Genomic DNA, 115,070 nt, shown 5'->3' on the forward strand with positions numbered 1-115,070 from the left:
CCGGCGGTGGCGGTGGCCGCGCGGTTGCCCGTGGCGGCGAGCGCGGAGCCCACCCCGCCCTCGGCGCCGCCGGCGGTGGCACCGCCGTCGCGGGTGCCGGTGTCCGCGCCCCCGCCTCCGGTCACGGTGGCGGTCGCGTCGGAGAGCAGCCCGGCGCCGCGGTACCGCATCCACGTCCGCAATGTGGGCAACTCGCCGCTCGACACGACTGTGCGCCAGGAGTTGCCGTCGGGGTCGTCGCCCACCGCGATCAGCGGGGGCGGACAGTCCAGCCGCTCCGGCGGGTCCACGGCCGAGGTGACCTGGCGGTTGCGGCTGCCCGCGCACAGCACCACCACGCTGGGCACCGCGCTGACCGCTGTCGCGCCGGGTCAGCCGCTGACGGCACCGGCCTGCGCGTTCACCAGTGACGGCACCCGGCCGTACGACTGCGCCACCGCCACCTGGCAGGCGGCCGGAGCCGCCCCGGCGGCCGAGGTCACCCAGGCGCCGCCCTGGCGGCGGTATCCGGTGCTGCTGGCCGGGTTGGGCGTCCTGGTGCTGCTCAGCGCACTCGTGGTCTATGTGTGGCGTCGACGGCGCGGACGGCGGGTGACCGCCGCCGCCCTGGCCACCAACGGAACGCGGGACGGTGGGCGCGGGACGATCTACCCACGTCCGGCGACTCCCGACCCGCGCCGACGGCGGCGTACCCCGCCGGTCTGGCTGCTGGTTGGCGCGGCGGCGGTGGTGCTGGCGGGCGTGATCGGCACGGCCGGCTGGACGGCGACCCGGCAGGTGTCGTCGATCGACACCCAGAAGCAGCCGACCAGCGGCGCGTGGATGGGCACCGGGGTCTCCGGACCGGTGGGTGTGCCGCTGCGGGAGTCCGCGTTCGAGTTCACCGTCTACCGGATGACCTGTGGCGCGGCGGACGCGGCCGGCGGGACCGGCGCGGCAACGGCCGGGGGTCGGCGCTGCCAGGCCACCGTGGGTGTGCGCAACGTCACCGGCAGCCAGCAGCCCTGGCACGGCCAGCTGCAACGCGCCTACCTGCCGGGCGGACGGTGGGTGAGCACTGACGAGCCGGCCACCCGGACGGCCAACCTGGGTCGGGACGTCTTCGCCAACCCGGTGGCCGCGGGCAGCCGGGTGGTGCTCCCGCTGGTGTTCACCGTCGACGGGCGGGACCCGCCCCAGCAGCTGGAGCTGCGCAGCGGCGTGTTCTCCGCCGGCGTCCGGGTGCACATGCCCTGACCGGCGATCGGGCGGCGGTCGTACCCTGGGGTCCGTGACCGCCGCCCTCGCCCCCGCCGTGCTCGACGTGGCGGCCTGGCGTGCGCGCCGCCGGGCTCACGAGGAGCGGGTGGACGTGTGGCTGACGCCGCACCTGGCCCGACGACGTCGGGGTGAGCGGCATCCGGTGGCCGACTTCCTGTTCACCTACTACTCGCACCGACCGGCGCAGCTGCGCCGGTGGCACCCGGGCGCGGGGGTCGAGCTGCGCGACGCGGATCCGGCGGAGTTCGGCCGGGACTACCGCGCCACCGCCGCCGGGGTCACCCTCGACACCGAGGCGGTACGCGGGCGACGCGGCGAGTCGATCGCGTGGATCCGCTCGCTGCTGGCGGCCACTGCCGCCCGACCGGCGCACTTCGGCTGCTTCGGGATGCACGAGTGGGCGATGGTGTACCGGCAGACCCGCGAGGAGCTGCGGCACAACGCCTGGCCGTTGCGGTTGGATCCGGAGCGGACCGCCGCGGTCGTCGAGGAGCGCGGGGTGCGGTGCAGCCACTTCGACGCGTTCCGGTTCTTCACCCCGCCGGCCCGGCCGTTGAACCTGCTCACCCCGACCCGGGAGACGCAGCACGCGCACGAGCAGCCGGGCTGTCTGCACGCCAACATGGACCTCTACAAGTGGGCGTACAAGTTGTCGCCGCTGGTGCCCTCGGAACTGGTGGCGGACTGTTTCGAGCTGGCCCGGGAGGTCCGCACGTTGGACATGCGGGCCAGCCCGTACGACCTGGCGGCGCTCGGTCACCCGCCGGTACGGGTGGAGACCGTCCAGGGTCGGGCGGAGTACGCCGCAGCGCAGCGCGAGTTCGCCGACCGTGCGGCAGTGCTCCGCGACCGGCTGCTGGCCGCCGTTCCCGGCTGACCGTCGACGGCCCCGCGCGGCCGGCGGCCCCGCCCGTGCCGTGGCCCGGGGTCAGCGCGAGCGGGCTCGCAGACCGTCGAGGAGCAACGCGACCACTGCGGCCAGGTCGTCGTCGAGGCCGGGCTCGCTCCACTCCGTCCGGTGCGACGGGTGGTGGAACCGCGCGGTGGCCTGCAACAGCGCGCGGCCGGCCACCGCCGGGTCGGGCACGGTGAACTCGCCGGCGGCGACGCCGTCCGCGACGATCAGGCTGAGCTGACCGGCGAGAACCTCCAGGTGGTTGGCGACCGCTCCCTCGGAGAGCGTGGCGAGCTGGTGGAAGTTGTCGAACAGCTCCGGGTCCTCCCGGGCCATCCGCCGCTTGGTGCCGCTCAGCTCGGCCAGCCACCGGCGCAGCCGTTGCGGGGCCGGGTCGGTGCCGGTGGCGACGCCGATCAGCGGGGTGGAGACGCGGGCCAGCCAGCGTTCGGCGACCGCCTCGCGCAGCGCGGCCTTGCTGGCGAAGTGCCGGTAGACGCTGCCGTGGCTGACACCCAGCGCGCGTGCCACGTCCAGCACCGTGGCCTTCGCCGGGCCGTACCGGCGCAGCACCTCCTCGGCGGTGTCGAGGATGCGATCGGCGGTCAGGGCTGTGGTGTCGCTCATCGCCCCAGCCTCCCTGACCGCGTGGCCCGTCGTGGCGCGACCCCCGGCCGGCGGTCGCGCCACGACCGGGTTGTCATGACCGCTCGCTGTCCAGGAACGCCATCTGCGCCTCGTCGTACCGGCTGCCGGCCACCGCGTCGGCGGGGACGGCGGCCTCGATGGCGGCCAGGTCCGTCTCGGTCAGCGTGACCGCGGCGGCGCCGAGGGCCTCGGTGAGCCGGTCCCGACGGCGGGCGCCGATCAGGGGTACGACGGTCTCGCCCCGGGCGAGCACCCAGGCGATGGCGATCTGCGCCACGGTGACGCCCCGCGCCTCGGCGATGGCGCGCAGCGCGTCCACGAGGGCGAGGTTGCGGTCCAGGTTCGCGCCGGCGAAGCGCGGCAGGTGGCTGCGGAAGTCGGTGCCGGCGGTCTCCCGCTGCGGCGTCCAGTGGCCGCTGATCAGCCCTCGGGAGAGCACGCCGTACGCGGTGATCCCGACGCCCAGCTCACGCGCGGTCGGCAGGATCTCGGCCTCGGGGGCGCGGGAGATCAACGAGTACTCGATCTGGAGGTCGCTGATGGGGTGCACGGCGTGCGCCCGGCGCAGCGTGTCGGCGCTGACCTCGGACAGCCCGATGTGCCGGACGTGACCCGCCTTCACCAGCTCGGCCAGGGTGCCCACGACGTCCTCCACCGGCACGTCGGGGTTGAGCCGGGCGGGGCGGTAGATGTCGACGTGGTCGGTGCCGAGCCGGCGCAGCGTGTACGCCAGGAAGTTCTTGATCGCGACGGGTCGGACGTCGTTGCCGTTCCAACCGCCGTCGACGTCGCGCAGAGCGCCGAACTTCACGCTGATCACCGCGTTGTCCCGGTTACGGCCGCGCAGCGCGTCGCGCAGCAGCATCTCGTTGTGGCCCATGCCGTAGAAGTCGCCCGTGTCGAGCAGGGTGATGCCGGCGTCCAGGGCGGCGTGGATGGTGGCGATGCTCTCGGCCTCGTCGGCGGGGCCGTAGAGATCCGACATGCCCATCAGGCCGAGTCCGAGCGCGGAGACGGTGGGGCCGGTGGTGCCGAGGGTGCGGGTGTTCATGAGGTGTTCCTCTCCTGGGGTGACATGCCGACCATACACACTTCGGCTGACAGATTCCAGATTCTGTCACTCGACAGTCAGAGAGGTCACTCACACAGCTCGGTGATGGTGGACTAGTCGCCGTCGACGCGGCGGTCGCGCTTGCGCTGCGACTGGCGCTTCTTCTCGGCCAGCCGGCGCTCCTTGGCACCCCGGGACGGCTTGGTCGCCCGGCGCGGCGGCGGGGGCGGCGCGGCCGCCTCGCGCAACAGCGCGACCAGCCGCTCGCGGGCCGCCTCCCGGTTGGCGAGCTGCGCCCGGTGCTCGCTGGCCGCGATCGTGAGCACGCCGTCCACCAGCCGGTTGGCGAGTCGTTCCAGCGCCCGCGACCGGATCCAGTCGGGCACCGACGGAGAGTTGGCCAGGTCGTAGCTCAGCTCGACCCGCGAGTCGGCGGTGTTCACGCCCTGCCCGCCGGGGCCGGACGAGCGGGAGAAGCGCTCCCGCAGCTCCCCGGCGGGGACGACCCACCGATCGGTCACCCGCAGTCCGTCGTCCACGCCCCGAGGCTAGCCCGCCCCGGCCCGCCCCGGGTCACCGGCGCGGATGCTCACTCTGCGTCGTGGACGGGCTCGGTGCCGGGCCGGCGGTCTCGTCGTCCGAGCCGACCGCGGCGTACGCCACGGCGCCGAATAGCAGCAGCCCGATCACGGCGGCCTTCACCGCGACCCCGCGGATCAGCAACCACGCGCCCCGGCGAGCGCCGGGCACCGATTTCTTCGCGGTCTGGTAGTCGGTCCACCCGCGTCGCGCCCGGGCGTACGCCGACCCCACCGCACATCCGATGATCAGGCCCACCAGCAGGAGGACCGTGAGAAGAGGACGCTCCACCTCCGCCAGTATCCATACCGAGCGTCATATTTCCATGGCCCGATGACGTGTGGCCGGATATCCGACACTGGAGGCGGCCCGATGGGCCGTACGAGCAGCTCAGCCACCCTTGCCGATGATCGTGTCGGCGGTCTGCTGCACCTGGTCGATCGGAATGGCGAAGCCGATGCCGATCGACCCGTTGCCGTCGATCGTGGCGATCGCGGTGTTCACCCCGACCACCTCGCCTCGGGCGTTGACCAGCGGCCCGCCCGAGTTGCCGGGGTTGATCGACGCGTCGGTCTGCACCGCGCGGTGCCGGCTGTTGCCCAACCGCACCTGGCGGTCCAGCGCGCTGACGATGCCCGCGGTGACCGTCCCCGACAGCCCCAGCGGTGAGCCCACCGCCAGCACCGGCTCACCGACCCGGGTGGCACCGGGCTTGGCCAGCGGCAACGGGGCGAGGCCGGCCGACGGCGGCACCTTCAGCACCGCCAGGTCGCTGCGCGGCTCCCGGCCGACCACCTCGGCCTCGTACCGGCGGCCGTCGGGCAGCTCCACCGTGACCGGTCCACCACCGCCCTTGGCCAGGATGTGGTCGTTGGTGACCAGGTGCTGCTGGTCGTCGATGGCGAACCCGGAACCGGTCGCGGACGCGCCGTTCGCGCCACCGGCGAGCACCGACACCACACCGGGCACGGTCCGCTCGGCGGCGGTGACCAGCTCCGCCGGCACCGGTGCGGCGGACGCCGCGGACGATCCCGTGCCGTCCCGACTGGCCACCACGCCGCCGGCCAGGGCGCCCGAGACGGCCGACACCGCGATGACCGCAAACGCGGCGAGCAGCCGGCCGGGGCGCCGCCCGCCAGGGTCCCGCCCCGAGCCGGGCGCGTCCCACCACCCGCGCCCGTCCGGGTCGAGCTCCGGCGAGATGAACCAGGGACCGCGCGGTTCGCCCAGTCCGGTCTGCACTGCCATGCGTACTCCTCACGGTCGACGTCGGCGCTGTGGATCAGGGCAGTCGGGAGAACCAGCGCATCGAGCCGGCGGCGGCGCCCATCGCGAACACCAGCCCGAGGCCGATGAACCGGGCCGAGACGTCCTGGCGTTCGGTGCGGTAGCCGACCGAGCTGCCGATGTCGTCGTAGACGGCGCGCAACTCGTCGCTGGTGCTGGCCTCGTGGAACATTCCGCCGGTCTCGTCGGCGACGGCCTTGAGGGTCTGCCCGTCGACCGGCACCTGGATCGGTCGTCCGCCCCGGTCCACGAAGCCGGACGGCGTGCCGAAGGAGATCGCGTGCACCGGCACCTTCGCCGCGACCGCCTCTCCCGCCGCCTCCATCGGGTCCATCCCGGAGGTGTTGGCTCCGTCGGAGAGCAGGATGATCCGGGCCGGCGGTGGCTCCTTCGCGGCCTCGCTGTCCAGGCTCTTGACCGCGCCGAGTGAGGTGTTGATGGCCTCACCGATCGCGGTGCCCTGCACCCCGGTCACCCCCTCGGCGAGGCGACCGATGCCCTCGTCCAGGGCGTCCCGGTCGGTGCCGGGCGGCACCAGGACGGCGGCGCTGCCGGCGAACGCGACAAGCCCCACGTTGAACTCGTCGGGCAGGCCCTCGACGAAACGTCGTGCCGCCTGTTTGGCCGCCGCCAGCCGGTCCGGCTCCACGTCGGTGGCGAGCATGGAGGTGGACACGTCGACGGCGACCATCACTGTGGCGCGTTCCCGGGGGACCCGGACCTCGGCGGTGGGCCTGGCGAAACCGACCACGAGCAGCGCCAGCATGGCCAGGAACAGCCCGGCCGGGACGTGCCGGCGCCAGGCCGGACGAACGGGCGCCACCCGGTCCAGCAGCCGCAGGTTGGTGAAGCGGACGGCGTACCTGCTGCGTCTGCGCTGCATCACCAGGTACGCGCCGACCAGCGCGAGCACGCCGATCAGCAGCCAGAGTCGCAACGGGGACTCCCAGGTCACGCGGCACCTCCCCGGACGGCTCCGGCCGGCGCGGCGGCCATCCGCCGCTGGGCGTGCACGTGCCGGACGATGTCGGCGCTGAAGTCCCGGTCGGTGCGCAGCGCCAGGTGCGTGGCAGCGCTCCGGCGCAGCGCCTGGCGGACCTGGTCACGCTGGGCGGCGGCGGCCGCGGCGTACCGCTCCCGCAGGCGGCGGTCCGATGTGCACACCTCGCGGCGGCGGCCGGTCTCCGGGTCGACGAGCGTGATCAGCCCGACGTCGGGCAGTTCCAGTTCGCGCGGATCGGTCACCTCGATCGCCAGCACCTGGTGGCGGGCGGACAGCCGACGCAGGGTGCGCTCCCAGGGTGGCGGCTCGTCGGGGTCGTCGGGCAGGCCGTCGAGAAAGTCGGAAACCACCACGACCAGCCCGCGCTGGTTGGCGACCCGGTGCACCGCGTCGAGCCCGTCCGCCAACTCCGCCGCCGCGACCGGCTGCGGGGTCTCCGGCCGCGACCGGGACCGGTCGCCGGGCTCGGTCGCGCGCGGCGCGGTCAGCAGCGCGCGGAGCAGACCGAGCAGGTGGGTACGCCCGCTCCGGGCGGGAAAACGTCGTACCCCGTCGGCGCGCAGCACCTGGGCGCCCAGCCGGTTGCCGATGCCGGCGGTCAGGAAGCCCACCGCCGCCACGGCGGCCACCGCCAGCTCCCGCTTGTCCAGCTCGGCGGTGCCGAACTCCATGCTGGCGCTGGCGTCGACGAGCAGCCAGGTGGTGAGTTCCCGGTCGGCGTCTACCTGCCGGACGTGCGGCACCGCGGTCCGGGCGGTCACCGCCCAGTCCATCCGGCGGACCTCGTCCTCCCCCGGCCGGTACTCGCGGCTGCCGGCGGGTTCGCTGCCCGGCCCGGGGAGCAGGCCACGGTACTGGCCGTGCAGCAGACCGTTGAGCCGGCGGGTGACTGTCAGTTCCAGTCGGCGCAGCCGCTGGTCGGGGGTCAGCTCGGCCAGGCTCGGGTCGGGCGGGGTGGCCACCGACGTACGGCCGGCGCGTCTCACGCCGCCGCCAGGTCGGGGGCGTGCTGAGGGTGCCCGGTGGCCACCCGGGGCGGCGGCACCGCCTCCACGAGCCGCCGGACCAGGCTCTCGGCCGAGACCCCGTCGGCCACGGCGTCGAAGGAGAGCACCAGCCGGTGGGACAGGACGTCCACCGCCAGTTCCCGGACGTCCTCGGGCAGCACGTACTCGCGTCCCCGCAGCAGCGCCTGCGCGCGGGCGGCGGCGACCAGGCCGAGCGTCGCCCGCGGGCTGGCGCCGTACGCCAGCAGCGGCGCGAGCTCGGCCAGCCCGAACCGGCCCGGGTCGCGGGTGGCGAGGATGAGCCGGACGACGTACTCGGCCAGGGCGTGGTGGACGAAGACCCGCTCGGCGTGCTCCTGGAGCAGTCGCAGGCGTTGCGGGTCGAGCACCTGGCGGGCCCGGGGCCGGTCGGTGCTCATCCGGTAGAGGATGGCCAGCTCGTCGGCGTCGCTGGGATAGTCGACGACGACCTTCATGAGGAACCTGTCGCGCTGCGCCTCGGGGAGCTGGTAGACCCCCTCGGACTCGATCGGGTTCTGCGTGGCCAGCACCAGGAACGGCGTCGGCACCGGCCAGCTGCGCCCGCCGATGGAGACCTGCCGTTCGGCCATCGCCTCCAGCAGCGCCGACTGGACCTTGGCCGGCGCGCGGTTGATCTCGTCGGCGAGCACCAGGTTGGCCATGATCGGGCCCAGCTCGATGTCGAAGGTCTCCTTGGAGGCCCGGTAGATCCGGGTGCCGACGATGTCGGAGGGGACCAGGTCCGGGGTGAACTGGATCCGGGAGAAGGTCCCGCCGACCACTGTGGCGAGGGTCTGCGCCGCAAGGGTCTTGGCCACGCCGGGCACGCCCTCCAGAAGGCAGTGCCCGTTGGCGATGAGTGCGGTGAGCAGACGTTCGACGAGCCGATCCTGCCCGACGATCACGCGTTTGACCTCGAAGAGGGTCTGTTCCAGCTCCGCGCCGGTCGGCTCGGGATCGACCGAGGTGGGCAGGCTGGCCAGGGTGTCCGAGATGTCCGTCACGGTGCTTGCTTCCCGGGCGGGGGCCTCGGCAAACGTCGGATTGTGAGCGCCGGACGGGTCCGTTGTGTCCCGAATGAGCAGGAGCCGCCCGGACGGGGAACAACCGGGAGGACCCGCTCGCACGGGCATGACCACCCCGACAGGGCAGGAGCCGGCCGGCGGCGACGAGGAACCCCAGGACACGACACGGCCCCCGCAGTCGACTGCGGGGGCCGGACGTTCGAATCGGTCAGGGCAGGTGGACGACCAGGTGGAAGCCCAGGTCGGTCGGGGTGCCCGCCGAGTTGCGGGTCTGCACGAAGACCGCGTTCGGCGTGCTGAGCCGGGGCGCCACCGAGATCTCGCCGGCCGGCGGGATGCAGCAGGCGTCGGCCCGGCCAACGGTGGCCACGTAGACACCCGAGGTGACGACCTGGCCGAACTGCACCTCGTACTGCCCGGTGCCGTACTTGATGACCGTGCCGGTGCCGCGCGCCTTGGTGCCGTTGGAGTTGACGACGACGATTGTGGTGGAGGCGACGAGCGTGGTGTTGGCCTTCAGCGCGGCCTTGGCCTTGCGGGCCGACTCGGCCGTGACCGGTGGTTGGGCGTTGGTGCCGCGCGCCGCCGGCTGGACGGACGCCTGCGGCGCCTTCGCCGACGGCTGGGCGACGGCGATCCCCCCGCCAGCCAGGGTGAGCGCCAGGACAGCGAGCGTGACCGCCGCCGCCTTACGTCGGAAGAATGTTCTCATGACAGGTCCCCCTTGTGTGACCGTGCGAATTCGGCCGACCCGCGGGGCGGGACGGATGACTGCCAATAATGGGATCGACGACGACACGAGAACCGGTTGAAGCTCGCTCGCCCGTAGTCGGGAAAGTTGATTTCTCGTTGACCTGCATCCGGTCTGAGCTGCTGTTACTACTCAGCGTTGCGTCGTTTAACCAGATGGAACGTAGCACCGCAAAAAGCGGGAGGTCAATAGTTGATCTCGCATTATCGGCCTGTCGTGCAGCCGTCAGATATTTGTGAAAGATGAACGTGTCAACCATTCACACAAATTGCGGGGGCCCGCCACCGCTACGCTGACCGCCATGATCGTCGACACTGCACCCACGCCGACCCGCCGCCGGGCGTCGATCGGCACAGCGCTCTGCTGGGTGGCGGTCGCGCCCACTGCCGCCTGGGCCGCCGTACGACTGGCGGGGCTGGACCGGGGGCCGCTGGTGCAGGCGCTCGCCTTCACCCCGTACGTCGCCGGGTTCAGCGTGCTGGCCCTCGGCCTCACCGTCGCCCTGCGGCGCTGGTGGCCGGCGGCGGTCGCGGCCCTGGCCGCGGTGGCACTTGTCGGCGTGGTGGCCCCCCGGGCGCTGGCCACCCCACAGCCGGCGGCGACCGGCCCGACGATCCGGCTGCTCACGGCCAACCTGCTCGTCGGGGCCGCCGACCCGGGGGCACTCGTCGAGCTGGTCCGGCAGCACCGGGTCGACGTGCTCACCGTGCAGGAGTTCACACCTGAGGCGCAGGCCGGCCTGGACCGCGTCGGCCTCGACCGGCTGCTGCCGTACCGGCAGCTCAACGCGCAGGTGGGCACGCCCGGTTCCGCGCTCTACTCGCGGTGGCCGATCAGCGAGGGCGGCATCCGCCACAACCGTGGTGGCTGGGGGTTCACCCAGGCGTACGGCACGCTCGCCGTCCCCGGCGGGCCCCCGGTCCGGGTCGAGTCGGCGCACCCCTCGGCGCCGTACGCGCTGGACCAGGTCGACGCCTGGCGTGCCGACCTGGTCGCCCAGCCACCGGCCACCCCCGACGGTGGCCTGCGGATCCTCGCCGGGGACTTCAACTCCACCCTGGACCACGGGCCGCTGCGCGCGCTGCTGCGCACCGGTTACGTCGACGCCGCGGACGCCACCGGCAAGGGTCTGACCGGCACGTGGGGGCCGTACGACGGTGACCTCATCCCCCCGGTCACGATCGACCACGTGCTCCTCGACCGCCGCATCGCCGCCGACAAGTTGGCCGTGTTCAACCTGCCCGGCAGCGACCACCGCCCCGTCCTGGCCACCCTCCGCCTGCCCGCGGCCTGACTTCCCCGCGATCTTGCACTTACTGTCCCGACATCCGGGGCACAAGCCGCGAACCGGCGACACAAAGTGCAAGATCGCGAGGGGTCAGGGGGTTGGCGACGAGGCCGAGGCGGGGGCCAGGCCGTAGGTCAGGGCGTCGACAAGGGCGTGCCAGCTGGCCTCGACCACGTTGGGGTGCACGCCCACAGTCGTCCAGTCGCGGCCGGTGTCGTCGGCCGTCTCCAGGAGCACCCGGGTGACGGCGCCCGTGCCGTGGCTGCCCTCCAGGATGCGCACCTTGTAGTCGGCCAGCTCGAACTCGCGCAGCCGCGGATAGTGCCGCGCCAGGCCCACCCGCAGCGCCTCGTCGAGGGCGTTGACCGGGCCGTTGCCCTCCGCGGTGGCGATCACCCGCTCGCCGCGTACCCGGATCTTCACGGTCGCCTCGGAGACGACCGCGCCGTCCTCGCGGTGCTCGACCAACACCCGGTACGACTCCAGGGTGAACGGCCGGGCCGGGCCGCCCTCGGGCAGCTCGGAGCGGACCAGCAGCTCGAAGGAGGCGTCCGCCGCCTCGAAGGACCAACCGTCGGCCTCCAACTCCTTGACCCGCTTGGTGACCCGGGTCAGCGCCTCCGGACGGTCGGTCAGGTCCAGACCGAGCTCACGGCTCTTGAGCTCGACGCTGGCCCGACCGGCCATCTCGGTCACCAGGATCCGCATGTCGTTGCCCACCACCGACGGGTCCACGTGGTTGTAGAGCAACGGGTCGACCTTGATCGCGCTCGCGTGCAGCCCGGCCTTGTGGGCGAAGGCGGCGGCCCCGGCGTACGCCTGGTGGGTGTCGGGGGCGATGTTGGCGATCTCGGCGATGGCGTGCGAGACCCGCACCATCTGCGCCAGGCAGCCCTCCGGTAGGACGGGCATGCCGAGCTTGAGCTGGAGGTTGGCGACGACAGCGAAGATGTCGGCGTTGCCGGGGCGCTCGCCGTACCCGTTGGCGGTGCCCTGCACGTGGCGGACGCCGGCCTCGACGGCCGCGATCGTGTTGGCCACGGCGCACGAGGTGTCGTTCTGCGCGTGGATGCCGAACAGCGCCGGGTCGACGCCGAGCCGGTTGGTCAGGTCGACGATCGCGGCGGTCACCTGGGACGGCAGCATGCCGCCGTTGGTGTCGCAGAGGACCATCCGCTCGGCGCCCGCGGCGAGTGCGGTCTGCACCACTGACGCGCCGTACGCCGGGTCGTGGCGGTAGCCGTCGAAGAAGTGCTCGCCGTCGACGAACACCCGGCGGCCCTCGCGGACAAGGTGGCTGACGGTGTCGTGGATCATCGCCAGGTTCTCCGCGCCGGTGGTGCGCAGCGCACGCTCGACGTGGCGGATGTCGGCCTTGGCCACCAGCGCGACGGCCGGGGTCTGCGCGTCCAGCAGGGCGCGCACCTGGGGGTCGTCGGCGACCGCCACACCGGCCTTGCGGGTGGCGCCGAACGCGACCAGGACGGCGTGCCGCAGGTCCAGTTCGGTGCGGGCCCGGCGGAAGAACTCGGTGTCCTTGGGCACCGCGCCCGGCCAACCGCCCTCGATGAAGCCGACACCGAACTCGTCGAGCAGTCGGGCCACCGCCAGCTTGTCGACCACCGAGTAGGTGAGCCCCTCGCGCTGGGCGCCGTCGCGCAATGTCGTGTCGAAGACCTGGAACGTCATCAGGATCCTTTCTCGGAGCAACAAAAAGACCCCCCGCGGATGCGGGAGGTCTGCGCGCTCGGCGGAGGGAGAGCCGGCGCGCTAGGTCGCAATAATCAGGGCGGTGCTGGTCACGCTCGCTACTCTGCCACTCGCCCCCGTTCGTGGGAGAAACTATCCACATCTCGGGACGGCACGGCCGGTGTCGCCACGCCCGACCCGCCGGAAGACGACACCCCGCCCAAAGGAGGCCCTGTGCTCACCGTGTCGCTCGACGCCCCGCCCGCCACCGAGGCCGAGGGCTGACCCGTGGGACTGGACACCATCCGGGCCGCCCTGCCCGCGTACGCCACGGACATCGCCCACAACCTCGACGCCACCATCGGCGCCTCGACGCTGACCCCGGCGCGGACGTGGGGCACGGCCCTGGCCTGTGCGGTGGCCGCCCGCAATCCGCTGGTACTGCGCGAGATCGCTGCCGAGGCGCTCGACCACCTCGGGCCGGACGGCGTCGAGGCGGCCAAGGGCGCGGCTGCCGTCATGGCGATGACCAACATCTACTACCGGGCCACCCACCTCGTCGGCGACCCCGAGTACGCCTCGATGCCAGCCCGGCTCCGCATGCAGATCATCGCCCGTCCGGGCGTGGACAAGAGCGACTTCAAACTGTGGTGCCTCGGCGTCTCGGCGATCAGCGGCTGCGAGGTCTGCCTCCAGACGCAGGAGAAGGCGCTGCGTCGCCGTGGCGTCACCCCCGAACAGGTGCACGAGGCCCTGCGGATCTCCGCCGTCGTGCACGCGGCGGCGGTCACGCTGGACGCCGAGGCAGCTCTGGCCTGACACCCCGCACGCCAGCCGGTCGCCGTTTCCGGGACCCCGCCGCCGGGTAGCTCCTGCGGGGACGCACCCAGCGACGCCGAGACGATCGGCGACAGTCAGGAGTGAACGGCATGGACAGGATCGACCCGCACGCCGCCCACGCCGGGCCCGACCCGCTGCACGGCGGTGACCAGGGCGCCGTCGCGGGCGGCGCACCGACCGGCACCTTCGACCCCTGGCGCTACCGGGACGCGGCCGGAGTGGCCGACGCCGACCTGGTCGGCTACAAGGTCGAGGCCACCGACGGCGGAGTCGGCAAGATCGACAGCGCCAGTCACGAGGTCGGCGGCAGCTACCTGGTCGTGGACACCGGGCCGTGGATCTTCGGCAAGAAGGTGATGCTGCCCGCCGGCACCGTCAACCAGGTCGACCACGACCAGCGCACCGTCTCCGTGGATCGCACCCGGGACCAGATCAAGGCCGCCCCGGAGTACGACGAGACCAGCCACAGCGACCCGACGTACCGGGACCAGCTGGGCGGTTACTACGACGAGACGTACGGCGCTCTCCCGCCGGGCACCGCACGCTGAACGATCGGGCTCAACGGCCGGTGGGACGCGAGCCCACCGGCCGTTACCGTGTGAACGTGGACGCCACCGAGGACAAACGACACATCCCGCTGCCCGCCACCTTCAACTTCCGCGACGTCGGCGGCTACCTCAGCCACGACGGCCGCACCGTGCGCCGAGGTCGCCTCTACCGCTCCGACTCCCTGCACCGCCTCGACGAGCAGGACCGGGACGCGTTCGCCGCGATCGGCATCCGCACCGTCATCGACCTGCGCCGCCCCACCGAGGTGGAGCGCGACGGTCGGGTGCCCGCGTACCAGGGGCTGACCTACCGCAACATTCACCCGGAGCACGACGACTGGTCGGGTACGCCGCACGAGAAGGGCACCGACCTGGCCCGCTACCTCGCCGACCGGTACGCCGACCTGGCCCAGACCGGCACCGCGGGACTGGCCGAGGCGATCGGACTGATCGCCGATTCCGCGAACGCCCCGGTCGTGGTGCACTGCGTGGCCGGCAAGGACCGCACCGGCATCGTCTGCGCCCTCACCCTCGCCGTCCTGGGCGTCGACGACGCCGACATCACCGCCGACTACGCGCTGAGCACCGAGGCGTCGGCCCGGTTCAGCGCCTGGCTGGCCGAGACCATGCCGAACGCGGCGGCGGTGCCCGCGCCGTTCCTGGCCTCGCCCGCCGAGGCCATGCAGATGTTCCTGGACGAGCTGCGCGCGGGCCACGGCTCGATCGAGGCGTACCTGCGCCACGCCGGGGTGACCGACGAGCAGCTCGCGGCCCTGCGCGACCACCTGCTCGACGAGATCTGACCCGCCGCGCTGACCGGCCCGTTCGCACGGGCCGGTCAGCGCCGGACGTCAGAGGACCTTGCGCACCCAGCCGTGCGGGTCGGCGGCCTTGCCGCGCTGAATGTCGACCAGCTGCTGCCGCAGCGACATGCTGACCCGGCCGGGCTCGCCGCCACCGATCAGGAACTCACCGTCGGGGAACTTCACCTGACCGATCGGGGTGATCACCGCGGCGGTGCCGCAGGCGAAGACCTCGCGCAGCCGGCCGCTGGCCGCGTCGGCCTGCCAGTCGGCGAACGAGACCGACCGCTCCTCGACAGAGTGCCCGGCCTTGCCGGCCAGCGTCATGATCGCCTCCCGGGTGATGCCGGGAAGGATCGTGCCGTTCAGCGGCGGGGTGACCACCGAGTCGTCGTCGTAGACGAAGAAGACGTTCATGCCGCCCAGTTCCTCGACGAAACGGCGCTCCACCGCGTCGAGGAAGACCACCTGATCGCAGCCGGCCTCGATGGCCTCCGCCTGGGCCGCCAGCGACGTGGCGTAGTTGCCGCCACACTTGGCCGCGCCAGTGCCTCCGGGCGCCGCGCGGGTGTAATCCGGGGAGACCCAGACCGTGACCGGCTTGACGCCACCGGTGAAGTACGCCCCCACCGGCGAGGCGATCACCATGTACAGGTATTCGTTGGCCGGGCGGACGCCGAGGAAGACCTCGCTGGCGAACATGAACGGCCGCAGGTAGAGGCTGCCGTCCTCGCCGGTGGGGATCCACTCCCGGTCGATCTCGATCAGCTTGTGCAGCGAGTCGACGAACACCTCGGGCGGCAGCTCCGGCATCGCCATCCGCTGCGCCGACTCGACGAACCGGGCCGCGTTGGCGTCCGGCCGGAACATCGTCACGCCGCCGTCGGCGGTCCGGTACGCCTTCAACCCCTCGAAGATCTCCTGCGCGTAGTGCAGCACCGCGCTGGCCGGGTCCATCGGGATCGGGCCACGCGCCTCCACCCGGGCGTCGTACCAGCCCTTGCCGTCGGCGTACCGCACGGTGACCATGTGGTCGGTGAAGACGCGGCCGAACCCCGGGTTGGCCAGCAGGGCGGCCCGGTCGGCGGCGGATACCGGCGCGGGATTCGGACGGATCTCGAAGTCGAGCTTGTCACCACCGCTCATAGCGCTGACCTCCCTGGGGAACAACGGCATGCGGGATCGCACACCGACATGGTTGTGCCAGAAACTTACCCCGAACGGTCGTTCAGAAGGTAGGGCCGCTCGGGACCGGGTGGACTGCCCGGACAGGCGGATACCGCCGCTGACCCTGGCGGGTCGCGGCGGTCAGGCTACGGCGTGGGTGGCGAGCCGGTCGCCGACCTCGGCGGTGCGCAGTGCCGCGCCCGGGGTGCGGCCGGCCAGCTCGGCCGCGACCGCCGCGTTGACCCGCGTCGCCGCCTCGGCGTGCCCGAGCTGCTCCAGCAGCAACGCGACCGACAGCACCGCGGCCACCGGGTCGGCGACGCCCTGCCCGGCGATGTCCGGCGCGGAGCCGTGCACCGGCTCGAACATCGAGGGGTACGCGCCCTCGGGGTTGATGCACCCGCTGGCGGCCAGCCCGATCCCGCCGGTGACCGCGGCGGCGATGTCGGTGAGGATGTCGCCGAACAGGTTGTCGGTGACCACCACGTCGTAGCGCTGCGGCTGGGTCACCAGGAACATCGCGGCCGCGTCGACGTGCTGGTACTCCGTCGTGACGTCCGGGTGCTCGGCAGCGACCGCCTCGAAGGCCCGCGCCCACAGCGACCCGGCGTGGGTCAGCACGTTGGTCTTGTGCACCAGGGTGACCTTGCGCCGCTCCCGGCGGTCGGCACGGGCGAACGCGTCACGGATGACCCGCTCCACGCCGTGTCGGGTGTTGAGGCTCTCCTCGGTGGCGACCTCGGCGGGCGTGTCGCGGTGCAGGGTGCCGCCGGCGCCGGCGTAGAGCCCCTCGGTGCCCTCGCGCACCACCACCAGGTCGACCTCGCCGGGCTTCACGTTGCCCAGCGGACCGGCGACGCCGGGCCAGAGTCGCGACGGGCGCAGGTTGACGTACTGGTCGAAGGCGAACCGGAGCTTGAGCAGCAGGCCGCGTTCCAGGACACCCGGCGGAACCGTGGGGTCACCCACCGCGCCGAGCAGGATCGCGTCGTGCCCGGCCAGCTCGGTCAGCACCGAGTCGGGCAGCACCTCACCGGTACGATGCCAGCGGGCGGCGCCGAGGTCGTACTCGGTGGCCTGCACGCCGGGGAGCACCGCGTCGAGGACCTTCCGAGCCTGCGCGACCACCTCGGGCCCGATGCCGTCCCCGGCCACCACCGCGATCCGCGCCACGCCCGTACTCCCCACGCTCGACTGCCCTGTCCGGGCAACGGTACGTCGGTGTCCCGCAACCCGGTACGATCCTTCCAATATCTGGGATCGGCGGATACACAGCACCCTCTCAGCTGGGACTCATGGGGCGATCATCTGCGCTGCCTACGGTAGGGGGCAGCGGGTCAGGGGGCCCGCGAACGGTGGTCGTGACGACGCGACGTCAACTGCGAGGGGGCAGGTGCCATGCGCATCGACGAGCAGCCGCGGACCCGCTGGCCGGATCCCTCGGCGTTCCGGAACCGCCGGCCGGACCTGCGGCTCGGCCAGCGCCGGCACCGGATCGACCCGACCGCCGCCACCGACGGCCGGATCGCCGTGCAGCACACCGTGCGAACCGCCACCGCCGAATACACCCTGCTGCTCAACGCTCCCGTCCGGCTCGGCCGTCGGGGCGTCGGCGAGGCGCTGCGGGACAGCGTCGCGGAGCTGCGCGCCATCGACATGACCTACGGCCCGAACCGCCCGGAGAGCCTGGTCTCCATGCTGCGGCGAGGGGAGATCACCCCGGAGTCGTACCCGCCACTGGCCGACCTGGTGGACCGCTGCACGGCCATGCGGGCCGCCACCGACGGCTGGTTCGACGCCTGGGCGGTGCCCGGCGGCTTCGACCCGGGCGGCCTGCTGGGTGGCTGGGCCGTGGAACGTGCCGCCGCCCGGCTGCGCGCCGCAGGCATCCACGACTACGCAGTACTCGCCGGCGCCGACCTGGTGGTCCGCGGCCGGGCACCGCACGGCGGGCCGTGGCGGGTGGCGGTGCACCACCCCACGGCACCCGAGCGCGCGCCGCTGGTGCTGGAGATGACCGCCGGGGCCGTCGGCACCTCGGGAGTGACCGGGCGTCAGGGGCACGTGGTCGACCCGCACACCGGCGAGCCGGCCAACCAGCTCGTCGCCGCGACCGTCGTCGGCCCGGACCTGACGGTCGCCGACGCGTACGCCACCGCGCTCTACGCCGCCGGGCCCACCGGCCTGGCGTGGTTCCGGGGCGGCTCCGACTATCGCGCGCTCTTCGCCCACCGGCGCTGAACCCCGTCGCACCACGAGCCCCGGCTCCCCACGGGACTGCGGCTCTGACCCGCGCTCGGGCGGGCCGGGGATAGCGGCGGCACCTCGGGTGTCCGGCACGGTCGGGCCGCTGCGATCGGCCCCCACGGCCTCGGCAACGGCCGTGGGGGCCGGTCAGCGACGAGTGCGCGTGGCTCGCACAATCGAGGGGTGCGGACCGGTCGGGCCGGACGTCGGCCGCGCCACCCGAAGACGGGCCGGCGCCGCGACCTGCGGCCAGTAACCGCAGTCGTACGCTAGCGAATCGACGCAACTCGACGCAAGAGTCTCCACAGCGGACTCTCCCGACCGGTGCGTGGCGGGTCGGCGATTGGCCTGCGGCGAGGCAGTTTCGACATGGTGAACGACGGATGGCACGCTGTCCGCCGTGAGTTTCGATCTGAGTGTGTGGGCCCTGGAGGACGGGGCGACGCCCGAGGACGTGCGGGCAGCTGTCGACGGTTGCCGGCAGGGGCGGCACGTGGACCGTTACCCGGACCCGCGCGTCGTCGGCTTCTACCGGGCGATCACGGCGTCCTATCCGGACCGACACCCCGGCCCGGACAGCCCGTGGGCCGTGGCGCCGCTGCACGCCGCCCACGACCACGTCGAGCTGAACCTGCACCCGACCTGCGCGGACCAGGTGCTGCTGGACATCGAGCGACTGGCCGGGGAGCACGGGTTGATGCTCTTCGACCCGCAGGACGGCTCGGTCTACCCGCCCCCGGCCCGGCTGCCCCACTGACCCGAGGCGGGGTGGGCCGGGCATCCCGGCCGCGTGACACCCCGAGGGCTGGGCATCCCCCGCACCCGGGGGTACGACAGAGGGGCCCGGCGTGTCGCCGGGCCCCCCGTGGTGCTGCCGTCTGTGCCGCCGGGGCCGATCGTGCGCGGCCGGTGGCGTGACCGCCGACTACTCGTCGCGCAGGTCCGCCGCGCTGGCGGCGGTCGCGCCGATCGAGTCGGCCGCCGAGGTGAGCAGCTCCGCGCCGAGCGCCTGGTCGACGGTGAGCGTCATCAGGGTCTCGCCGCCCGCCTCACGCCGGGCCACCTGCATCGCGGCGATGTTGATGCCCGACTCGCCGAGCAGGGTGCCGACGGTGCCGACGACGCCCGGCCGGTCGGCGTAGCGCAGGAAGAGCAGGATGCCCTCCGCGGCGATCTCCACGTCGAAACCGTCCACCTCGGTCAGTCGGGGGACGTCGCGGGCGCCGGAGTGGGTGACCGTGCCGGAGACGCTGACCGTGCGGCCGTCCGGCAGAGCGCCGCGCACCGTCACGAGGGTGGGCTGGTCGGCCGTCTCGGCCAGGCTCTCCAGCGTGACCTCGACGCCGCGCTCGGCGGCCAGGTGCGGGGCGTTGACGTAGGTGACCTGCTCCTCGACGACGGAGCTGAACAGGCCCTTCGTCGCGGCGAGCTTGAGCACCGACACGTCGTGGCCGACGATCTCGCCGCGCACCTCCACGGCGACGCTGGCGGCGACCCCGCCGGCGACGGCGGTGAACGCGCGGCCCAGCTTCTCGGCAAGCGGGAGCAGCGGGCGGACGTCCTCGGCGACCACGCCGCCGGCCTGGACGTTCACCGCGTCGGGGACGAACTCGCCCTGCAACGCCAGCTTCACGCTCTTGGCCACCGCGAGGCCCGCCTTGTCCTGCGCCTCGTGCGTCGAGGCGCCCAGGTGCGGGGTGGCCACCACGTTGTCGAAGGCGAACAGCGGCGAGGAGGTGCACGGCTCCTTGGAGTACACGTCGACGCCGGCGCCGGCGACCCGACCCTCGGCGATGGCGTTCGCGAGCGCCTGCTCGTCCACCAGGCCACCGCGGGCGGCGTTCACGATGCGGACGCCGGGCTTGACGATCGCCAGCTCCTTCTCACCGATCAGGCCCACCGTCTCGGGCGTCTTCGGCAGGTGGATGGAGATGAAGTCGCTCTCGCGCAGCAGCTCGTCCAACCCGACCAGGCGGACGCCGAGCTGCGCCGCACGGGCCGGCTGGATGTACGGGTCGTACGCGATCAGCCGGGTGCCGAAGGCGGCGATGCGCTGCGCGAAGAGCACCCCGATACGACCGAGCCCGACCACGCCGACGGTCTTGCCCTGCACCTCGACACCTGTGTACTTCGACCGCTTCCACTCCCCCGCCTTGAGCGCGGAGCTGGCGCTCGCGGTGTTGCGGGCCACGGCGAGCAGCAGTGCGACTGCCTGCTCGGCGGCGGAGACGATGTTGGAGGTGGGCGCGTTGACGACCATGACGCCCCGTGCGGTGGCGGCCGGCACCTCGACGTTGTCCAGACCGACGCCGGCCCGGGCGACCACCTTGAGTCGCGGCGCGGCGGCGACCGCCTCGGCGTCGATCTGGGTCGCGCTGCGCACGATGACGGCGTCGGCCTCGGAGAGCGCCGAGAGCAGGGCCGGACGGTCGGTGCCGTCGACGTGACGGACGTCGAAGTCGTGAGCGAGCACCTCGATGGCGGCGGGGGCGAGTTCTTCGGCGATCAGTACGACAGGATTCATCGGTCCTCGTAGAGGTCGTGTTTGCGATCGGCCCGGGCGGCGGGGCGCCGCACTGCGCCCCGCGCTGATCCGTGCCGTGGCCGTCAGGTGCCGGCTCAGCGCACCTACCCGCGATCGTAGGGGCCACGCTGGCCGGCGTGTTCCGGTCTTCGGGGTGAGTGCCCTCACACGCGCGGTCGAGCGATGGACATCACCCGTTCACCACCGCGAAACCGTCGTCGCGCGCCGTGCGCACGGGGTGGGGCTCACCACTGTGGTGGGCGACATACCGCAGAGGTATGAATATGCCTGCCAGGTATACGGCTCACCGGCGACACTGCCACCCGAGGAAGTGCCAGGGCCGCCGCCGGCGGAGGCGCATCGTCGACGGCCCCGGGTCGCGCTGGGGAGAGCGCGGGCCCGGGGCCGTCGGAGACTCGTCTGGCCGGACGGTCAGGCGGTCTCGGTGATCGGACGGTCGACCCAGCTCATCATCCCGCGCAGCTTCCGGCCGGTCTCCTCGATCGGGTGCGCCGCACCCTCGGCCTGCCACTTGGTGAAGTTCGGCCGGCCGGCCTCGTCCTCGGCGACCCACTCGCGGGCGAACTCGCCCGACTGGATCTCACCCAGGATCTTGCGCATCTCGTCCTTGACCCGGGAGTCGATGATGCGCGAGCCCCGGGACAGGTCGCCGTACTCGGCGGTGTCGGAGATGCTGTAACGCATCTTCGCGATGCCGCCCTCGTACATGAGGTCGACGATCAGCTTCAGCTCGTGCAGGCACTCGAAGTACGCGACCTCCGGGGCGTAGCCCGCCTCGGTGAGCACCTCGAAACCGGTCTGCACCAGCGCCGAGGCGCCGCCGCAGAGCACCGCCTGCTCGCCGAAGAGGTCGGTCTCGGTCTCCTCGGTGAAGGTGGTCCTGATCGCGCCGGCCCGGGTGCCGCCGATCCCCTTGGCGTACGCGAGGGCGAGCGCGAGCGCGTTGCCGCTGGCGTCCTGCTCGACGGCGACGAGACAGGGCACGCCCTTGCCGTCGCTGTACTGGCGGCGGACCAGGTGGCCGGGGCCCTTGGGCGCGACCATCGCCACGTCCACCTCGGCCGGCGGCTTGATCAGGCCGTACCGGATGTTGAAGCCGTGGCCGAAGAAGATCGCCTTGCCCGGAGCCAGGTGCGGCTCGATCGACTCGGCGTAGATCTTGCGCTGGGCGGTGTCCGGCGCGAGCACCATGATCACGTCCGCCTCGGCCGAGGCCTCTGCCGGCGTGAGCACCCGCAGGCCCTGCTCCTCGGCCTTCGGACGGCTCTTCGAGCCCTCCGGCAGACCGATCACCACGTCGACGCCGGAGTCGCGCAGCGACAGCGCGTGGGCGTGCCCCTGGCTGCCGTAGCCGATCACCGCGACCTTCTTGGCCTGGATCAGGCCGAGGTCGGCATCGTCGTCGTAGTACACCTCAACGCTCATGAGAACTTCCCTTTCGTACGACGGCCTGAGTGCCCGTCGTGGTCTGTGCGGATGGGTCAGGCGGCGCGCAGCGCGGGGCCGGCGGTGATCGAACGCGAGCCGCGCCCGATGGCCACCAGCCCGGACTGGACCATTTCCTTGATGCCGAAGGACTCGAGGTCGCGCAGCAGCGCGTCGAGCTTGTCCGGTGTGCCGGTTGCCTCGATGGTCAGGGTGTCCGGTGCGACGTCAACCACCCGGGCGCGGAACAGGTTGACGGTCTCCAGCACCTGCGACCGCGCGGACCGGTCGGCACGGACCTTCACCAGCAGCAGCTCGCGGGCAACCGAGACCTGCGGGTCCAGCTCAACGATCTTGAGCACGTTGACCAGCTTGTTGAGCTGCTTGGTGACCTGCTCCAACGGGGACGACTCCGCGTTGACCACGATGGTGATCCGGGAGACGTCCGGGTTCTCGGTCTCGCCGACGGCGAGGCTGTCGATGTTGAACCCGCGCCGGGAGAACAGGCCCGAGACCCGGGCGAGCACGCCGGGCTTGTTCTCCACAAGCACTGACAGGGTATGCATGGTCATGGTCAGATGTCATCCTCGTCGAAGACCGGGCGGACGCCACGGGCGAACATGATCTCGTCGTTGCTGGTGCCGGCGGCGACCATCGGCCAGACCATCGCGTCCTTGCCGACCACGAAGTCGATCACCACTGGCGCGTCGTTGATCTCCATCGCGGCGGCGATGGTCTTGTCCACGTCAGCCGCGCTCTCGCACCGCAGCCCGACGCAGCCCAGGGCCTCGGCGAGCTTGACGAAGTCCGGGATGCGGTGCTTGTGGGTGCCGAGCTCGGTGTTGGAGTAGCGCTCGTTGTAGAAGAGCGTCTGCCACTGGCGGACCATGCCGAGATTGCCGTTGTTGATGACGGCGATCTTGACCGGGATGCCCTCCAACGCACAGGTGGCCAACTCCTGGTTGGTCATCTGGAAGCAGCCGTCCCCGTCCACCGCCCAGACCACCGTGTCCGGCTTGCCGACCTTGGCGCCCATCGCCGCCGGAACCGCGTAGCCCATCGTGCCGAGGCCGCCGGAATTCAACCAGGTGTACGGCTTCTCGTAGGAGATGAACTGCGACGCCCACATCTGGTGCTGGCCCACCCCGGCCACGAAGATCGCGTCCGGGCCGACGATCTCGCCCAGCCGCTTGATCACGTACTGCGGGGACAGGGTCCCGTCGACCGGCTCGTCGTAGCCCAGCGGGTAACGGTTGCGCAGGTCGTCCAGCTGCGTCCACCAGTCACCGAGGTCGGCCGTACGCCCCGCCGACCGCTCGGCGGTGACCGCGGCGATCAGCTCGTCGATGACGTGCTTGGCGTCACCGACGATCGGCACGTCCACGTGCCGGTTCTTGCCGATCTCGGCGGGGTCGATGTCCGCGTGCACGACCGCCGCGTCCGGGGCGAACGAGTCCAGCTTGCCGGTGACCCGGTCGTCGAAGCGTGCGCCCAGCGCGACGATCAGATCCGCCTTCTGCAGGCCGTAGACCGCGGCGACGGTGCCGTGCATGCCGGGCATCCCCAGGTGCTGCTGATGCGAGTCGGGGAACGCGCCGAGCGCCATCAGCGTGGTGACGACCGGGATGCCGGTCAGCTCGGCCAGCCGGCGCAGTCCGTCGGTGGCACCGGCCTTGAGCACCCCGCCGCCAACGTAGAGCACCGGCCGCCGGGCTGCGGCCATCAGCCGCGCCGCCTCCCGGATCTGCTTACCGTGCGGGTGCAGGGTGGGCCGGTAGCCGGGCAGGTCCAGGGTGGGCGGCCAGGAGAAGGTGGTCGCCGCCTGGAGCACGTCCTTGGGGATGTCGACCAGCACCGGGCCGGGCCGGCCCGTGCTGGCCAGGTGGAACGCCTCGGCCAGCACCTGCGGGATCTCCTCGGCGGTCTGCACGAGGAAGTTATGCTTGGTGATCGGCAGCGTGATGCCCTGGATGTCCGCCTCCTGGAAGGCGTCGGTGCCGATGGACGGGCGGGCCACCTGACCGGTGATCGCCACCATCGCCACCGAGTCCATGTACGCGTCGGCGATCGGCGTGACCAGGTTGGTCGCGCCCGGGCCGGAGGTCGCCATGCAGACGCCGACCTTGCCGGTGGCCTGCGCGTACCCGGTCGCCGCGTGCCCGGCGCCCTGCTCGTGGCGGACCAGGATGTGCCGGACGGTGGAGTCGTAGAGCGGGTCGTACGCCGGCAGGATCGCGCCACCCGGGATGCCGAAGACGACGTCGACGCCGAGCGCCTCCAGGGACCGCACCAGCGAGCCGGCGCCGGAGACCTGGGCCGGCGCGGCTGTCCGTACGGCCGGGACAGCCGGGGTGGCCGCGGCGCGCGCGGCGGCGGCGGGGTCGACGGTGCCGGCCGGGTCGGCGGTCGCGCGGGCCCGCCGGGCGGTGTGGGCGAGGGTCTCGGGCGTGGGTCTCGTCATGGCGGTTCTGGCCTTCGGCTGGAGTGGCTGGGGCTTGTTCAGCGGTGCGAGGCGGGCGTGGGCCCGTCGCGACAGGTTCCGACGGCAATAAAAACGGCCCTCGTGCAGATGCACGGGGCCAGCGCACTCTCGATGAGGGAGAGTGCGCTCAGGTAAGTACTCGCAGCGACCGGTACGACGACATGCGGCTAAGCCTGACGCATCTCACGCGATGAGTCAACTGATCCCACATGTTGGTTAACGGAGGGCGGCGAGTCGGCCGACGCCGCGCCGTCACCAGACGGCATGACCTGCCCGGACCCGCCGGAAACCCGGCGCGGAGCGGGCAGCGGGGCGGGCCGCGCACCCGGCGAGGTGGCCGCCTCCAGCATCGCCTCCAGGTGCTCGGCCGGAACTCCCCAGCCGAACAGCGCGCCCTGCCCGAACCGGCAGCCCGCGGCGACCACCGCGGCCAGCTCGGTAGGCGTGGTGACCCCCTCGGCGATGACCTCCAGGCCCAACTGGTGGCCCAGCCGCATCACGATGTCGACCATGGGCGCGAACGCCGGACCGTCCTGGCCCACCGGGCGGACCGGCTCGTGCTCGGCCACCAGGCTGTGGTCGATCTTCAGGATGTCGATCGGCAGCCGGCGCAGCTGCCCCAGGGACGAGTAGCCGGCGCCGAAGTCGTCCAGCGCGATCCGTACGCCGGTCAGCCGCAGCGCGGTCAGCCGCCGGATCAGCTCGTCCAGGTCGGTGGCGACCGCGTGCTCGGTGACCTCCAGCACCAGGCGCTGCGGCGGAACATGGTGGGCGCGCAGGGCCTCGGCGACCTGGACCACGTACTCCGGGGCGTGCAGCTCGCGCGGCGAGACGTTCACCGAGACCCAGACGTCGTGCCCGTCGCTCAGCCAACGGGAGAGCTGGTAGCAGGCCTGGTGCAGCACCCACGCGCCGAGCGTGGCGATCATCCCGCACTCCTCGGCGAGCGGGATGAACTCGTCCGGGCGGATGTTGCCCAGCTCGGGGTGGTGCCAGCGCAGCAGCGCCTCGGCGCCGACCGGCCGCACCGACGGCAGCGACGCCACCGGCTGGAAGGCCAACCGCAGCTCGTCGCGCTCGATCGCGCCCCGCAGCTCGTGCTCCAGCGTGGTGCGGCGGCGCAGCAACTGGTCGTACGCGGCGTCGTAACGCTCGATCCGGTTCTTGCCGCGCTGCTTGGCGTAGCGCAGCGCCAGGTCGGCGTGGCGCAGCAGCAGCTCCACGTCGGGTTCGCCGGCCCACCCGGCCACGCCGATGCTCACGGACAGAAAGACCGGGCCTTCCGGCTGGTCGTACGGCCGGTTGAGCACGCCGAGCAGCCGCTCGGCCACCCGATCCGCCTCGGTGGGCGGGGCCGGCATGAGCACGGCGAACTCGTCGCCGCCGAGCCGGGCCGCCACGTCACCCGGGCGCAGGTTGCCGCGCAGCCGGCGGCCCACCTCGGCCAACACGGCGTCGCCCACGTCGTGGCCGCGCATGTCGTTGACGTTCTTGAAGCCGTCCAGATCCAGACCGAGCAGCACGCACGGGGTGCCCGCCGCCGCGCCGTCGTGCAGCGCGCGCAGCAGCCCCCGCCGGTTGGCCAGCGACGTCAGCGGGTCGGTGTGCGCCAGCTCGCGAAAGTGCGCCTCCCGCTCGGCCAGCCGACCGGCGTAGTCCCGGACGTCCTTGAGGGTGAGGTACTGCCGCGCCACCAGGGCGAAGCCCTCGACGCTGCCGGCGACAATGGCGGGCGCCGTGAACCGCCCGTCCTGCAGGAGGTGGTACATCGCCGAGGCCGCCATGGCCAGCATCGGGGCGATGGCGTACTCGCCGTCGCGACCGATCAGGTCCAGCTCGACGTGCCCGGGCCGGTCGGCCTGGTGGACGGCGAGCCCGGTGGTCAGCAGGCCCGCCGCCAGCACCGCGGCGCCGGCGAGCGCCATCGTCGGCCCCGCCTGGCAGAGCCCGGCGCTGAGGCCCAGCCCGCCGCAGCTCACCGCGCTGATCCCGGCCGTGAGCACGGCCAGCCGCTGACGCGGGGCGGCCGCCCGGAAGACGACGATCACGGCGAGGCCGGCGCCGAGCGCCGCGCTCACCGTCGCCACCAGGATCGCCGGGCAGGCCATCGGCGTGGCGGCGCCGAGCAGCCGGGTCGGCTCGGAGAAGAGCACCCAGCCGACGAACCACAGCGCCGCCGCCATGGTCAGACCGTCCAGGGCGAGCCGGGCGGTCCCCGCGGCGGTGGCGGCGACCCCCGGCAGCCGGAGCAGCCCGGCCGCGAAGGCCAGCCCGCTCACCGCCGTGCCGATCGCCGCCACGGTGGCCCAGCCGGTGCGCTGACTCTGCTCGTGGGCCCAGTGCTCGTTGGTGGAGAGCACGGCCACCAGACCGACCAACAGACTGGCCAGGGACGTCCCGGCGGCGGCCGCGAGCAGCAGGTGCGCCGGCCGGCGCGGCCCGCTGCGCCTCCGCGCGACAATGGTCAGCAGCACGGTGGCCGCGGCTGCGACCAGACCGCTCAACGCCGCGACGGCGACCATGCCCGGGGGGAGATGCACGCCATCAAGAGTGCCGGATGGGCGCACGCCGTGGGAGACCGGATGTGCATCTGTTGGGACACGGCGGATACACCGGATGCCTGACGCGGCGGCGGTGTCATGCTGGTACGCATGCCTGAGCTGCGATCGAGGACTTCCACACACGGTCGGACGATGGCCGGCGCCCGGGCCCTCTGGCGGGCCACCGGGATGACCGACGACGATTTCGGAAAGCCGATCGTCGCCATCGCGAACAGTTTCACCCAGTTCGTGCCGGGTCACGTCCACCTGAAGGACATGGGCGGTCTGGTCGCCGACGCGGTGGCCGAGGCCGGCGGCGTCGGGCGGGAGTTCAACACGATCGCGGTCGACGACGGCATCGCGATGGGCCACGGCGGCATGCTCTACTCCCTGCCCAGCCGGGAGTTGATCGCCGACGCGGTGGAGTACATGGTCAACGCGCACTGCGCGGACGCCCTGGTCTGCATCTCGAACTGCGACAAGATCACCCCGGGCATGCTGCTGGCGGCGCTGCGCCTCAACATCCCGACAGTCTTCGTCTCCGGCGGCCCGATGGAGGCCGGCAAGACGACGGCGATCGAGGGCGTCGTGCACAGCAAGATCGACCTGATCGACGCGATGATCGCGTCGTCGAACGAGGCGGTCACCGACGATCAGCTCGGCGAGATCGAGCGCTCCGCCTGCCCCACCTGCGGCTCCTGCTCCGGGATGTTCACCGCCAACTCGATGAACTGCCTCACCGAGGCGATCGGGCTCGCCCTGCCCGGCAACGGTTCGACGCTGGCCACCCACGCCGCGCGCCGGTCGCTCTTCGTCGAGGCCGGCCGCACCGTCGTGGACATCGCCAAGCGGTGGTACGACGGCGACGACGACTCGGTGCTCCCCCGCACGGTCGCCTCCAAGGCCGCCTTCGAGAACGCGGTCGCCCTGGACGTGGCGATGGGCGGCTCCACCAACACCGTGCTGCACCTGCTGGCCGCCGCCCGCGAGGCGGAGCTGGACTTCGGTGTCGCCGACATCGACGCCATCTCCCGACGGGTCCCGTGCCTGGCCAAGGTCGCCCCGAACTCCCCGAAGTACCACATGGAGGACGTGCACCGGGCCGGTGGCATCCCGGCGATCCTCGGCGAGCTGGACCGGGCCGGGCAGCTCAACCGGAACGTGCACGCCGTGCACTCCCCCTCGCTGGCGCAGTGGCTCTCCGACTGGGACGTGCGCGGCGGCTCGCCGACGCCGACGGCTGTCGAGCTGTTCCACGCGGCACCGGGCGGGGTCCGCACCGTCGAGCCCTTCTCCACCACCAACCGCTGGTCGACGCTCGACACCGACGCGGCCGAGGGCTGCATCCGCGACCGCGAGCACGCGTACTCCGCCGACGGCGGCCTCGCCATCCTGCACGGCAACCTGGCCCCGGAGGGCTGCGTCGTGAAGACCGCAGGCGTGCCGGACGACTGTCTGACCTTCCGCGGTCCGGCGAAGGTCTACGAGTCGCAGGACGACGCGGTGACCGCGATCCTCGCCAAGGAGGTCGTCGCCGGCGACGTCGTGGTGATCCGCTACGAGGGCCCCAAGGGTGGCCCCGGCATGCAGGAGATGCTCTACCCCACCTCGTTCCTCAAGGGTCGCGGGCTGGGCCGCTCCTGCGCGCTGCTCACCGACGGCCGCTTCTCCGGCGGCACGTCCGGCCTCTCCATCGGGCACGCCTCCCCCGAGGCCGCCTCCGGTGGGCTGATCGCCCTGGTCCGCGAGGGCGACGAGATCGTCATCGACATCCCGGGCCGGTCCATCGAGCTGAACGTGCCCGCCGACGAGCTGGAGGCGCGACGGGTGGCCGAGGAGAAGCGCGACAAGCCGTACACCCCCGTGGACCGGCAGCGGCCGGTGTCGGCGGCGCTGCGCGCGTACGCCTCGATGGCCACCTCGGCCAGCGACGGCGCCTACCGCCGCGTCCCGGAGTAGACAACAGGCCGCGACCACACGACGTCAGCGATGTCGGGGCATCCCGTCGACCCGGATGCCCCGATATCAGCCGGTCGGGCCGATCGCCACGGAGAGCGCGGCCGCACGGGCGTGCCGGATCGCGGCCGGCGTGTCAGTGAAGACCAGCCCTTCGCGGCGCAGCTCGTCAGCCACCCCCAGGGTGGTGAGCACCTGGTCGTGGGCGGGTGTGATGCCGGAGAGCAGGACGGTGATCCCGCGTCCGCGCAGCCGTCGGATCGCGTCACCGAGGACGTGCGCGCCGGTGGCGTCCATGGTGGTCACGCGGGACATCCGCAGGATGACCACGCGAACGTCGGCGACCTCGGAGAGTTCGAGCAGGAAGGTGTGGGCCGCGGCGAAGAAGAGCGGCCCGTCCAGCCGGTACGCGACGATGTGTTCGGTGAGCAGCGCGTACTCCTCGTCGCTGTGTTCACCGGGGTCGAGGGGCACCTGTTCCAGCCGGGCGCTGCGGGCTACCGCGCGCAGGGCCAGCACCACGGCGACGCCGACGCCGACCGCCACGGCGGTGACGAGGTCCCAGATCACCGTGACGGCGAAGGTGAGTACCAGCACTACCGCGTCGCCCCGGGTGGCGCGGGCCAGCGCCCACAACGAACCAGCCTCCACCATGCGGACCGTGGTGGCCAGCAGGACCCCGGCCAGGGCGGCGAGTGGGATCCGGCCGACCAACGGCGCGGCGGCCAGCACGATGGCGGCGAGGGCGACGGCGTGGGTGAGGGCCGCCAGCTTCGAGGCCGCTCCGGCGCGGACGTTGACCGCCGTACGGGCGATGGCGGCGGTCGCCGGAATGCCGCCGAAGAGCGGGGCGGCGAGGTTGGCCAGCCCCTGACCGAAGAGTTCCCGGTCCGGGTCGTGCCGCTCGCCGACGGTCATGCCGTCGGCGACGGTGGCGGAGAGCAGGCTCTCCAGGGCGGCGAGCGCGGCGACGGCGAGCGCGCTGGGCAGCAGCACGCCGAGCGCGCCGAGGTCGAGGAAGCCGAGTGAGGGCGCTGGTAGGCCCTGCGGCAGCGCACCGATCCGGACCAGGTCGAGCGGCGCGACCTCGGCGAGGACGGTGGCGGCCGCCACGCCGAGCAGGGAGAACGGCAGGCCCGGCCGCCACCGGGCGCCCAGCAGCATCAGCGCCGCGACGGCGAGGGCCACCGCGAGCGCCGCCGGCCGCGGGTGTACGACGAAACGGGCTACCGCGTCGGCGGCGACGGCCCAGATCTTCTCTCCGTGCGCGTCGGTGACGCCGAGCGCGGCGGGCACCTGTTGCAGGGCGATGACCACGGCGATGCCGGCGGTGAAGCCCTCCAGCACCGGGGTGGGCAGGTAGCGGACGTACCGGCCCAGGCGGGCCACGGCGAGCGCGATCAGCACCAGGCCGGCCATCGCTCCGACCATGAGCACGCCGGTGGCTCCGAACTGCTGCACCACCGGCACCAGCACCACGGTCATCGCCCCGGTCGGCCCGGAGACCTGGAGGTTGGAGCCGCCGAAGACGGCGGCCACCGCGCCGGCGATCACGGCGGTGATCAGACCGGCCTGGGCGCCGAGCCCCGAGGTGACGCCGAACGCCAGCGCCAGTGGCAGCGCCACCACCGCCACGGTGAGCCCGGCCAGCAGGTCGCGGCGCGGTGAACGGTGGACGGCCGCCCAGTCGGCCCGGCCGGGCAGCAGCCCGAGGATCCGCTCGCGGGTCGCCCGGATGGCGACGCTCACCGGTCGCCGCTCGTGGCGCGCAACTCGTCGAGGAGGGAGTCCCGGTCGGTCAGGACCGAGCCGAGGATGCGTCGACCGGCGGCCAGCAGGTCGGCGACGTCGGGGGTGCTGAGCGCGTACATGACGAGGGGGCCGTCGCGGTGTGAGGTGACCATTCCGGCACGGCGCAGCACGGCGAGCTGCTGGGAGAGGTTCGACGCCTCGACCTCGATCATGGCGAGCAGGTCGCGGACCGGTTTCGGGCCGTCCTGGAGCAGCTCCAGCACCCGGATGCGCACCGGATGCCCGAGGGTGCGAAATAGCTCGGCCTTCGCCTGGTACAGCGGCACCGACATGTACACCCCTCCCCGGTCGACACGAAGACTTTATCACTTGAAGAAATCTTCAACTAGCGCCAAGGCGGTGGCCGGTCGGCCGGTAACGGTCTCCTAGCTCCGCTCGATGTCGTTCACGCAGCGCAGCACCGGCCGACGGGTCAGAGCCGCCCCGTCCAGTGACGCGCCCGCGCTCACCGTGAACGTCGTCGACTCGCCGGGCAGCAGGGTGACCAGGGCGCTGTCCACTGTGGCGGAGGCGTCCAGCCGGTCCGGGAAGAGGGTCAGCTCGCGCAGCACCGTGCGGGCGGTGACGCGCACCCGCTGACCTCCGTCGACCGGTTCGACAGTCGCGTCCCAGGCCGCCGCCGGCCAGTCGACGTCCCGGTCCTCGGCGAAGAACCACAGCGCCCGCTCCACGGCGTCGCCAGCCTCCGCGACCAGCAGCTCACGGCGGCTCTCGTCCGGCCGCGCCAGCTCCGCCGGCAGCGCCAGCACCACCGAGGAGTACGCCGGGACGTCGAGGTCGACCGAGGTCTTCGCCCTCGGCTCCCCGGCGAGGGTGGTGCGGGTGACCGTGGCCGGCGCGGTCCATGCCTCGGCTGTCTCGTTCACCGCCACCAGGGCCAGCCCACCGTCGCGGGGCTGCACGGTCAACAGCCGGTCGGCGTACGCGTGGCGCAGCGCATACCACAGGGGTTTGCGGCGACCGTCGCCGTCGACGGCCGACCAGGAGGTCACCGGCCAGCAGTCGTTGAGCTGCCAGACGAGCGTGCCGGCACAGACGTCGCGGTGCGAGCGGAAGTGCTCCACCCCGAGCTGGATGGCCCGCGCCTGGTTGAGCTGCGTCAGGTAGTGCCAGTCGTCGAAGTCGACCGGGGCGGGCAGGTGCGCGTCCAGGCCCCGCTGGAGCTTGGCGTCGCCGTTGGCCGCCTTCTGGTGGTGCGCCATGCCCGGCGAGTCGGGGGCGAGCGGATCATCGCTGAGCGCCCGCCGCAACGTGGCGTACGCCGGTGGGGCCTGGTAGCCGAACTCGGCGACGAAGCGCGGGACGTACTCCCGGTATCTCGTGTAGTCGTCGGTGTTCCACACGTCCCAGATGTGGGTGGTGCCGTGCGCCGGGTCGTTGGGGTGGATGGCCTCGGTGCCCGACCAGGGGCTGCCCGGCCAGTACGGGCGGGTCGGGTCCAGCTCGCCGACGATGCGGGGCAGGACGTCGAGGTAGTAGCCCCGGCCCCAGGTGCGGCCGGCGAGGGGTTCCTGCCAGTCCCAGTCGTGCCAGCCCCAGATGTTCTCGTTGTTGCCGGTCCACAGGACCAGCGACGGGTGCGGCGTCAGCCGGGTCACCTGCTCGGCGGCCTCGGCGGCGACCTCGCTGGCGAACGGCTCCTCCTCGGGGTACGCGGCGCAGGCGAAGAGGAAGTCCTGCTGGACGAGCAGACCGCGTTCGTCAGCGAGGTCGTAGAAGTCCTCCGACTCGTACCGGCCGCCGCCCCAGACGCGCAGCAGGTTGACGTTGGCCCCGATCGCCTGGTCGAACCGCCCGGCCAGCCGATCGCGCGTGATCCGGGTGGGGAACGCGTCGTCGGGGATCCAGTTGACTCCCCGGACGAAGACCGGAACGTCGTTGACCGACAGCACGAACGGGGTGCCGTGTTCGTCGGGGGTGGTGTCCAGCCGCACCGAGCGGAAACCGATCCGCCGCGACCAGCCGTCCAGGGTGTCCCCGTCCGGCGCGTGCAGGGTCACCTCCAGCAGGTGACGGCTCTGTTCGCCGTACCCCCGTGGCCACCACAGCGCGGGCTCGCGGACGGTGAGGGTCAGCACGGCCGTGCGCTGCCCGGCCGGAACGACCACCTCGGCGCTGACGTCGGCGACTGTGGCGCGGACGGTCAGCGGGACGTCCGCGACCCGCTCGACCTCGACGTGCACCTCGACCCGGCCGTCGCCGCCGGCGAGGGTGACCAGCGGGCGGACGCCTGCCAGCCGGGCCGTTGACCAGGCGTGCAGGGCGATGTCCTGCCAGATGCCGGCGGTCACCAGCGTCGGCCCCCAGTCCCAGCCGAAGTTGCAGGCCATCTTGCGGACGAACTGGAAGGGCTCCGGATACGCGTTGGGGCGGTCGCCGAGGCGGTCGCGCTGCGCCTCGGCGTAGCGGTAGGCCGACCCGAACGCGACGGCCAGGTCGTTGTCGCCGTCGCGCAGCAGCGAGGAGACGTCGAACCGGTGGCCGCGGTGCATGTTCTCGGTACGGCCGACCTCGACCCCGTTGACGCTGATGGTGGCGACGGTGTCCAGGCCGGCGCAGACCAGGTCGACCCGGTCGTGGTCGCCGGCCGGAGCCCCGAAGGTCGTCCGGTAGTGCCAGTCGGTACGCCCGATCCAGGCCAGGGACAGCTCGTTGTCGTCGAGGTACGGATCGGCGATCAGCCCGGCGTCGAGCAGGTCGGTGTGCACGCACCCGGGGACGGTCGCCGGCACGGATCGACCGGCGATCTCCGCCGGCACCTGCGCTCCGGGTGCCGCCCGCAGGGTCCAGCCGTCGTGGAGGGCCTGTCGACTCAAGACTTCACCGCACCTTCGTGACCTTCGTGGTCGAGAGAACGTGGACTGAACCGGATAAGCTCAGCCACCGTACGATTCGACTTCCGGGCTGTCAAAGACCGGTTGACGAGCCCCGAGCGGTAGAGGAGCACGCCGGTGAAGCGGCCGACAATCGCCGACGTCGCCCGTCGCGCAGGCGTGTCCAAGGGTGCCGTGTCGTACGCGCTGAACGGGCAGCCCGGAGTCTCGGCGGCCACCCGGGCACGCATTCTCGCCATCGCTACCGAGATCGGGTTCAGCCCGAGCAGCGCCGCGCGGGCGCTCTCCGCCGCCACCGCCGGCGCCGTCGGCCTGGCCCTGTGCCGGCCCGCCCGGACGCTGGGCGTCGAGCCGTTCTTCATGGCGCTGATCAGTGGTGTGGAGGCCGAACTCTCGGCCCGCTCGTACGCGCTGACCCTCCAGGTGGTGGCCGACCACGACGCCGAGATCGCGGTGTACCGGCGCTGGTGGGGCGAGCGCCGGGTGGACGGGGTGCTCGTCTGCGACCTGCGCACCGACGACCGCCGCATCGCCGCCCTGCAACAGCTCCAACTGCCGGCCGTGGTGATCGGCGGGCCCGGCGGCACCGGCGAGCTGGCCAGCCTCTGGTCCGACGACGCGGTCGCGCTGACCGAGGCGGTGGAGTACCTGGTGGCGCTCGGGCACCGCCGCATCGCCCGGGTCGGCGGCCTGCCCGACCTGCGCCACACCGAGATCCGTACCGACGCCTTCGCGGCGGTGTGCCAGCGCCTCGGCCTGACCGAGGCGGTCACCGTCTTCTCCGACTACACAGGTGAGGAGGGTGGCCGGGTCACCCGCCGACTGCTCAGCTCCGCCGCGCGGCCCACGGCGGTCATCTACGACAACGACGTGATGGCCGTCGCCGGGCTCTCGGTCGCCCAGGAGATGGGCCTCACCGTGCCGGACGACCTGTCCATCGTGGCGTGGGACGACTCGCCCCTGTGCCGGCTGGTGCACCCGCCCCTGACGGCGCTGGGCCGCGACATCCCGGCGTACGGCGCGCACGCCGCCCGCCACCTGCTCGCCGTCATCGGGGGGCAGCCGGCGACGCGCGTGCAGGACGAGAGCCCGCAGCTGACCCCGCGCGGCAGCACCGCACCGCCGCGCGACAAGTGAACCGGTTCAGTGCCTCAGCGGGACGCCGAGGGGAACTCCTCGAAGTACGCCTCGACCCGCTCGGCGGTGGCCGGACGGACCAGCGCGAAGCCCTGCCCGTAGCGGCAGCCGGCCCGACGCGCCCCCTCGACCTGGGCCGGTGACTCCAACTCCTCGGCGACGATCTCCACACCCAACCGCTCGCCCACGCTGACCACCACGTCGATCAACGGCGGCTGCCCCACCGGCTGTGCCCCCACCAGCTCGGGGCCCACCTTCAGCAGGTCGATCGGCAGGCGGCGCAGCTGGGCCAGTGACGCGTGCTCGGCCCGGAAGTCGTCGAGCGCGGTGCGGACACCCAGCGACCGGAGCCCCGCCAGCCGGGCCACCACTGTCGACAGGTCGGCGCCGATCTGCGGCTCGGCCACCTCCACCACCAACCGCTCCGGCGACACCCCGTACGCGGCCAGCACCGCGGCGGTGCGCTGCACGAAGTCGGGAATGGTCAACTCCCGGGTGGTCACGTTGATCGCCATCCACAGCTCACGGGGGCCCGCCGACCAGTCGGCCAACTGTCGGCAGGCCCGGTCCAGCACCCACCATTCGAACTCACCGACCAGATCCAGATCCTCGGCGACCGGCAGCAACTCGGCCGGAAGCACCGTGCCCAGCACCGGGCTGCGCCAGCGCAGAAGCGCCTCGGCGCCCACCGGCTGCCGGTCGGTCAGGTCGAGCACCGGCTGGTAGACCAGGTCCAGCTCCCCCCGCGCCACCGCGCCGGGCAGCTCACGTTCCAGATCGAGCCGGCGCACCAACTGCTCCTCCAGGAACGCGTCGTACCACTCGACCCGGTCCCGGCCGAGCTGCACCGCACGCCGCCGGGCCAGCTCGGCCTGACGGAGCACGTCGGCAGGCCCCGCCCCACCGACCTCGGCCAGCCCGATGCTCGCCTGCACGCGCAGCACCGACCCGGCCGGTTGGTAGGGCGGAGTCAACGCGGTCAGCAGCCGGGTGCCCAGCGCGTACGCCAGCACCGGCCCGGCGGGGGTGACCACCGCGAAGCCGGTGCCGGTGCAGCCGGTCACCAGGTCGTCGGGCCCAACGACCGCGCGAGCCCGCCGGACCGCCTCGGCCAGCACGTCCTCCCGCGCGACCGGGCCGAGCCCGTCCACGCCGTGCAGCTCCACCAGCAGCAGCGCGCCGGTCGGCGCGGGCACGTCGCCGATGGCGGCGAGGGCGTCCAGCAGCGCCGCCCGGTCCCCGGCCGAACCGGACCGGTGGTCGGACGTCGACCAGGCGACACCCACGTCGGGCCACGCCGCGTCGACGCCGCTCGTCGCGGCGGCACCACCGTTCATCGCGGCGGCGCCACCGTCGGAAAGCCAGGCGCCGTCGACGCCCGCGGTCGCGCCCGGCTCGGACGACCACGGCGTGGCGTCGGGGCTCAGGTCGTGCGTGGACGCGCCCTCGGTCGTACCCGGCCAGGGCGGTTGCGCCGCCCGGTGCTGTCGGACCGTGCGATCGGGGCGTCGGCGGTGTGCGGCGGGCCGCCCCCCGGCGCCCGCGTCGCCGGCGCGCAGCAGCTCCCGCAGGACCAGTGGTGGCACCGCCGCCAGGGCAAGCAGCACACTCGTCCGGTCCGGAGTGCGGCCGGATCCCACGTTCAGCCCCGCCGCGAGCAGCAGCACCGACGCCGGGAGCACCACCCGTGGCCACGTCACGGCGGGCGGCCCGGTCACCGGCTGCGCGCTGGCCGTCGCCAGCGCGGACCTCGCGCCCAGCGCGGTCAGCAGCATCCCGAGCACCAGCGGCGGCGCCGCGAGCAGCGCCGCCCGGCCCGTCGGCGCGGGTGGCAGGACCGTCAGCAGCGCCAGCCCGACCAGGGTGAGCAGGGCGCCGCCCCGGCAGATCGCGTCGCCCGAGCGCCGAGAGGACCCGGTGAACGTGTGAAGCGCGGCCATGCCCAGCACTCCGAGCGCCAGCGCCGCCACCAGTCGGGCCGGCGCCGGCAGCGTGTCGGGGGGCAGCAGCAACCAGCCGGCGAGGGTCAGACCGACAGTCGGGCCGGTCGCCTCGACCAGCCCTCGCAGCCGCGCCGCGCGCGGCGACCGGACGGGGAGCCGACGCAGCCCGGCCACGGACAGGACCGCCACGGTCAGCGATCCGAGCAGCGCGGCAGCGCGGTGCCCGGCGTCGACCAGCGGCAACGCGGCGGCCACGCAGCCGGCCGCCACCACCGCCGCGTCGAGCAGCACAGCTGCCGTCCGCCACGAGGGGTCGGTGGATCGGTGGCCGGCGAGCCGGGAGAGTCGTACGCCGGCGAGCGTGGCGCCCGCGCCACCGGACAACGCGATCACCACCGGGGCCGGGACCAGCTCGGCAGCCCCGGCGAGGACGAGCAGCGCCACGGCCGTGGACACGGCGACCTCCGGGGCCGCCCGGCGGGGGACGAGAACACGGAACGGGTACGCGAGGAGCACGGCGGTCGCCTTCGTGAGGGGGCACGGGGCGGTGCGACGGTGCAAGGCGGCGGACGTTGCGGGTCCGCTGCCCAACAGTGGGAAACGACCGGCGACCAGATTGGTTACGCGTCGATCACCGGCGCGAAGCAGTGACCTGTGTCACTGTACGGCGTCCGGACCCCGTGGCGCCGCCCGCCGCGACCCGCGCCGACCAGGGGTGGGATCATCGCGGGGTGAGTACGCCCGACACGGTCCGCTTCCGCTACAACCAAGCCATCCTGGCCGCCGCCGTCATCGCCTTCGTCGGCGCCCTGCCGCTGGCCAACGCCCGGGCGTACCTGCTGCCGGTGCTGCTCGTCCCCCTCGCCGTCGGGGTGTGGGCCTGGCGGGCCGGCACCGACGCCGACGCCCGGGAACTGCGCCTGCGGGCGCTGTTCGGGCAGCGTCGGATCGGCTGGGACCGGGTCGTCGAGCTGGCCACCGACGCGCGCGGGCGTGCCGTCGCCCGCCTCGACGACGGCCAGCAGGTCCTCCTACCGGCAGTCCGCGGCACCGACCTGCCCCGACTGGTCTCGGCCACCGGCCAGACGCTGCCGGACGGGGCCGCCGAAACACCCGGCCCGTGAGCCCGACCCGTGCCGCGCGGCCCGATCAGTAGCCGTCGACCACCGTGTTGATCAGCGGCTGACCGGCGGCGAACCGCCGTACCTGGTCGCCGACCAGCCGGTACGCGCGCGGCAGCAGCCCGCGCACCGAGCCGGCCACGTGCGGGGTGAGCAGCACGTTCGGCATCGTCCACAGCGGGGAGTCGGCGGGAAGCGGCTCCGGGTCGGTGACGTCCAGCGCGGCCGAGATCCGACCGGTGGCCAGTTCGGCGACGAGCGCCTCGGTACGGGCCACCGGGCCGCGCGCCGCGTTGACGAGCAGCGCCCCGTCCGGCATCGCCGCCAGGAAGTCCTCGTCGATCAGGCCACGGGTCTGGTCGGTGAGCGGCACCAGCACGACCACCACGTCGGCGTCGGGCAGCAGCCGAGGCAGCTCCGCGACGGCGTGCACGCCCTGCTCGGGCCGGGCCGTCCGGGCGACCAGGGTGAAGCTCACCTCGAACGGCGCGAGCCGGTCCCGCACCGCCGTGCCGATCGAGCCGGCCCCGATGATCAGCACCCGCTTACCGGTCAGCTCGTCGGTCGGCGCGTTGCCGTCGTACGCCCACCGCCGCTGCGCCTGCGCGCGGGCGAAGGCTCCGAAGGCCCGCAGCTGGGCGAGGATCGCGGTGACCACCCACTCGGCGGTGGACGGGTCGTGCACCCCACGGGCGTCGCAGAGGGTGACCCCCTCGGGCATCCGGCCGACCCAGGCGTCCGCCCCGGCGGAGAGCAGCTGCACCGCCTCCAGATCATGGAGTTCGTGCAGCAGCGCCGTCGCGTCCGACCCGCTCAGGAACGGCGGTACCCAGAAACGGACGTCGGCCGGGTCGGACGGCAACCGGTCGGCGTGTTCGGCGACCTCCACAGTCACGTCCGGGGGCAGCTCGCCGACGAGGTTCAGGCCGGCCTGATGCGGAATCCATACCTTCACGTCCGCCGACGATAGCCTCCGGCGCGACGGCCGGTGCGGGCACGGCGGTGATCCGGCGTCACGGGGGATGGCGCGCGGCGTCGGCGCGGGCGAGACTCGGCACACCGATGTTCGGTCCCGGCCCTGACGAGGTATAACCAAGGATCGGAGGGCCGGTCGGCCTCCGCCCCGGCAGACAGGTGCTCGATGACCGACGGCTCCCCCGCCAGCGCGCGACGTTCGACCGCCCCACCCCCGGCGCTCGGCGACGCGGCGCGGCTGCGCGCGCTGGCCGACACCGGTCTGGACGCCGCACCGGACGAGGCGTTCGACAGGTTCGCCCGACTGGTCAGTGACCTGCTGGAGGTTCCGGTCGCGCTGGTCTCCCTGGTCTCCGCCGACCGGCAGTTCTTCCCGGGCGCGGTGGGTCTGCCCGAGCCGTGGTCGCAGCGGCGGCAGACCCCGTTGAGCCACTCGTTCTGCCAGCACGTGGTGGACATCGAGGTGCCGATGGTGTTGCCGGACGCCCGGCTCTACCCCCGCGTACGCGACAACCTGGCCATCGACGACCTCGGCGTCGTCGCGTACGCCGGGATGCCGTTGACCGACCTCTCCGGCCGGGTGCTCGGCTCGCTGTGCGCCATCGACAACAAGCCCCGGGCGTGGACCGCCGGGCAGCTGCGGACGCTCGCCGACCTCGCCGCCGCCTGCTCGTCGGAGCTGCGACTGCGGATCGCGCTGGACGGCGCGCAGGAGGCGCGTCGGCGGGTCGTCCGGGCACACCAGCGGCTGGAGCTGCTGGCCGGTGTGAGCGAGACGCTCGCCGGCACGCTGGACGTGGGCACGTCGCTGCGCCGCCTCGCCGCCACCATGGTGCCGCTGCTCGCCGACTGGTGCCTGCTCACGCTGGTCGGGCCATCGGGACAGCCCCGGGAGGTGGTCGCGGTGCACCGTGATCCGGCCCGGGCGCCGGACGTCGACCGCTTCGCCGAGCTGCTGCGTACGGGGCTGAGCCAGGATTCCATCATCCGGGCGGTGCTGCGCACCGGCCAGCCGCGGCTCGGCGGCGTCGCGTCGCTGGACGACGTGGCGCGGGGCACCATCGACCCGGAGATGCCGGCGATCGCCGAGCGGCTGGGCATCGCCTCCTACCTCAGCGTGCCGGTGCGGGCCGTCGGAGGCACCGTGCTGGGCGCGATCACGCTGGTCAACGCCGCCGACCGTCAGCAGTTCGACGACCGCGACCTGCTCACCGCCGTGGACATCGGCCGCCGGGCCGGGCAGTCCGTCGGCAACAGCTCGATGTACGGCGAGCAGCGGCACGTAGCCGAGGTGCTGCAACACAGCATGCTGCCGCGGCTGCCGGTCGTGACGGAGTTGGAGCTGGCGGCCCGCTACCAGCCGGCGGCCGACCGGGTGGAGGTGGGCGGCGACTGGTACGACGCCTTCATGCAACCCGACGGTGACCTGATCGCGGCGATCGGGGACGTGGCGGGGCACGACATCGAGGCGGCGGCGACCATGGGCCAGCTGCGCAACCTGGTGCGTGGCAACGCGTTCGGCCGGCCGGACGCGGTCGGGGCGTTGATGAGCCACCTGGACAGCGCCATCCGGGGGCTGCGGCTGCCCATCGCGGCCACCGCGACGCTGGTGCGCATCTGTGACCCGCGCTCCGGGGTCCGTGCGGTGACCTGGTGCAACGCCGGGCACCCGCCGGCGCTGGTGGTGCGGGCCGGCGGTGCGGTGGAGGTCCTCGAAGCGACGCCGGAGCCGTTGCTGGGCCTGGCCCGGCCGACGCCGCGGACCAGCCACTCGACAAGCCTGGCCACCGGCGACACGCTGCTGCTCTACACCGACGGGCTGATCGAGCGTCGGGACCGGTCCATCGACGACGGGCTCGCCGAACTGGTGCACCGGTTGACCGGCACCGACACCGTCCCCCTCGACGACCTGTGTGACCTGCTCCTCGCCTCGATCCAGCACCGCGAGGACGACACGGCGCTGCTGGCCGTGCGGGCCCGCTGAGCGGTCGCGGCACGAGCCGGGGCCCATCCGTCGGGCCCGGCCGGGCCGTCCGGCGGGCTACCCTGGGCCGGGTGAGAGCCCGTCTCCCGTACCCTCGCGTCCGCCGCCTCCGGGTGGTCCTCGCGGCGTCCTGCGCGGCGCTGCTGCTCGCCACGGGTTGCAGCTTCGGCGAGCCGGAGCCGGACCCGGCGGGCGAGCCGCCCAACCTGCCGACCCCGTCGGCGCCGGCGAGCGCCGGCGGCGCGGGCCAGCAGGCGGTGGCAACCGTCCTGGCCAAGGGGCTGCGGGTGCCGTGGGCCATCGCGTTCCTGCCCGACGGCGGCGCGCTGGTCACCGAACGGGACAGCGGCCGGATCCTCCAGGTCGGTCCGGAGTCCGGCCCGGACGGGCTGCGGGTGCGGGTGGTGCAGACGATCAGCGACGTGGCGGCGGCGGGCGAGGGTGGCCTGCTCGGCATCGCCGTCTCCCCCGGCTACGCCCGGGACCGGACGGTCTTCGTCTACTACACCGCCGAGCAGGACAACCGGGTCGCCCGCCTGCAACTCGGCGGCCAACCCACAGCGATTCTCACCGGTATCCCGAAGGCGAACGTGCACAACGGTGGCGGGTTGGGCTTCGGCCCGGACGGGCAGCTCTACGTCAGCACGGGTGACGCGGGCGAGCGCCCCAACGCGCAGGACACGAAGAGCCTCGGCGGCAAGATCCTGCGGATCACCGCCGACGGCAAGCCCGCGCCGGGCAACCCTTACCCCGGCTCCCCGGTCTGGTCGCTGGGTCACCGCAACGTGCAGGGCTTCGCCTGGGACGACGCCAAGCGGATGTACGCCGTGGAGTTCGGCCAGAACACCTGGGACGAGATCAACCAGATCACCAAGGGCGGCAACTACGGGTGGCCGGACGTCGAGGGGCGGGCCGGCGACAAGCGGTTCACCGACCCGATCACGCAGTGGGCGACGTCCGACGCGTCCTGCTCCGGGCTCGCGGCGACGGACCGGCTGCTGGTCACCGGCTGCCTGCGCGGCAAGCGACTCTGGGTGATGGAGCTGACCGACACCGGCACGCTGCTCGGGCAGCCCAGCGAGCTGCTCACCAACCGGTACGGTCGGCTGCGCGCGGTGGCCGCCGCACCGGACGGTTCGCTCTGGGTGAGCACCTCCAACCACGACGGGCGGGGTGACCCGGCGGCCGACGACGACCGCCTCCTGCGGGTGGTCTTCGCCGGCGGCGACGGCGGTCGCAGCTGACCTGCGTCACCTTCCGCGCGGGTTTGCCAAGATCTTCCGACGGGCAGGTCAGAATCTCAGCATGGACGGGCAACGCGACGAGCAGCACGACGACGCCGAGGGCCGGGGTGACCCGGTGACCGGTGGCGAGCCGTCGCGCCCGTCGCGCCGGCGGATCGGTAGGCCCGGCGGGCCGGTGCGGCGCACGGGCGTGATCCTCGCGGTGCTCGTGGTGGCCCTGGCCGGCGCCGTGCTCGGGGTGCTGGCCGGTGGGCGGGTGAACACCGACATCGGCCCGTTCCGGGCCAACCTCACCCTCTCCCCGGCCAGCGAGGGCGGGACGACGATCGACGTGCCACCGCTCGGCGCCCTGCTGCTGGACAGCCACAGCGGGCCGACCCACCTCACCGTGCGGCTGGGCGCGCTGGACCAGGGGCGCACCGAGGCGCTGCTCGACGACCCGGCGAGCATCAGCCGAGCCAGCCAGAGCGCCGTGGAGGACGTCCGCTCGGGGGTGATGCGGCTGGGCCTGCGGACCCTCGCCTCGGCGGTGCTGGTCACCCTGATCCTGGCCGGGTTGATCTTCCGCGATGTGCGGCGTACCGCCTGGGCGGGCGGGTTGGCGCTGCTGGTCACCGCCGGCAGCCTCGGCACGGCCGCGGCGACCCTGCGCCCCCAGGCGATCGAGGAGCCGCGCTACGAGGGCCTGCTGGTCAACGCCCCCGCCATCGTCGGCGACGCCCGCCGCATCGCCAACGACTACACCAAGTACGCCGAGCAGCTGCAACGCATCGTCGGCAACGTCAGCCAGCTCTACACGACCGTGTCGGCGCTGCCGGTGCTGGAGCCGGCACCCGGCACCACCCGGGTCCTGCACGTCTCCGACATGCACCTCAACCCGACCGGCTGGCAGCTGATCCGCACGGTGGTGGAGCAGTTCGGCATCGACGTGGTCATCGACACCGGGGACATCACTGACTGGGGCAGCGAGCCGGAGGCGTCCTTCGTCGGCTCGATCAGCCTGCTCAAGAAGCCGTACGTGTTCATCCGCGGCAACCACGACTCGGGCAAGACCGCCGCGGCGGTGGCCCGCCAGCCGAACGCGATAGTGCTGAACAACTCCACCACCACCGTCGCCGGGCTGACCATCGCCGGTATCGGCGACCCGCGCTTCACCCCGGACAAGAACACCTCACCGGCCGGCAGCGGGCTGACCCAGGAGGTGGCCGACCAGGTGATCGGCGTCGGAACGCAGCTCGCCGCGACGGTGCGCAGCTCGCCCCGGCCCGTCAACATCGCGCTGGTGCACGACCCGGCGTCCGCCGGGCCGCTCGCCGGCACCTGCCCGCTGGTGCTCGCCGGGCACACCCACGCCCGGCAGGTCTCCAAGCTGCCGCAGGCACCCGGCCAGCAGCCCACCACCCTGTTCGTGGAGGGCTCGACCGGCGGGGCCGGGCTGCGCGGGCTGGAGGGTGAGAAGCCGACCCCGCTGTCGATGACAGTGCTCTACTTCGACCCGCAGAAGATGCTCCAGGCGTACGACGACATCACCGTCGGCGGCACCGGCCAGGCCCAGGTCAACCTGGAACGCCACATCGTGCAGGACCCGAACGCCGGCACTCCCGCGTCGGTCACCCCCACCCCGACCCGCTGAGCGCGGACCGGGGCGGACGGGGCGCGTCAGCGGAGGGCGAGCGCGGCCAGGGCCGCGTTGACGACGCTGCCGGGCATCAGGTCGTGCAGCTCGTACAGGTCGGCCACACTGCCGGACTGGCCGAACTCGTCCACCCCGAGCGGCACCGCCGGGGCGCCGAGCGCCGACCCGAGCCAGGCCATCGCGTGCGACGCCGCGTCGTGCACCGTCACCACCGGCACCCGGTCGGCGAACGCGGACCGCAGCGCGCCCGGCACGCTGGGCACGGTCGCGGTCCGTACGCCCTGACGCAGGGTGCGCTGCCAGGCCCGGTAGAGCCGGTCAAGACTCGTCACGTCGACCACGTGCGCGGCGACGCCCTCCTCGGCCAACTCCGCAGCGGCGGCCAGCACCTCCGGCAGCACCGCGCCGGAGGCGGCCAGCTGCACCACCGGGGCGTCGGCCAGGTGCGGGTACGCCTGGTGCGCGTCGACCAACCGGTACGCCCCGGCGACCACCTGGCGGCGCAGCACCGCGTCGCCGAGCCGGGCCCGGGCCGCCTCGAACGGCGCCTGGTCCAGCGGACGGGTGCTCAGCCGGAAGTAGTACGCCCCGTCCTCGGTCGGCGCTGCCGTCGCGGCCGGGGTCACCCCGCCGGCGATCTGCCCGAGCGCGTCGCAGAGCAGCCAGTCGAGGCTGCCCGCGTACGCCGGTTCGAGGAACGTCACCCCGGGCAGCTCCAGGCCGACCGAGGCGGTGATGGTGGACTGGTGTGCGCCGCCCTCGGGGGCGAGGGTGATGCCCGACGGGGTGCCGGCCACCACGAACCGGGAACCGGAGTACGTGCCGTACAGGAACGCGTCCAGGCCGCGCAGCACGAACGGGTCGTAGACCGTGCCGACCGGCAGCAGCGGCTGCCCCGACAGGTCCCACGACAGGCCGAGCTGACCCAGCAGCAGGAACAGGTTCATCTCCGAGATGCCCAGCTCGATGTGCTGCCCGGACGGGCTCTCGGTCCAGCGCAGCATCCGGTCCTCGGTCCAGGAACGCTGCTCGGTGGGGGCGAACACCCCGGTCTTGTTGATGAACCCGGCCAGGTTGGTGGAGGTGGCCACGTCCGGGGCGGTGGTCACCAGGTAGCGGCCGACCTCCCGGTCGCGCGCCAGGTCCACCAGCACCCGACCGAAGACCTCCTGCGTGGAGATCGGCTTGTTGGCGCGTACTCCCGTGCTCTCCGGAACGGTGACCCCCAGCGCGCGCTCGCGCGGCGCGCGGGACAGCGCCTCGCGGCGGGCGCCGGCCCGGATGCCGGCCGGTGACGCCGGGTCGAGGCGGTCCCACTCGGTCTCGGCGGTCAGGCCCTGCGCGGCCCGCAGCGCGTCGACCTGCTCGGTGCTGAGCAGCGCCGAGTGGTTGCGCGGATTGCCTGCGATGGGCAACCCCCAACCCTTGACGGTGTACGCGAAGACGACGCTGGGCCGGTCGGTGACCGCGTCGCACTGGGCGTACGCGTCGAGCATCGCGGACAGATCGTGCCCACCCAGGTCGGTGACGAGCGGGCGCAGCTCCTCGTCGTCGATGCCCGCCACGAACGCGCCCACCTCGGCCGGCGCACCGTCCAGGAACTGCTTGCGCAGGGCCGGACCGGTCAACCCGAACAGCGACTGGTACTGCTCGTTGGGCATCGCGTCGATCCAGTCGCGCAGCGCCCCGCCACCCGGGCGGGCATACGCCTCGGCGAGCCGGCGGCCGTACTTGACCTCCACGACGTGCCAGCCGGCCGCCTCGAACTGACCCCGCCACTGCTTGATCCGGATGCCGGGCACCACCCGGTCCAGTGACTGCCGGTTGAAGTCGACGAGCCACATCACGTTGCCCAGCCCGGTGGTGGCCGGGTCGGCGACGGCCTCCCAGATGTTGCCCTCGTCCAGCTCGGCGTCGCCGATCAGCGCCACGAACCGGGAGTGCGGCCGGGCGCCGAAGTGCGCGTCGACGTACCGGCGGGTGGCGGCGGCGAACAGCGGCGCCGCCGCGCCCAGGCCCACCGAGCCGGTGGAGAAGTCCACCTCGTCCGGGTCCTTGGTGCGCGACGGGTACGACTGGAGGCCGCCCCGGGCCCGCAGCCGGGGCAGGTACGAGCGGTCCAGGTTGCCCAGCAGGTACTGGATGGCGTGGAACACCGGCGAGGCGTGCGGCTTGACGGCGACACGGTCCTCGGCGTCCAGGTGCGCGAACCACAGCGCGGTCATCGCCGTGACGAGGGACGCGCTGGACGCCTGGTGGCCGCCGACCTTCACCCCGTCGCCGGTGGCCCGGTCGTGGTTGGCGGCGTCCACGATCCGGGTGGCGAGCCAGAGCACCCGCCGCTGGATCTCGTCGAGGACATCGAGGTCGTGCTGGTTCACGGTGGCTCCATCCGGGCGTCGCCGTTGACGCCCACACGAGGGGTGGCGGGGTGCACGACGAACACCGCCGGCGCTCACTGCGCCAGCGGTGTTCGTCCCTGCGGATCAGCCCTGGACGCCGAGGCGCTCCAGGATCAACTCACGGACGGTCTTCGCGTCGGCCTGACCACGGGTGGTCTTCATGACCGCGCCGACGAGAGCGCCGGCCGCCGCGACCTTGCCGCTACGGATCTTGTCGGCGATGCCGGGGTTCGCGGCGATCGCCTCGTCCACGGCGGCGGTGAGCGCGCCGGTGTCCGAAACGACCTCCAGGCCACGGCTAGTCATGATCTCGGTGGGCGAACCCTCACCGTCGACCACGCCCTCCAGCACCGTACGGGCCATCTTGTCGTTGAGCTTGCCCGCGTCGACCAGGCCCTGCAACTCGGCGACCTGCGCGGGGGTGGCGCCGATGTCGGCCAGCTCCACGCCGCTCTCGTTGGCCCGCCGGGACAGCTCGCCCAGCCACCACTTGCGGGCCGCCGCCGGGGTGGTGCCGGCGGCCACGGTGGCCTCGATCAGCTCGACCGCGCCGGCGTTGAGCACCGACTGCATGTCCAGGTCGGACAGGCCCCACTGCTCCTGGAGCCGACGCCGGTGCACCCGGGGCAGCTCCGGCAGGGCGGCCTTCAGCTCGGCGACCCAGGCCGGGTCCGGTGCGACAGGCACCAGGTCCGGCTCCGGGAAGTACCGGTAGTCGGTGGCCGTCTCCTTCGAGCGCCCCGGCGTGGTGTCGCCGGTGTCCTCGTGGAAGTGCCGGGTCTCCTGGGTGATCCGGCCGCCCGCGTCCAGCACCGACGCCTGCCGCAGCATCTCCGAACGGACCGCCCGCTCCACCGACCGCAGCGAGTTCACGTTCTTGGTCTCGGTGCGGGTGCCCCACTCCTGGCCCGGCAGGTTGAGCGAGGTGTTCACGTCACAGCGCAGCGAACCCTCCTCCATCCGCACGTCCGAGACGCCGAGCGTGCGGATCACGTCGCGCAGCTCGGTGACGTACGCCTTGGCCACCTCGGGGGCGAGCGCACCGGTGCCCGTCACCGGCTTCGTGACGATCTCGACCAGCGGGATGCCGGCCCGGTTGTAGTCGACGAGCGACTCGGTCGCACCGTGGATGCGGCCGGTCGCGCCACCGACGTGCAGCGTCTTGCCGGTGTCCTCCTCCAGGTGCACCCGCTCGATCTCGATGCGTACCGTCTCGCCGTTCACCTCGACGTCCAGGTAGCCGTCGACGCAGATCGGCTCGTCGTACTGGCTGATCTGGAAGTTCTTCGGCATGTCCGGGTAGAAGTAGTTCTTGCGGGCGAACCGGCACCACTCGGCGATCGAGCAGTTCAACGCCAGGCCGATCCGGATGATCGCCTCGATGGCCGCCTTGTTGGCCACCGGCAGCGACCCCGGCAGACCCAGGCACACCGGGCAGACCCGGGTGTTCGGCTCGCCACCGAAATCCGTCGGGCAGCCGCACCACATCTTGGTGTTCGTGCCCAACTCGACGTGGGTCTCCAGGCCGATCACCGGTTCGTAGCGCGCGACGACCTCGTCGTACGCGGGAAGCGTCGTCGTCATCTGGGCTCCTGCCTCACAGTGCCGGTGGGGTGAACGTGCCGACCGCGGACTCCAGCGCGGCGGCGACCCGGTACATCCGGTCGTCGGCCATCGTCGGGGCCATCACCTGCAGGCCGACGGGCAGCCCCTCGGAGAGGCCGCAGGGCACCGAGATGCCCGGCCCGCCGTACAGGTTGGTCGGGATGGTGAACAGGTCGGCCAGGTACATCTGGTACGGGTCGGCGGTGCGGGCGCCGATCGGGAAGGCCGTGAACGGGGTGGTCGGCGAGATCAACGCGTCGACCCGCTCGAACGCGGCGGTGAAGTCCCTGGTGATCAGCGTACGGACCTTCTGCGCCTGCCCGTAGTACGCGTCGTAGTAGCCCGACGACAGCGCGTACGTGCCGACCATGATGCGGCGCTTGACCTCGGGACCGAAACCGGCCTCCCGGGTCAGCGACATGACCTCCTCCAGCGACCGGTTGCCGTCGTCGCCGACCCGCAGGCCGAACCGGACGCCGTCGAACCGGGCCAGGTTGGAGGAGCACTCGCTCGGGGCGATCAGGTAGTACGCCGGCAGCGCGTACGCGAACGTCGGGCAGGAGACCTCGACGACCTCGGCGCCCATCTTGGTCAGCGCGTCCACCGACTCGCGGAACGCCGCCATCACGCCCGGCTCGGCGCCCTCGCCGATGAATTCGCTGACGATGCCGAGCCGCACACCGGTCAGGTCACCGGTCGCGCCCAGCTTCGCCGCGGCCACCACGTCCGGCACCGGCTGCGGGATGGAGGTCGAGTCACGCGGGTCGTGCCCGGCGATCACCTGGTGCAGCAGGGCCGCGTCGAGCACGTTGCGGGCGCACGGGCCGGGGGTGTCCAGCGACGACGAGAACGCGACAAGCCCGTAGCGGGAGGTGCCGCCGTAGGTGGGCTTCGCGCCGACGGTGCCGGTGACCGCGCCGGGCTGGCGGATCGAGCCGCCGGTGTCCGAGCCGATCGCCAGCGGCGCCTCGTACGCGGCCAGCGCGGCAGCGCTGCCACCGCCCGAGCCGCCCGGGATCCGGCTCAGGTCCCACGGGTTGTGCGTCGGGCCGTACGCCGAGTACTCCGTGGAGGAGCCCATGGCGAACTCGTCCATGTTCGTCTTGCCGAGCATCACCGTGCCGGCCTCGCGCAGCCGCTGGACGATCGTCGCGTCGTACGGCGGGCGCCAGCCCTCCAGGATCTTCGACCCCACGGTGGTCGGCACGCCACGGGTGGCGAGCACGTCCTTCACCGCGACCGGCACCCCGGCCAGGGGGCCCAGCACCTCGCCCGCGGCGCGGCGCTCGTCCACCTCGCGGGCCGCGGCGAGCGCGCCGTCGGTGTCGACGTGCAGGAAGGCGTGCACCTGCTCGTCGACTGCGGCGATCCGGTCCAGGTGTGCCCGGGTCACCTCGACGGCGGAGGTCTCGCCGCCGGCGACCAGCGCGGCGATCTCCGTCGCGGTCATTCTGGTCAGGTCGCTCATGCCGTCCCTCCGCTTCGCTCCGCGACGCCAGTCGCCCGTGCACGTCCGCTCATGAGGCCACGTCCTCGGTCAGGATGCGCGGGACGCGGAACCGCTGGTCCTCGACGTCCGGCGCACCCGACAGCGCCTCCTGCGGCGTCAGGCACGGCGTGACGACGTCCTCGCGGAAGATGTTGGTCAGCGGCACCGAGTGCGAGGTTGGCGGGATGTCCGCGGCGGCGACCTCGCCGACCTGGGCGACCGCCTGGAGGATCACGTCGAGCTGGCCGGCGAAGGTGTCCAGCTCCTCCTCGGTGACGGCGAGCCGCGACAGGCGTGCCAGGTGCGCGACCTCCTCGCGGGAGATGGCGGCCATCCGTGCCCCCTTCTGATGTCCTGCTGGTCGGGCGGTGTGCCGACGCGCGACGCGTGCGGCGTGACGCGCGGTGACCGGAGCGAGTCTATTGTTCCGCTCCCTCCGCCGGCTGCTCGGGTGGGTCAGCGGGTCGACCGGCGGCCGGCCTCCGGCTCGGGGCCACCCGTCGGGCGGACCGGCCGGTAACGGGCCAGCCAGGTGACCAGCTCCTCGGCGGGCATCGGCCGGGCGTAGAACCAGCCCTGGGCGGCATCGCAGCCGGCGGCGTACAACATCCGCCAGGTCCGCTCGTCCTCCACGCCCTCGGCGACCACCCGCAGCCCCAACGCGCCCGCCAACTCGATCATCGACCGGACGATCGCCGCGTCGTCGGCGTCCTCGGCCATGCCGAGCACGAACGACCGGTCCACCTTCACCTCGGACAGCGGAAGCCGGCGCAGATGTTGCAGCGACGAGTAGCCGGTGCCGAAGTCGTCCAGCGCGATGGCCACCCCGATGCGGTGCAGCCGGGAGATGGTGGCCAACACCCGGCGCGGATCCGCCATCAGGGCACCCTCGGTGATCTCCAGTTGCAGCCGCTCGGCCGGCACCCCGTAGCTGGCCAGCCGGTCGGCGATCTGGTCGGCGATCTCGCCGGTGTGCAGATCCCGCACGCTGACGTTCAGCGCCGCACGCAACCCGATGCCGGCCGCCGACCACTTGGCGAGCTGCTCCACCACGTCGTCCACCACTCGCCGGGTGAGCAGCCGCATCACCGCGCTCTGCTCGGCGACCCGGATCAGCTCCTCCGGGTCGACCATGCCCCGGCGCGGGTGCCGCCAGCGCAGCAGAGCCTCGACGCCGACGACCTCGCCGGTCGCGATGGCGATCTGCGGTTGGTAGTACATGGTGATCTCACCGGCGTCGTCGACCGGCTCGCCGCCGTCGCGCACCCACCCGGTCGACTCGGTCGCCTGCGCCTCGGGAGTCGACCCGCCCTCGCGCCCCCGGCGGTCCCGGCCCGGCGGTGGCACCGCGCCGCCGTTGGGCGACCGCCGACCCTGGCCACCAGCGTGCCGATCCCGGAACGGGCCGGAACGGGTGCCGGGGATCGTCGCGCGGCTGTTGCGGCCCCGGATCGGGTCGGCGGCGGTGGCGATCCGGTTGATCAGCTCGTCGTCGTGCAGCAGCTCGCCGCCGGACCGCCGCCGGCGGCCCCACCAGCGCACGCCCGCCGGCGACGCCGGGCCGAGTACCGGCGCACCGCCCGGATGCGGCGCGGCCTTGGCCGCCGCCGGGGTGGGCAGCGCCGCACCGTCACCGCCGCGCACCTCGGCCTCCACCGCGAGGGGTACGTCTGCCGTCCGCTCGGGCTCACCCGGCTCGGCGGCCGACGGGCCGGATTCCAGCACCCGGCGGAGGTCGGCGAGCAGACCGAGCCGCTCGGCCGAGTTGTGGTCCGACTCCGGGGCGTACACGGCGACCGTGTCGTTGCGGTGCTTCGCGTCGTACATCGCCACGTCGGCGTGCCGCATCAGCGTGGCGAAGTCCTCGCCGTGCTCCGGGAAGAGGGCGATCCCGATGGAGCCGCCGACGTCCAACGGCAACCCGTCCAACGGCACCGGCTCGGCCAGCGCCCCGACCACCCGGTCGGCCATCTCACGCGCCTGGCTGGCGTCGGTCAGCCCGGTCATCACGATGGCGAACTCGTCCCCACCCAGCCGGGCGATCATCTGCGGCCGAGGCTCCACGTCGGTGAGCCGGGCGCTGACCTCGACCAGGAGCCGGTCGCCCACCGCGTGCCCGAGCGCGTCGTTGACGTTCTTGAAGCGGTCCAGGTCGATGAGCAGCAGCGCCAGGTGCCCGCCGGGCTCGCCGCGGGCGGTCCGCTCGGCGTGCAGGTGCACCTGCTCGGCCACCTCGGCCAGCAACGCCTTGCGGTTGGGCAGGCCGGTCAGCGGGTCGGCGGCGGCGAGGTGCTGCTGCTCGACGGTCAGCCGGGCCATCCGGTACACGGCGAAGAGCGGCACCAGGACCAGCGGAATCAGCGCCGCGCTGAGACGGGCGGCGGCGACCAGCACCGGAGCGAGCAGCAGCAGCGAGCCGGTGGAGAGCAGTTCGAAACCGACGCCCTGACGGACGGTGGGCCACCAGCGGCCGCCGAAGCGCAGTCGTACCGCCCAGCTCACCAGGCCGTAGTTCACGACGAACCAGGCCAACGTCGCCCCGCCGACGGCTGCCACGTCGGTGCCGTGCAGGCGACCGCCGTCGAAGACGGTGCCCGGCCCGAGGTGGATGACGCCGTACGCGGCGGCGAGGGCGCAAGCGTACTGGCCGACGTTGAACGCGGTCCGCCACGCGGCGTGGCGCATCCGCCAACCAGAGACGATCACCCCCACGGCCTGCACCGCCACCGCCGGGCCGAGCCCCCAACCGAGCAGGATCGCGAAGGTGAAACAGGTGGACGGGAAGACCGCCGAGGTCTGCCGTCGCCCCGGCGGAACGAACGGGCGCGCGTCGCAGACCACCGCGAGGGCGGCCATCGTCCAGAACGCCACAGGTAGGTGGGGCAGCTCGTCGGGGAGCGTCGTCAGTGGACCCGTGGCGGTCACCGCCGCGACCACCAGGATGCCGACGACGAAGGCGGTGAACGGCGTCACCCGCCCAGGCGGGACGGAGTTGCGCGGGTCGGCGACCTCCATCACACCTCCCGAGGAACTGTCGACGTGCCGACGAGCACGCCGTGAACCAATGAAACGCCCTCGGCCCCGGGTTTCCCGGTATGACAGTCACGAATCGGTCGTAGTCGTAATTAAGTTGGTATACGCGACGGGCCGCCGCGTCGGCAGGTCGCCGCGGTCAGCCCTCCACCCGGGCGACCTCCCGCGCGGCGTCCGGGCCGTCGTCCAACAGCACCCGGAACCCGTCCTCGTCGAGCACCGGCACCTTGAGGCTGGCCGCCTTGTCGGCCTTGGAACCCGGGTTGTCCCCCACGACGACGAAGCTCGTCTTCTTGGAGACCGACCCGCTGACCTTGCCGCCCCTGGTCTGCACGGCCTCGGCGGCCTGGTCGCGCGAGAAGCCGGCGAGGGTGCCCGTCACCACGACCGTCAACCCTTCGAGCGGGCGCGGGCCCTCGTCGACGGCCTCCTCGGCCATCCGTACGCCCGCCTCGGCCCACTTGCGGACCACCTCGCGGTGCCAGTCCACGGCGAACCACTCCCGGATGCTGGCCGCGATGGTCGGCCCGACCCCGTCGACCGAGGACAGCTCCTCCTCGCTGGCGGCGTCGATGGCCTCCATCGAGCGGAAGTGCCGGGCCAGCGCCTGGGCGGCGGTGGGGCCGACGTGCCGGATGGAGAGCGCCACCAGCACCCGCCACAGGTCACGTTCCCGGGCGACGGCCAGATTGTCGAGCAGCTTGACCGCGTTGCTGCCGAGGCTGCCGTCCTTGTTGACGAAGAACGGTGACCGGGACAGCTGGTCGGCGTCGAGCTGGAAGAGGTCACCCTCGTCGGTGATGATCTCCGCGTCCAGCAGTGCCGCCGCGCCCTTGTAGCCCAGCACCTCGATGTCGAACGCGCCACGACCGGCGAGGTGGAACACCCGCTCGCGGAGCTGGGCCGGGCAACTGCGGGTGTTCGGGCACCGGATGTCGACGTCGCCCTCCTTGGACGGCGCGAGCGGGGTGCCGCAGGCCGGGCAGGTGGTCGGCATGACGAACGGGCGGGCGTCGGCGGGCCGCAGATCGACCACCGGGCCGAGCACCTCGGGAATCACGTCGCCGGCCTTGCGCAGCACCACCGTGTCGCCGATCAGCACACCCTTGCGCTCGACCTCGCGGGCGTTGTGCAGGGTGGCGAGCGCGACGGTGGAACCGGCCACCCGCACCGGTTCGAGGACGGCGAACGGGGTGACCCGACCCGTGCGCCCCACGTTGACGTCGATGTCGAGCAGCTTGGTGGTCACCTCCTCCGGCGGGTACTTGAAGGCGATCGCCCAGCGGGGTGCACGGCTGGTCGAGCCCAGGCGACCCTGGATGGAGACCGGGTCGACCTTGACCACCACACCGTCGATCTCATGCTCGACGTCGTGACGGTGCTCGGCGTAGTAGGCGATGTATTCCGCCACGCCGGACAGATCCGGGACCACCCGCCACCGGTCACTCGTCGGCAGCCCCCACGCCTTCAGCGCCGCGTACGACTCCGACTGCGCGGTGGGCTGGAACCCTCGGCGGGCGCCGATGCCGTGCACGACGAGACGCAACGGTCGGGAGGCGGTCACCCGGGGGTCCTTCTGCCGCAGACTGCCAGCGGCGGCGTTACGCGGGTTGGCGAACGGCGCCCGCCCCTGCTCGACCAGGCTCGCGTTGAGGTCGGCGAACCCGGCCACCGGGAAGTAGATCTCGCCCCGGACCTCCAGCAGCTCGGGCACCGTCGGGAACTCGGCGGACGGCGCAAGCTGGCTGGGCACGTCCCGAATGCTGCGCACATTGGCGGTGACGTCCTCGCCGGTGCGGCCGTCGCCACGGGTGGCCGCCCGGACCAGTCGACCGGCCTCGTAGGTCAGGTTGATCGCCAGACCGTCGACCTTCAACTCGCAGAGGTAGGGAACCGGCCCGCCCGCGTCCCGCTCGACCCGCTCGGCCCAGGCCGCCAACTCCTCGTCGGCGAAGGCGTTGTCGAGCGAGAGCATCCGCTCGGCGTGCGTGACCGGCGTGAAGTCGGTGGAGAACGTGCCGCCCACCCGCTGGGTCGGCGAATCCGGCGTCCGCAGCGCCGGGAACTCCTCCTCCAACGCCTCCAGCTCACGCAACTGCTTGTCGAACTCGGCATCGGTGATGATCGGCGAGTCCAGCACGTAGTAGCGGTACTGATGCTCGGTCAGCTCACGGCTCAGCGTGGCGTGCCGCTCCCGCGCCTGCGGCGTCGGCTCCGCGCCGGCCGCCGCCTCCTGAGCCGGGCTGACCTGTTGACCGATCTGCTCCTCGGACACCCCGCCACCTTCGGACACGCCTGCGACCTCCCTGATCACGCTACTAAGGCACGGTATCGGTCCGGGGTGACAATCCGACGCCCACCTGCGCCACCGGTAACACCCCGCGCAGCCCGGCGACGCCCCGCCCGGCGACGCCCCGGGACCCGGCGACGCCCCACCCGACGCCGAACGGCGATCGACGCCGGACTCGCCGGCCGTTGATCGACTCCAGATCGCCGACCTGGGGGTGTCCGAGCGCCCTGATGCCCCCACCTCGGCGATGTGGAGTGGATCACGGGCGGCGCAGGCCGTCGGCCCTCAGTCGGGAGGGCCCGGCCGGGCGCGGGCGGGAGACCCGCGGGCGGGAGTGTCCCGGCGGCGCGTGCGGCGGTGCCGGCGACGGGAGGGGTTCGGGCGGTGCGGGCAGTCGGGAGGGGTTCGAGCGGTGCGGGCAGTGGGGAGGGTCCGGGCAGTGCGGGCGGTCGGCCCGTAGGCGCGAAGGTCCGGGCGGCGCGGCCGTCGGCGGGAGGGTTCGGCCGGTGTGCGCGGTCGGCCCGCGGGCGGGAAGGGTCCGGCCGGCGCGGGCGGCGGTGTCGTCGGCGGGCGGCAGGGGCGGTGACGTGCGAGGATCGCCGAACGAAGCGGCCGGCGTGCCGCCCTGACGCGGAGGTGGCGATGACCCGGGCGTTGCTCTGGGCGGCGGCGATCCTGCTGGCGGTGGCCGCCGGCTGGGCGTGGAACAGTTGGCGGCACCGGGCAAACAGCCGACGCTCGACCGACCGACCTGACCGCGGCGCCCCGACCCGCACGGGTGGTCGTCGTCCCGCGCCGCCGAGGCCACGCGGCACCGATCGGCCGTCCACCACGCCGCGCTCCCGCGACACCGATCGGGCGGCCGGCACTCCGGCGGCCGGCGAGATCTGGTGGGCCGACGTGCCGTACGTCGACGGCAGCGGCTCGAAGGTGCGGCCCTGCCTGGTGCTGCGCGCCGACTCCCGGGGCGCCGACGTTCTGAAGATCACCAGTCAGGACAAGAGCGACCGGGACGACCACGTCCGGATTCCCACCCGGGACTGGGATCCCGGCGCCGAGCACGACAGCTACCTGAGCCTGACCGAGCCGATCCGAATCAGCTCGGCCGACTTCGCCGACCGCGCCGGCCGTTGTGACGCCGACCTGTGGCGCAAGGTCCGCAGCCTGCGCCACCTGCCCACCAGCTGACACCGGGCCACAGGCCACCGGCCACCCCGGCCGCAGACCACCCCGGCCCCGTACCCATGATCCACTCGGATTCCAGGAACCCGGGGTGTCCGACCGCCAGCAACACCCCGACTTCAAGGAACCCGAGTCGATCACCCCACCCCGACCGGGGCACGGGGGCGTCAGTCCCAGGCTGCGCCGAGGGTGGCGAGTTGGTCGGCGTACTCGATGCGGTCGGCCCATCCGGGCGGCCAGGCCGCCATCCCGGTGGCCGCGCCCACGAAGGCGCCGGCCAGGGCGGCGATCGAATCGGAGTCGCCGGCGGTGGTAGCGCCCCGGGCCAGCGCGGCGACCGGGTCGTCAGCGTGGCGTACGGCGCAGAACAGCGCGGTGGCCAGTGCCTCCTCGGCCACCCAGCCCTCCCCCGTTGCCTGGCACGGGTCGCCGCCGTCGTCCGGCTCGGCGAGGGCGACGGTCAGTCGGCGCAGCGCCGCCAGGCACTCGTCCCAGCCGCGAGCGATGAAGTCCTCCGGCGTGTCGACCCCGGGGCGCCGCCAGAGATCGCCCAGCCACTCGCCGTGGTAGACGCGGCGCTGGGACCGCGCCCGTTCGGTGAGATTCGCGGGAAGCTCCGCGAGCGTGACGCCCCCACGCAGGGCGAAGACGGCGTACGCGGTGATGTCGCTGGCGGCCAACCCGGTCGGGTGGCCGTGGGTGAGGCCGGCCTGCAACTGGGCCAGTCCGGCCAGTGTGTCGAGGTCGGCGTCCAGCATCCCTACCGGCGTCACGCGCATGTTGGCGCCGCAGCCCTTGGAGTCGGCGATCGTCGCCTCCTGCCAGGGCAGCCCTCGGCCCAGGTCGGCGCAGGCGCGTAGGCAGGTCATCCCGGGGGCGCGGTTGTTGTCGGGGCTGACCGACCAGGCCACGAAACGCTGTCGCAGCAGCGGCTCCACCGCCTGCGGAGTGAGCGACGGCGCCTCGTGCAGCGCCCAACCCACCGCCAGCGCCATCTGGGTGTCGTCGGTGACCAGCGCCGGCTCGCCGGTCAGCTCACGCGGGCCGGTCGGGCCGTAGCGGTGTCGGATCTCGGCGACGGTCAGGAACTCGGTGGGCTTGCCCAGGGCGTCGCCGTAGGCGAGGCCGAAGAGCGAACCGGAGGCGCGCGACGGAGAGGAGTGGATCACGGCGGCCATGATGCCGGGCCGCCGCAACCCACGCCATGCTCAGTCCCAGCAGAGGCAGAACGGGTGGCCGGCCGGGTCGGCATAGACCCGGAAGCCCTCGCCCTCGCCGGGCAGCCGCCGAGCACCTAGCGCGAGCGCCGCCTTCTCGGCGCTCTCGATGTCGTCCACCGTCACGTCGAGGTGGAACTGCTGGGGGCGCTCCGGGTCCGGCCAGGCCGGCGGCCGCAGGTTGAGTGCCCGCTGGAACGCCAGGCGGGGCTGGTGCCCGGGCGGGCCGCCCAGCACCACCCACTCGTCATCGGCCTCGCCCTCGGCCTCGAACAGGGCGATGCCGAGCAGCTCGGAGTAGAACGCGGCCAGCGCCCGCGGATCGGGGCAGTCGATCACCACTGAACGTAGCTGTCCAATCATGACCGTCATCCTGCCCACGGGGTACGACAGGAAAACGTCACTCCTCGGTGAACCGGCGGCCGGCATCCCGGCAGGCCGCGAGCACCGCCCGGGCGTACTGGGGGGTGGCTCCGGCCAGGCCGCACGCCGGGGTGACGACCACCTGCTCGGCGAGTTGCCGACGGGGAAAGCCGAGGCGGTCCCAGATCTGGCGTACCCGGTCGGCGACCTGCGCGGAGGTCGGTGCGCCACCGGCCGACGGCGGCCGGGTCGGTGCGGCGCCGGCCAGCAGTCCGAGGCCCGCGTCGATGGCCTCGCCCAGCGGGTCCAGGTCGGTGACCAGGTCGAGGTCGAGGGCGACCGCGACGGCGCCGGTGGAACGGATCAGCTCCAGCGGCACCTGCGGGGCGCAGCAGTGCACCACAGTGGGTACGCCCACCGCGTCGACGACAGTGCGCAGCAGAGCGGCCGCGTCGGCTGACTCCACCGCCCGGTACGCGCCCAGCCCGCTCTCGGTGGGCACCCGCCCGGCCAGCACGGTCGGCAGCGACGGCTCGTCCAGTTGCAGCAGCACCGATGCCCCGGGCAGCCGTCGGGCGACCGCCGCGACGTGCCCGCGCAGCCCTTCGGCGAGGGAGCCGGTGAGGTCGCGGACCGCGCCGGTGTCACGCAGCAGCCGGCCGCCGATCGGCAGTTCCAGCGAGGCGGCCAGGGTGAGTGGGCCGGCGGCCTGCACCTTGATCGGGCCGGCGTACCCCTCGGCCTGCTCGGCGAGCTGGTCCAGGTCACGTTCCATCAGGTCCCGGGCCCGGCGCAGGTCACGGCCGGGGCGGGGAGCGACCCGCCAACGCCCGGTGTACAGCTCGACGGGCAGCTCGACCAGCAGCCCGGCGCTGCGGCCGATCAGGTCGGCGCCGGGGCCACGTGCGGGCAGCTCGGGCAGGTGCGGCAGCTCGGGAAGCTCACCGAGGACGACCCGCTGGGCCTCGGCGATGTCGGTGCCGGGCAACGAACCGATACCGGTCGCCGCGCCGGCCGGCCAGGGCCACGCCTGATCTGTCACGGCCGAAGGCTATCCCGCTGGCCGCGCCGGCCGCTCGGCGACCACGCGCCGAGGGCCCGGTCAGCCGGTGATGGTCGCGGAGCCGAGGACGATGTCGCCGGCCGGGTCCGGTCGGTACGCCACCACGGCCTGCCCGGCGGCCACACCGCGGACCGGCCGACGCAGCTCGGCGTGCAGCGTGTCGCCGTCGAGGTCGACGGTCGCCGGCACCACGTCACCGTGCGCGCGCAACTGCACCTCGCACTCGACCGGCGCGACCGGACGGGGGCCACCGGTCCACACCGGGCGGGTGGCCCGCACCTGGGAGACCTCCAGCGCCTCGGCCGGACCGACGGTGACCGTGTTGGTCTTGGGCGTGATGGAGAGCACGTAGCGCGGTCGGCCGTCGGGGGCGGGCCGATCCAGGTGCAGGCCGCGACGCTGCCCCACCGTGTAGGCGTACGCGCCGGTGTGACTGCCGACCACCGCGCCGGTGCTCGCGTCGACGACGTCGCCGGGCGCCTCGCCGAGCCGGCCGGCGAGGAAGCCGCGGGTGTCGCCGTCGGCGATGAAGCAGATGTCGTGGGAGTCCGGCTTGTCGGCCACCGCCAGGCCGCGCTCGGCGGCCTCCGTGCGGACCTGCGCCTTCGTCGAGTCGCCGAGCGGGAACATCGACCGGTCCAGCTGCTCGCGGGTGAGGACCGCCAGCACGTACGACTGGTCCTTGGCCACGTCGACGCTGCGGCGCAGCAGCCCGTCCGGGCCGAGCCGGGCGTGGTGGCCGGTGACCACCGCGTCGAAGCCCAGGGCCACCGCCCGGTCCAGCACCGCCGCGAACTTGATCTTCTCGTTGCAGCGCAGGCACGGATTTGGCGTACGACCCGCGGCGTACTCGGCCACGAAGTCGTCGACCACGTCCTCGTGGAAACGGTCGGCCATGTCCCACACGTAGAACGGGATGCCGATCACGTCGGCGGCCCGGCGGGCGTCCCGGGAGTCCTCCAGGGTGCAGCAGCCGCGCGCCCCGGTCCGGTACGTCTGCGGGTTGCGGGCCAGCGCCAGGTGCACGCCTGTCACGTCATGCCCGGCCGCCACCGCCCGCGCCGCCGCCACGGCCGAGTCAACCCCGCCCGACATCGCCGCCAAAACCCTCACCAGCCCGCTCCCTTCCCGTCCCGTCCCCGCGCCAACCCTATCCACCAGCCCGGGAACCCACCCCGCCCCACCTGGTCGATCATGGAATCGTGGTGGGTGACAGAAGCCGCTTATCTCCCCACGCCGGGCACCACCACTCCATGATCGACCGGGTGGGGCGGGAGTTAGCGGGGGGTGCGGGGGGCTGCTGCTCGGCGGGCTCGTTCCACCGCCGCCGGTAGGGCCGCTACCAGGGCGTCCACGTCGGCCTGGGTGCTGGTGTGGCCGAGGGTGAAACGCAGGGAGGAACGGGCGCGGTCGTCGTCGGCGCCCATCGCCAGCAGGACGTGCGAGGGCTGGGCCACCCCCGCCGAGCAGGCCGAACCCGTCGAGCAGGCGATGCCCTGGGCGTCCAGCAGGAGCAGCAGGGCGTCGCCCTCGCAGCCCGGGAAGGAGAAGTGCGCGTTGCCGGGCAGCCGGTCGGTCGGATCACCGTTGTAGACCACCTCGGGCACCGCTCGGCGGACCCGCTCGATCAGGTCGTCGCGGAGCGCGGCGACCCGGGCCGCGTACTCCTGCTGGCCCTTCACGGCCGTCTCGACGGCGACCGCGAAGGCGACGATGCCCGCGGTGTCCAGCGTGCCGGAACGGACGTCGCGTTCCTGGCCGCCGCCGTGCAGCAGCGGGACGGCCGCGACGTCCCGGCCGAGCAGCAGCGCGCCCACCCCGATCGGGCCGCCCAGCTTGTGCCCGGTGACGGTGAGCGCGGCGGCCCCGCTGGCGGCGAAGTCGACGGGCACCTGACCGACGGCCTGGATGGCGTCGGTGTGGAAGGGCACGCCGTGCTCGGCGGCGACGGCGGCCAGCTCGGCCACCGGCTGTACGGTGCCGACCTCATTGTTGGCCCACATGGCGGTGACCAGGGCCACCCGGTCGGCATACGCGGTCAGCTCGGCACGCAGGGTCTCCGGGTCGAGACGACCGGCGGAGTCCACCGGCAGCCAGCCGATCTCGGCTCTCTCGTGCTCGATGAGCCAGTCGACCGAATCCAGCACGGCGTGGTGCTCGACGGCGCTGGAGATCACCCGTCGGCGGTCGGGGCCGGCGCCCCGGCGGGCCCAGAAGATGCCCTTGACCGCGAGGTTGTCGCTCTCCGTGCCGCCACCGGTGAAGATCACCTCGGACGGCCGGGCGCCTAGCACCGCGGCCACCCGCTCGCGCGACTCCTCGACCCGGCGACGGGCACGACGACCCGCCGCGTGCAGGGAGGACGCGTTGCCGACCTCGCGGGCGGTAGCGACGTACGCCTCCAGTGCCTCGTCGAGCATCGGAGTCGTCGCCGCGTGATCCAGGTAAGCCATCACCGTTCAGCGTACGGCCGGGTTGTCAGAGACCGGAGGGCGGAGTGGGCTCCATGCGACGGTGCCGGGGTGGGATTCCCCCACCCCGGCACCGCTGCGACCGCCCGGTCAGGCGGGCACCGCCGTGACGACGATGTTGTCGCGGTACTTGCGGGCCTTGGCGTCGAACGGCCCGCCGCAGGTGATCAGCGTCAGTCGCGGCTTGCCGTCGCGGGCGAAGTACCGCTCCAGCGGGATCTTGGTCTTGGCGTACTCCTCCCGGGCGACGACCCGGTACTCGCGCGCCTTGCCGTCGCTGCCGGTCGCGGTCAGGGTGTCGCCCTGGTCCAGCTCGCGCAGCCGGAAGAACGCCCCCTTGCCCTGCTTGGCGCTGTCCACGTGACCGGCGATGACCACCGAACCGGCGTCCGCCTCCAGGCCGGGGCCGTAGCGGTACCAGCCGATCTGATCGACGCTGGGCGGCACCTCGAACTCGTTGGTCCGCTCGTTGATGCCCACCGCGTTGACGGTGGCCGTGACGTCGATCCCGGGGATCACCAGCCGGACCGGGGGGACGATCCCGGCGCCGGCCGGCAGCTCACCGGCGGCCACCGGCACCGACGGGTCGGCGTCGGCGGCCGAGGGGGTCGCGCTGGCGGCAAGCGTGCTCGCCTCCTCGGCGCCGACGTTCCCGGCCGGCTGGGAGTTGCACGCCACCAGGGTGGCGACGGTGAGCGCGGCAACGCCGGCGGCCAGGGCCGCCAGCGCGCCGCAGTTGCGCACCGTCACTTGCGACCGGTCCGCGCGGTCGCCATCCGCACCCCACCACCGAGCAGCATGAGTACGCCGGCACCGGCCAGCGCGTACCACCAGGTCTGCACGCCGGTGCCCGCCTGGCCACCGTCACCGCTCGGCACGCCGCCCGGGGCGGAGTGCAGGCCGGTGATCGTCTGAGCCACCACGTCGAGGTTCTTGTCCTCGGCCGAGCCGATCGCGTAGACGATCGTGGCGGTGCCCTCCTTGAGGTTGAGGTCCGCCGGGCCGATGGCCACGGTGTCGGTGCCGGCCAGCACCACGTCCGCCTTCACCGTGCCGGCGTCGACGTCGGCCTTGGCCTCCTTCGGGTTGGTCAGGCCCTTGAAGACCGGGGTGCCACCGGCACGCACGTCGACCGCCGGGGCGGCGGCGGTGTGCCGGACGATCAGCCGGGCCTTACCGGCGTCGACCTTCGAGACGTCGTTCACGAACGGCGTGATCTTCGGCTTGCCGGCGGCGTCGAGGTGGGCGGCGAGGCTGATGTTCGCCCCACCCGGCACCTCGGCGTTGTCGACCTTGAGGATCGCGCTGCCGACCGGCTCGCCCGGCTTGGTGAGGGCGATGTCGTACTCGCCCTCGGCCAGGTTCAGCGGGCCGGCCACGTCACCGGGCTTGAAGTTGTTGAGCGTCTTCTTGCCGTTGACGTAGACGTCGACCGGGGTGTCCGGGATGCCGTGCACGACGGAGACCTTCGACGTGGCGGCGTACGCGGGGCTGGCGGTGAACGCGGCGACGCCGGCGAAGGCCAACGCGGCGACGGCGCCGCCCGCGGCGACCCGACGGAAGTACGAGAGCTGCATGTCTGCCTCCTGGTGATTGGTGCTGATTCGTCAGGCCTGGCTTGCAGAACGGGTTACGCCGGCTCCGCGACGGCTGGATGCGCCCTCGACGCGATTTCTTTTTCCGGCCACCACCGCATCCGGATCGGGTCCGACGGACGAAGAGCTGGTGAGATGACATCGACCGGGAAAGTGGGGCGGGGACTGTGGCAGCTACAGTCGGGTATGCCCCATCGAAGGCGGGACGCCTGATGACGGCGCTACCACAACAACCGGACCCACCGGTGGACGACCTCGCGCCCCGGTTTCGGTCCGGCGACGAGGTGGCGCTGCGCGAGGCGTACGACCGCTACGGCCGCGCCGTCCTCCACCTGGCCACCTCCATGCTGGCCAACCGCGCCGACGCCGAGGATGTGACGCAGGCGACGTTCGTGGCCGCCTGGCTGGGAAGGGACACCTTCGATCCGGCCAAGGGGTCGTTGATCGGCTGGCTGCTCGGCATCGGCCGGCGCAAGGTGATCGACCGGATGCGGGCCACGGCGCGGGAGACCCGCGTGGTGGAGACGGTCCGGCAGTTGCCCGAGCCGGCGCAGTCGACACCAGACCCGGACCGGGTGGTGGACCGGCTGGTCATCGCGGACGAGCTGGCACGCCTGCCCGACGACCAGCGACGCATGCTGGAGCTGGCCTTCTACGACGACCTGACACACCAGCAGATAGCCACGGTGACCGGGGTGCCGCTGGGCACGGTGAAGAGTCACATCCGGCGCGGCATGGCGAGCTTGAAACGCAGATGGGAGGTGGACGGTGCAGCACCTGGAGCACGAGCGGCTGGTTTTTCTGGCGCTCGGTGAGAGCGACGCGGACAACGGGGAGAGCACCCACCTCGACACCTGCGCGCACTGCCGCGCGGAGCTGACGGCTCTGCGGCAGGTGGCCGGGCTCGGCGTGGAGACGCAGGGCCTCGGTGACCTGCCCGACCCGCCGGAGCACATCTGGCGGGGCATCACCGCCGAGATCAGGGCGGCCGAGGCCGTACCGTCGCTGACCGAGGCCCGCCGGCAGCAGGCCGCCGAGCAGGCGACGATCGGGCAGCGGCCGGGCGGCTCGCCAACCGCGCCTGCGGCACCGGATGTCGCGGGCCCCGGACCGGGCGGCCGGTCACGGTCCCGTCGACGTGCCGGTTGGTCGCGCTGGGCGGCCACCGCGGTGACCGCCGTCGCGGCGGCGGCGATCGGCGTGGTGGGCACCGTCTCGGTGCTGCGCCCAGACGAGCCGGCGCCCGCTCCGACGCCCGCGGTGCTGGCCAGCGCGCCCCTGGCCGCCTTCGGTTCGACGCCGAAGTCCGCCCAGGGTGACGCGCGGGTTCTGCAGAGCGGCCAACTACATCTGCATGTGGCGAATCTCCCGCGCGTGCCGGGGTACTACGAGGTCTGGCTCATCAACCCGACGAACATGGAGATGTTCTCGATCGGCACCCTCGGTGTCGACTCGGACGCTCTGCTGCCCCTGCCTCCGAATGTCGACCTCAAGAGCTACTCGGTGGTCGACGTCTCCGCTGAGAAGTACGACAACAACACCCGCCACTCCGGCGACAGCCTGTTGAGAGGCACCCTGACGGGCTGATCAGCGGGCCGGCTCAGCTCCCCGGCCCGCTGATCAGCTCCCACGAAAAAGTGGCCGCCCGGCGACGGGCGGCCACTTTTCGGTTCCTGCACTGTCACTTACGCTTGCGGATCTCCTCGGCGGCCTGCGGGACGATCTTGAACAGGTCGCCCACCACGCCGAAGTCGGCCAACTCGAAGATCGGTGCCTCGCCGTCCTTGTTGACGGCGACGATCGTCTTCGAGGTCTGCATGCCGGCCCGGTGCTGGATGGCGCCGGAGATGCCGAGCGCGACGTAGAGCTGCGGGGAGACCGTCTTGCCGGTCTGGCCCACCTGGAACTGGTGCGGGTAGAAGCCGGAGTCGACAGCCGCACGGGACGCGCCGACGGCGCCGCCGAGCAGGTCGGCCAGCTCCTCGACCAGCTTGAAGTTGTCGGCGTTGCCGACACCCCGGCCACCGGAGACGACGACGCCGGCCTCGGTCAGCTCGGGGCGGGAGCCCTTCTGCTCGGCGACCCGCTCGACGACCTTGGCCAGCTTGTCGGTGTCGGTGACCGACACGGTCAGCTGCTCGATCGCCGGGCTCGCGGCGGCCGGGGCCGGGGTGACCGAGTTGGGCCGGACGGTGACCAGCGGCAGACCCTTGGTGACCTTGGACTTGACGATCGTGGAGCCGGCGAAGGCGACCTGGGTGGCGGTGCCGTCGGCGGCCAGGCCGACCACGTCGGTCAGGATGCCGTTGTCCAGCTTGACGGCGAGGCGGGCGGCGATCTCCTTGCCCTCCTGGGCCGAGGCCAGCAGCACGGCGGCCGGCTGCACCCGGTTGACCAGCTCGGCCAGCACTGTCGCCTTGGGGGCCACCAGGTAGCCGTCGATCTCGTCACCCTCGGCGGCGTAGATCTTCTCCGCGCCGTACTCGCCCAGCTTGGCGCTCAGCGCCTCGGCCGCGCCGGCGCCACCGAGCACCACGGCGCTCGGGGTGCCCAGCTCACGCGCGAGGGTGAGCATCTCCAGGGTGACCTTCTTGACGCCGAATTCCTTGGTGGCTTCGACGACGACGAGAACCTCAGACATGTCAGAACCCCCCTCTCACACGAACTTCTCGGTGGCGAGGAACTCGACCAGCTTGACGCCGCCCTCGCCCTCATCGGTGATCTTGGCGCCGCCGGAGCGCGGCGGGCGCTTGGTGTGCTCGACGACGGCGCTTGTCGCACCGTCGAAGCCCACCTCGGTCGGCGCGACGCCGAGGTCGGCCAGGGAGAACGTCTGCACCGGCTTCTTCTTGGCCGCCATGATGCCCTTGAACGAGGGGTAGCGCGGCTCGTTGATGGTGTCCCACACGGAGACCACGGCCGGGGTGGAGGCGGTGACGACCTCGTAGCCCTCCTCGGTCTGCCGCTCGACGGTCAGCGTGGCGCCGTCGACGGTGAGCTTGCGGGCACCGGTGAGCGCCGCGACGCCGAGCCGCTCGGCGATCATGTGCGGCATGACCTGGACCCGGCCGTCGGTGGACTCGGCGCCGCAGATCACCAGGTCGGCGTTGAGCTGACCGAGGACGGCGGCGAGCACCTTCGAGGTGGCCACGGCGCAGGAACCGTGCAGGGCGTCGTCCACGACGTGCACGGCCTTGTCCGGGCCCATGGAGAGCGCCTTGCGGATCGACTCGGTCGCCCGGTCCGGACCCATCGTCAGGATGGTGACCTCGCCACCGTGCGCCTCCTTGATCTTCAGCGCCTCCTCGATGGCGTACTCGTCCATCTCGTTGATCACGTTGTTCGCCGAACCGCGGTCGACGGTGTTGTCGTCATTGCGCAGGTTGCGGTCCGCGCCCGAATCAGGCACCTGCTTGACGAGTACGACGATATTCATCGCGCTTCGACGACCCTCCTGTGTGGTGTTGCGATTGGCTCGCCCGGTTGGGCCGCAGCCTCGCGCGTCGGTCGACGCCAGGTCAACCGCGGGCTGCTGTGCAGTTGCCCACGGCGCAATGTTACCTGCCAGTAGGTTGCGACCACCGGGCACTCAGAGTGACACAGCTCACCGGCACCCGCGCGGTCAGGCCGGCTCGGCCAGCGCACCCCGGATCTGGTCGATGGCGGCGGCCTCGGCCGGGGCCACCCCGTCGTGCGCGCGGGCCACCCGGTCCGCCGCGGTCAACACCACCGAGCGGTACGCCTCGACGTCGGCCGGCGACTTCTCCCGCAGGATCCGCACCGCCCGGCCGAGCGCCGGCAACACCACCGACTCGATCTCCAACTGGGAGTCCCGGGGCAGCCGGGGCAGCGGACCGGTGGTCAGCGCCTCCTTGACCACCCCACTGGCATCGGCCAGCGCGCCGGAGGCGGCGACGCTCTCCCGGATCACGCCCAGCATCCCCGGATCGGCGTTCGAGACCAGGAAGATCGCGCCGAAGGCACCCGTCTTGAGGGTCAGGCGCTCCTCGTCCGTCAACCGCTGTTCCATGATCACGGAGTGTAGACGTACGGGGTGGTGGTGGTGACCGGGACGAGGCCGAGTCGCTCCAGGATCGGCCGGCTGTCCTCGGAACAGTCGACCTGCAGCAGCGTCCGGCCCCGCTGGTCGGCCAGCCGGGCCCGGTAGGTGACCAGCGCCCGGTAGATGCCCCGGTGCCGCCACTGCGCCAGGGTCGAGCCACCCCACAGGGTGGCGAAGCCGGTGTTCGCCGGGAAGCGCACCCAGCCGGCGCTGACCACCGTGTCGTCCACCTCCGCCACCACCACGGTGATCGAGTGCGGGTCGGCGTCGATCTCCTTGGCCAGACCCCACACGAGGTGCGAGCGGTCCTCCTGCCAGACTTCCTCCTCCATGGCGGCGATCCGCTCCAGGTCGACGCGGGCGCTCACCTCACGAAGGCGTACCCCCTCGGGGACGACGGGCAGCGCGGCGGCCAGCGGCGCGACCGGCCCGACCACGACGGTCTCCCGGTCCTCCGGCACGAAGCCGGCGGCGCGCAGCCGATCCGCCAGGTCCGCCGGTTCGTCGTGCCCGTTGAGCTTCCACTCGACCGACTGGCCGCGCTCGCGGAACAGCGCCACCTGCCGGGCGATCAGCTCGTCCAGCGCGTCGCCGGTCAACCCGCCCAGGTCGCGGTAGGTGAGGAACCCCCCGGCGTCGAGCCCGATGATCCGGACCAGCGGCCCGTCCCGCTCCACGGTCACCCCGGCCGGAACCGGGTCGGGGATCTCCGGGCGGAGCTGGTTGTCGTAGGCGGTGCGCAGCGTGGTCACATCAAGATCGGTCACCACACCAGGCTAAGACCCCGGGGAAGCGGATAATCTCCCAGCATGTGGGAGGTGATCAGGCGGTGGTTCGACCCGACCGAGGCGCGCGCCGTCGGTGAGACACCCGACTACCGGTTCTCGCTGGCCAACGAGCGGACCTTCCTGGCCTGGCTGCGCACCAGCCTGGCGCTGGTCGGTGGCGGGCTGGCCGCCGCGCAGTTCCTGCCGCAGCTGCCGATGAGCCACCTGCGGGAGGTCATCGCGGTCGCGCTGCTGCTGCTCGGCGGCGCCGTCGCGATCCGCGCCGTGGACCACTGGGCGCGTACCGAACGGGCCATCCGGCTCGGTCAGGAGCTGCCCGCCTCCCGCTTCCCCGCCGTCCTCGCCCTCGCCGTGGGCGCCGGCGCGGTGCTGCTGGTCATCGCGGTGCTGGCGCGCGCGATCGGTGGACGGTGAGCGCCGGACGCGATCCCGGGCTGCAACCGGAGCGGACCCGGCTGGCCTGGCGACGCACCCTGCTGACGCTGACCGTGGTGACCGCGCTCGCCGTCCGGTTGGCGTCCAACGGCGGCCCGTTCGGAGCGGTGGTCGCCGGTGCGGCCGTCCTGGTCTGGGGCGGCGTGCTCGTGCTCTGCTGGCCCCGCGGAACCGGCACCGGGGCCGCCCGCACCGGCGGCCGGACCTTGCCGCTGGTCGCGCTGGGCACCGTCGGGCTCGCACTGCTCGGCGTGCTGGTGACGGTTCGCGGACTGTGGTGACGGGACGCGGTGCGCCATGATGGGTGCATGGCCCGGCTGTACGTTCTCCTCTTCCTGGCGCAGATTGTCCTCGCCGTCTGCGCGCTGATCAGTTGCCTCTCCGCCGAGGAGGGCCAGATCCGCGCCCTTCCCCGGATCGCCTGGGTGCTGATCATCCTGTTCTTCCCCCTGGTCGGGTCGATCGCCTGGTTCATCGCCGGCCGGGAGCCCGGCACCGCGACCCGCACGGCGTGGCCCTCCGGCAACGGCTCCACCGATCGGCAGCCGCGCCGCCCGCTCGCTCCCGACGACGACCCGGAGTTCCTGCGCTCCGTGCAGGACCGCACCCGCCAGCAGGACCAGGAACTCTTCCGCCGCTGGGAGGAGGACCTGCGCCGGCGTGAGGACGACCTGCGCCGCCGCGACGGTGATCCGCCCCGTGAGGGTGACCGGCCGGAGGTGTGAGCACCAGCTCGGCCGGTACGCAGCTCAGACCCGACGCCTGAGGCCGCGTACGGCCAGCGGCGCGAAGATCACCGCGATGCCGGCGCCCCACAGCAGCGTCTGGAGCACCGGCCCGGCCACCGGCCCACCGACCAGCAGGCCCCGCAGCGCGTCGGCCACCACTGTCACCGGGTTGACCTCCACCCAGTTCTGCAACCAGCCCGGCATCCGGTCGGTCGGGACGAAGATGTTGCTGGTGAAGGTCAGCGGGAAGATCACCATGAAGCCGAAGATCTGCACCTTGTCCGGTTCACTCACCAGCACCCCGACGAGCACCGAGATCCAGGACGCGGCCAGCGTGAACGCCAGCAGCAGCGCGAACGCCCCCACCACGCCGAGCACGCCGTTGCCGACCCGGAAGCCGAGGATCGACCCGACGCCGAGCAGCAGCGCGATCGACCACGCCTGCTTGACGGTGTCGGCGAGGATCCGGCCGGCCAGCGGCGCCCACCGGGCGATGGGCAGCGCCCGCAGCCGGTCGAAGACGCCCTTGGTGAGGTCGTTGTTCAGCCCGAACCCCGTCGTCATCGTGGCGAAGAGCGCGTTCTGCACCATGATGCCGGGCAGCATGAAGGTGAGGTACTCGCCGGACGAGCCTGCGATGGCCGGGCCGAAGACGTAGGTGAACAGCAGCACGAACATCACCGGCTGGATGCTGAGGTCGAGCAGCTCCATCGGGTTGTGTTTGATCTGCACGAGGCTGCGCCAGGCCAGCGTGAAGGTGTGCCGCAGCCCGGCGGCGACTCCGAGTCGCCGGGCCGGGGCGAGCGCGGGGCTGAGCGTCGCGGAGGTCATGCCGGGGTCCTTTCCAGGTCGGTGTCGGCCGGGGCGTCCTCGGCCCGGTGGCCGGTGAGGGAGAGGAAGACCTCGTCCAGGCTCGCGCCGCGCAGCGCCAGCTCGGCGACCGGGATCTCGGCCGCGTCGAGGCGGCTCACCATGACGGGCAGTACGCGAGCGTCGTTCACCGCGACGGTGACCGCGGTCTGCGCGACCTCGGGGGTCACGCCGGCCACCTCGGCGGCGATGGCGACCACGGTGCCGAGATCGGCGACGTCGGCTGGGCGCACGGTGAGGGTCTGGCCGCCGGTCTTCGCCTTCAGCTCCTCCGGCGTCCCCTGGGCGATCACCCGCCCGTGGTCGACCACGGCGATCTCGCCGGCGAGCTGGTCGGCCTCCTCCAGGTACTGGGTGGTGAGCAGCACCGTCACCCCGTCCGCGACCAAGGTGCGCACGACGTCCCACAGGTCGTTGCGGCTGCGCGGGTCCAGGCCGGTGGTCGGCTCGTCGAGGAACAGCACCTGCGGCCTACCGACCAGGCTGGCGGCGAGGTCCAGTCGCCGCCGCATTCCGCCGGAGAACGTCTTCACGGCCCGGTCGGCGGCGTCGCTCAGCCCGAAGTCGTCGAGCAGTTGCCGGCCCCGCTGCTTGGCGTCGGCCCGGCTGAGACCGAGCAACCGCCCGATCAGCAGCAGGTTCTCCGCGCCGGTCAGGGTCTCGTCGACCGAGGCGTACTGGCCGGTGAGGCCGATCAGCTGACGCACGCGGTGGGCGTCGCGGACCACGTCGAAGCCGCCCACCGTGGCATGTCCCTCGTCGGCGCGCAGCAGGGTGGCGAGCACCCGTACCGCAGTGGTCTTGCCGGCGCCGTTCGGCCCGAGCAGACCGAAGACCGTCCCGGTCGGGACCGCCAGGTCAACTCCGGCGAGGGCGGTGGTGGCGCCGAAACGCCGCACCAGACCCTCGGCGCGGATCGCGTGGTCCATCGCAACTCCTGTCGTCTGCGGGTGTTGACACCACCATGGGCGACAGGGCTGACATCCCGCCGATCCCGCGCTGACGTTACGGCGACCGACGCTGACATTCCGCCTATTTAGCTGCGGGAAGACGCGCGCCGCCGCCGCCCGCGAGGGGCGACGGCGGCTGCGGGTGCGACTCAGGCCAGGTTCGACGAGCGGGGGTACGCGTCGGTCGGGTCGGTGAGCACGTTGACGAGGTACGGCACTCCGGCGTCGAACGCCCGCTTGAGGGCCGGGCCCAGGTCGGCGGCCTTGGCGACCGTCTCCCCGGCGCCGCCGAGCGCGCTGACGACCGTGTCGTAGCGCAGCTCGGGCTGGAGGTCGGCGGCGACGTCGTAGCCGTACATGGCCTTCATCGGGTGCTTCTCCAGCCCCCAGATGCCGTTGTTGCCGACGACGATCACCACGGGCAGCTTCTGGCGGACCAGCGACTCGACGTCCATCAGCGAGAAGCCGGCCGCGCCGTCGCCCATCAGCACGCAGATCTGCCGGTCCGGGTGGCTGACCCGGGCGCCCATCGCGTAGCCCATGCCGGTGCCCAGGCAGCCGTACGGGCCCGGGTCCAGCCAGGTGCCGGGCTGCGACGGCTCCAGATACCGACCGGCGTACGAGACGAAGTCGCCTCCGTCACCGATGGTGATCGCGTCCGGGGCGAGCGCCCGGCGCAGTTCGCCGTAGATGCGGGCCGGCCGGATCGGGTCGGTCTCGGCGGCCATCTCGGCGGCGTCCCGGGCCTTCGCCGCGTCCTCGGCGACCCGCAGGTCGGCGATCCAGTCGGTGTGGTCGGCCCGGTCACCGGCGTGGTCGGCCAGCGCGGAGAGGATCAGGCGCAGGTCGCCGGCCGGGGCCACGGCCGGCTGCACGTGCGTGGCGCGCTGACTGGGAGCGTCGACGATGTGCACCACCTTGGCCTCGCCGAAGTCACCGAAGCTGAGCCGGAAGTCCAGCGGCGTGCCGACCACCACGACGACGTCGGCGCCGGAGAGCGCGGCGCGGCGGGCCTTGGCGAAGGCGAGGGGATGCTCCGGGGGCAGGGAGCCGCGGCCCATGCCGTTGGTGAAGACCGGCACCTGCAACGCCTCGGCGGCCTCGCGCAGGGCCGCCACCGCGTCGCCCGCGTAGACGTCCGAGCCGGCGATGATGACCGGCCGCTGCGCGCCGGCGATCAGCGTCGCGGCCCGGCTGACCTCGTCCGGGTCCGGCTCGGCGGGGTCGACGCCGGACGGCGCGGGCAGGTCGGCGTCGGCGACCGAGAAGACGGTCTCCAGCGGGAAGTCCAGGAAGACCGGGCCGCGGTGCGGGGTGAGCGCTGCGGTGAGGGCGGCGCCCACCGCACGGGGGATGTCGTCGGTGCTGAACACCGTCTCGGCGTGCTTGGTGACCGGGGTGACCAGCGGCAGGTGGTCCATCTCCTGGAGGCTGCCCGATCCCCAGCGGAACGCGGGTGCCCGGCCACCGAGCACCAGCACCGGGGACGCGTTGAAGAAGGCGCTGGTCATGCCCGAGATGCCGTTGGTGACGCCCGGCCCGGCGGTGAGCACGGCGAGGCCGGGACGGCGCTGGAGCTTGGCCACCGCCTCGGCGGCGAAGACCGCGGACTGCTCGTGCCGGACGTCGTAGATCGGGAAGTCGGCCTTGTGCGCGGCGTCGTACAGCGGGAAGACGTGCCCGCCGGACAGCGTGAACATCTCCCGTACGCCGTGGGCGCGTAGTGCCGCGAGGGCCAATTCTCCGCCGTGCCCCTCGATCCGCTCCGTCATTCGCCGCTCCCCTTCGTTCCTCATGACCGAGGCCCCACGCTACTGGCCGGTAGGAACAATGTGAACCGTTCTCAGCTAATCATCAGCGGCCGGTGAAGTCCGGCTTGCGCTTCTCGACGAACGCCGCCATGCCCTCGCGCCGGTCGTCGGTTGCGAACAGGGCCGCGAAGAGCTGACTCTCCCAGGCCAGGCCGGAGTTCAGGTCCATGTCCAGGCCGCCGTCGACAGCCAGCTTCGCCGCGCGCAGCGCCTGCACAGGCCCCTTGAGGTACGGCGTGACGAGCGCGACCGCCGCGTCGTAGACCTCGGCAGCCGGGGCGACCCGGTCGGCCAGGCCGATCCGCAGCGCCTCCTGCGCGTCCACCATCCGCCCCGACATGATCAGATCCTTCGCGCGCGCCGGCCCGACCAGGCGGGCCAGTCGCTGGGTGCCGCCCGCACCGGGGATGATGCCGAGCCTGATCTCCGGCTGGCCGAGCTTGGCGTCCTCGGCCACGACCCGCCAGTCGCAGGCCAGCGCCAGCTCGCAGCCCCCGCCCAGGGCGTAGCCGGTGATCGCGGCGACCACCGGCTTGGGGATGCGGGCGATCGCGCCGAGCGCGCTGGACAGGGCAGCCGCCCGGTCGGCCATGTCCACGTAGGACATGTCGGCCATCTGCTTGATGTCCGCCCCGGCGGCGAAGACCTTCTCCCCGCCGTACACGATGACGGCGCGGACCTCGGGGTCGGCGGTGGCCGCCGTGGCGGCGGCGCGCAACTCCTCCTGCACCTGGGTGTTGAGCGCGTTCATCGGCGGCCGCTCCAGCCGGATCGTGCCGATGCCGTCAGTGGTCTCCAGCCGAACGAACTCGCCCACGCTGCCCTCACTTCCTCGTCGAAGTCGCGTGCCAACCTTACGACCCGGCTCGTTGGGGTAAGTAGTGTGGTGTCAGCCCCTCGGGCGGGAGTCCAGCCATGATCACGTATTACGACGACAGGTCGGTGCAGGTCACCTCCACCGCCGTCCAGGTCGACGGCCGCAGCTACTCGCTGGCCGAGATCACCATGGTCTGGCACCGCCGGGGCAGCCGCTCCTGGCGGGTGCTGGTCGGGCGCGGCGCGCTCGGCGCCGCGCTGGCCGGCCCACTTGTCGCGGCCGTGCTCGGCATCGGCCTGGCCGTCTGGCTGCACCGCTCCCCCACCGTGACCATCGCCATCGTCGGCGCCTCGGTGCTGGTCGGGCTGGCCGTCGGCCCGGTCGCCGACTTCCTCTTCGAACACCTGGACCGCTCGTACGCCAGGGGCAGCCGGCAGATGGAGATCTGGGCCCGCTGGCGCGGGCAGCCGGTGCGGTTGCTGCACACCGGCGACGCCCTGCGCTTCGGGCAGATCTACCGGGCGGTGCAGCGCGCGATGGAGCACACCCAGCCGGCCGCCCGGCCCACCGCGCGCCGCTAGCCCTCTCGCCGTTCGCCGATCTGGGGCAGTTCCGTCGACCGCTGACGGAACTGTCGCGGCCGCCGCCGAGGCGCGCGAGTTGCCTGCCGGTGGTTAGGCTTAGTGATGACCCTCTATTACCGGGACGACGCGGTGCAGGTGACCTCCGAGTCGATCCGGGCCGGCGGCCAGGTGATCGCCCTGCCCGACGTGACGTTCGTCTGGCACGAACGAGGGCAGAAGACCCTCGCCGTACGCGGCCGGGTGCTGGGTCGCGGTGTGCTGGTCCTGCTGCTGTCGCTGCCGCCCCTCGTCGCGCTGGTCTGCGTGGTCTCGCTGGCCTGGTCGGCGCAGGATCGGGGCAACTGGCAACTGGCGCTGATCATCCTGGCCGCCTGCGCGGTGGGGGCGCTGGCGCTGGCCCCGTTCCTGGAGATTCCCCTCGGCTGGCTGGACCGCTCGTACGAGCGCGGCAGCCACGTGCACGAGCTGTGGGTGCAGCACCACGGTCAGGAGCACATGCTGCTGCGCACGCCGGACGCGCTACGGTTCGGGCAGATCTACCGGGCCGTGCAGCGCGCCGTCGAACAGCAGGGGGACCATCGATGACCACCCGTCGCGGCGAGGCCGTCGCGCTCGCCGGGCTGCTCGCCACGGCCGGCGTCACCCACCTGCTGCGCCCCGGCTTCTACGACCCGATCGTGCCGCGCGCGCTGCCCGGGCCGGCCCGGCTCTGGACGTACGCCAGCGGGGTCGCCGAGCTGGCGGTGGCGGCGGCGGTGGCACACCCCGCGACCCGGCGGGCCGGCGGTCGGGCCGCCGCCGCGCTGTTCGTCGCCGTGCTGCCGGCCAACGTGAAGATGGCTGTGGACTGGCGGCACCGGCGGCCGTCGAAACGGGCCGTCGCCTACGGCCGGGTGCCGATGCAGGTCCCACTGATCTGGTGGGCGCTGCGGGTCGCCCGCGCCGGCCGCTAGACCCCCGGCCGGGCGTCAGCTCGACGGCGGAGCCGTCAGGTCAGGGGCAGGGTGGTGGCGATCGGCCAGCCCAGCAGGGCGGCGCCCACGAGCGCCGGCAGCCAGCGCGGGGTCGCGTACCGGCGCAGCACCGCCGCCCACAGCACGTGCCAGCCGAGCAGCACCGCGAACAACGGCACCACCAGCAGCACGAACCCGGGCGCCAGGCCGACCACCGCCGACGTGCTCAGCACGAGCACGGTGACCGCGACGACAAGCAGACGACGCCAGGTCCGGCCGGCCGCGACCTGCTCGACGCCCAGCAGAAACAGCAGGCACGCGCCCAGCACCACCGGGAGCAGCCACCAGCGGGCGCCGACGGGCAGCGCCGAGGTCAGCCCGAGGTGGATCGGCAGACCCACGGCGCTGACGGCGTACGCCGTCAGCGCCAGCGCGGCGACAGTGGTCCGTGCCGGCGTACGGCGACCGGTCTCGTCCACGGCCACGCCGGGCGCTCGCGTCGCGGCGGGCAGCCAGCGTTGGCCGCCGCTCACCAGCAACCCGCTGACCAGCAGGAAGCCCGTGACGTAACCGCCGACCGCGAGCGGGAGACGGTTGGTCGGCAGGACGGCGGCGGCCGCCGCCGCGAGACCGCTCGCGAGGACGGCCAGCCCGAGCAGGACGAGACCACGCAGCGGCGGCCGGCCGGCGGCCGACGCCGTTCCTGCGCCGGCCCGCCGGCCCAGGAGCAGGGCAGCCAACGGGACGACGCCGATGGCGAACGCGAACACCAGCAGCGCCGCCCCGGCGAGCCGGACCAGCGGTCGGGGCGACGCGCTCCCGTCGACGCTGGGCAACCAGTCGGCGATCTCCTCGTGGGTGCGGGGCGCGAAGAGCACCGAGATGTGCTCCACCCCGGGCACCACCACCGCTGGCCGCCGGCCGACCGCCGCCCCGCGCCGCACCGCGTCGTCGGCCGCGCGCCGGAACGCGGGAAACTCCGCGCCGCCGACGATGAGCAACAACTCCGCCGGGCGACCCGGCGGCAGTTCGCCGGAGCCGGGCAGGGAGATCGCCACGGTCCGGGCGATCTCCGGATGCGCGGCCGCGTACCGGGTCACCGCGCCCGCGCCCATCGAGTGACCCACCAGCATGATCTGGGCGGGGTCCACGTCCGGCTGGGCGCGCAGATGTGCGACCGCGGCGTCCAGGTCGGCGGCGAGCGTCGCGGGTGACATGTCGGGGCCGAGTCGGGCCGCGTTGGCGCCGTGCCCGGCGAAGTCGAACAGCAGCGCCACCGCTCCTCGGCGGGCCACGGTGTCGGCGATCGGGCGCATCAGCCGCCCCGAGCCGGCGAACCCGTGCGCGATCACCACGCCGGGCCGCCGCGCGTCGGGTGTCGGCGGACCGGCGCGTACCTCGGTCATCGGCACGCCGTCGACGGTGACCTGCCGCACGGAGAGGCCGGCGTCCGCGCGGACCAGCACCGCCGTGCCGAGCGCGGCGGCCACCGCCGCGAGCACGGCGAGCAGGACGGCCGCGCGGGTGCTCGGAGGGTGGTGCGGCGAGGCGGCCGACATGCCGGCACCCTACCGCCGCGGACCGCACCGGTGATCGCCCGCGAGCGGTTGTGGCGGGGCCGACGCACACTTGGTCCCATGGCGATTCCCCTCCCCACACCAGGCGCCGTGGTCGGCCTGACCCGCTCCGCCCTCGATCAGGCGCTCGGCTCGGCGGCCTCGTTCGCCGCCGTGCCCGCCCGCGCGTTCGCGGTGCTCGACGGGGTGGAAGCGCTGCTGGCCAGGATCAACGGCGTGGTGGACCGGATCGAGACGACCCTGGACCGGACCGACGCGGTGCTCACCGACGCCGAGGCGGCGGTCCGCGAGGTAGCGGTGATCAGCGCCGCCGCGACCACCGCCATCGACACCGCCAGCGAGGTGGCGACGGCCGCCGCCGTGGTGGTCACCGAGGCCGAGAAGGTCGCGCACCTCGCCGGCACTGTGGTCACCGAGGCCGAGGCGGTGGCCGGCAGCGCCGCGGTCACCGTGGGCACCGCCGCGCAGGCGGCGACCACGGCGGCGGAGCTGCTGGCGGCGTACGAGCCGGCGCTGCGCCGGGCCGCGCCGATGACCGGGCGGTTCGTCGAGGAGCTGAGCCACGAGGAGATCACCGCGGCGATCCACCTGATCGACGAGTTGCCCAAGCTCAAGGAGCACCTGACCGCCGACATCCTGCCGATCCTGGCGACGCTGGACCGGGTCGGGCCCGACCTGCACGACCTGTTGGACGTCACCCGTGATCTCAAGCTCGCCGTGGCGGGCATCCCCGGTCTCGGCATGCTGCGGCGACGCGGCGAGAAGCTCAGCGACGAGCCTGCCGGCTGAGACCCACGCGCCGGCCGCTGGTCGGTGGCCGGGTCAGCAGTCGCAGGTGGTCGTCCCCCTTGGTGCGGTCAGCTCGTCGACGGGACGTCGGGTCAGCCCGGTCTCCGTCTCCACCGGCAGTCCCTCCCGTACCCAGTACTCGAACCCACCGAGCATCTCCTTGACCGGAACACCGAGCCGGGCGAACTCCAGCGCCGCCCGGGTCGCGCCGTTGCAGCCCGGCCCCCAGCAGTAGGTGACCACCGCGGTGCCGGCGGGGATCAGATCGGGCGCCCGGGCGGCGATCTCGGCGGTGGGCAGGTGCACCGCTCCCGGCAGGTGCCCCTGCGCCCAGCCGGCCACGCCCCGGGAGTCGACCACCACCAGCCCGGGGGTACGGGCCGCCAGGTCGGCGTGCACGTCACTCACATCGGTCTGGACGCTGAGTAGGGCGGAAAAGTGGGCGACTGCGACGTCCGGAGCGGCCGGCGGGACAGCGAAAGCAAAGGTCATGACACTGATCGTGGCCGCACCGGGCGGCCGGGACGAGTGGCGGGAACGACGTCCTGCGCTAACATCCCGCCATGCCGAACAGTGCGGTGGAGACGCGCCCGCGCCCGCTGCCAACGCCGCGACGGCCGGCCGCTCACCGCGTCGCCGTGCTCGCGTACCCGGGGATGTCGGTGTTCGAGACCGGCATCGTCACCGAGGTGTTCGGGCTGCCGCGCCCCGAGTTCGACGTCGAGTGGTACGACCTGGTGATCTGCGCCGAGAAGCCGGGGCCGGTCCCGGTCGTCGGCGGAGTCAGCCTGCACACCCCGTACGGCCTGGCGGAGCTGGCGGCGGCGCGGACGGTGATCGTGCCCGGCGTGCCGGACGTGACCGCCGACCCGTCGCCCGCGCTGGTGGCGGCGCTGCGGACGGCGCACGGACGCGGCGCCCGGATCATGTCGATCTGCTCGGGCGCGTTCGCGCTGGCCGGCGCCGGCCTGCTGGACGGGCGGCGGGCCACCACCCACTGGCGGTACGCGGAGCTGCTGGCACGGCGGTACCCGCGCGTCGAGGTGGACCCGGACGTGCTCTACCTCGATGACGGCGACCTGCTCACCAGCGCCGGCAGCGCCGCCGGCCTCGATCTCAGCGTGCACGTGGTGCGCCGTGACCACGGGGCGGCGATCGCCAACGCGGTCGCCCGCCGGTTGGTGATCCCGCCGCACCGCGACGGCGGACAGGCCCAGTTCGTCGAGGCGCCGGTGACCGCCGACCCGGACGACGACCGGATCGCCGCCAGCATCGACTGGGCGCTCGCGCACCTCACCGAGCCGCTGAGCGTCGCCCGGCTCGCCGCGCGGGCACACATGTCACCGCGCACCTATCTGCGGCACTTCACCCGGGCCACCGGGACCAGTCCGATCCGGTGGCTCATCGACCAGCGGGTCCGGGCCAGTCTGGCGCTGCTGGAGGAGACCGAAGCCCCGATCGAGCAGATCGCCGGCGCGGTGGGCTTCGACACCCCGGTGACCTTCCGCCACCACTTCGGACGGATCATGCTGACGTCACCGTCGGCGTACCGGCGGGCCTTCCACACGGGCGCCGGCCGGCCGGCGTGACGTGGTCGGGCGCCCCGACGTCGCGGTGCCCGACGACGCGTCAGCCCGGCGCGTACAGCGCGTCGATCTCGGCACGGTGCGGCAGGGCCACCGAGGCGCCGAGCTTGCGTACGCACGCCGCGCCGGCCGCCGCCGCCCAGCGCACGGCGTCGACGACGTCCCGCCCCTCGCCCCAGCCCACCGCCAGCGCGGCAGTGAACGCATCACCGGCCGCCGTGGAGTCGACCACGTCGACTCCGACGGCGGGCACGTGCACCTCGGTGCCGTCCCGGTCGACGTACCAGGCGCCCGCATCGCCGAGGGTGAGCACGGCGCGGGGCACCAGGTCGAGCAGCGCGCGGGGCTCCTCCCGGCCGCGACCGGTGAACGCCTGCGCCTCGCCCTCGTTGACGACCAGCAGGTCCACCGCCTGAAGCAGCTCCGGTGGGAGGTCCCGGGCCGGTGCGGCGTTGAGGATCACCCGGGTGCCGGCGGCCCGGGCGGCCAGCGCGGCGGCGGTCACCGTCTGCACCGGGATCTCCAGCTGGGCGACCAGGACGTCCGCCCCGCGCACCGTCGCCAGTTCCTCGTCGGTGAGACCGACCAGCGCGTCGTTCGCGCCGGGGGTGACCAGGATGGCGTTCTCCCCCTGCGCGTTGACCATCACGAGCGCCACGCCGGAGGCGCCGTAGACCACCCGAAGGTGGCCGGTGTCCACGCCGGCCGCCGTGATCCGGGCCCGGAGCGTCACGCCGAACGCGTCGGAGCCGATCGCGCCGAGGAAGGCGCAGGAGGCGCCGGCCCGGACCGCGGCGATGGCCTGGTTGGCGCCCTTGCCACCGGGCACCATCACGAAGTCGGTGCCGAGCATGGTCTCGCCCGGCCGGGGCAGCGACGGCGCCATCGCGACCAGGTCCATGTTGGCGCTGCCGACCACCACCACCCGGGTCTGCGACACGGTCACCCGCTCAGGCGGCGCGCGCGGTGTAGCGGTCGCCGGACCGCTCGACCACCAGCGGCAGACCGAAGGTCTTGGAGAGGTTGTCGCCGGTCACCGTCTCGGCGAGCAGACCCTGGGCGACGACGGCGCCCTCGCGCAGCAGCAGCGCGTGGGTGAACCCGGGCGGGATCTCCTCCACGTGGTGGGTGACGAGCACCATGGCGGGGGCGTCCGGGTCGTACGCCAGCTCGGCCAGGCGGGTGACCAGGTCCTCGCGGCCACCCAGATCGAGCCCGGCGGTGGGCTCGTCGAGCAGCAGCAGCTCTGGGTCGGTCATCAGTGCCCTGGCGATCTGGACGCGCTTGCGTTCGCCCTCGGAGAGCGTGCCGTAGCGGCGCTCGGCGAGGTTGCCGACACCGAGCTGGCTGAGCAACGCCCGCGCCCGCGCCTCGTCACCGCGGTCGTAGCTCTCCCGCCAACGGCCGACCACCGACCAGGCGGCGGTCACCACCACGTCGCTGACCTGCTCGTCGGCGGGGACCCGCTCGGCGAGCGCGGCGGTGGAGAGCCCGATGCGGGTACGCAGCTCGTTGACGTCGGTGCGGCCGATCCGCTCACCGAGCACGTGCGCGACGCCGGTGGTGGGGTGCAGCCGGCCGGCGGCCAGGTTGAGCAGGGTGGTCTTGCCCGCGCCGTTGGGGCCGAGCACCACCCAGCGCTCGTCCAGCTCGACCCGCCAGGTCAGGTCCTGCAGCAGGGCGGTGCCGGAGCGGCGTACGCCGACGCTGTCGAGGCTGACCACCAGATCCGGGTCCACGGGAGCGGCGGCAGGCGCGGCGCCGGCAGCGCCGGGGATCAGGTCACCAGTCACCCGACCATCCAACCACGCAGCGTCGGGGCGCCCCCCATGGGCGGCGCCCCCGCCATAGGGTGAGGCACCGTGTCGTTGATCACCACAGCCGGAGGACGACAGATGCCCGATCGACGTGTGGAGCCGCGCGGATGAGCGCGGTCATCGAGATCGAGGGTCTACGCAAGACCTTCCGCAGCGTGCGCCACGGCCCACGGGTGGCGGTCGACGGGTTCGACCTGCTGGTCGAGGCCGGGCAGATCCACGGCTTCCTGGGGCCCAACGGCTCCGGCAAGACGACCACGCTGCGCGCCCTGCTCGGGCTGGTCCGGGCCGACGGCGGGCGGATGACGGTGTTGGGCGAGCCGTCGCCGGAGCTGCTGCCCCGGGTGGCCGGCCGGGTCGGCGCGATCGTGGAGAGTCCGCAGTTCTTCGGCAACTTCACCGGGCGCCGCACACTACGGCTGCTGGCGCGCGCCGGTGGGGTGTCGATCTCCCGGGTGGACGAGGCGCTGGAGCTGGTGGGTCTGCGCGACCGCGGCGACGAGCGGGTGAAGGGTTACTCGCTGGGCATGAAGCAGCGCCTCGCGGTGGCGTCCGCGCTGCTGAAGGATCCGCGGCTGCTCATCCTGGACGAGCCGGCGAACGGCCTCGACCCGGCCGGCATCCGCGAGATGCGCGACCTGATGCGGTCGCTCGCGGCGGCCGGGGTGACCGTGCTGGTGTCCAGCCACATCCTGGGCGAGATCCAACTGATCTGCGACCACGTCACGATCATCTCGCGCGGGCGGCGGGTGGCGGCCGGCCGGGTGGACGAGGTGCTGGCGGGTCACGACCGGCACGAGTTCCTGGTCCGGGTTGCCGAGCCGGTCCGTGCCGCCGAGCTGCTGGGTGCGGCGGAGCTGACGGCTGCGGTCGAGGGTGACGCGCTGGTGGTGAGCGGGGCGACCGATCCGACGGTCATCAGCCGGGTGCTGGGCGAGCAGGGGCTGTGGGTGAGCGAGCTGACGCCGATCCGGCCCGATCTGGAGAGCGTCTTTCTGGAGCTGACCGGCGGCGGCGAGCATCCGTCGGTCCCGCGCCAGGTCGACGACTGGGCGCGGCCGTCCGGCGCCGACGACGCCGTGATCGATCTCGACGTACGGGGAGTGGACGCGTGAACCTGGTCCGGGCCGAGTTGGAGCGGCTGTCCGCGCGCCGCTTCGTGCAGCTCATGGTCGTCCTGCTGGCGCTGGCGTTCGCCGTCACGGCGGCGACGACACTGGCGGGCTCGCACAAGCCAACCTCCGCCGAGCTCAGCTCTGCGCGGGCGCAGGCCGCCGAGATGCTGCAGCGCAAGGAGGACACTCACCAGGCGTGCCTGGCCCGGCAGAACGGCACGCTTCCGCCCGGCTACACCGACGAGTACCTCCCGGCCGACTGCTCGGAGGTGGACCCCATCCGGCAGGACCGGTTGCCGATCGCGGCCGACTATCTGCCCGGGGTGTTCAGCTTCGAGCAGCAGGCCCGCCCGCTGCTCTACTTCCTCATCGCTTTCCTGGTGCTGTTCGGGTTCCTGGTCGGCGCCTCGTACATCGGGGCGGATCTGAACTCTGGCGGTGTGGTGAACCTGCTGCTGTGGCGACCGCGCCGGCTGACGGTGCTCGGCGCGAAGCTGGGCACCCTGCTCGGCACGGTGTTGGCGCTGGCGGTGGCGGCCTCTCTGGTCTACCTGGCGACCTTCTGGGTGATCGGGCAGACCGCCGGGCTGGCCGGCCAGTTGAGCGGGGACTTCTGGCGTTCGCTGGGCGCGATCCACGGACGCGGCCTGGTGCTGGTGCTGCTGGCCACGGCCCTGGGCTTCGCCATCGCGACGCTGGGCCGGCACACCTCCGCGGCGCTCGGCGTGGCCGCCGCGTACGCCGTGGTGTGGGAGCTGGGCGCCCGGCTGGTGATGGAGATCGTCGACGCCCGGCGGCCGGACCGATGGATGCTCTCCAGCCACATCGTGGCGTGGCTCAACGGCGAGGTGCGTTTCTGGGACAATCAGCTCTGCACAAGCAGCTCCGGCACCGGCTCCTGCTCGGGCTTCTACAGCCTGACCTGGGGCCCGTCGCTGGTGGTGCTGCTCGTGATCACCGGTGGCTTGACCATGGCGGCGTTCGCCACCTTCCGTCGCCGCGACCTGATCTGAGGTCCACCCGGGCCGCCCCGCCGTGGGCGGCTTGGCAGCCTGGCCCGGCAACAGGTTGCAGCGTCGCTGCCACCGGTGAAATATTCCTTCACATGACCGCCCCAGCGGGCTCAGCCGACGGTGGAGCCGAACACCTCGTCGCGGACGGCGTCCAGGGCGGTGCGCAGCGCGCCGCGCAGGATCGGCTCCTCGGTGAGGCCGGTGGGCACCACCCGCGGCCGGACCAGGGTGATCGCCGCGACCTCCCGTTGCACCCGGTCGGCGAGTGCCGTCCCGCCGGCCTGGCCGACCTCGCCGGCCAGCACGACCAACGGCGGGTCGAGCACCACACAGGTGCTTGCCACGCCGAGCGCGAGCCGACGGGCCAACTCGTCGAGCATCGGGCCGCCCGCGGCGCCACCGGCGACGGCCGCGCGGACGGCCTCGGCGGCGTCGCTGGCCGGGTAGCCGTGCTCGCGGGCCACCGCGCGTACCGAGTCGCCGCCGATCACCTGCTGGAAGGCCGGCTTGGCACGCCGCGAGACGTCGCGCGGGATCGGCGCTCCGGGCACCGGCAGGTAGCCGATCTCACCGGCCGCCCCGCTGCTGCCGTGGTGCAGGCGACCACCCAGCATGATCGCCAGGCCGACGCCGGCACCCACCCAGACGAGGACGAAGTCGGCCACGCCCTGCGCGGCGCCGGACTGCGCCTCGGCCACCGCGGCCAGGTTCACGTCGTTCTCGAAGACCACAGGCGTGTGCAGGTCGTCGCGCAGCGCGGCGAGCAGGCCGCTGTGCCAGCGCGGCAGGTTGAACGCGAAGGTGATGTCGCCGGTGTGCGGGTCGACCAGACCCGGCGTGCCGAGCACGATCCGGCGGACGCTGCTGAGCTGAGCCTGGGCGCTGCTGGCGGCCTGCACCACTGCGTTGTGCACCACGCCCACCGGATCGTCGGTGTCCCGTGTCGACTGCTCCACGCGGCCGATGACGGCACCGGTGATGTCGGCGCAGGCGGCCACCACGCGGTCCGGCCCGACGTCCACGCCGACGACGTGGGCGCTGTTCGGACGCACCGCGTACAGCTGGGCGTTCGGCCCCCGCCCGCCGGCCTGCTCACCGACCCGGCTGACCAGGCCGCGCTCCTCCAGCCGCTCGACGAGTTGCGAGGCGGTGACCTTGGACAGCCCGGTCAGCTCGCCGAGCCGGGCCCGGGTGAGCGGCCCACGCTCCAGCAGCAGTTCCAACGCCGCGCGGTCGTTGAGCGCCCGCAACAGGCGGGGGGTGCCGGGCAGCCGGGTCGCACTCATGCCACGTCCTCTAGTTTTAGTAAACTTTGCTAACTGTAAACCGACCTGCGAACGGGTAGCCGTAGCGTAACGGCCACCCGGAGGCAGAGCGCTCGGCCGACCCGGCAGGGCGACGACCACCGCGGGTACGACGCTCGTGCCCGAAGGACCGAAGGGGAGATCACGTGGGGCTCGATCCAGGACTGCGTCGGCTCGCGCTGGGCACGTTGCTCGCCGCGTACCCGGGACCGGTCCCGCCGGACTGGGCGGTCGACCTCGTGGCCGACGGGCTGGCCGGGCACACGCTGTTCGGCACGAACGTGCACGACCCCGCGCAGGTGGCGGCGGGCACCGCGGCGCTGCGCGCCGGCCGGGCCGACGTGCTGATCGCCATCGACGAGGAGGGTGGCGACGTGACGCGGCTGGCACACGCCACCGGCAGCCCGTACCCGGGCAACGCCGCGCTCGGCGCGGTCGACGACGTGGAGCTGACCCGACGGGTCTACCAGTCGATCGGCGCCGAACTGGCGGCGCTCGGCATCACCGTCAACCTCGCCCCCACCGTCGACGTGAACACCGCCGACGACAACCCCGTGATCGGCACCCGCTCCTTCGGCGCCGACCCCGTCCGGGTGGCCGTCCACTCGGCCGCCGCCGTGAGCGGCCTGCAGTCCGCAGGCGTCGCGGCCTGCGCCAAGCACTTCCCCGGCCACGGCGCCACCATCGCCGACTCCCACCACGAGCTGCCCACCGTGGACGTACCGCTGGAGGTGCTCCGCCAGCGGGACCTGCCGCCGTTCGCCGCGGTCGTCGCGGCCGGGGCGCGTGCCGTGATGACCGCGCACATCCGGGTGCCGGCGCTGACCGGAGACGATCCGGCCACCTTCAGCCGGGCCGTCCTGGTCGACCTGCTGCGCACCGAGTACGGCTTCACCGGCACGGTGATCACCGACGCGCTGGAGATGAAGGGGGCCGCGGTGGCCGCCGGAGGCGTCGGACCGGCCGCAGTCCGGGCCCTGTCGGCCGGCGCCGACCTGCTCTGCATCGGCGCGAAGGTCGACGCCGCGCTTGTCGAGCGGGTGGCCGCCGAGATCGCCGAGGCGACCGCCGACGGTCGGCTGCCGATCGCCCGGGTCGAGGAGGCGGCCGGCCGTGCCGCCGCGCTCGCCGCCTGGACCCGGGCCGCCGGCGCGTCATCGACCGCCGCCGACCCCGATCTGGGGTACGCGGTGGCACGCCGGGCGGTGCGGGTGCACGGGACGCTCACCGGCCTGGACGAGCCGCTGGTGGTGCAGTTGCACACCGAGTCCACCATCGCCGAGGGACGGGTGCCGTGGGGCCTCGGCCCGCACCTCGACGGCACTCGGGAGATCCGGGTGATCGCCAGCGAGACCGACCCGGCCACGCTGCGCGGGTTGGCCGGCGAGCGTCCGATCGTGCTTGTCGGACGACACCTGCACCGGCTGCCCGGCGGCCCGGAACTGATCGCCGACCTAGCGGCCCAGCACCCGGTGACCGTGGTGGAGATGGGCTGGCCGGCACAGTGGCGCCCAGCGGGCGTACGCGCCTTCGTCACCACCTACGGCGCGAGCCACGCCAACGGCCGCGCGGCGGCCGAGGCCCTGGGTCTGGCGCACTGAATCTCGACGCCGTCCGGTCGGGCTCCAGGGCTCGACCGGGCGGCGCTCAGTGCTGCACCACAGTGTCCACAGTCACCTGTCGCCTTTTCTTGAACATGTTCAATACTCGCTCTAGGCTGACGTCATCGGGTTGAACACGTTCAAGGAAGGCGTCCACATGGACATCAAGGTCTGGATGTACGTGATCTACCTGGCGGTCAGCGTCGGCCTGACCATCTGGGTGGCTCGAGCGCTGTCCCGCAACGGGCAGGTCTTCCTGGAGGAGGTGTTCGCCGACGAACGACTCGCCCGAGCGGTCAACAGCCTCCTGGTGGTCGGCTTCTACCTGCTCAACCTCGGCTACGTCACGGTGGCCATGAAGCACCCCGACCCGGTGCTCACCACCAGTCAGGCCATGGAGGAGCTGTCCCTCAAGATCGGCCTGGTGCTGCTGGTGCTCGGCGCGCTGCACTTCTTCAACGTCTTCGCACTGGGCCGCTACCGCCGCAGCCGTCTCCGCCAGTTCGCCACGCACCCGCCCATCGCACCGATCGGCCGGCTCCCCATGCCGCCCGCACCGCACGGCGCACACCCGAGCGGGCCCTACCCGGTCGGCGCACAGCCGGTCGGGCCCTACCCGGCGGGACCACAGCCGGCGGGACCCCAGCCGGTGGGCCCACAGCCGGGCGCCGCACAGCCCCGCGCGGCACAGCCCGCCGCCGACGGGCCGGGGACCAACCCCGCGACCCGATGACCGCCGCACCGGTCGGCGGGCCCTCGGATCCCACCGCGTTCGGGGGCGGTGGGGTCCGGGGGTTCACCGTCCTGTTCGACGCGAACTGCCCGATCTGCCGGGCCGCCCGCCGGTGGCTCGCGTCCCGCGCCCAACTCGTACCCCTGGAGTTCGTGCCGGCCGGCTCGGCCGAGGCCCGGCGGCGCTTCCCCGGCCTGGACCATGACGCGACCCTGCGTGACCTGACCGTCGTGGCCGACACCGGCGAGGTGTACGCGGGCGACGGCGCCTGGTTCGCCTGCCTCTGGGCGTTGGCCGACCACCGGTCGGCGGCCGAACGGCTGTCCCGGCCGCATCTGCTGCCGCTGGCCCGGCAGGTGGTGGCGACCGCCTCCGCGATCCGGGAACGGGTCCGCGATCCGTGGGCCGAGCCGACCGACGAGCCGGCGGGATACCGTGACCCCGATGACCGAGCAACAGGCGCCGACGACTGCGGGTGAACCTGCGACCGCCCGGGGCGAGCAGACCCGGCAGCTGATCCGGGACACCGCGATGCGGCTGTTCCGCGAGCGCGGCTACGCCCAGACCACGATGCGGGCGATCGCGCAGGAGGCTGGCGTCGCGGTGGGCAACGCCTACTACTACTTCGGCTCGAAGGACCACCTGATCCAGGAGTTCTACGCCCAGTCCCAGGTCGAGCACCGGGCGAAGGCCCAACCGGTGCTCGACCGGGAGGTGACGTTCGGCGACCGGCTGGCCGGGGTGCTGCACGCTGGCATCGACGTGTTGACCCCGTCGCACGCGTTCGCGGCGACCTTCTTCAAGACCGCGGCCGAGCCGACCTCTCCGCTCAGTCCCTTCTCGGCCGAGTCGTCCGGCCCCCGGCAGGCGGCGATCGAGCTGTTCGCCGAAGTGCTGACCGGCTCGACCGCCAAGGTCGACGCGGAGTTGCGCCCCGCACTGCCCGAGCTGCTCTGGCTGGCGTACATGGGCGTCGTCCTCTACTGGGTGCACGACCGGTCGCCCGGTCAGATCAAGACCCGGCAGTTGATCGACGGCGTGGTGCCGCTGATCGACCGACTGGTCGCGTTGTCGCGGCTGCGGGTGCTCCGCCCGGTGACCCGACAGGTGCTCGACCTCATCCGCACGCTGCGTCACTGACCGGTTCACACCCAACGCGCGGCTCCGCCGCAGGTCAAGTCCGTTATTCGACACTCCGACCCGACAGCTCGCACCTTGCACCGGGCACATTCGATACGTAGCGTGATCGACATCGGATCGACCCGTCCACCGACGCGGCCGATCGCCCGAGAACCGGGGCCTGGGGGCAGGTTGCGGACCGTGGATCCGGCCCGGGATCCACGGTCCGCGCACTGAGACCGGCGCCCGGCGACCGCGCCGCCTCAGCGCGGATAGACCCCGTACGCCCGCCAACCCCGGTCCGGGAAGCCCGCCGCCTCGGCCACCCGGGCGGAGGCGTGATTGCCCTTCTCGTGCAGGTACGTCGGCACCGCCCCCTCGTCCAGGACCCGCCGCGCCGCCTGCGCCACCAGCCGACGGGCGAGGCCCCGGCCCCGAGCCGCAGGCGCGGTGCCGATGGCCAGTTCGTGCCCGTACGCGTCGTGGCGTTTTATCCCGGCTCCGGCGAGGTAGGCGCCGTCCGCGTCGCGGACCACGAGCACCTGCCGGTCGAACAGCCGCAGCCAGGGCGGCAGGCCGGGGGCTGTCGACTCGGTCCACTCCCCCACGTCGGGAAGCGGCGCGGGAGACAGACTCCACCGGAACGGACCGTCGTGCACGCAGAAGGCGGGCAGGCCGACGGCTTCCGGCAGTGCCGCGAGCATGCGGTCCGGAGCGCGCTCGACCAACGCCCGGATCGCCGCCACCCGGTCCGGCGCGACGGAGAGCACCGCGCTCCGACCGGTGTCGACGGCGAGGGCCGGTCGTAGCCGCCCGTCCCAGGCCGGCCTGAGGCGACGATGCGAGGCGACCACGTGCAGCCCCGGGCCGGCCGGCCACTGGCCGAGCCACGAGGCCAGGTGCAGCTGGAGCCGCCGGTCGAGCATGCCTACCTCCCGTCGCCGGACACGTCGTGGATCACCGTACGCGCAGCGGCCCGAGCGGGCGGGCCTTCCCGTCGGGACCGGGTGACCGGGCCCGTGAATGCGCCGGACACGGTGCTGCCCGAGATGCGGGAACCGGGTGGCGAGATCGACCGTCATAGGTATTTCCATACATGGACACCTTTGTTTGGGACGGTATGGTCATGCCGATTCAGCCGAACGACCGCTTCCACCAGGACCCCACGCGACTCTGGCGGGCAGCGGAGGTCGCCGGACCCCTTCCGGCCCAACCGCGCTACCGGGTGACCCGCACGACGGGCACCCTGTCCTGGGCCAAGCTGAACAGACTGCCGGCCGGCAGCTCCAGCCGGCACGGCCTCAACACGCGCTGACCCGCCGCAACGGCCCGGCCAGCACCGAAGGCGGCGTCTGACGCTGGTTGGGGACGACACACCGCAGGAGGACCAGCGCCGGCATTCGCACACCTGTCGGGTAATTTCTTCCAGGTCCGGCACCCCGGCCTACGACAGGAGAAGCTCCGCGCATGGGCAAGAAGACGATCCACGTCTCCGACTTCACCGGCACCGTTCTGCAGCAGGACGACGAGGTGGTTCGTGTCGTCGTCCTGGAGCACCCGGACCTGGTCGCCGGGCCCGTGCAGCTCGACGCCACCCCGGGCGAGGTGGAGAGCATCGACGACGCCGCGCTGGATGTGGCGGTGGTGGAGATCCACGACCGGCACGGCGGCGGCGAGCCACGACGGGTGGTCCTGACCGCCAGCGAGTTCGACGCGATGGCCACCGACGTCCCGATGGCGCAGTTGCTGAAGACTGCCGAGCGGGTCCGCCCGCCCAAGGCCCGCAAGAGCACCGAGAAAATCGACTACGGCACGCTGGAGCACGCCGGCAAGCCGCACCGGGGCCGGGTCACCGAGGAGGAGGCCCGACTGGTCCGCGAGCAGCTCGACGAGGTCAACAAGCGGCTCGCCGACGCGGGCGTACGCCAGATCGACCCGGCCGATCCGGAGCACGCCCTGCGCTACGGCTTCCCCGAGGTGTCCTGATCCCGGGTACTCACTTCTTTCCGACGGCGGCGGCGAGGGCGGCGGACAGGTCGCCCTCGACCGCCGCCTTGTCCAGGCCCAGGTTGGTGAGCACGCCAGCGCCGTCCTCCTGCTCCAGCAGGGCGAGCAGGATGTGCTCGGTGCCGATGTAGTTGTGCCCGAGGCGCAGCGCCTCCCGGAAGGTCAGCTCCAACGCCTTCTTGCCGCGCGCGTCGTACGGGATGAGCTCCGGAACCTGCTCCGCGCGCGGTGGGAGGACGGCACCGACCGCCTCCCGCACCGCCTCGGGGGTGGCGCCCCGACCGGCCATCACCCTGGCGGCAAGGCCCTCCGGCTCGGCCAGCAGGCCCAGCACCAGGTGCTCGGGGCCGATCTCGGCGTTACCGCTGGCACGGGCCTCCTCCTGCGAGGCCACCACCACGTTGCGGGCCCGGGGGGTGAACCGGGCGAAGCCGGCGTTGGGGTCGAGCGCCGCGGCCTCGGTGGAGCCCTTCGCCACGAAGCGCTTCTGCGCGGCCTGCTTGCTGACCCCCATGCTGCGGCCGATGTCGGTCCACGAGGCGCCCGAGCGCCGGGCCTGATCGACGAAGTGCCCGATCAGGTGGTCGGCGACCTCGCCGAGGTGGTCGGCGGCGATCACCGCGTCGGTGAGCTGGTCGAGCGCGTCGGTGTGCGCCTTCTTGATCGCCTGGATCAGATCGTCGAGCTTGACTTGGTCGTTCATCTGGAAAGGTTCGGTCATGCGTCAACCATAGGTTGACGATCTCGCATCGTCAACCACGAGTTGACGCACTTTCCTGCTCACTCGACGAACTCCGGCAGGCGCTGGGCGACGGACGCCGGGGCGGGCATCCGCGCGATCTCCTCGGCGACGTCACGGACCGCCGCACGCTGCGCGGCGTGTGGCGCGAGCAGACGCCGGGTCTGCTCGGCGACCGCCTCCGCATCCACCTCACCGGGCAGGAGCCGCAGGGCGACACCGGCGGCGCTGAGCGCCTCGGCATCGGCGAACTGGGTGGCGCCCTGCGGAATGAGCACCTGCGGCACGCCTGCCGCGAGCGCGCCGAGGGTGGTGCCACTGCCGCCGTGGTGCACCACCACGTCCACGAGCGGCAGCAGCTCCGCCTGCGGCACCCAGCGGTGCACGGTGACCCGGTCGGGGATGTCGCCAAGCTCCTCCGGGGGCACGCGACCCGCGGCGACCACCACCTGCGCATCCAGCGTCGCCAGACCGGCGATGGCCGTCCGGAGCAGCTCCGGCGTGCCGAACGCGGTGCCGAGGGACAGGTAGATCAGAGGCCGGGATGTCCGGTGTCGCACCGCCGGGGGCAGCGGGGCCGGCGTCGAGAAGGCGACCGGCCGCAGCTCGATCCGACGCTCGGTGGCGAGGAACGTCTCGTCCTGCAGGGAGGGCGGCCAGATGTCGAGATGCGGGCGGCCGGCGACCTCGGCGTTCGCGGTGGGCAGTTCGAGGCCGATGCCGTCGGGAAACAGACGACCGAACCCGTGCCACAGGCCCGGGATGCCGGCCCGATGAGCGGCGACGGCGGCTCCCGGCATACCCCACTCGTGCACCACCAGGTCGGGTCGAAGACGCTCCAGCTCCGGTTCCAGATCCTCGGCGTACGCCTCGTAGAAGACGTCGCCGGGGCGGAACGGCCGTAGGCCGTTCGCGGCGAGCGGCGCGTGCACCGCCTCGCCAACGGCGAAGTGCACGTCATGACCGGCCTCGCGGGCGGCGATGGCCAACGGGATCAACGGATAGGTGTGACCGACGGAGGCAAGACTGGCGAACAGCACGCGCATGGCGTCGCACGCTACCCGCCACACCGTCGGCCCGGCCCGTCACGCCGGCCCGTATACGGTGAGCCCGGCTGCACAGCAAAGGAGGGGCGGTCATGCGTCTGCACGTGGGATGCGCGATGTGGACCCACCGGTCGTGGCCGGGTCACTCGCTGCCGTCCGGAGAGCGCCTGCGGCACTACGCGAGCTGGTGCGACGCCGTCGAGGGAAACACGACGTTCTACGCGACGCCGGCTCGGGACACCGTGACGTCCTGGGCGGCGCAGACCGATCCCCGCTTCCGGTTCGTCCTCAAACTCCCCAAGGTCGTCACGCACGAACGCCGGCTCACCGACGTCGGCGACCCGCTGCGCGCCTTTCTGGACGCGATCGAGCCCCTCGGTCCCCGCGCCCACGCGCTCTGGATCCAGTTGCCGGGGTCGTTCTCGCCCGCCGACGTGCCCGCCCTCGACCGGTTCCTCGGCCAGCTCCCGCGCTCCCACCGGTACGCCGTGGAGGTGCGCCACCCGGCGTTCTTCACCGACCCGCACGCGATCCGGCGGCTCGAGGAGACCCTCACCGCCGCCTCGGCCGAATGGATCCCCTTCGACACCACCGCGTTCTTCGCCAGTCCGCCGACCAGCGACGCGGAACGCGACGCCTGGACCAAGAAGCCACGGGTGCCGCTGCGGTCGGTCGCGCTGACCGACCGCCCGATCGTCCGTTACCTGGGCCGCGACGACAGCGCCCGGACGGTGCAGGGATGGCAGCGCTGGGTCGAGGTCGCCGCCGACTGGCTGCGCGAGGGTCGCTCCCCCACCGTGTTCATCCACACGCCGGACAACGCCGACGCGCCGGCACTCGCCCGCCGCTTCCACGACGAGGTACGGGCGCGCGTGCCGGGGCTCGACGCACTGCCCGAACCGATACCTGTCGAACCACTCACCCTCTTCTGACGCGTACGCCCGCGGTCACGCCTCCCGGTCGAGCAGGGCGTCGAGGTGATGGGCCGTGCTGATCAGCGAGAGGTGACTGAACGCCTGCGGGAAGTTGCCGATCTGTTCACCGGTGGGCGCGATCTCCTCCGAGTAGAGCCCCAGCGGCGTGCTGTACGTCAGCATCTTCTCGAACGTCAGCCGGGCGTCGTCGAGCCGACCGGACTGGGCGAGGGCCTGGACGTACCAGAAGGTGCACATGCTGAAGGTGCCCTCGGAGCCGGCGAGCCCGTCGGGCGAGGCCTTCGGGTCGTAGCGGTAGACGAGGCTGTCCGAGACCAGCTCGTTGTCGATCGCCCGCAACGTCGACAGCCACATCGGATCGTTCGGCGCGATGAAGCCCACCCCGGGCATCGCGAGCAGCGAGGCGTCGGTGATGTCGGTGCGGTAGTGCTGCACGAAGGCCTGTCGTTCCGGATGGAATCCCCGAGCGACGACCTGCTCGTAGACGGCGTTGCGTTCGTCCGCCCAGCGGGTGATGCTCGCGGGACGCCCACGTGCGTGGGCGATGCGGATCGCGCGGTCGAACGCGAGCCAGCACATCATCCGCCCGTAGGTGAAGTCCTGCCGCCCGGAGCGGGTCTCCCAGATGCCGTCCTCGGGCTGGTTCCAGTTGTCGCAGAGCCAGTCCAGCAGGCCGGCCGTCTTGCGCCACCCGTCGTACGACGTCATCAGCCCGCTCTGGTCGGCGAGATGCAGCGAGTTGAGCGCCTCGCCGTAGATGTCCAGTTGCACCTGGCCCGCCGCGCCGTTGCCGATCCGTACCGGCGCCGAGCGGCGGTACCCCTCCAGGTGGCCCAACACCTCCTCGGACAGGTCCGGCGAGCCGTCGACGCGGTACATGATCTGCAGAGGCGAGTCGCCGTCGTGGGCGTCCCGGATGCGCGCTTCGAGCCAGGACAGGTACGTCTGGGCCTCCTCGGTGAAACCGATGCTGAGCAGCGCGTGCACCGAGAACGAGGCGTCGCGGATCCAGGTGTAGCGGTAGTCCCAGTTCCGTGGCCCGCCGATCTGCTCCGGCAACCCCGCCGTCGGGGCGGCGACCAGGGCGCCCGTCGGGGCGTACGTCATGAGCTTGAGCGTCATCGCCGACCTGTCGACCATCTCCCGCCAGCGACCGGTGTAGGACGAACGGGCGACCCACCGACGCCAGTAGTCCCTGGTCTCGGCGAGCAGTTCGCACGCCTCGGCGGTGCTGACGGCCCGGGGTGCGTGTGGGCAGGCCGTCTCCAGGACGACGCCACCGATGTCGCCCGCGTGCAGCACGTTGGAAAAGCAGACGCCCTCGGCGTCGCGCTGGATCGTCCGCCTGTCGACGAGGCCCTCCGCGTTCATGAAGGGGGTCATGGTGAGAGAGAGGGTCGAGCTGCGGAAGACGTCGCCCTCCGGGTGGACCTCCAGCTCGTACGGATCTCGCGCGTAGTTGAACCGCGGCCGGCAGTCGAAGCGGAAGCGCATGGTCCCCCGGACCATCCGCACCAGCCGGATCAACCGGTGCCGGTCGGTGGCCTGCTCGCCCGTGACGGGCATGAAGTCCAACAGCTCCCCGACCCCGTCGGCGCTGTGGAAACGGGTGATCAGGATCGGTGTGCCGGGTAGGTAGAGCTGTTTGCTCGAATACTCGACACCGTCGGGGGACAGCTGGAAATGGCCACCTTTTCGACGGTCCAGCAGGGCGGCGAAGATGCTCGGCGAGTCGAAGCGCGGCGCGCAGAACCAGTCGATCGTGCCGTCCTTGCTGATCAGCGCGGCGGTCTGCAGGTCACCGATCAGGCCGTGCTCCTCCACACCCGGGTACGTCGTCTCCACGTTGGCTCCCGCCGTTCGTCGGACTGACGGCGGCGACTACCCGGCATACCGCGCGCTACACGGCTGGCCGTCTCCGTGTCGGGAGACGAAGCTGTCGGTGCTCGCCGATAGCGTGACCACCGGACGACATCGACGAGAGGACACCAGGTGAGCCTGCGCGGATTCGCCACCCTGAACATCTGGGCGGACGACGTGGCGGCGGCCACTGACTGGTACGCCCGATTCCTGGGCCAGGAGGCCTACTTCTCGCGGCCCGGTCCGGACGGGCGTCCCGCCTACACGGAGTTCCGCGTCGGCGACTACCAGGCGGAGCTGGGCATCATCGACCGCAGGTACGCGCCAGCCGGCTCGGCGACCGGCCCCGGCGGCGCTGTCATGCACTGGCACGTGGACGACCTCGACGCCACCGTGGACCGACTCCTCGCGATGGGCGCCACGGAATACCAGCCGATCACGTCGCACGGGGACGCCGGGTTCGTCACCGCGGCGGTGGTGGACCCTTTCGGCAACGTGCTGGGCGTCATGACCAACCCGCACTACCTCGACGTTCTCGCGTCCTTCAGGTCGGCCTGACCTGAACGTGCCCGGCTTCCCCGTACGCCACCGCACAGCACTGATGGTCCCGATTGCGGGAAGAGCGACGCGGGGGCACCCGCCGTCGGCCAGGACGGCAGGTGCCCCCGCGATCGGGGCGGAGATCAGCTCAGCGAGCCGACCCCTCCGGGCTGTACGACGCCGTTGACGGTGAGCTGGTACGGCGCGTACTGCGTCACCTGCTCGGTCGGCTCGTCGTACGCCACCACGGCGACGACCTTGGGGAACGCGTCCAGCACGGCCAACTGCACCTTGCCGATCGTGACCTCGGACTTGCCGTTGGACTCGAACTGCCAGGCGATCGAGTGCTTCTCGTCGATGCCGATGAGCCGCAGGTTCCAGTTCTTGACTTGGGTCGGCCGGATCTCGGTGGGTGAGTCGAACGGCGTCAGGCTGGCGCCGTCACTTAGCGTCTTCCCGCCGAGGGTGATGTCGTCGAGCAGCAGGCCGCCCTCGTTGACGCCGCCGTCGCTGACGTAGCGGAAGCCGAGCAGCACGGTCTTGCCGGCGTACGCCGACAGGTCGTACGAGCGTGCCTCGAATCCGTCGGTCGTGCCGTTGAGCGCCGGCCCCAGCGGGCCCTCGACCGTGTGGTCGCCGGGGATCGCCGTGTACGTGGCGCCGCCGTCGGTCGAGACGGTCACGTAGCCGTAGTCGAAGCCGAGCTCCGCGCCGTACTTGGCGAGGAACCGCAGCGTCGGGTCCGCGGTCGGGACCTCGACGGAGGTGACCGCCGCCGAGTCGAGGCTGTTGGCGTTGCCGGAGAACAGCACGGCGTTGCCCGGACGGTCCGGGTCCGAAGTGGTGCTCGTCCACGCCAGTGGGAGCGCCGGCAGGGTCTTCGCGCCCTGGAACTTCACCGAACGCAGATCCCGACCGCTGAGCACCTTGCCCTTCGCGGCGCCGAGTTGCACGTAGTCGGCGCCGTTCGGCGCGACACCCGGCGTGCCGTTGGCCGCCGCGCTTGCGAGGTTGACGGTGGAGCGCAGGCTCGGCGTGGTGACCCGGCTCTTGGCGACGCCGAGGGTGATGCCCAGCTTCGACTCGCCGACGAGCTTGTCCAGCAGGGTCATCGACTGGAAGTCATGGACGACCTGGTAGACGTCGTGCACGCCGACGGTCTCCAGCTCGGCGTCGAGACTGGCGATGCCCTGCCGCTCGCCGTCGCGGTGCAGCCGGGACATGAAGGCCGCGCCGTAGCGGTCGTACAGGAACATCATCATCGAGTACGCGCTGCCGTAGTCGGCGAGCACCGCGTTCGGGTCGGGACTCTCGTCCCACAGGGTCAGGGAGTTCTCCGGCCCGCCGCACTCGCGCGGGTTGGTGTTGTACGGCGTCTGGACGGTGCCGAAACCCTGGTAGCAGTAGAGGTGGCTGTCCGCTCCCCGGTCGAAGACGGTGGCCTTCGAGTTGCTGTAACCGGTCAGCGACATGGCGAAGTCGGAGAGACCCTCGTTGATCCAGTTACCCTCGAACGGGTCGGTGTAGTAGTGCGCGAGGTGCTGCCACTCGTGGGCGAACGTGCCCTCGTAGCTGTTCGGCCGCGCGCCACGACTGGTGCACAGGTCGTCGGTGGGCTCGTCCGGCGGGTTCGCCGTCATCCGGTGCAGCCAGTCGAACGCGTCGACGGTCATCACGTTCCGGTCGAGCAGCTCGTTGAACTGCGCCGAGAAGAAGCCGGCGACGTAGGTCGGCGCGGCCGGGAACGTGTAGTAGTTGTCGTCGCGCACGTTGTCCACGAGGGTGACGGTCTTGTCGCCCGCACCCGTGTAGACACCGCCGTTGCCGTCGGCGTCCGGCCCGATCTGGGCGTTCGTGCCGTCGCGGTCCGGCGGGGTGCTGAAGGCGTTCGTCTCTTTCGGGTACATGTTGTTGTCGAACTCGTCGACGAGGTGCTGCACCTGCGTGTCGGTGATCTGCGTCGAGGACGGCACCTGGGCGCGGCAGTCGCCGGCCGGGAATGCCAGGTCGTTGGCGACCCAGACCTCGATGTGCTCACCGACGGCCCGCAGCGTGTACTCCTTGCGGTAGACGGTGCCCTCGACGTCGTCGAGGCCGAGCCACTGCCGGACCGTACCGACCGCCGGCGTCTCGACGGTCGCCTTCTGCGCCTGCCGGCGGGCCTGGGTGCGCGGCTGGTAGCGCGGCGGCGTCGCGATGGGCCGCCCGTCGAGCGTGAAGTCCTTGCGGGTGAGCTCACGCATGTCGCTCGGCTGGGCGGCCTTCGACGCGGCGGGTTCCGCCACTGCCGGTGACGCCGCGACGACGACGGAGAGGGCCGGTAGGACGAGGACGGCGGCGAGCGTCCCGGCGATGCGGGTGCGTGCCATGGAACCTCCTTCAGGGGGTCTGACCCGGTGCCCGTGACTCGGCCGGGATGCCAGCCGCTCACGCTGATCATTTGACCGACGACACGGTAGCCCGAGGCAACCATGTCTCTCGACTGATCATGGGAGCGATCCATGTCACCCCGCCGACCTATTCCCTCGGCGTCGCCCGCGTGCTGACCCGAGGCGACGCGGACCATCCCGGTTGCCGCCTGCCGGCAGGGCTTACGGCCTCAGCCGTCGTGGCGTCCGCTCACGTCGCCGGGCAGCCACCGCAGCGCGGCGTCGACAGTGTCCTGCGGGGTGCTGTTGAAGGCGATCGCCGCGCCGGGAGCGTGCTGCCGGACAAGGTTGACCACCCTCTCGAAGAGCGGGAGCAACGGCTCGTGCTTGCGGATGCCGCCGCCGACCACCACACAGGCGAAGTCCCTGCGGGTCAGCGCCTCGACGATCGCGGTCTCAGGGTCGTCGTCCGGCGCCACCAGGCACATGTCGGCCTCGACGCCGTGCTCCGCGAAACGGGCCTGACCGCGGGCTATCGCCGCGACCACCGGCTCCGGGTCCCAGCCCGGGATCCGTGCCGGATCAAGACCGATCACCAGTACGGGACCCAGCGCCATACGCACTCCTGTAGGACGGTCCACCCTCGCTCAGCACCGTCGATGCTGCCACAGGTGAGCACTCAACCTGCCGAATGGCGGGCGGCCACCGGTGGCCAACCGGGCTGCGCTACGGGAGCGGCACGTTCGGGAGCAGGTCGTCGTCGCGGCCGATCTGGGGCAGCCCGGCGGCGGTCGCGATGGCCTCGACGGCCTCGTCCAGTCCGGTGGTCTCGGGCAGGACGAGTTCGTCGGGCCAGCCCAGGACGTCGCGGGCGACGTACCAGCCGCTCATCTGCTCGGCGGTGAACTCCGTGGCCTGCGGGCGGGTGAGGTGCCGGCGCAGGGTCTCGGCCAGGGACACGTCGAGGTAGCAGAACAGCGACCGCCCTCGGTGGCCGTCCCGCAGCGAAGTCAGCATGCTGCGATACCGGCTGCTGTGCATGATGCCCTCCACCACAACGTGATACCCGTGGTCGAGGGCGAACCGAACGGTCTGCCCGATCAACGCCGGTGCCGCACCGCCGGGCCGGTCCCGTTCGCGCAGGACGATACGGCGCAGGTAGTCCTGCTCGACCAGGGCGCAGCCCCGGCCGTGCCGGCGTCGTAGCTCGCGGGCGATGCTGCTCTTGCCCGAGCCGGAGTTTCCCCGAACGCAGACGAGGACCGTATCCGGGCTGCCCGTGAGTTCGGCGAGCATGACGCTGGCCGACACCCGCCGCACCCGATCACGTTCGAGGTCGCCGGTGGACGCTCAGGGTCGGCGCTGCGGCAGGACGAGCAGCGTCACGGAGTTCGCCGGGTACGTCGCGCTGACGCCGCCCCGGGCCACCCGGAGATCCGCACCCCGGACGATCGAGGTGAGGTCGGCCGGGCTGTAGGTGAACCGCTGCGCCTTGTCGCCGCCGTGGAATCCGGCGAGCGCCAACCGTGAGGTCAGATCGCCGCCCGTCTTGTTGACCACCATCACGGTGAGCGCCTTGTCGGACGAGCGTTGCGCGGCGTAGACCGCGAGCTGCCCCTGATCGCCGCTGACCGCCGACACGCTCACGTCGCCGAACCTGCTCCCGGCTCCGTCGTAGTTCCGGTACATCCGGAACGCGTACGCGCCGGGGTCGGTCGGTTTGGGTTCGCCCCAGATGGTGGCCAGGTCCAGACCCTCGCGCCCGAAGATGCCGAGGACGTCGGCCTGTGCGAGGGCGCCGTTGATGTCGTCCAGCGCGCCCCAGTTGTATTCGGTGATGGCGACCTTGGTGCCGGGGTAGTACTGCGCGACCCATGCCTTCATCTGGCGGATGAACTGCAACGGCGGCGCGTTCACCCCGCCGGGGCCGATCCACGACTCGTCGACGTACGTCGGATCCCACAGGGACCGGGTGGACCGCAGCCGCAGCGCGTTGGAATCCGGGTCCTTGCCGCCACTGATCTGCGGGTAGTAGTGCTGATCGAAGTAGTCGAGGAAGCGCTTGCCGCCGTGGGCGTCGCTGAAGTCCTTCATGTTCTTCAGGTACCACTGGGACAGGTTGAGCCCGCCGTGCGCGGCCGCGTCGGCCCCCGGCGTGCACCCGTCCACGCCGGACGCCACCCATTCGCAGTAGCCCCAGCCGGAGGGGCCGAGCACCGCGGCGCGCGGGTCGGCGGCCTTGATGGCCGCGGCGGTCGCCGTGCCCTTGCCGCCCAGCTCGTCGTAGCTCACCGGGTCGGGATGCACGTCGCGGTGGGTGGAGTTCCACAGCACCGGCTCGTTGTCGAGTTCGTAGATCGACACGCCGCCGCGTGACGCCGGACCGAACTGGGTCACCAGATGCGAGACCATCTCGCCGGCGAACGACGCGTCGGCCGGGATCGAGGTGTCCGTAGGGTCCGCCCCGGTCAGGTTCGCGTCGGCGTGCCGGCCGTTGCCGCAGTTGGGGTCCCACTGGTCGAACGAGTCCTGCTCGGGAAAGCGGGTGGCCGGGAAGCCGCAGGCGAACGGGTGCGACGAGGGCGAGTCCTTCGCCACCCATCCGATCAACGGCACGGCGACCACCTGCTTGGTCCCGTGGTCCCGGTTTCGCTGGACGAACGCCTCGACCGTGTTGTCCGGCCCGGCCACGATGTTCTCGAAGTACCAGTCGCTGCCCGTGTTGTAGGTGTGGTTCTTGAAGTTGTAGCGGCTGGTCGCATTACCACCCCAGCGGGCCACCGGCGTGCCGAGTTCAGCGACGAGCGACGGGTCGCCGCCGTTCATGCCGTAGATGTCGGGGCTGATCTTGTGGCGGGCGGCGGCCACGTCCACGGCCAGGGTGAGGTCGGCGGCGGCCTCCGCCGGGCCGGCGACGGCCTGGGTGGTCAGCAGCCCCGCCACGAGAGATCCGGCCACACCGATCACCGTGGCCCGGCGCGGCTTGCGCCGTCGTTGCACACCCATCAGAAACTCCTGCCGCCGATCAGCCCGGGACGGACCGAACCCACGAACACATTACTTGTTGTCTATCTCAAGTCAATCGATTCGCGTCTATTGGTTTAGCGATGATCGTCGTGGGTGAGCAGCAGGAACGTCGCAAGGGCGGGATCGCGGACCCTGACCCGGACCTTTGCCACCGACGTACGCGAAAAAGGCCCCGACCCGGTGGGAACCACCAGATCGGGGCCTTGATCGTTGGTGCGCCGCCAGGGACTCGAACCCCGAACCCGCGGATTAAGAGTCCGCTGCTCTGCCAGTTGAGCTAGCGGCGCCCGCTGACAACGACGAGCACGCTAACACGCCTTCGAACCGGCCCTGCGACCCGTCCCCGGGGCCGGACGCGGTGCGTTCAGTGCGCGGGGTTCGGCGTGTGCGGCAGTTTGCCGAGTTGGCGCCAGTTCGTCTCCGCGACGTCGACGCCGTAGTGCTTGGCGGCGGCGAGGATGTTCTGGAACGCCAGGTCGCGCTCCTTGTCGGTGACACCCTGCACCTGATCGAAGCGAGCGACGGCATTACGGACGTGACTCGCGTCGGTCATCGGTTCCTTGCGCTTGTCGGGGAACGCGAAAACGCTCTCCGGCAGCTCACGCTTGTCCTTCTCCGACAGGCCGCCGTGCTTCTCGTGCGGCTTCCAGGTTGTCTTCATCACCCACCATTACCCACTTGTTGTCCGGTAGCACATGCTGGCCGGACGAGGTGTGGGCGGTGATGCGGACAGCCCGGGGCCGGGCCGTCATCGGCCCGGCCCCGGGTGCTGTCGGTCGGTCAGCTCCGCAGGCTCCACTGCTGGTTCGGGCCACCGTTGCACGACCAAAGGATGATCTTCGTGCCATTGGCGCTGGCGGCGCCGTTGGCATCCAGGCAGAGCCCGGACTGGCCGTTCGTGATCGTGCCGTTGGCGTTGACGTTCCACTGCTGGTTGAGCCCGCCGTGGCAGTCCCAGATGATGACCTGGGTGCCGTTGGCCGTGCCGGCCCCGGAAGCGTCCAGGCACTTGTTGCCGTACACCATCAGCTGCTTGCTGGCGGTGGCGGTCCACCGCTGGTTCGCGCCCCCGCCGCAGTCCCACAGCTGCACCTGGGTGCCGTTGGTGGTGGACGAGTTGGGGACCTCGACGCAACGGCCGGACTGGCCGCCCACGAGCTGCCCGCCCTGCTGGCTGCCGCCGCCGCTCTGCTGCCGGACGATCGACGTCGATTCGGCCGACCGGTTGCCCTGTGCGTCGACGACGTAGAGCCGGTACTCGCCCTGACTCGTCGGCACGGCGATCGACGTGGCGGTGCCGGAAGCCCTGGTCATCGTCGGCCCGGCGGTGAAGGTGGTCGTGCCGTACGGAGCCAGCCAGACCGACTTGGTGGCATCGCCGGTGCTCCGGATCGGGATCGACGCCGTGGTGCTGGTGACGAACGTGCTGGCCGGCAGCACGTAGTTGGGTGCGGAGAAGTTGCTCGCCGGGATGATGTCCCGGTAGGCGTCCTCCAGGCCGGAGTTGGCCGCGATGGTGTACGCCGCAGCCGGCCAGACGTAGTCGGAGGAGACGAGGATGTCGGCGACCGTGCTGTTCGGCAGGTTCTTGTTCGACACCTTGTTGATCGGACCGTAGATCTGCGTGATGCTCAGATCGTGCTTCCGACCGAAGTCGTCGGAATTGATCATCCAGGTGACGTTCTTGTCGATGCTCAGGACGTTGTCCCGGAAGGTGATGTACGCCGACCCCTCGTCCGGGTGCAGTCCGTACTTGTGGCCCGAGGGCACGCCCTGGAGGTAGTTGTTGGTGATCGTGGTCCCGGGCTGGCTGCCCAGGGTGTAGATCGGCGCCGTGTCGCTGAGGCGCTGGACCGTGTCGATGATGTGGTTGTAGCTGATGGTGTTGTTGCGCGCCGTCGTGGTCGGCCGGTTGGGCACGATCGAGCCCGACGACCCGTCGAAGTTCCACCAGCCCCAGCCCATCGTGATGCCCGACCAGGGGGCCTTCTCGATCCGGTTGCGCTGGATCGTGAGGGTGTCGACGAAGTACGCCGAGATGGGGCTGTGCCCGTTGAACAGGACGGCGCTGTCGTAGATGTAGTTGTTCTTGATCTCGATGTTCTTCGGCAGCCCCTCGACCTGCGGGAGGTACTTCTCCCGGTTGGTCGACGTGCCGTCTCCGATGTAGACGTGCTGCGGATGGCCGACGTCGATGGCGGAGCCGGCGATGTCGTTCGTGTAGTTGCCGATCAACTGCGAGTTCTGCACGTCGTTGACCATGCTGATGCCGTCGGCGCCGGTGTGCTGGATCCGGTTGCGTTGCAGGAGGATCCCGTCGGCGTTCTGCACCTGGACGATGCCGGGGGTGACGTCCACGTTGCGGTAGTAGTAGACGTGGAAGTTGCCCTTGGCGTACACCTGGGCGCCGAGGTTGCCCTGCTGCGCCTGCTTGAAGGACGAGCCGGCGACGTTGAACAGGTTCCAGTCGGAGTGCTGCACGGTCAGGCCGGAGAACGTGATGTTGCGCGCGTGGCTGCTCGTCGAGGTGCCGGCGACCCGCAGCAGGGTGGTGACGTTGTTCGGCGCGTAGACCGCGGCGGTCGACATGTTGTCGGCGCTGGCCTTGTAGTAGTAGACCGTCTTCGTGCCCTTGTCGAAGTAGAACTCACCGGGGGCGTCGAGGAACTCGTACGCGTTCATGAGTTTGTGGCTGCCGCCGACCTGGGCGTTGCCGTTGAACGCGCCCTGCGCGATGGCCGCGCCCGGCTGCTGGAATAGGGCGACCCGGTTCGCGCCGTCGGTGGTCACCTGGCGGACCCCCACGATGGCGGTGGTCCAGGTCGTGCCCGTCTCGATCTCGATGTCGTCCTGGTTGCGGGGGATGGCGGGGAAGTCGCTCTGGCTGTACTTCGCGCCGTCGCACTGCGAGCCCGACTCCCACGCCCAGGACGCCTGACCGGCGGTGACGTTGTACGTCCCGTAGCACCCCGCCGAACTGACGGTCTTGGTCGCCATCTGCGCCCGCTTGTCGTTGACGTAGAGCGTGCGCAGCTTGGTGCTGCGATCCAGCGGCGCCTTCCAGATGTTGCCGCTGTGCTGGGTCCATCCGGTCACCTGGACGCCGCCGTCGAGGATGGGGGTCTCGCCGGGATAGGCGGCGTAGCTGATCCGGTACCCGTTGGTGCCGGAGTCGCTGGCGCCGAACTCGATGGTGCTGGTGACCGGGTATCTGCCGCCGCGCAGGTACACGTTGATGTCGCCGGTCATGTTCGCGTTCACACTGCGGACGGCGTCGCGTGCGCGTTGCACCGTCTTGAACGGCGACTGGAGGGTCCCCGCGTTGCTGTCGTTCCCGTCCGGGGCGACGTAGTAGGTCTCCTGAACGGCGGCCGCGGCCGGGCGCTGCTGTGACATCACGGCGGGCACCGTGGCGGCGATGAGCATCGCCGCCGCGATCAATGCCGTTCGGGTGGTGGATGCGGCTGTTCTCACGTGCTGTCCTTCCTGGTCGTCGACGTGGTGCCTGAGGCGTGTATCGAGCGACGAGCAGGGAACAGCGACGCCACTTAGGACCGGCGGGGGCACCTGCCGCCCGGCCGCACTCTTTTGCCAATCGCTACGAACTCTCTCCGGGAGCGTAAGTCACACGTGTGACGACTGCAATACGGGATTGTAACCCGTCTATGCGTAAATGCCTTCTAAATAGGTCAAAGGGGCCGGCTGACCCCCATCGCCATGGCGGATCATCCGATGAATTCGCGGGCCTGGCGCTTCCACCGAGGAAGCACGGTCCGGGACGGCTCGGGCCGGGGCGAACGGCACCCCGGCCCGAGCCGACGCGTCATCTGAGGGAGAAGTCCGCCAGCCGCAGCGCGGAGTCGAACACCAGGTACACGTCGTGAGTGCCGGCGGTCCGGGCCACCTCGGCGCTGACGCTCACGTACCGGTAGTCGTCGCCGGTGCTGGGCACGGTGGCCGTGCCGAGCAGCCGGCCGGTGGGCGAACCCAGCCGGACCTGAATCGTGCCGGCACCCACCGCCGCCCTGGCGACCCTCGCCGTGAAGGTGTGGGCGCCGGGGCGCAGCGCGGAACCGGCGAAGGCGATCCACTGACCGGCGGCGGTGGCGCCGACGGCCGTACCCCGCGCCTTCGTCTCGTCGACGAGCCGGACCCCCGCGTACCTGTCGAAGTTCTCGGCCCGAGTGGTCCGGGAGAGGTCCCGGGCCGGGATCGTCGCACCGCGCACCGCGACCGCCGTCCGTGCCCGGATGTCGTCCGCGTTCGTGCCGACCAGCAGGTCGTACGTGGACGACTCGACCACCCACCGGCTGCGGGTGACGTCCCAGTTCGCCAGGTCGGCGACGGGCAGCCGGAGCGTCACGGCCCGGGTCTGCCCGGGTGCGAGCTGCACCCGCTGGAACGCCTTGAGCGCCCGGATCGGGGTCTTCACCCGGGAGGTGCGCTGGTGGGTGTAGAGCTGGACGACCTCGGACCCGGCTCGGCTGCCGGTGTTGGTCACGTCGACGCTTACCGAGATCGTGCCGTCGGCCGCGACCGAGCGGGCGTCGGTGCGGGGCTGGCCGTACCGGAAGCGGGTGTACGACAGCCCGTGGCCGAACGGATAGAGCGGCTTCGCGGTGCTGTAGAGGTAGGTCTGCCCGGACGAGATGATGTCGTACTCCAGCAGGTCCGGCGGTAGTTGCCGGTCCGAGCGGTACCAGGTCTGGGTGAGCTTGCCGGACGGGTTGCGGTCGCCGAACAGGACGTCGGCGACGGCGTGCCCGGTCTCGGCGCCCGCGTGGGTGGTCCAGACGATCGCCGGAACGTGCTCCTGCTCCCAGCCGATGGTGACCGGGTAGCTGGTCTGGAGCACCAGCACGGTGTGCGGGTTGGCCTTGGTCACCGCCTTGACCAGCGCTTCCTGGCCGGCGCTCAACGCCGTCGAGGTGCGGTCGTGCGCCTCGCGTCCGTTGATGAACGGGTTACTGCCGACGACCAGGACGGCGGTGTCGGCCGCCTTGGCCGCCGCGACGGCGCGGTCGACTCCGCTGCTGATCACCTCGCGGGCGAAGTGGGTCGCGTCCGCCGCGGTGGACGCGCCGAGCGTGAGGGCGCCGCCGTCGCCGACCGTGACGTACGTGTTGGCGCCGAACCAGCTCTCGGTCGTCTCGTAGCCGGTGTAGCGCAGCGCGACGGTACCGTCGGCCTGCGGCTCCAGCATGAACTGCTGCTGGACGTACCAGCCGTTCGGCTGTTCGTCGCGGGTGATGAAGGGCCCCCAGTTGTAGCCGAGGTAGCGGCCGTTGGCAGCGTTGCGCAGCGTCACCACACCCTGGCCCCAGTCCACCGCGTCGAACTGGGCGGCGAGCGAGGCGGTGGCACCGGTCGCGGCGACCGGGTCGGCGTCGGTGGTGCCGGTGGCCGTGACGTACCGGCCGGTCGCCGGGTCCTTCAGGGCGATCCGGTCCGCGCCGTCGAGCCCGCTGACGCTGGCAGAGCCGCCCAGCCGCTCGCGGATGCCGTCCAGCGCGGTCACCTCGTACGGCAGGTCGGCGCCGTACCAGTCGGAGTAGAGGGTGTCGGCCAACGGGCCGAGCACGGCCACCTTGCGGGTCCGGGACGGGTTGAGCGGAAGGGCCTGTCGGGAGTTCTTCAGCAGCACCATCGCCGCACCGGCGGCCTGCCGCGCCAGCCGCTGGTGCTCGGGGCTGTTGATGACGTCCGGGGTGATGCCGCCGTAGCGGCCGCCTCCCGGGTCGAACTCACCGAGGCGGAACCGGACGTTCAGGGTCTCGGAGATCCGGGCGTCGATGTCCGCCTCGGTGAGCAGGCCGGAGGCGAGGGCCTGCTTGATGGCGGTGACCGTCGGCTGGGCGTTCGTGTCGTCGGTGATGAAGCTGTTGACGCCGGCCTTGATGATCGCGGCGTTCGCCTCAGGCTGGGTGGCGTAGTAGCCCTGCGAAGCGACCAGGTTGTTCGGCGCCCAGGCGTCGGTGACATTCATCAGCGGCTGGTCGGTCCAGCCGCGCACCACAGTCGCCAGGTCCGGGTCAACCGTGGCGGGACGACCGTTGACCAGGTTGTACGAGGCCATCACCCCGGTCGCCGCGTCGGCGGCGATGGCCGGCCGGAAGGCCGCGCGGTCGTACTCGTTGAGGACCCGTGGGGGCACGTTCGACGAGGTGACGTCGCGCCGGACCTCGTTGTTGTAGGCCAGGTAGTGCTTGAGGGTCGGTGCGCTCTTGAGGTGGTCCGGGTCCCCGCCGGTCATCCCCGAGCCGTACGCGGTGGAGATCTTCGCCGTGAGCAGCGGATCCTCGGAGTAGCCCTCCTCGTTCCGCCCCCACCGAGGGTCACGGAGCAGGTTGACCACCGGCGCCCAGAGGTTGAGGCCCCAGACCCGGGGGTTCTGCGCGTGGTAGCCGCGCGCCTCGTCGCCCACGGCCGAGCCGACCCGCTGGATCAGGTCGGTGTCCCAGGTGCTCGCCATGCCCACCGGCTGCGGGAAGGACGTGCCGCGAGCCTTCACGACCGCGCCGTTGTTGTCGATGTCGGTGGACCAGGCGACCCCGTGCAGCGCCTCGGTGCCGGTCTTGAACAGGCCGATGCCCAGCCGGGGAACCGCCGGCTGGTACTGGTGCAGCCACGAGACCTTCTCGTCCAGGGTGAGCCGGCCGAGCAGGTCGTCGACCCGGGCCTGCACGGGCAGGTGGGGATCTCGGAACGGGTAGGTGGGTTCGGCGTGCGCCGTGCCGGGAACGGCCGGTAGGACGAGCAGTGCGAGCGCGAGCGCGGTGATCCCGCGCCGAAGGCGCCTGTTCCGCATGCGGTTTCTCCTCATGTCGTACGAGCGACGCCACGAAGGACGCCGAGACCGGCGTGGCCAGGCTCGACACCCGGTTGACGGGCCTGAACGACGAATCGTCGAAGCGCTTCGACGATCCGGCCGCAGGGACCACGGCCATGATCTGGTGATTTTCGGCAACTATAGATGCGAGCCGATGGGATGCACCAGTGGTCGGCGGGCGGCGCCCGGCCGGGCAGGGCCCCACCCGTTCGTCGACCAGGCGGCTCCGTTGATCAAGCGGGTAAACTCGTTATCGCTGCGTGCTGCGCTGTCGGCACGGCATCGACGCGCGCGGCCGGACAGCTACGACCGGTCGCTCGGTCACGAGCCCGCAGTCGACAGCAGAAATCCGCTCCGCGCCGCTCGAGGGGGACGTCACCAGGTGAGCACGCACTCGATGTTGCTGTTCGTGCTCGCCGCCGTCGCGGTCATCGTCGCCGTGCGATGGGTCGCGGCCCGCACCGGCCTGCCGGCGGCCGCGCTGCTGCCGCTCATCGGCATCGCGTACGCGCTGCTCCCCGGCCCCAACATCGAGCTGGATCCCGACCTCGTGCTCATGGTCGTGCTGCCGCCGTTGCTCTACAGCGCCGCGCTGGACTCCTCGCTGCTGGACATCCGCCGCAACCTGCGCATCGTGGTCAGCCTGTCCGTGCTGCTGGTGCTCCTCACCGGAGTGCTCGTCGGCATCGGGTTCCACCTGTTCGTCGCCGGCGCGACACTCGCTGCCGGGATCGCGGTCGGCGCCGCCGTCGCGCCGCCCGACCCGGTGGCCGCCCTCGCGGTGGGCCGCCGGGTCAACCTGCCGCCGAAGATGGTCACGATCATCCAGGGCGAGGGGCTGCTGAACGACGCCACAGCCCTGACGATGCTCAGCGTCGCGGTGGCCGCAGCCGTGGGCGGCGAGTTCTCGTTCCCGGGAGCCGTGGCGAAGTTCCTGCTGGCGGCGGTCGGCGGAATCGCAGTTGGCGCCGCAGTCGCCTGGCTGGTCCGGCTGGCCCGACCGCTCACCACCGACCCGTTGATGTCCAACGCCATCTCGCTCGCGACACCGTTCGTGGCCTACCTGCTGGGCGAGGAGCTGCACGTCTCCGGGGTGCTCGCCGTGGTGATCGCCGGGCTGATCGTCGGCCACCAGACGCCCCAGCTCGGCTCCGGGGCCGCCCGGTTGCAGACCAGCGCCGTGTGGCGGCTTGTCGACTTCCTCCTCGAAGGCTTCGTCTTCCTGCTGATCGGCCAGCAGCTCCCCGAGGTCGTGAAGGGCCTGCGCCAGTACGAGACGTCGACAATCGTCATCGCCGTCGCGGTGTCGGTAGGCGTGGTGCTGCTGCTGCGCCCCGCCTGGCTGGTGCTGACCCAGTCCCTCCCCCGGTCGCTGCACACCCGGCTGGGCGGCGTCTCCGAGCAGGACGACAGCGACGAGCCCGGCAGCGCCCGCCAGATCGCCCGCGCCGACCGCAACGCCCAACGGCTGTCCCCACGCGAGGTGACCGCGCTGAGCTGGTCGGGCACCCGTGGTGTCATCAGCCTGGCCGCGATCTTCACCCTGCCGTTGACCACCCGCAGCGGCGCCCCCTTCCCCGACCGCGACCTGCTGCTGTTCTGCACCTTCGTGGTCGTCCTGGTCACACTCGTCGGGCAGGGCCTGACGTTCGCGCCGCTCGTGCGCAGGCTCGGGCTACGCGCCAATGAGACCGACCAGGCCCGCGTCCGCAACGAGGCCCGCTCGGCGGCGGTCGAGGCCGCTCTGGCCCGCCTGGACGAGGTCGCCGCCGAGGACCCGGACAGCGGGGTGGCCGTCAACACCACCCGCACCCAGTTGCTGGCCCGCCTGGCGCGCTACCGCGGACGGCTCGACCTGCTCGAACAGAGCGAGTCGTCCGAGATACCGACCTCACCGCAGTACGAGACGGCGCTCCAGGTCCGCCGGACGGCGATCGACGCCCAGCGGGAGGAACTCGTGCGCTGGCGGGACAGCGGTCGGCTGCCCGACGAGGAACTGCGCGTCCTGGAACGCGAACTCGATCACGAGGAGCTGCTGCTGCCCAAGCGGACGTCCAGCTGACCGGCCGACCCTGCGGTCAGTCGTGCTGGCCCCGGCCTATCGCCAGGCGCACCAGCGCCGCGCCCTTCTCGGGGTCCAGGCCGCTGGCGATGAGCAGGTCGTGGGCGATGGTCCGGAACTCGCCCACGGCGATCATCCCGGAGTAGCCCAGTCGGTGACTGTGCAGGCGGGTGGGGTCGCGGACGGACCCGCCCTGCGCGCGTCCGACCAGCTCGACCGCCTCCAGGATCCGCTCGCGCGGCTCCCGTGGCTCCTCCCGGGCGATGATCGCTGCACGCAGCTCCTGCGCGCTGTCGGCCAGCAGGTCGATGGCGGCGGAGAGCTCCTCCGGCAGCGGCTCGTCGTCCTTGAGCGCCGTCGTGAGCCGCCTCGCCAGAGACCGGCAACTGTGCAGGCTGCGTTCCAGATGTCGGATCGACTCCGCGTGGAGGGCGAACGAGTCGCGTTCGTTCCAGCGCAGCGGCGCGAGTCGCACCACCTCCTGGGCGGCCTGCAGCCCGTCCCGTAACGCGATGATCTGCGGGCCGATGTTCCGCAGCTCGCGCAGGGCCTGCTCCGCCTGCCCGAGATCACGCACGCGCAGCGCCGCCGCCAGGTGGTGCATGGCGACCACCGCGGGGCCGACCACGGGCTCGGCCAGTCGGTGCAGTGTCCGCCGCGGATGGATGGGCACCAGCAGCAGACTGACCGCCAACCCGATCAGCCCTCCGACCGTGGCGTCCACGAACCGGGGGATGGACAGGTCACGGACTGGTGGTTCGAGGGTGGCGATGAGCACCGCCGTACCGCCGGCCTGGGTGAGCAGCGAACCGCCACCCTTGAGCAGGATGGCCACGATGATCGCCAACAGGACGACCCCACCGGTCTGCCACGGGCCGATACCGAACAGCGGCATGAGCGTGTCACCCACGGCGAGCCCGAGCACCACCCCGACCAGCAACTCGATGGTGCGTCGCAGGCGGGAACCCATCGAGGCGGCCGCGATGCCGACCGCAGTGGTGGGCGCGAAGACCGGCGACGGATTGCCGAGGAACCGGTACACGACGAACCACGCGAGCGCCGCGGCGACGGCGGCCTGCACGGCGAGCAGCCCGTAGAGCCGGAAACGCCAGGCGCGTACGCGCCACGCCTCGCGCGCCCGCTCCCGCAGTGCGGCGAACGCCCGGGCGGCGCGAGACGGCCCGTGCGGTGGTGGGCCCGGTTCGGCTGCCGAATCCTCACTCGCGGGCATGCGCGCCGCATACCCACCGGACGCGGACCTATCCGTGCCGCCGACGCCCGCGCGGGCGCTGTTGACCGCCGCCCCGCCGGTGCTGGTGACACCGACCGGCGGGGCGACGATCACGGTACGCGGACTACCTCTTGGCGATCTTGATGGTCGCCGTACGGTAGTTGTTGCGTCTGTCGTTCTTCGTCGGGTCGTAGTTCTTCTCGATGTTGCCGGCGCTGTCCACCGAGAACCAGCGGAACGTCGTCGTCTCGGTCACGTGGAACACCTGCCCCGGCTCCCGGAACTCGGTCGCCGCATAGCGCGGCGACTGGAGCGTGGGTCGGCTGCCGTCGGTCGTGTAGTAGATGGTGGCCGGCTCGCTCGTCTCGAAGCGCACGTCGACCGGCCCGCGGTACGTCCCGGCGCCGGGAACGAGCTTGGACGTCGGGTTCTTCCGATCCCGGCCCCAGTCCGCCGCGACCCGGAACATCTCCATGATCCCGTTTGCGTACTCCATCGTCTCGGCGTGGCCGCTGACCAGCTCGGGGTTTCCCACCCACTCCGGCTGGAACGAGCCGCCCTGCCAGTCGCCGGTGGCCGGGTTGTAGACGGAGCCACCGACCTCCCAGCCGAACGCGTAGATCCCGTAGGTGTAGTACAGGTCCTCGCGCACGTTGCCCGCGGAGGAGTAGAGGACGTCGGACGAGCCGCCGACGTTCTCCGGCGTGACGACCGTCTCCCGGTGCGCCTTGACCTGCGACAGGATCCGGGACGCCGACTGCCAGTAGAACGCCTCGTCGCCCAGCGGCGGACGCGGCGTGGTGATCCGCCCGTCCGCGATGTACGCACCGGGCTGCCAGAACAGCTGCCCGCCGTTGGAGTGCACGGACATCATGAACTTGATGTTCGAAAACTTCTCGACCAGCCAGATGATGTTCTTCGACTCGGGCTCGGACAGCTCCTCCGGCCCCTGGTAGGTGCCGCTGACGCAGTTGGTCGACCCTCCCGCGTAGCCGTCGTGGCCCGACCCGACCCGGTAGTTCCGGTTCAGGTCGACGCCCCAGGAGTTCCGCTGCCCCGGGTCGGCGGTCGCGTCCGGGCAGTGGTTCGTCATGTTCTTCCGCTGGGAGGCGAAGTTGTAGAAGCTGTAGTTCGCCCCGTCGGGGTTGTTGGAGAGGATGAAGAAGACGTCGGTGTTCTCGACGATCTTCTTCGTCTCCCGGTCGGACCGGTAGTTGTGCACCAGGCGCTCGGCCGACTCCAGGCTGGTCGTCGCCGGCACCCACTCGCGGGCGTGGTCCTGCGCCTGGATGAGAACGCCGGGCTTGCTGCCGTCACGGTGCTTGCCGATCCGCAGGACGGGGATGGTGACCGGGCCCCGCGGCACCTCACCGTCCGGTGCGCCGACGCGCTTCTGGTCGAGGAAGTCGGTCAACGCGACCGGGCCGCCCGTCGGGGCGACGATGCCGGTGCCCGCGTTGGTGCGGTACGGGTGCGCCCGGTCGATGAGGCCCTGGGACCGGGTCGTCAGCGCGTCCGCCACCTGGGTGGCCGTACTCGCCGGCGCACCGGAGGCGTCAGTGCCGAGCAGGACGCGGACCGCCTTGCCCGCGACCTCCACGGTGAGCGGGAGATCCGCCCCCGGCCGGTCCACGAACTCGACAGTGACGTCGTTGCCACCCTCGTGGCCCCACGCCGCCGAGCTGACCACGACTGCCGACTGACCCGTACCGCCGATCGTGGCCTGCGCCTTGCGCTGGTAGCCGTTGGTCTGGTTCGGGAGGTAGACGATCTCGGCGATGTCCGGGTACTGGCGGGCGATCTCCGTCGCGCGGCTGTAGAGCTGCTGCGGGTGCCGGTAGCCGTCCACGAAGTCGGACTTGTAGGACGGGTTCGCCGTCAGCGGTGGCGGAGCGTCCTCAAGCCAGTCGGAGACCGTGCCGGTGGCGACGCCGCCGGTTGAGCTCGTGACCCGGATCTGGTTCGGGCGCGCGTCGAGCTTGAACAGGTTGCGGTGGAACATGTACTGCCCCGAGTCGACGAAGCGGCTCATCGTCCGGGCGAAGCCGAACGGCGTGGCCCGGCCCGAGTCGTTCTCGAGCTGCATCTCGACGACCGGTTCGGCCTGCTGCCCCTCGGTGGTGCGCGCCTCGACGTAGAGGAAGCCCTGGCCCTTGGTGGTGAACCAGTCGGCACGGGCGATCCGCACCGTCGCCTCGTGGCTGGCCGGTTGCGCCACCCGCGCGGCAGCGCCCGCGATGCCGCCATCGGCCTCGTCACTCCAGCCGAACCCGACGCCGGCGCCGAGGACCTCGACGCCCATCGCCGTCAGTTCGGTGATCTGCTCGGTGGTGACGACCGCCTCGCCCTCGATGCCGGTCGGCACGCGCCGGAGGCCGTGTTCGAGGTCGAAGCCGGCAGCGACGACCTTGTCCAGCATGTCGGCGCCGGCCAGCCTGACGTGTACGCGGCGTACCTGGTCCACGGCCCCAAGCTGGGATGGCGCGGAGCCGGCCGTGGCGGTCGGGCCCGCGGGATCCGCGCCCGCCGGCCCGGTCGACACGAGGACGCCCGCCATCAGGGCGGGCAGCACCACAAACGCGATGCGCCGTTGTCTGCGTCGCATATCCCCTCCTTCGTGTTCCCACTGATCCACATAGGACGGACGGATGACGCTCGCGCATCCTGGGTCTGAGCACGGGTGATGGCTGGCGTGGCGAGAAGGTCCGGGGGCTCTGCGCGAGTCCGGTGAGCGTATGCGGATCTTCATCGGCATCGGCCGGGATCAACGTAATTTGAGCATTACTTGAGGCATCGCCGGTGGCTGCGGTCGCCCGCCTTCACCCAGCCCCGGTGACCACCCGTGGTTGATCCGCCGCCGGCCGGGTAGCTGAACACCATGCGACTACCGACCCTGGTCAAGACCGCAGCGGCGGTCACCGTTACGGCCGCCGCCGGGACAGCGGTGAACGACACCTCCAACGGCTGGTACCGGCGGCTGCGCAAGCCGAGCTGGCAGCCACCGCCGGTGGCGTTCCCGTTGGCGTGGACGCCGCTGTACGCGTTGATCGCGGTGGCCGGCGCCCGCGTACTGGACCGCACCGACGGTGCCGATCGCGCCGCCTTCACCCGCGCCTACGCGCTCAACCTGGCTCTCAACTTCGGCTGGAGCGCGTTGTTCTTCAAGGCCCGCAGGCCCACCGTCGCGCTGGCCGAGATCGCCGCGCTCAACGCCTCGAACTTCGCGCTCGTCCGCCGCGCCTCCCGGGTCGACCCGGTCGCGGGTGCCGCGCTGGCCCCGTACGCCGCGTGGACGCTCTTCGCCACCGCGCTCAACGGCGCCATCGTCCACCTCAACAGCAACAGGTGACAGCTCAGTTTGTGTGACCTGGGCGGCTCGCAACCAATCTCCACGGTGTACGACGATGTCCCGTGAAGGCGAGGTTGTGAGCGTGACCTATCACGCGTACCCGAACAGAACCGACCTGTCGGCGGTGGTGGACGCGGCCCGCCGCGGTGACCACGCCGCGACGGACGAGTTGGTCTCGCACTACCTGCCACTTGTGTACAACATCGTGGGCCGGGCGCTGAATCGGTCCGCGGACGTCGACGACGTCGTGCAGAACACGATGTTGAGCGTCGTACGAGGGCTGGCGGGCGTACGCGATCCGCGGCTCTTCCGGTCCTGGCTGGTCGCCGTCACCATGAACGAGGTCCGCGCCTACCGGCAGCACCGGCACACCACACCGACGCCGCCGGAGGACATCGACAACATGGTCGCCCCGGGTTCGGACTTCGAGGATCTGACCCTGACCCAGCTGCGCCTGTCCGATCAGCGCCGGGAGGTGGTCCTGGCCACGCGCTGGCTGGACGACGACCACCGCCACCTGCTCTCCCTGTGGTGGCTGGTCGAGGCCGGTCACCTGTCCCGCGCCGACCTGGTCGACGCGTTGCAGATCGACCCGCACCACGTGACCGTCCGCGTGGCCCGGATGAAGGCGCAGTTGGACACCGCTCGGCTGGTGGTGCGGGCCCTCATCGCCCGGCCCGGCTGCGCCGGCCTCCTCGACACGGCCGCCGACTGGGACGGTCAACCGGCGCCGGTGTGGCGCAAGCGGCTGGCGCGGCACATCCGCACCTGCGCGCACTGCCCGAACACCACCTCCGACCTGGTGCCGGCCGAACGGCTGCTGGCCGGGCTCGCGCTCACGCCGATCCCGTCCCGCCTCGCCTCGGACGTCACACACCGGGTGAACCTCGCCTCCGCGACGCCTGGCGCTGCCTCGGCAGGGGCGCACGCGAAGGCCGGGTTGTGGCACCAGGCCCGCGTCACGGCACTGTCCCTACCCAAGACGCTGGTCGGCGCCGTCGCGGCTGTCGCACTGGTGGGAGGGGGTGGGCTCGTCCTGGCCAACTACACCGGCGGCCCGAGGCAACAGCCGGCGAGCGCCACCGGCGCCGAGCCCTCGACCGCGATCACCGAATTCGCCGCCGAGGCCGGCGAACCCGCGATCGTGTCACAGTCACCGGCAGCGCCCGAGCCCTCCCCGACCGCCGCGCGCCCGAGCCCCACCCCCACCAGGTCGGCGACGCCCACCAAACGACCGAAGCCGACCACCGCACCGACCAGGTCGGCCAAGGCGTCAACCGGCTCCTCGGCCGGCTCCTCGGCCGGGGTGTCCGCCGCCGAACAACGCCTGCTGGTGCTGCTCAACGAGCGGCGCCGCGCGCTCGGGCTGCCCGAGGTCGCGATGCGCACGAACGAGCAACGCGCCGCGGAGGCCTGCGTGAAGCAGAACCTGGACGCGGGCACGATGACGCACTGCGGCCACGAGGTCCTGTTCGCGTCCTCGGGCACCGCCACGCCCGAGCAGATGATCGAGGTCTGGTTCAACAGTCCCGCGCACAAGGACGCGCTGACCTACGCCAGCTCCCGCTTCGCCGGCCCGGCCATCGTCTCCAACGGCACCCGCCAGATCGCCGCCATCAACATCGACTACTGAGGCTCGCCGGCCCGGGCGGGACCCCGCCGGGGACGGGTGGCGAGAATCAGGCGGACCCTGGCATTTTCGCCTCTCGTCCTCGGCGGCGGGCCTTTCCTACGCTCCTTCCGACAGGCTTTCCGCCAACGGGAACGGGCTGGATCGTGCTTCGTTATGTCATGCCTGTGGTGATCGGGCTGGTCTACGTCGGGCTCAACTCCCTCGTGCCGGAGCCGCACCGGCGGCGCCTGAACGCGCTCGTCGTCACCGGCGCCGGGGCCGCCTACATCAGCGGTGGCGGGTTCGGGCTGTGGGAGCTGGCCTTCTGCGCGCTGCTGCTGGTGGTGGGATACGCCGG

Annotated in this window: 100 protein-coding genes and 1 tRNA gene (1 of these 101 running past the window's edge); 39 read left to right on the plus strand and 62 right to left on the minus strand. The window is 72.3% G+C overall.

Features of this window, described 5'->3' with window-relative positions:
* Together B0E54_RS01350 and B0E54_RS01355 are read left to right on the plus strand one after the other, a co-directional pair.
* On the plus strand, positions 1-1,236 hold a 1,236-nt coding region (locus B0E54_RS01350), incomplete at its 5' end, for a hypothetical protein (RefSeq protein WP_374109230.1).
* 34 nt (positions 1,237-1,270) lie between these two features.
* Entirely contained in the window at positions 1,271-2,137 is an 867-nt protein-coding gene (locus tag B0E54_RS01355) for a 3-methyladenine DNA glycosylase (RefSeq protein WP_234581260.1), read from the plus strand.
* Positions 2,138-2,188: 51 nt separating this feature from the next.
* Here the strand turns inward: B0E54_RS01355 and B0E54_RS01360 are convergent, their stop codons facing one another.
* From B0E54_RS01360 to B0E54_RS01400, 9 genes are all read right to left on the minus strand, one after another.
* Positions 2,189-2,782 carry a TetR family transcriptional regulator gene (locus tag B0E54_RS01360; RefSeq protein WP_234581261.1) on the minus strand — a complete coding sequence of 198 codons (594 nt, stop codon included), beginning with the start codon at positions 2,780-2,782 and terminating at the stop codon, positions 2,189-2,191.
* 73 nt (positions 2,783-2,855) lie between these two features.
* Positions 2,856-3,854, minus strand: a complete 999-nt coding sequence (locus B0E54_RS01365) for an aldo/keto reductase (RefSeq protein WP_234581266.1) — start codon at positions 3,852-3,854, stop codon at positions 2,856-2,858.
* A gap of 113 nt (positions 3,855-3,967) precedes the next feature.
* Entirely contained in the window at positions 3,968-4,393 is a 426-nt protein-coding gene (arfB, locus tag B0E54_RS01370) for an alternative ribosome rescue aminoacyl-tRNA hydrolase ArfB (RefSeq protein ID WP_234581267.1), read from the minus strand.
* Between the two features lie 34 nt (positions 4,394-4,427).
* Positions 4,428-4,724, minus strand: a complete 297-nt coding sequence (locus B0E54_RS01375) for a hypothetical protein (protein WP_234581270.1) — start codon at positions 4,722-4,724, stop codon at positions 4,428-4,430.
* A 99-nt stretch (positions 4,725-4,823) separates the two neighbouring features.
* Positions 4,824-5,681 carry a S1C family serine protease gene (locus B0E54_RS01380; RefSeq protein ID WP_234581271.1) on the minus strand — a complete coding sequence of 286 codons (858 nt, stop codon included), beginning with the start codon at positions 5,679-5,681 and terminating at the stop codon, positions 4,824-4,826.
* 34 nt (positions 5,682-5,715) lie between these two features.
* Positions 5,716-6,675 (minus strand): VWA domain-containing protein, encoded by a 960-nt coding sequence (locus B0E54_RS01385; protein ID WP_234581272.1) that lies wholly within the window; start codon positions 6,673-6,675, stop codon positions 5,716-5,718.
* Positions 6,672-7,709 (minus strand): DUF58 domain-containing protein, encoded by a 1,038-nt coding sequence (locus B0E54_RS01390; protein ID WP_234581274.1) that lies wholly within the window; start codon positions 7,707-7,709, stop codon positions 6,672-6,674. The genes B0E54_RS01385 and B0E54_RS01390 overlap by 4 nt, the downstream gene beginning before the upstream one ends.
* A complete protein-coding gene (locus B0E54_RS01395) occupies positions 7,706-8,755 on the minus strand; it encodes a MoxR family ATPase (RefSeq protein ID WP_234581276.1) in 1,050 nt (349 codons plus the stop codon). Before B0E54_RS01395 ends, B0E54_RS01390 begins: the two co-directional genes overlap by 4 nt.
* 229 nt (positions 8,756-8,984) lie before the next feature.
* The gene (locus B0E54_RS01400) at positions 8,985-9,488 is read right to left on the minus strand and encodes a hypothetical protein (RefSeq protein WP_234581277.1); all 504 of its coding nucleotides are present in this window, start codon (positions 9,486-9,488) and stop codon (positions 8,985-8,987) included.
* A 340-nt stretch (positions 9,489-9,828) separates the two neighbouring features.
* Between B0E54_RS01400 and B0E54_RS01405 the strand changes: the two genes are divergently transcribed.
* The gene (locus B0E54_RS01405; RefSeq protein ID WP_234581279.1) at positions 9,829-10,821 is read left to right on the plus strand and encodes an endonuclease/exonuclease/phosphatase family protein; all 993 of its coding nucleotides are present in this window, start codon (positions 9,829-9,831) and stop codon (positions 10,819-10,821) included.
* Between the two features lie 84 nt (positions 10,822-10,905).
* Here B0E54_RS01405 and cimA read toward each other — a convergent pair whose 3' ends face one another.
* Positions 10,906-12,504, minus strand: coding sequence for a citramalate synthase (cimA, locus tag B0E54_RS01410; RefSeq protein WP_234581282.1), 1,599 nt, complete (start codon positions 12,502-12,504; stop codon positions 10,906-10,908).
* A 288-nt stretch (positions 12,505-12,792) separates the two neighbouring features.
* On the opposite strand from cimA, the gene B0E54_RS01415 reads away from it, so the two are divergent.
* From B0E54_RS01415 to B0E54_RS01425, 3 genes are all read left to right on the plus strand, one after another.
* A complete protein-coding gene (locus tag B0E54_RS01415) occupies positions 12,793-13,323 on the plus strand; it encodes a carboxymuconolactone decarboxylase family protein (RefSeq protein ID WP_234581284.1) in 531 nt (176 codons plus the stop codon).
* A 110-nt stretch (positions 13,324-13,433) separates the two neighbouring features.
* On the plus strand, positions 13,434-13,892 hold the full coding sequence (locus B0E54_RS01420) for a PRC-barrel domain containing protein (protein ID WP_234581286.1): 459 nt from the start codon (positions 13,434-13,436) through the stop codon (positions 13,890-13,892).
* A gap of 20 nt (positions 13,893-13,912) precedes the next feature.
* On the plus strand, positions 13,913-14,695 hold the full coding sequence (locus B0E54_RS01425) for a tyrosine-protein phosphatase (RefSeq protein WP_374109231.1): 783 nt from the start codon (positions 13,913-13,915) through the stop codon (positions 14,693-14,695).
* A 48-nt stretch (positions 14,696-14,743) separates the two neighbouring features.
* On the opposite strand, the gene B0E54_RS01430 is transcribed toward B0E54_RS01425, so the two are convergent.
* Together B0E54_RS01430 and B0E54_RS01435 are read right to left on the minus strand one after the other, a co-directional pair.
* A complete protein-coding gene (locus B0E54_RS01430; RefSeq protein WP_234581288.1) occupies positions 14,744-15,841 on the minus strand; it encodes a branched-chain amino acid aminotransferase in 1,098 nt (365 codons plus the stop codon).
* 162 nt (positions 15,842-16,003) lie between these two features.
* Positions 16,004-17,035 (minus strand): 3-isopropylmalate dehydrogenase, encoded by a 1,032-nt coding sequence (locus B0E54_RS01435; RefSeq protein WP_234581289.1) that lies wholly within the window; start codon positions 17,033-17,035, stop codon positions 16,004-16,006.
* Between the two features lie 225 nt (positions 17,036-17,260).
* Between B0E54_RS01435 and B0E54_RS01440 the strand changes: the two genes are divergently transcribed.
* Both B0E54_RS01440 and B0E54_RS01445 read left to right on the plus strand, forming a co-directional pair.
* Entirely contained in the window at positions 17,261-18,103 is an 843-nt protein-coding gene (locus B0E54_RS01440) for an FAD:protein FMN transferase (RefSeq protein ID WP_234581290.1), read from the plus strand.
* A gap of 406 nt (positions 18,104-18,509) precedes the next feature.
* Positions 18,510-18,866: a hypothetical protein gene (locus B0E54_RS01445; RefSeq protein ID WP_234581292.1), complete on the plus strand. Its 357-nt coding sequence runs from the start codon at positions 18,510-18,512 to the stop codon at positions 18,864-18,866.
* 168 nt (positions 18,867-19,034) lie between these two features.
* Here the strand turns inward: B0E54_RS01445 and serA are convergent, their stop codons facing one another.
* The 5 genes from serA to B0E54_RS01470 form a co-directional block, all read right to left on the minus strand.
* Positions 19,035-20,633 (minus strand): phosphoglycerate dehydrogenase, encoded by a 1,599-nt coding sequence (serA, locus tag B0E54_RS01450; RefSeq protein ID WP_234581293.1) that lies wholly within the window; start codon positions 20,631-20,633, stop codon positions 19,035-19,037.
* A 432-nt stretch (positions 20,634-21,065) separates the two neighbouring features.
* Positions 21,066-22,079 (minus strand): ketol-acid reductoisomerase, encoded by a 1,014-nt coding sequence (gene ilvC, locus B0E54_RS01455; RefSeq protein WP_234581295.1) that lies wholly within the window; start codon positions 22,077-22,079, stop codon positions 21,066-21,068.
* 56 nt (positions 22,080-22,135) lie between these two features.
* On the minus strand, positions 22,136-22,651 hold the full coding sequence (ilvN, locus tag B0E54_RS01460; protein ID WP_124815780.1) for an acetolactate synthase small subunit: 516 nt from the start codon (positions 22,649-22,651) through the stop codon (positions 22,136-22,138).
* Between the two features lie 2 nt (positions 22,652-22,653).
* Positions 22,654-24,540 (minus strand): acetolactate synthase large subunit, encoded by a 1,887-nt coding sequence (locus tag B0E54_RS01465; protein ID WP_234581296.1) that lies wholly within the window; start codon positions 24,538-24,540, stop codon positions 22,654-22,656.
* Between the two features lie 188 nt (positions 24,541-24,728).
* Positions 24,729-27,083 carry an EAL domain-containing protein gene (locus tag B0E54_RS01470; RefSeq protein WP_255786285.1) on the minus strand — a complete coding sequence of 785 codons (2,355 nt, stop codon included), beginning with the start codon at positions 27,081-27,083 and terminating at the stop codon, positions 24,729-24,731.
* Between the two features lie 129 nt (positions 27,084-27,212).
* On the opposite strand from B0E54_RS01470, the gene ilvD reads away from it, so the two are divergent.
* A complete protein-coding gene (gene ilvD, locus B0E54_RS01475; protein WP_234581299.1) occupies positions 27,213-29,060 on the plus strand; it encodes a dihydroxy-acid dehydratase in 1,848 nt (615 codons plus the stop codon).
* Between the two features lie 66 nt (positions 29,061-29,126).
* Here ilvD and B0E54_RS01480 read toward each other — a convergent pair whose 3' ends face one another.
* The 3 genes from B0E54_RS01480 to B0E54_RS01490 form a co-directional block, all read right to left on the minus strand.
* Entirely contained in the window at positions 29,127-30,806 is a 1,680-nt protein-coding gene (locus tag B0E54_RS01480) for a SulP family inorganic anion transporter (protein WP_234581301.1), read from the minus strand.
* Positions 30,803-31,141, minus strand: coding sequence for a helix-turn-helix transcriptional regulator (locus B0E54_RS01485; protein WP_234581303.1), 339 nt, complete (start codon positions 31,139-31,141; stop codon positions 30,803-30,805). The genes B0E54_RS01480 and B0E54_RS01485 overlap by 4 nt, the downstream gene beginning before the upstream one ends.
* Before the next feature lie 93 nt (positions 31,142-31,234).
* A complete protein-coding gene (locus B0E54_RS01490; protein ID WP_234581305.1) occupies positions 31,235-33,685 on the minus strand; it encodes a glycoside hydrolase family 2 protein in 2,451 nt (816 codons plus the stop codon).
* Positions 33,686-33,820: 135 nt separating this feature from the next.
* Here B0E54_RS01490 and B0E54_RS01495 point away from each other — a divergent pair, with 135 nt between their 5' ends.
* Complete coding sequence (locus B0E54_RS01495; protein ID WP_234581306.1) at positions 33,821-34,840, plus strand: LacI family DNA-binding transcriptional regulator; 1,020 nt, start codon at positions 33,821-33,823, stop codon at positions 34,838-34,840.
* 14 nt (positions 34,841-34,854) lie between these two features.
* Here B0E54_RS01495 and B0E54_RS01500 read toward each other — a convergent pair whose 3' ends face one another.
* Positions 34,855-37,299: a GGDEF domain-containing phosphodiesterase gene (locus B0E54_RS01500; RefSeq protein WP_234581308.1), complete on the minus strand. Its 2,445-nt coding sequence runs from the start codon at positions 37,297-37,299 to the stop codon at positions 34,855-34,857.
* A 215-nt stretch (positions 37,300-37,514) separates the two neighbouring features.
* Between B0E54_RS01500 and B0E54_RS01505 the strand changes: the two genes are divergently transcribed.
* Positions 37,515-37,907: a PH domain-containing protein gene (locus B0E54_RS01505; RefSeq protein ID WP_234581309.1), complete on the plus strand. Its 393-nt coding sequence runs from the start codon at positions 37,515-37,517 to the stop codon at positions 37,905-37,907.
* 25 nt (positions 37,908-37,932) lie between these two features.
* Here B0E54_RS01505 and B0E54_RS01510 read toward each other — a convergent pair whose 3' ends face one another.
* Positions 37,933-38,859, minus strand: a complete 927-nt coding sequence (locus B0E54_RS01510; RefSeq protein WP_234581310.1) for a 2-hydroxyacid dehydrogenase — start codon at positions 38,857-38,859, stop codon at positions 37,933-37,935.
* Between the two features lie 186 nt (positions 38,860-39,045).
* Between B0E54_RS01510 and B0E54_RS01515 the strand changes: the two genes are divergently transcribed.
* From B0E54_RS01515 to B0E54_RS01525, 3 genes are all read left to right on the plus strand, one after another.
* A complete protein-coding gene (locus tag B0E54_RS01515) occupies positions 39,046-40,863 on the plus strand; it encodes a SpoIIE family protein phosphatase (protein WP_234581312.1) in 1,818 nt (605 codons plus the stop codon).
* Between the two features lie 71 nt (positions 40,864-40,934).
* The gene (locus B0E54_RS01520) at positions 40,935-42,107 is read left to right on the plus strand and encodes a sorbosone dehydrogenase family protein (protein WP_234581313.1); all 1,173 of its coding nucleotides are present in this window, start codon (positions 40,935-40,937) and stop codon (positions 42,105-42,107) included.
* A gap of 61 nt (positions 42,108-42,168) precedes the next feature.
* The gene (locus B0E54_RS01525; RefSeq protein WP_234581315.1) at positions 42,169-43,740 is read left to right on the plus strand and encodes a metallophosphoesterase; all 1,572 of its coding nucleotides are present in this window, start codon (positions 42,169-42,171) and stop codon (positions 43,738-43,740) included.
* Positions 43,741-43,766: 26 nt separating this feature from the next.
* Here B0E54_RS01525 and B0E54_RS01530 read toward each other — a convergent pair whose 3' ends face one another.
* From B0E54_RS01530 to ligA, 6 genes are all read right to left on the minus strand, one after another.
* The gene (locus tag B0E54_RS01530) at positions 43,767-46,124 is read right to left on the minus strand and encodes a pyruvate dehydrogenase (RefSeq protein ID WP_234581316.1); all 2,358 of its coding nucleotides are present in this window, start codon (positions 46,122-46,124) and stop codon (positions 43,767-43,769) included.
* A 105-nt stretch (positions 46,125-46,229) separates the two neighbouring features.
* Positions 46,230-47,729 carry an Asp-tRNA(Asn)/Glu-tRNA(Gln) amidotransferase subunit GatB gene (gene gatB, locus B0E54_RS01535; RefSeq protein ID WP_234581317.1) on the minus strand — a complete coding sequence of 500 codons (1,500 nt, stop codon included), beginning with the start codon at positions 47,727-47,729 and terminating at the stop codon, positions 46,230-46,232.
* A 13-nt stretch (positions 47,730-47,742) separates the two neighbouring features.
* Positions 47,743-49,218 (minus strand): Asp-tRNA(Asn)/Glu-tRNA(Gln) amidotransferase subunit GatA, encoded by a 1,476-nt coding sequence (gene gatA, locus B0E54_RS01540; protein WP_234581318.1) that lies wholly within the window; start codon positions 49,216-49,218, stop codon positions 47,743-47,745.
* Positions 49,219-49,267: 49 nt separating this feature from the next.
* Positions 49,268-49,573, minus strand: coding sequence for an Asp-tRNA(Asn)/Glu-tRNA(Gln) amidotransferase subunit GatC (gene gatC / locus B0E54_RS01545; protein WP_210906830.1), 306 nt, complete (start codon positions 49,571-49,573; stop codon positions 49,268-49,270).
* Between the two features lie 122 nt (positions 49,574-49,695).
* Complete coding sequence (locus B0E54_RS01550) at positions 49,696-52,254, minus strand: bifunctional diguanylate cyclase/phosphodiesterase (protein WP_234581322.1); 2,559 nt, start codon at positions 52,252-52,254, stop codon at positions 49,696-49,698.
* Between the two features lie 157 nt (positions 52,255-52,411).
* A complete protein-coding gene (gene ligA, locus B0E54_RS01555) occupies positions 52,412-54,547 on the minus strand; it encodes an NAD-dependent DNA ligase LigA (RefSeq protein ID WP_234581323.1) in 2,136 nt (711 codons plus the stop codon).
* A 657-nt stretch (positions 54,548-55,204) separates the two neighbouring features.
* On the opposite strand from ligA, the gene B0E54_RS01560 reads away from it, so the two are divergent.
* Entirely contained in the window at positions 55,205-55,750 is a 546-nt protein-coding gene (locus B0E54_RS01560; RefSeq protein ID WP_234581325.1) for a type II toxin-antitoxin system PemK/MazF family toxin, read from the plus strand.
* A gap of 161 nt (positions 55,751-55,911) precedes the next feature.
* On the opposite strand, the gene B0E54_RS01565 is transcribed toward B0E54_RS01560, so the two are convergent.
* The 7 genes from B0E54_RS01565 to B0E54_RS01595 all read right to left on the minus strand — a co-directional run bounded on the left by B0E54_RS01565 (position 55,912) and on the right by B0E54_RS01595 (position 62,435).
* Positions 55,912-56,922 carry an ADP-ribosylglycohydrolase family protein gene (locus B0E54_RS01565; RefSeq protein ID WP_234581553.1) on the minus strand — a complete coding sequence of 337 codons (1,011 nt, stop codon included), beginning with the start codon at positions 56,920-56,922 and terminating at the stop codon, positions 55,912-55,914.
* Between the two features lie 30 nt (positions 56,923-56,952).
* Complete coding sequence (locus B0E54_RS01570; RefSeq protein ID WP_234581326.1) at positions 56,953-57,324, minus strand: VOC family protein; 372 nt, start codon at positions 57,322-57,324, stop codon at positions 56,953-56,955.
* A 37-nt stretch (positions 57,325-57,361) separates the two neighbouring features.
* Complete coding sequence (locus tag B0E54_RS01575; RefSeq protein ID WP_234581327.1) at positions 57,362-58,366, minus strand: methionine synthase; 1,005 nt, start codon at positions 58,364-58,366, stop codon at positions 57,362-57,364.
* Between the two features lie 60 nt (positions 58,367-58,426).
* The gene (gene mnmA / locus B0E54_RS01580; protein WP_234581330.1) at positions 58,427-59,500 is read right to left on the minus strand and encodes a tRNA 2-thiouridine(34) synthase MnmA; all 1,074 of its coding nucleotides are present in this window, start codon (positions 59,498-59,500) and stop codon (positions 58,427-58,429) included.
* 164 nt (positions 59,501-59,664) lie between these two features.
* On the minus strand, positions 59,665-60,840 hold the full coding sequence (locus tag B0E54_RS01585; RefSeq protein WP_234581331.1) for a cysteine desulfurase family protein: 1,176 nt from the start codon (positions 60,838-60,840) through the stop codon (positions 59,665-59,667).
* Positions 60,841-60,948: 108 nt separating this feature from the next.
* Positions 60,949-61,608 (minus strand): class F sortase, encoded by a 660-nt coding sequence (locus B0E54_RS01590; RefSeq protein WP_234581332.1) that lies wholly within the window; start codon positions 61,606-61,608, stop codon positions 60,949-60,951.
* Positions 61,605-62,435, minus strand: coding sequence for a DUF4397 domain-containing protein (locus B0E54_RS01595; protein ID WP_234581333.1), 831 nt, complete (start codon positions 62,433-62,435; stop codon positions 61,605-61,607). Before B0E54_RS01595 ends, B0E54_RS01590 begins: the two co-directional genes overlap by 4 nt.
* A gap of 230 nt (positions 62,436-62,665) precedes the next feature.
* Between B0E54_RS01595 and B0E54_RS01600 the strand changes: the two genes are divergently transcribed.
* Entirely contained in the window at positions 62,666-63,268 is a 603-nt protein-coding gene (locus B0E54_RS01600; protein WP_234581334.1) for an RNA polymerase sigma factor, read from the plus strand.
* Complete coding sequence (locus tag B0E54_RS01605; RefSeq protein ID WP_234581335.1) at positions 63,222-64,040, plus strand: anti-sigma factor; 819 nt, start codon at positions 63,222-63,224, stop codon at positions 64,038-64,040. The genes B0E54_RS01600 and B0E54_RS01605 overlap by 47 nt, the downstream gene beginning before the upstream one ends.
* Positions 64,041-64,134: 94 nt before the next feature.
* On the opposite strand, the gene B0E54_RS01610 is transcribed toward B0E54_RS01605, so the two are convergent.
* The 4 genes from B0E54_RS01610 to B0E54_RS01625 all read right to left on the minus strand — a co-directional run bounded on the left by B0E54_RS01610 (position 64,135) and on the right by B0E54_RS01625 (position 67,283).
* Complete coding sequence (locus B0E54_RS01610) at positions 64,135-65,094, minus strand: electron transfer flavoprotein subunit alpha/FixB family protein (protein ID WP_234581336.1); 960 nt, start codon at positions 65,092-65,094, stop codon at positions 64,135-64,137.
* Between the two features lie 15 nt (positions 65,095-65,109).
* Positions 65,110-65,889: an electron transfer flavoprotein subunit beta/FixA family protein gene (locus B0E54_RS01615; RefSeq protein ID WP_234581337.1), complete on the minus strand. Its 780-nt coding sequence runs from the start codon at positions 65,887-65,889 to the stop codon at positions 65,110-65,112.
* A 186-nt stretch (positions 65,890-66,075) separates the two neighbouring features.
* Positions 66,076-66,489 carry a hypothetical protein gene (locus tag B0E54_RS01620; RefSeq protein WP_234581339.1) on the minus strand — a complete coding sequence of 138 codons (414 nt, stop codon included), beginning with the start codon at positions 66,487-66,489 and terminating at the stop codon, positions 66,076-66,078.
* Entirely contained in the window at positions 66,486-67,283 is a 798-nt protein-coding gene (locus B0E54_RS01625; RefSeq protein ID WP_234581340.1) for a GNAT family N-acetyltransferase, read from the minus strand. Before B0E54_RS01625 ends, B0E54_RS01620 begins: the two co-directional genes overlap by 4 nt.
* Before the next feature lie 42 nt (positions 67,284-67,325).
* Between B0E54_RS01625 and B0E54_RS01630 the strand changes: the two genes are divergently transcribed.
* Genes B0E54_RS01630 through B0E54_RS01640 form a run of 3 tightly spaced genes read left to right on the plus strand, consistent with a single transcriptional unit; the run spans position 67,326 to position 68,464 of the window.
* A complete protein-coding gene (locus tag B0E54_RS01630; protein WP_234581341.1) occupies positions 67,326-67,718 on the plus strand; it encodes a YidH family protein in 393 nt (130 codons plus the stop codon).
* On the plus strand, positions 67,715-68,020 hold the full coding sequence (locus tag B0E54_RS01635) for a DUF202 domain-containing protein (RefSeq protein WP_234581342.1): 306 nt from the start codon (positions 67,715-67,717) through the stop codon (positions 68,018-68,020). The genes B0E54_RS01630 and B0E54_RS01635 overlap by 4 nt, the downstream gene beginning before the upstream one ends.
* A gap of 27 nt (positions 68,021-68,047) precedes the next feature.
* Positions 68,048-68,464 (plus strand): PLD nuclease N-terminal domain-containing protein, encoded by a 417-nt coding sequence (locus B0E54_RS01640; protein WP_234581343.1) that lies wholly within the window; start codon positions 68,048-68,050, stop codon positions 68,462-68,464.
* A gap of 24 nt (positions 68,465-68,488) precedes the next feature.
* Here B0E54_RS01640 and B0E54_RS01645 read toward each other — a convergent pair whose 3' ends face one another.
* The 4 genes from B0E54_RS01645 to B0E54_RS01660 form a co-directional block, all read right to left on the minus strand.
* Complete coding sequence (locus tag B0E54_RS01645) at positions 68,489-69,298, minus strand: ABC transporter permease (RefSeq protein WP_234581346.1); 810 nt, start codon at positions 69,296-69,298, stop codon at positions 68,489-68,491.
* Positions 69,295-70,266 (minus strand): ATP-binding cassette domain-containing protein, encoded by a 972-nt coding sequence (locus B0E54_RS01650; protein ID WP_234581348.1) that lies wholly within the window; start codon positions 70,264-70,266, stop codon positions 69,295-69,297. Before B0E54_RS01650 ends, B0E54_RS01645 begins: the two co-directional genes overlap by 4 nt.
* 170 nt (positions 70,267-70,436) lie before the next feature.
* Positions 70,437-72,059: an acetolactate synthase gene (locus tag B0E54_RS01655; protein WP_234581350.1), complete on the minus strand. Its 1,623-nt coding sequence runs from the start codon at positions 72,057-72,059 to the stop codon at positions 70,437-70,439.
* A gap of 82 nt (positions 72,060-72,141) precedes the next feature.
* Positions 72,142-72,915 (minus strand): enoyl-CoA hydratase/isomerase family protein, encoded by a 774-nt coding sequence (locus B0E54_RS01660; protein ID WP_234581351.1) that lies wholly within the window; start codon positions 72,913-72,915, stop codon positions 72,142-72,144.
* Between the two features lie 98 nt (positions 72,916-73,013).
* Here B0E54_RS01660 and B0E54_RS01665 point away from each other — a divergent pair, with 98 nt between their 5' ends.
* The 3 genes from B0E54_RS01665 (at position 73,014) to B0E54_RS01675 (ending at position 74,452) form a co-directional block, all read left to right on the plus strand.
* Positions 73,014-73,496 (plus strand): DUF6232 family protein, encoded by a 483-nt coding sequence (locus tag B0E54_RS01665; protein WP_234581352.1) that lies wholly within the window; start codon positions 73,014-73,016, stop codon positions 73,494-73,496.
* A 105-nt stretch (positions 73,497-73,601) separates the two neighbouring features.
* Positions 73,602-74,084, plus strand: coding sequence for a DUF6232 family protein (locus B0E54_RS01670; RefSeq protein ID WP_234581355.1), 483 nt, complete (start codon positions 73,602-73,604; stop codon positions 74,082-74,084).
* Entirely contained in the window at positions 74,081-74,452 is a 372-nt protein-coding gene (locus tag B0E54_RS01675) for a hypothetical protein (protein ID WP_234581356.1), read from the plus strand. The genes B0E54_RS01670 and B0E54_RS01675 overlap by 4 nt, the downstream gene beginning before the upstream one ends.
* Before the next feature lie 35 nt (positions 74,453-74,487).
* On the opposite strand, the gene B0E54_RS01680 is transcribed toward B0E54_RS01675, so the two are convergent.
* A complete protein-coding gene (locus tag B0E54_RS01680) occupies positions 74,488-76,011 on the minus strand; it encodes a dienelactone hydrolase family protein (protein WP_234581360.1) in 1,524 nt (507 codons plus the stop codon).
* 78 nt (positions 76,012-76,089) lie between these two features.
* Between B0E54_RS01680 and B0E54_RS01685 the strand changes: the two genes are divergently transcribed.
* Positions 76,090-76,818: a hypothetical protein gene (locus tag B0E54_RS01685; RefSeq protein ID WP_234581361.1), complete on the plus strand. Its 729-nt coding sequence runs from the start codon at positions 76,090-76,092 to the stop codon at positions 76,816-76,818.
* Between the two features lie 33 nt (positions 76,819-76,851).
* Here B0E54_RS01685 and B0E54_RS01690 read toward each other — a convergent pair whose 3' ends face one another.
* Complete coding sequence (locus B0E54_RS01690) at positions 76,852-77,310, minus strand: rhodanese-like domain-containing protein (RefSeq protein WP_234581362.1); 459 nt, start codon at positions 77,308-77,310, stop codon at positions 76,852-76,854.
* A gap of 71 nt (positions 77,311-77,381) precedes the next feature.
* On the opposite strand from B0E54_RS01690, the gene ftrA reads away from it, so the two are divergent.
* Positions 77,382-78,407, plus strand: a complete 1,026-nt coding sequence (gene ftrA, locus B0E54_RS01695; RefSeq protein WP_255786257.1) for a transcriptional regulator FtrA — start codon at positions 77,382-77,384, stop codon at positions 78,405-78,407.
* A gap of 40 nt (positions 78,408-78,447) precedes the next feature.
* On the opposite strand, the gene B0E54_RS01700 is transcribed toward ftrA, so the two are convergent.
* Positions 78,448-79,344 carry a ribokinase gene (locus B0E54_RS01700; RefSeq protein WP_234581555.1) on the minus strand — a complete coding sequence of 299 codons (897 nt, stop codon included), beginning with the start codon at positions 79,342-79,344 and terminating at the stop codon, positions 78,448-78,450.
* A 10-nt stretch (positions 79,345-79,354) separates the two neighbouring features.
* Complete coding sequence (locus tag B0E54_RS01705) at positions 79,355-80,197, minus strand: ABC transporter ATP-binding protein (RefSeq protein ID WP_234581363.1); 843 nt, start codon at positions 80,195-80,197, stop codon at positions 79,355-79,357.
* A gap of 131 nt (positions 80,198-80,328) precedes the next feature.
* On the opposite strand from B0E54_RS01705, the gene B0E54_RS01710 reads away from it, so the two are divergent.
* A complete protein-coding gene (locus tag B0E54_RS01710) occupies positions 80,329-81,336 on the plus strand; it encodes an ABC transporter ATP-binding protein (protein ID WP_234581366.1) in 1,008 nt (335 codons plus the stop codon).
* A complete protein-coding gene (locus B0E54_RS01715) occupies positions 81,333-82,349 on the plus strand; it encodes an ABC transporter permease subunit (RefSeq protein WP_234581369.1) in 1,017 nt (338 codons plus the stop codon). The genes B0E54_RS01710 and B0E54_RS01715 overlap by 4 nt, the downstream gene beginning before the upstream one ends.
* 110 nt (positions 82,350-82,459) lie before the next feature.
* Here B0E54_RS01715 and B0E54_RS01720 read toward each other — a convergent pair whose 3' ends face one another.
* Positions 82,460-83,635, minus strand: a complete 1,176-nt coding sequence (locus B0E54_RS01720) for an ROK family transcriptional regulator (protein WP_234581370.1) — start codon at positions 83,633-83,635, stop codon at positions 82,460-82,462.
* A gap of 164 nt (positions 83,636-83,799) precedes the next feature.
* Between B0E54_RS01720 and B0E54_RS01725 the strand changes: the two genes are divergently transcribed.
* From B0E54_RS01725 to B0E54_RS01740, 4 genes are all read left to right on the plus strand, one after another.
* A complete protein-coding gene (locus B0E54_RS01725) occupies positions 83,800-85,254 on the plus strand; it encodes a glycoside hydrolase family 3 protein (protein ID WP_234581372.1) in 1,455 nt (484 codons plus the stop codon).
* A 157-nt stretch (positions 85,255-85,411) separates the two neighbouring features.
* Positions 85,412-85,987, plus strand: coding sequence for a hypothetical protein (locus tag B0E54_RS01730; protein WP_234581373.1), 576 nt, complete (start codon positions 85,412-85,414; stop codon positions 85,985-85,987).
* The gene (locus B0E54_RS01735; RefSeq protein ID WP_234581375.1) at positions 85,984-86,466 is read left to right on the plus strand and encodes a thiol-disulfide oxidoreductase DCC family protein; all 483 of its coding nucleotides are present in this window, start codon (positions 85,984-85,986) and stop codon (positions 86,464-86,466) included. Before B0E54_RS01730 ends, B0E54_RS01735 begins: the two co-directional genes overlap by 4 nt.
* On the plus strand, positions 86,432-87,127 hold the full coding sequence (locus tag B0E54_RS01740; protein WP_234581376.1) for a TetR family transcriptional regulator: 696 nt from the start codon (positions 86,432-86,434) through the stop codon (positions 87,125-87,127). Before B0E54_RS01735 ends, B0E54_RS01740 begins: the two co-directional genes overlap by 35 nt.
* A gap of 242 nt (positions 87,128-87,369) precedes the next feature.
* Here B0E54_RS01740 and B0E54_RS01745 read toward each other — a convergent pair whose 3' ends face one another.
* The gene (locus B0E54_RS01745) at positions 87,370-88,032 is read right to left on the minus strand and encodes a GNAT family N-acetyltransferase (protein WP_234581377.1); all 663 of its coding nucleotides are present in this window, start codon (positions 88,030-88,032) and stop codon (positions 87,370-87,372) included.
* A 200-nt stretch (positions 88,033-88,232) separates the two neighbouring features.
* Between B0E54_RS01745 and B0E54_RS01750 the strand changes: the two genes are divergently transcribed.
* Together B0E54_RS01750 and B0E54_RS01755 are read left to right on the plus strand one after the other, a co-directional pair.
* Entirely contained in the window at positions 88,233-88,421 is a 189-nt protein-coding gene (locus B0E54_RS01750; protein WP_234581379.1) for a DNA repair protein, read from the plus strand.
* Between the two features lie 152 nt (positions 88,422-88,573).
* Positions 88,574-89,092 carry a hypothetical protein gene (locus B0E54_RS01755; protein ID WP_234581380.1) on the plus strand — a complete coding sequence of 173 codons (519 nt, stop codon included), beginning with the start codon at positions 88,574-88,576 and terminating at the stop codon, positions 89,090-89,092.
* 10 nt (positions 89,093-89,102) lie between these two features.
* On the opposite strand, the gene B0E54_RS01760 is transcribed toward B0E54_RS01755, so the two are convergent.
* Both B0E54_RS01760 and B0E54_RS01765 read right to left on the minus strand, forming a co-directional pair.
* Positions 89,103-89,834: a Clp protease N-terminal domain-containing protein gene (locus B0E54_RS01760; RefSeq protein ID WP_234581381.1), complete on the minus strand. Its 732-nt coding sequence runs from the start codon at positions 89,832-89,834 to the stop codon at positions 89,103-89,105.
* A 59-nt stretch (positions 89,835-89,893) separates the two neighbouring features.
* Positions 89,894-90,898: a glycosyltransferase gene (locus B0E54_RS01765; protein WP_234581383.1), complete on the minus strand. Its 1,005-nt coding sequence runs from the start codon at positions 90,896-90,898 to the stop codon at positions 89,894-89,896.
* Positions 90,899-91,014: 116 nt separating this feature from the next.
* Between B0E54_RS01765 and B0E54_RS01770 the strand changes: the two genes are divergently transcribed.
* Entirely contained in the window at positions 91,015-91,830 is an 816-nt protein-coding gene (locus tag B0E54_RS01770) for a DUF72 domain-containing protein (RefSeq protein ID WP_234581556.1), read from the plus strand.
* A gap of 15 nt (positions 91,831-91,845) precedes the next feature.
* Here B0E54_RS01770 and B0E54_RS01775 read toward each other — a convergent pair whose 3' ends face one another.
* On the minus strand, positions 91,846-93,678 hold the full coding sequence (locus B0E54_RS01775) for a glycoside hydrolase family 15 protein (protein ID WP_234581384.1): 1,833 nt from the start codon (positions 93,676-93,678) through the stop codon (positions 91,846-91,848).
* Between the two features lie 147 nt (positions 93,679-93,825).
* Here B0E54_RS01775 and B0E54_RS01780 point away from each other — a divergent pair, with 147 nt between their 5' ends.
* Entirely contained in the window at positions 93,826-94,251 is a 426-nt protein-coding gene (locus B0E54_RS01780) for a VOC family protein (RefSeq protein WP_234581386.1), read from the plus strand.
* A 125-nt stretch (positions 94,252-94,376) separates the two neighbouring features.
* Here the strand turns inward: B0E54_RS01780 and B0E54_RS01785 are convergent, their stop codons facing one another.
* The 8 genes from B0E54_RS01785 to B0E54_RS01820 form a co-directional block, all read right to left on the minus strand.
* Positions 94,377-96,602 carry an immune inhibitor A domain-containing protein gene (locus B0E54_RS01785; protein WP_234581387.1) on the minus strand — a complete coding sequence of 742 codons (2,226 nt, stop codon included), beginning with the start codon at positions 96,600-96,602 and terminating at the stop codon, positions 94,377-94,379.
* Between the two features lie 230 nt (positions 96,603-96,832).
* A complete protein-coding gene (locus tag B0E54_RS01790; RefSeq protein ID WP_234581388.1) occupies positions 96,833-97,219 on the minus strand; it encodes a hypothetical protein in 387 nt (128 codons plus the stop codon).
* A 109-nt stretch (positions 97,220-97,328) separates the two neighbouring features.
* On the minus strand, positions 97,329-97,898 hold the full coding sequence (locus B0E54_RS01795) for a kinase (protein WP_234581557.1): 570 nt from the start codon (positions 97,896-97,898) through the stop codon (positions 97,329-97,331).
* 54 nt (positions 97,899-97,952) lie between these two features.
* Positions 97,953-99,608, minus strand: coding sequence for a glycoside hydrolase family 44 protein (locus B0E54_RS01800; protein WP_234581389.1), 1,656 nt, complete (start codon positions 99,606-99,608; stop codon positions 97,953-97,955).
* Between the two features lie 232 nt (positions 99,609-99,840).
* Positions 99,841-99,916: transfer RNA gene (locus tag B0E54_RS01805), tRNA-Lys, on the minus strand.
* A gap of 77 nt (positions 99,917-99,993) precedes the next feature.
* Entirely contained in the window at positions 99,994-100,290 is a 297-nt protein-coding gene (locus B0E54_RS01810; RefSeq protein ID WP_234581390.1) for a DUF6582 domain-containing protein, read from the minus strand.
* Positions 100,291-100,409: 119 nt separating this feature from the next.
* Positions 100,410-103,103 (minus strand): RICIN domain-containing protein, encoded by a 2,694-nt coding sequence (locus B0E54_RS01815; RefSeq protein ID WP_234581391.1) that lies wholly within the window; start codon positions 103,101-103,103, stop codon positions 100,410-100,412.
* Between the two features lie 349 nt (positions 103,104-103,452).
* A complete protein-coding gene (locus tag B0E54_RS01820) occupies positions 103,453-106,437 on the minus strand; it encodes a glycoside hydrolase family 3 protein (RefSeq protein WP_234581392.1) in 2,985 nt (994 codons plus the stop codon).
* A 403-nt stretch (positions 106,438-106,840) separates the two neighbouring features.
* On the opposite strand from B0E54_RS01820, the gene B0E54_RS01825 reads away from it, so the two are divergent.
* Complete coding sequence (locus B0E54_RS01825) at positions 106,841-108,520, plus strand: Na+/H+ antiporter (protein ID WP_374109232.1); 1,680 nt, start codon at positions 106,841-106,843, stop codon at positions 108,518-108,520.
* A 16-nt stretch (positions 108,521-108,536) separates the two neighbouring features.
* On the opposite strand, the gene B0E54_RS01830 is transcribed toward B0E54_RS01825, so the two are convergent.
* Together B0E54_RS01830 and B0E54_RS01835 are read right to left on the minus strand one after the other, a co-directional pair.
* The gene (locus B0E54_RS01830) at positions 108,537-109,751 is read right to left on the minus strand and encodes an aromatic acid exporter family protein (protein ID WP_234581393.1); all 1,215 of its coding nucleotides are present in this window, start codon (positions 109,749-109,751) and stop codon (positions 108,537-108,539) included.
* A 124-nt stretch (positions 109,752-109,875) separates the two neighbouring features.
* Positions 109,876-112,356 (minus strand): M14 family metallopeptidase, encoded by a 2,481-nt coding sequence (locus tag B0E54_RS01835; protein WP_234581394.1) that lies wholly within the window; start codon positions 112,354-112,356, stop codon positions 109,876-109,878.
* A gap of 273 nt (positions 112,357-112,629) precedes the next feature.
* On the opposite strand from B0E54_RS01835, the gene B0E54_RS01840 reads away from it, so the two are divergent.
* From B0E54_RS01840 to B0E54_RS01850, 3 genes are all read left to right on the plus strand, one after another.
* Positions 112,630-113,100, plus strand: coding sequence for a TspO/MBR family protein (locus B0E54_RS01840; protein ID WP_234581396.1), 471 nt, complete (start codon positions 112,630-112,632; stop codon positions 113,098-113,100).
* A gap of 82 nt (positions 113,101-113,182) precedes the next feature.
* The gene (locus B0E54_RS01845) at positions 113,183-114,733 is read left to right on the plus strand and encodes a sigma-70 family RNA polymerase sigma factor (protein ID WP_234581397.1); all 1,551 of its coding nucleotides are present in this window, start codon (positions 113,183-113,185) and stop codon (positions 114,731-114,733) included.
* 158 nt (positions 114,734-114,891) lie between these two features.
* Positions 114,892-115,070, plus strand: the start of a protein-coding gene (locus B0E54_RS01850) for a DUF6010 family protein (protein WP_234581404.1). The gene runs 241 nt beyond the window's last position; 179 of the gene's 420 nt are visible here — the first part of the coding sequence; the start codon lies at positions 114,892-114,894; its stop codon lies beyond the right edge, outside the window.

Origin of the sequence: Micromonospora sp. MH99, assembly GCF_021442385.1 — a bacterium.
GTDB lineage: Bacteria > Actinomycetota > Actinomycetes > Mycobacteriales > Micromonosporaceae > Micromonospora.

Excerpts from the sequence above, each read along its gene's own strand:
- B0E54_RS01800 (WP_234581389.1), bottom strand. The coding sequence starts at position 99,608 with ATGGGTGTGCAACGACGGCGCAAGCCGCGCCGGGCCACGGTGATCGGT.
- B0E54_RS01765 (WP_234581383.1), bottom strand. The coding sequence starts at position 90,898 with ATGCGCGTGCTGTTCGCCAGTCTTGCCTCCGTCGGTCACACCTATCCG.
- B0E54_RS01600 (WP_234581334.1), top strand. The coding sequence starts at position 62,666 with ATGACGGCGCTACCACAACAACCGGACCCACCGGTGGACGACCTCGCG.
- B0E54_RS01515 (WP_234581312.1), top strand. The coding sequence starts at position 39,046 with ATGACCGACGGCTCCCCCGCCAGCGCGCGACGTTCGACCGCCCCACCC.
- B0E54_RS01565 (WP_234581553.1), bottom strand. The coding sequence starts at position 56,922 with ATGGCCGCCGTGATCCACTCCTCTCCGTCGCGCGCCTCCGGTTCGCTC.
- B0E54_RS01745 (WP_234581377.1), bottom strand. The coding sequence starts at position 88,032 with ATGCTCGACCGGCGGCTCCAGCTGCACCTGGCCTCGTGGCTCGGCCAG.
- B0E54_RS01365 (WP_234581266.1), bottom strand. The coding sequence starts at position 3,854 with ATGAACACCCGCACCCTCGGCACCACCGGCCCCACCGTCTCCGCGCTC.
- B0E54_RS01405 (WP_234581279.1), top strand. The coding sequence starts at position 9,829 with ATGATCGTCGACACTGCACCCACGCCGACCCGCCGCCGGGCGTCGATC.
- B0E54_RS01585 (WP_234581331.1), bottom strand. The coding sequence starts at position 60,840 with ATGGCTTACCTGGATCACGCGGCGACGACTCCGATGCTCGACGAGGCA.
- B0E54_RS01685 (WP_234581361.1), top strand. The coding sequence starts at position 76,090 with ATGGCGATTCCCCTCCCCACACCAGGCGCCGTGGTCGGCCTGACCCGC.
- B0E54_RS01830 (WP_234581393.1), bottom strand. The coding sequence starts at position 109,751 with ATGCCCGCGAGTGAGGATTCGGCAGCCGAACCGGGCCCACCACCGCAC.
- B0E54_RS01720 (WP_234581370.1), bottom strand. The coding sequence starts at position 83,635 with ATGAGTGCGACCCGGCTGCCCGGCACCCCCCGCCTGTTGCGGGCGCTC.
- B0E54_RS01595 (WP_234581333.1), bottom strand. The coding sequence starts at position 62,435 with ATGCAGCTCTCGTACTTCCGTCGGGTCGCCGCGGGCGGCGCCGTCGCC.
- B0E54_RS01735 (WP_234581375.1), top strand. The coding sequence starts at position 85,984 with ATGACCGCCGCACCGGTCGGCGGGCCCTCGGATCCCACCGCGTTCGGG.
- B0E54_RS01820 (WP_234581392.1), bottom strand. The coding sequence starts at position 106,437 with ATGCGGAACAGGCGCCTTCGGCGCGGGATCACCGCGCTCGCGCTCGCA.
- B0E54_RS01740 (WP_234581376.1), top strand. The coding sequence starts at position 86,432 with ATGACCGAGCAACAGGCGCCGACGACTGCGGGTGAACCTGCGACCGCC.
- cimA (WP_234581282.1), bottom strand. The coding sequence starts at position 12,504 with ATGACGTTCCAGGTCTTCGACACGACATTGCGCGACGGCGCCCAGCGC.
- ftrA (WP_255786257.1), top strand. The coding sequence starts at position 77,382 with ATGCCGAACAGTGCGGTGGAGACGCGCCCGCGCCCGCTGCCAACGCCG.
- B0E54_RS01655 (WP_234581350.1), bottom strand. The coding sequence starts at position 72,059 with ATGACGGAGCGGATCGAGGGGCACGGCGGAGAATTGGCCCTCGCGGCA.
- B0E54_RS01810 (WP_234581390.1), bottom strand. The coding sequence starts at position 100,290 with ATGAAGACAACCTGGAAGCCGCACGAGAAGCACGGCGGCCTGTCGGAG.
- B0E54_RS01570 (WP_234581326.1), bottom strand. The coding sequence starts at position 57,324 with ATGATTGGACAGCTACGTTCAGTGGTGATCGACTGCCCCGATCCGCGG.
- ilvN (WP_124815780.1), bottom strand. The coding sequence starts at position 22,651 with ATGACCATGCATACCCTGTCAGTGCTTGTGGAGAACAAGCCCGGCGTG.
- B0E54_RS01615 (WP_234581337.1), bottom strand. The coding sequence starts at position 65,889 with ATGAATATCGTCGTACTCGTCAAGCAGGTGCCTGATTCGGGCGCGGAC.
- B0E54_RS01755 (WP_234581380.1), top strand. The coding sequence starts at position 88,574 with ATGGGCAAGAAGACGATCCACGTCTCCGACTTCACCGGCACCGTTCTG.
- B0E54_RS01710 (WP_234581366.1), top strand. The coding sequence starts at position 80,329 with ATGAGCGCGGTCATCGAGATCGAGGGTCTACGCAAGACCTTCCGCAGC.
- B0E54_RS01485 (WP_234581303.1), bottom strand. The coding sequence starts at position 31,141 with ATGTCGGTGCCGCTGTACCAGGCGAAGGCCGAGCTATTTCGCACCCTC.
- B0E54_RS01680 (WP_234581360.1), bottom strand. The coding sequence starts at position 76,011 with ATGTCGGCCGCCTCGCCGCACCACCCTCCGAGCACCCGCGCGGCCGTC.
- B0E54_RS01400 (WP_234581277.1), bottom strand. The coding sequence starts at position 9,488 with ATGAGAACATTCTTCCGACGTAAGGCGGCGGCGGTCACGCTCGCTGTC.
- B0E54_RS01440 (WP_234581290.1), top strand. The coding sequence starts at position 17,261 with ATGCGCATCGACGAGCAGCCGCGGACCCGCTGGCCGGATCCCTCGGCG.
- B0E54_RS01430 (WP_234581288.1), bottom strand. The coding sequence starts at position 15,841 with ATGAGCGGTGGTGACAAGCTCGACTTCGAGATCCGTCCGAATCCCGCG.
- B0E54_RS01835 (WP_234581394.1), bottom strand. The coding sequence starts at position 112,356 with ATGCGACGCAGACAACGGCGCATCGCGTTTGTGGTGCTGCCCGCCCTG.
- B0E54_RS01675 (WP_234581356.1), top strand. The coding sequence starts at position 74,081 with ATGACCACCCGTCGCGGCGAGGCCGTCGCGCTCGCCGGGCTGCTCGCC.
- gatB (WP_234581317.1), bottom strand. The coding sequence starts at position 47,729 with ATGACGACGACGCTTCCCGCGTACGACGAGGTCGTCGCGCGCTACGAA.
- B0E54_RS01560 (WP_234581325.1), top strand. The coding sequence starts at position 55,205 with ATGACCCGGGCGTTGCTCTGGGCGGCGGCGATCCTGCTGGCGGTGGCC.
- B0E54_RS01380 (WP_234581271.1), bottom strand. The coding sequence starts at position 5,681 with ATGGCAGTGCAGACCGGACTGGGCGAACCGCGCGGTCCCTGGTTCATC.
- B0E54_RS01525 (WP_234581315.1), top strand. The coding sequence starts at position 42,169 with ATGGACGGGCAACGCGACGAGCAGCACGACGACGCCGAGGGCCGGGGT.
- B0E54_RS01550 (WP_234581322.1), bottom strand. The coding sequence starts at position 52,254 with ATGGAGGTCGCCGACCCGCGCAACTCCGTCCCGCCTGGGCGGGTGACG.
- gatA (WP_234581318.1), bottom strand. The coding sequence starts at position 49,218 with ATGAGCGACCTGACCAGAATGACCGCGACGGAGATCGCCGCGCTGGTC.
- B0E54_RS01630 (WP_234581341.1), top strand. The coding sequence starts at position 67,326 with ATGTGGGAGGTGATCAGGCGGTGGTTCGACCCGACCGAGGCGCGCGCC.
- B0E54_RS01840 (WP_234581396.1), top strand. The coding sequence starts at position 112,630 with ATGCGACTACCGACCCTGGTCAAGACCGCAGCGGCGGTCACCGTTACG.
- B0E54_RS01730 (WP_234581373.1), top strand. The coding sequence starts at position 85,412 with ATGGACATCAAGGTCTGGATGTACGTGATCTACCTGGCGGTCAGCGTC.
- B0E54_RS01670 (WP_234581355.1), top strand. The coding sequence starts at position 73,602 with ATGACCCTCTATTACCGGGACGACGCGGTGCAGGTGACCTCCGAGTCG.
- B0E54_RS01465 (WP_234581296.1), bottom strand. The coding sequence starts at position 24,540 with ATGACGAGACCCACGCCCGAGACCCTCGCCCACACCGCCCGGCGGGCC.
- B0E54_RS01640 (WP_234581343.1), top strand. The coding sequence starts at position 68,048 with ATGGCCCGGCTGTACGTTCTCCTCTTCCTGGCGCAGATTGTCCTCGCC.
- B0E54_RS01750 (WP_234581379.1), top strand. The coding sequence starts at position 88,233 with ATGCCGATTCAGCCGAACGACCGCTTCCACCAGGACCCCACGCGACTC.
- B0E54_RS01360 (WP_234581261.1), bottom strand. The coding sequence starts at position 2,782 with ATGAGCGACACCACAGCCCTGACCGCCGATCGCATCCTCGACACCGCC.
- ilvD (WP_234581299.1), top strand. The coding sequence starts at position 27,213 with ATGCCTGAGCTGCGATCGAGGACTTCCACACACGGTCGGACGATGGCC.
- B0E54_RS01795 (WP_234581557.1), bottom strand. The coding sequence starts at position 97,898 with ATGCTCGCCGAACTCACGGGCAGCCCGGATACGGTCCTCGTCTGCGTT.
- ilvC (WP_234581295.1), bottom strand. The coding sequence starts at position 22,079 with ATGAGCGTTGAGGTGTACTACGACGACGATGCCGACCTCGGCCTGATC.
- B0E54_RS01665 (WP_234581352.1), top strand. The coding sequence starts at position 73,014 with ATGATCACGTATTACGACGACAGGTCGGTGCAGGTCACCTCCACCGCC.
- B0E54_RS01645 (WP_234581346.1), bottom strand. The coding sequence starts at position 69,298 with ATGACCTCCGCGACGCTCAGCCCCGCGCTCGCCCCGGCCCGGCGACTC.
- B0E54_RS01760 (WP_234581381.1), bottom strand. The coding sequence starts at position 89,834 with ATGACCGAACCTTTCCAGATGAACGACCAAGTCAAGCTCGACGATCTG.
- B0E54_RS01690 (WP_234581362.1), bottom strand. The coding sequence starts at position 77,310 with ATGACCTTTGCTTTCGCTGTCCCGCCGGCCGCTCCGGACGTCGCAGTC.
- serA (WP_234581293.1), bottom strand. The coding sequence starts at position 20,633 with ATGAATCCTGTCGTACTGATCGCCGAAGAACTCGCCCCCGCCGCCATC.
- B0E54_RS01470 (WP_255786285.1), bottom strand. The coding sequence starts at position 27,083 with ATGGTCGCCGTCGCGGCGTTGAGCGGTCTGGTCGCAGCCGCGGCCACC.
- B0E54_RS01785 (WP_234581387.1), bottom strand. The coding sequence starts at position 96,602 with ATGGCACGCACCCGCATCGCCGGGACGCTCGCCGCCGTCCTCGTCCTA.
- B0E54_RS01650 (WP_234581348.1), bottom strand. The coding sequence starts at position 70,266 with ATGGACCACGCGATCCGCGCCGAGGGTCTGGTGCGGCGTTTCGGCGCC.
- B0E54_RS01790 (WP_234581388.1), bottom strand. The coding sequence starts at position 97,219 with ATGGCGCTGGGTCCCGTACTGGTGATCGGTCTTGATCCGGCACGGATC.
- gatC (WP_210906830.1), bottom strand. The coding sequence starts at position 49,573 with ATGGCCGCCATCTCCCGCGAGGAGGTCGCGCACCTGGCACGCCTGTCG.
- B0E54_RS01420 (WP_234581286.1), top strand. The coding sequence starts at position 13,434 with ATGGACAGGATCGACCCGCACGCCGCCCACGCCGGGCCCGACCCGCTG.
- B0E54_RS01770 (WP_234581556.1), top strand. The coding sequence starts at position 91,015 with ATGTGGACCCACCGGTCGTGGCCGGGTCACTCGCTGCCGTCCGGAGAG.
- B0E54_RS01610 (WP_234581336.1), bottom strand. The coding sequence starts at position 65,094 with ATGTCTGAGGTTCTCGTCGTCGTCGAAGCCACCAAGGAATTCGGCGTC.